Source organism: Acinetobacter sp. M5A5_2a (assembly GCF_053345265.1).
In genome coordinates this window covers 1-115,343 of sequence record NZ_JBKEZV010000003.1, presented here as the reverse complement: position 1 = coordinate 115,343, position 115,343 = coordinate 1, and the positions used below count along the sequence as shown (strand labels likewise).

Below are 115,343 nucleotides of genomic sequence, written 5' to 3'. Positions count from 1 at the left end.
TGGTTCATCAGCCAAAACAACCGCAGGTTGAGTGACCAAAGCACGAGCCAAAGCGACACGTTGGCGCTCACCGCCTGAAAGCTCACCTGGCTGATGATCCATACGATGAGATAAACCCACTCGGTCTAGTAAATATTCAGCTTGTGCTTTTACCGATTTGTATTGGCTATCTGGGCGAAGCATAAGAGGCATTGCCACATTTTCAAGCGCAGTAAACTCAGGTAACAAATGGTGAAATTGATAAACAAAACCGAGGTATTTGTTACGTTGAAAACCACGCTCGGCTTCACCTAAATTATCAAAACGCTGACCATTTAAAAATACTTGTCCTTGCGTTGGTTGCTCTAGACCGCCTAGCGCATGAAGCAAAGTACTTTTACCTGAACCACTCGCACCAACAATCGAAACAAACTGTCCTGCTTCAACTTGTAAAGAAAGACCTTTAATGACTTCAACCTTAGATTTACCATCATCAAAATGTTTATAGATATCTTTCGCTTCTAAAACAATTTTACTCATAGCGCAGTGCCTCGGCAGGTTGAACTTTGGCAGCACGAAGCGCCGGATAGATAGTCGCCAAGAAGCTTAAAAGTAAAGACACAATCACAATAATCGTCACATCTTGCCATCTTAAATAAGAAGGTAGGTAATGCACAAAGTAAGCATCAAATAGATTTAGGCCCAACACATTGTTAAACCATGAAATGATGTCACTAATAGTTAAAGCTAAAATTACACCTAAAACCGTACCTGCAACTGTACCAATCACACCAATGACAGTACCTTGCACCATAAAGATTTTAGTAATCATTGATGGTGACGCCCCTAATGTACGTAAAATGGCAATATCTGATTTTTTATCAGTCACAACCATCACTAAAGACGAAACGATATTAAATGCTGCAACCACAATGATAAGTACAAGTAACAAACCAACTAGCGTTTTTTCCATTTGAATAGCATTAAACAGATTGCCATGCGTATAGGTCCAGTTCGTCGCGTAGAAATTACTTGGTAAACTTTTTACCAAGTCGTCAGCAACTTGGGGCGCGGCAAAAATATCATCTAGTTTTAAACGCACACCTTGGGCACCATCTGGTAAGCGTAATAGGGTTGACGCATCATATAGGGCAATATAACCTACCATAGAGTCGACTTCGGCGCCTACACTAAAAATACCAACCACTTTAAAGCGTTTGAAACGAGGTACTACACCTGCTGGAGATGGCGTTGCTTCAGGTAAAACCAATGTCACACTGTCGTTTAGACGTAAGCCTAATGAATCGGCCATATCTTTACCAAGGACAATACCAAACTCACCCTTTTTAAGTGAATCTAAGCTACCAGCAACAATATGATTTTGAATAATAGACACATTCTTTTCATATTTTGGGTCAATACCCGTCACCATAATACCTGCGACTTGCCCTTGCGCGGTTAACATACCTTGCAATTGGGTAAAAGGTGCAACCCCAGTTACATGTGGATGATGTTCAACTCGTTTTACCAGTTCAGGCCAATCCGTGAGGATTTGTGTAGATGAAACTGTCGCTTGCGGAACCATTCCCAAAACACGGTTTTTTAGTTCTCGATCGAAACCGTTCATCACAGAAAGTACCGTAATCAACACAGCGACACCTAGTGTCAAACCGATCATCGAAACCAATGCAATAAAAGAAATAAAATGATTACTGCGTCTTGCGCGAGTATATCTCAACCCTATATACAGTGAGATTGGTTTAAACATACCTTCTAAATCCAAGGTGATTGATGGGAAATAGCAGATGCTCATGTCAAATCGCATCCACATCTACTATTTGGCCATATCGTTAGATGCTGTATTAAGGTTTAAAAATCAGTAAGTTCTGATCTTTCCTTAACAATCCTAATATTATATTGCTGCGCTATTTTCTACTACTTAAGTTGGGAGATCAATTTGATCATGCATTTCGCTACGAATTAGAACAATTTAATGAATAAGCTCAACAAATTACCCAAATCTTCTCCTATTTAGACTTAATATGCCGAGCAAAATTTCGATTTGCTTGAATGTCTTTATAGAAATATAAAAAGAGTCCAGACAAGATGATTAAAGCCCCTACAAAAACCATAATCGAAAGTTGTTCATGATTTAAGGCAGCTCCAATCATCATAGCTAACATTGGTGTAATTACTGTGGTTAAAGATAAAGTCGTTGGCTGAATATTTTGTATAAGTTTGAAATAACAAAACATGGCGACTAATGAAGCCATCAGTACCGTATAAATTAAGGCAAATAAAGATTTGGCCTCTGGTAAATGTGTCGGTGCATATTGCCAAATAAATGGAATAAGACAACTTGCTAAAATCGAAGAAACTAAAATAGAGCCTGTTGCCTGAGCCATAGGCTGAATTTGTGCATTAACTTTCTTAACCCAGAAAATTGAAAAAGAATAGACAAAAACACTGATCAGCATAAGAACAATGCCAAATGGATGCACATGCTGATTCGATCCATTCAAGCAAATAATCGCTAAACCACTTACGGCGATAGCCATACCTAACCATTGCAACTTATAAAGTTGCTGACCGAATGCAAAACGGCCAATCAGCCCAGCCATAATCGGAGCTAAACCAAACATAAGCGCAATCATGCCTGAACTTAAATATTGGGTAGCGGCATATGTGAAAATTTGAGAACCAATTAAGCTAAAAGATCCGGCAACATAGCTATGAATAGCTTGTCGATGAGTTGGAAAAGGCGTTTTTAAAATCAGTAATATGGTTACTGCCAAAGGCAATGCAATAAAAAAGCGTAACAACAATGCCCACATCAGATGTAAATCGGACACACTCCAAACAATGGCTAATGGAGTTGTTGCCCATATAAACACTAACAAGGCATAGGTTAAAGCCAAATTGGTTTGCGATGGCATGCGATGCTCACTTAGCTGTTTTACGTTTTTGCTTTAAAATTGTTTGATCTAATGCACTCGAAAATTCACGCTTATCCCGCTCGGAAATAGGTGGCGGTCCACCAGTTTGTACACCCGCGCCACGAAGCGTATCCATGAAGTCACGTAGATGTAACCGCGCTTTAACATTCGCAGTTGTATAGACCTCACCTCGGGGGTGAATAGCAACGCCACCCTTTTCAATTACTTGAGCCGCTAGTGGAATATCTTGCGTAATGACAATGTCATTTTCAATCATACGATCAACTATTTCTTTGTCGGCCTGATCTGCACCACTTAAAACCTGTATTGACTTGATGCGAACAGAAGGCGTAATCCCAACATTTTGATTAGCAACAAAGATGACTTCTAACTGATAACGATCTGATGCGCGCAAAATCACTTCACGTAATATTCTTGGTAAAGCATCTGCATCTACCCATAGCTTAAATGGCAGCAAGTTATTCTCTATTTCCACTAAAAATATAAGTCTAACAGATGCTTTTCTAAGGTGAATAGTAATAAACATTAAACTTATTTTTAATTTAGTGTTTAAGTTTTTTTAAGAGCCAGATCTACCTTTTATTTTAAAATTAGCAGCAATATCTATCTTTCAATGACTAAATATGTGCTTTTACAAGAGAATTTACATATGGTGACTTGAAAAATAGCAAACACCCTCGATTTAATATAACAAGTAATGTGAACCCAACAGCATCATGCTTATGAAAAATCAAAACAGTCCAGAAGTTATTAAAGTAAATGAGCAAAATTTTGGTAGTCATGGCGAACATTGGAATCTATTGACGTCCCATCCCGAAACAGATGTACCAAAATGGTTAGGACTAGCACTTGATGCACCTGTAATGCCAATGGGCTTATGTGAACATGAAGAAGATATGGATCAATCTTTTTGGTTGATTCAAGGCCCCCAAGACCAAAAAGTTACAATCAACCAGATTATTGCGGTTGAAAATCAGAAACCTCGCGCACTCAAAACAGCCTTTCCAAGTTTTGAAAGTCCATATCAATATAATGCGAAAATTGAACGTATCATTACTTGTGACTCTGCGACACAAGCTGTTTTAAGTTTAAAACTAAATAAAGATACAACGGTTTATGCATTTGATAATTTATTTAGCGTTAACTCTTGTCAATATGACAAAACCCAAGACTATCAAGTTCAATTTAATGCATGGGCTTATGAATTAGAAACTGTTCCAGCAGGGGAAAAAATTGTTGTTGATGATCCAGCATCAATTAAGCATCACCGTGCATTAAATGCAATTTTAACTGAACATAATGGTGTTGCTCCTGAAAATTTACAGGAGCTTATTAATGAATGGCAACCAAAAACTCCAGAAGATCAAGAACCTGTAACCGTTGATTTTTCAAAAATGGTTGCTTATTTATATGGTGAAACTCTTGGTCAAGAAGATGAAGCATGGTTCCAAGGTAATATCGTTGGCAAAACTTCAATGACATTTATGGGGGCAGAATATACCCTTTATGATGTTACTTTGGTTTTAGAAGATGATCTTCCTGCCATATTAGTGCGCATTGCAACCAAAAACGATTTGTATAAAAACTTTAATATTGGCGAATATATTCGCGGTAATATCTGGATTCAGGCGACTATTTGTGCTAAAAAGGGTGAAACTAATTGAATTTCACTAATATTTTAATAATTAGGTTATTGAATGAAGATTATACCCGAACAAACTACCAGCCTCATTCAATCTAGTAGCCTGCGCGTAAAGGTCGATACTGGTGCGTTTTGCTTTTTTGTATTGGGTATGTTTTTAGCTGCCATATTCATGCACCAGTTTGGTTTAGTTCCTTTTTAGTTTATAAAATTTATTCAAAAATAAAGCCCTCATTTGAGGGCTTTATTTTTGATTTACTTAACCATTACGCTTTGCAAAATCATCCATAAAGTTGATTAAAGCCTGTACACCTTCTAAAGGCACTGCGTTGTAAATACTTGCACGCATACCACCGACAGAGCGATGTCCAGCTAAGTTTAATAAATGGTTTGCTTCCGCTTCTTTTAAGAATTGCTTTTCTAAAGCTTCATCTGCCAAGGTAAACGGTACATTCATAATTGAACGGTTTGGAATTGCAATCGGGTTATTGTAGAAATCGCTTGAATCGATATAACCATATAATGATTGAGCTTTTGCAAGGTTAACTTTATGGATAGCATCTACCCCACCCTGCTCTAGCAACCACTCAAATACCAAACCAGACAAGTACCAAGCATAAGTCGATGGTGTATTAACCATAGAACCATTTTTCGCTTGGTCACCATATTTCAAGATGCTTGGAATTTCTGGTTTAGCTTGATCAAGTAAGTCATCACGAATAATGACAATTGTTAAACCAGCAGGACCAATATTTTTTTGTGCACCGGCATAGATCAAACCAAACTTGGTCACATCTAATGGAGCAGATAAAATACTTGATGAATAGTCACAAACGAGTGGAGCTTTTACATCAGGAATTCCTGCAAACTGTAAGCCACCAATCGTTTCATTATCTGCATAATGTACATAGGCTGCGTTGTCAGATAAATTCCATTCGCTTTGTTCAGAAATTGCGAACTTACCATCTACTTTAATACCAGCGTCTACAACATTAATGTCACCATAACGTTTTGCTTCTTTTAACGCTTTTTCAGACCAGATACCAGTATCAATATAATCAGCTTTATTGTTCTTACCCAAAAGGTTTAAAGGAATCGCAGAAAACTGTAATGACGCACCGCCTTGTAAAAACAGTACTTTATAGTTTTCTGGAATATTCATTAACTTACGTAAATCTGCTTCAGCTTTTTCAGCCATAGCAACATAGTCAGCACTACGATGACTCATTTCCATGATGGATAGACCTTTACCATGCCAATCCAACATTTCTTGTTGAGCTTTTTCTAAAACGGCAGTAGGTAATGCAGCAGGACCAGCACAGAAATTGTACGCGCGCATGATTTTTCCCTTGTATAAAGTCAAACACAATAAAAATGGCATTTAACCACAGATTGCTTAAGCTTGCAGCAGCTTCTCAAGTAAATATTTCAATGCTGGACTGTATTTAGGATCATTTTTTCAATTATTGTTGTATTTATTTCTTTGCTTTTATTTGTGATTTTATCAGTTTAAAACATTTTCATTGAGTAAAGATCAACTTGACTTGTGATTATGATTTCACATACTTTGATATGTAGTACAAAATATGGGCTTTATAATATTTAAGAATTAAAGGGAGCTTAAACCATATTGTTTTTATACAAATGTATAAGAAACAAGATGATAATTGAATTTAATAACAAGAAATTTAAACTATAAGGGATGCCAGAAATTGTTATTTAAAATGCCAGTACATCGATATAGACAGTCTATTTGCCCCTTTTTCTTTAAACCCAAGCATCTTGCTTTGGCCTTAGGACTTTTTTTCACAAATCATTTATATGCTCAAAGCTTAAGCTATGCTGAAGCGGAACAACAAGCTTTGAAGAGTTCATATAGCACTCAAGCTAATCAGGCTTTGCAGCAAGCGTCTCAACTAGAAGCTGAAGCAGTGAAAGGACTCGGATTACCTCGAGTTGATTTAAATGTTAGAGCATATGCCTTTCATAGCGAAACAGACGTACCCCTCGCCTCTTTTAAACAAAAGCTTGAGAATGATTTAAGTCAGGGATTCAACGATAAACTTTCACAGTGGAACAATGTCATTCCATCGGATGTGCTTGGACAAGTTCAAGAAGGTGCAAATCAAACCATTCATGATGGTATAAATCGCTTTCCCGACTATGCGAACCTGACTATAGAAGATCAGGTTGTACGTCCTTCTATTTCGGTCGTTATGCCACTATATACAGGTGGTTTAACCAGCAGTGCAAAAAAAATAGCCAACATTCAAGCACAGCGTTCTGAACTTTCAAGTCAACAGCAACAAGATGTACAGCGGTTTGAAGTTGTACAAAGTTATTTTAATGTTCAATTACAGCAGCAACTGGTAGCAAGTAGTTTATTCAACTTTAATGCCATGCAAAAACATTACAGCAATGCGCTAAAACTCGAACAGCAAGGATTTATTAGTAAAGGGCAACGCATGCAGTTTGAAGTCGCGCGTAATAATGCGGAACGTACTTTACAAAGTACTCAAGCCAACTTAAATGCCAGTCGCTTTAGCCTTAATAATCTTCTACATCAACAAAATAATGTAGATTTAAGTACACCCTTATTTGTAAATAACACTCCAAGCCAAACTCTAGAATCACTTTTAACCAGTTATTCGCAAAAATCCAGTCTTGTACAAAAAATGCAGATGGATACCCAACTGGCTAACGTAAATATTCAAGCTCAACAAGCTGCAAAAAAACCAAGTCTTTTTGCATTTGGTGAATATGCCCTTGATGAAAATGAAAACTGGATTGTAGGTGTAATGGCAAAATACAACCTATTTTCAGGTGTAGATAAAAATAAGAATATCCATGCCGCCGAATTAAAGCGTTATGCTTCGGAACTTATGACCGAACGTACTAAACAAGAAATTGAAGCTCTTTTGAATAAGTCATATAACGAACTCAGTTCTGCTCAGCAAAGCCATCAACTCTTACAAAGAAACGTAAATGCCGCTCAAGAAAACTTGCGTATTCAAGAACTGTCTTTCCGTGAAGGAATGGGTACAGCTACCCAAGTCATTGATGCACAAAATGCTTTAAGTGCTTTAAAAACTGAAATGGCTTTAAACGCCTATAAATATGTCATGTCACTCGCGACTCTATTGCAAAGTCATGGTTCAATTGATCAATTTAAAGCTTATGTCAATCAACCACATACCGACTATATCCGTTAATAGGAGTATAAAATGAATCAAGAATCATCTCATTCAGAACAGGATTCTCTTGCTGCGGATACGGTAGAAATTAACCAATCTCAAAAAAATGATCAAGCGAGTGAAACCCCTGAATCAAACATAAATAACGGTGACTCTCAACCACCTAAAAACTCCAAGCTTAAACTGATTATTGGCTTAGTAATTATTGCACTATTAGGTTTAATTATTTTTGGTTTGTGGAAAAGTTATCAGCCTAAACCTATTGAACTACAAGGCCGCGTTGAAGCCGAAACTATTCACGTGAGTACGAAAGTTCCAAGTCGTATTGAAGAAATTTATGTACAAGAAGGCCAGAAAATTTCCAAAGGCCAGCCACTTGTTCGCTTGGTTAGCCCAGAAATAGAAGCTAAAAAGCAACAAGCCTTGGCAGCTTTACAATCAGCTTTAGCATTTCAATCTACGGTAGACCGCGGTTCTCAGCAAGAAAATATCGATACTCTCTATGCCAACTGGCAAAGCACCAAAGCACAAGCAAACCTTGCAAAAACCACTTACCAACGTGGTGAAAATTTATATAGACAAGGTGTCATTTCGCGTCAAAGACGAGATGAAATGCTAGCGGCTCAAACTTCTGCCCAAGAATTAAGTGAAGCCTCTTATCAACAATATGCTCGTGCAAAACGAGGTAGTACAAGTCAACAAAAATCTACAGCAGATGCACAGGTTGAAATTGCAAAAGCAGCTGTAGGCGAAGCAAAAGCACTTGAAGCTGAGACACGTTTATTCTCCCCTATTTCAGGTACAGTTTCAAAAACTTACGGGAAGCCTTCCGAGTTAGTCGCTATGGGTGTACCTGTTGTCAGCATTTTAGAAGATGATGATTTATGGGTCAGCTTAAACGTGGGTGAAAATCAATATGCTTCTGTTTATAAAAATAAAACCCTTGAAGGATTCATTCCTGCACTGAATCAGAATGTGACTTTTAAAATTAAGAATATTGATGCTGAAGGTGAATTTGCCACTATAAAAACTACTCGCCAAACTGGAGGCTATGATATTCGTAGCTTTAAACTTCATCTTGTACCTGAACGCCCAGTGCAAGATTTAAAAGTGGGTATGAGTGTTCTATTTAAAATTAAAGAAGAAAAATAACGCATGTTTGCCAGTATATTACGTGAACTAAACTATCTAAAAAGCAATAAATGGGATTTGTGCATGGTGACACTTATCCCCGCTTTTATCATTTTTTTGTTTAGCAGCATGTTTTACGCAGGTAAAGCTGAACATTTACCCATTGCCATTATTGACCAGGACCAAAGTGAACTCAGCCGCAATATTGAAAAGTATCTTTCGTTGAATCATACGGTAGATATTAAAACGATTACGGCAAGTTCTACTGAAGCGGAACAATTACTGAATGAAACTAAAATCTGGGGTTATGTTTTCATTCCGGACGGTGCTGAAAAGCGTTTTGTGAAAGCGCAAGATGCTCAAATCAGCATTGCTTTTAACCAGTCTTTCTTTAGCGTGGGAAATACGATTTCTTCAGCAATGCTGGTAAGCACCCTGAATGCTTTAGCAGACTATGCAGGCCAAAGTTATCTTGCAAATAATATTCCCTATTTAGATGTACCTACAGCTCATGTAAAAGTATCAACGCTTTACAACCCCAGCATGAGCTATGAGTTTTATTTAGAGCCATTTATGGTTCCTGCCGTATTGCATCTGTTGCTATGCTGCTGTGTTGCTTTTGCAATTGGACAAGAACTAAAACGTAATACCCTCACTCAATGGGTGAACCGAGAAAATTTTATTAGTGGTTTACTTGCGAAAAATATGCTCTATAGCCTTATTTTTTGTTTTTGGACATGGCTATGGATGTTTTGGCTAGTTGAAATCCGTGGCTGGTTCGTAGCGGGTTCCTTAAGTTTATTGCTGGTTGCACAGTTCTTACTTTATTTTGCCTATGCTCTGATTAGCAGTACGGTCATTCTTGCCACTAAAAATTTAAGTAAAACTTTTGGGTTTATTGCCGTCTATGGTGGCTCATCTTTAAGTTTTGCAGGCGTTACTTTGCCTTTAAATAATGCACCAATTTTCACTAAATTTTGGTCACTCATTATCCCCTATACACCTTATGCCAAGCTGCAAACCGAACAATGGGTCATTGGTAGTCCACTTTTCATTTCAATGATTCCCTTTTTAATACTTCTGGGTTACTGCCTTATTTACTTCTTTTTAAGTTCTCTACTGCTTAAAAAATTAATTCGGGGAGCAACAACATGAAAGAGTTTTTAAAGGCTTATGGGCAAACATTTAAAGATATTGTTAGTAATAGCTCGGTTTTCACAACTCTGATTTTATCGGTTATTCTTTATAGCTTTTTTTATCCTACCGCCTATAAAGCTGAGCGTGCAGAATCAATTCCAATTGTGATTGTTGATGAAGAACAAAGCCTATTAACCTCTCAATTAATCGGCCAAAGTGCAAATAGTCCACATGTTCATATTGTTACCGTTACAAGTAATTTTTTACAAGCTGAACAAATGGTTCGTGAACAAAAGGCCGATGGTATTTTACTTTTACCAAGCAACTTAACACAAAGCTTGCGTCGAGGAGAAACAGGTGGAATTGGCTTATATCTGAGCACAACAAACTTTTTAAAAACTAAAGAAATTGGTTTAGGTTTAGCCACATCCATTGAAGCCACATTAAAAGAATATATTGAAAGATTTGGAGAGCGCACACATTTCCAACCGGCCCTTTCTATTCATCAAGTCCCTTTATTTAACCCGCTTTCAGGATATGGAAGTTATATTTTTCCAGCTGTTGCAGGTTTAATTATCCATCAAACGATTGTGCTAGGTTTAGCGATGCTAATTGCAAGCTACCGTGAACAACACCAAAAAATTACAGGTGTTCGCTTTGCTGGAATTTTCGCAAGTATATTTACCATTGGCTGTTTAGGGTGTTTTTATCTCTTCGGTTTTACCTTGTGGTTAAACGACTATCCACACGGTGGAAACTTTACTGGTTTGCTAGTCGCCGTTCCTATTTTTATTAGTTGTGTGATTGGATTAGGCATGCTGATTGGCTCACTTTTAGATATGCCAGAACGTGCTGGACATATTATTGTGTTTAGCTCTGTTCCCCTATTCCTATTAACCGGAGCTGCATGGCCTCATCAAGCAATGCCTGAGTGGTTACAATGGTTTGCATGGTGTTTACCATCAACACATGGGGTACAAATGTTTGTGCAACTTAACCAGATGGGTGTTCCTTTAGCCACAGTTATACCAAAACTGATTTTTCTTGCGACAATCGGCCTTATTTTTTTAATCTGGGCATATTCACGTTTAAAAGCATCCAAGTGAAGAGTTTTCTAAACTTGGAGCATAAATTATATTTTTATTTACTATAAAATCTTATAGTTAAAAGTCATTTCTTAAAAACTATTGACCATAAAAATATAAAAAAACTAATAAATTCAAATTATTAATTGGTAACAATTGTCATAAAACCTTAAAAAAACTTTAAGTTGAAATTAAGGAAATTTCTACATAGTAAAACTGTTTAGTTTTTCAGCAGCCTAAAAGGGTAACTCTACTACCCTGCTCTATGACGGAATTTTATATGGCAAAGGTATGTTATTGCGCAGATGACTTTGCAATGAATGCAGAGATATCTAATGCAATTATTCAGTTAATTGAAAGAGGTGCACTTCAAGCGACCTCATGTATGACCCAATCTGAACTATGGGAAACTGCTGCTGCCAAACTTAAACCTTTTTCGAATCAAATTGATATTGGTTTACATTTGAATTTTACCCATGCATTCAATTCAGGTAATACAGTTTTTTCATTACCTGCACTTATGCTTCGTGCATGGTCATCAAATCTTAATCGTGAATTAATTACCCAGTGTATTGAAGAACAATGGGATGCGTTTGTTTCAGTCATGGGAAAGCAACCCGATTTTATTGATGGACACCAACATATTCATCAATTTCCATTTATACGGGATATTTTGCTGCAACTTTTAAAAGAGAAAAATTTCACTGGTTGGATACGTAATTTACAACATCCAATTTATCTACCTCATTATCGTTTTAAAACTCATATGCTTTCTGCACTTGGATCAAATGCCTTAGCAAAAGCATGTCAAAGCTACCAGTTTAGCCAAAATGAATATTTCGCTGGTATCTATGACTTTAAACAAACTGATTATGCCGAACTGAATCAATATTGGCTTGCTCAAGCAAAAGATCACTTACTGATTATGTGCCATCCCTCACTTTCTACACCAAGTGAGCAAGATCCGATCCAGCATGCACGCATCCAAGAATACCAATATTTTTGTTCTGATCAGTTCCCTCTTGATTGCCAAAAAAATGGCATCCAACTTACCAGACTAGGGGCAATGCAATGAGCACAAAACCTTTTTTATCCTGCGTTGTTCCCGCTTATAACGAAGCAGAGAATTTAAAGACATTTATTCCAGCTTTGGCAAACAGCTTAAAACAACAAAATCTTAGCTATGAAATCATAGTAGTCGATGATGGAAGCAAGGACGATACTATTCCGATCTTGCAAACGATGATTGAAGATTATCCTTTAGTTGTGCTGGAATTATCACGAAATTTTGGTAAGGAAGCTGCTTTAAGCGCGGGTTTAGATCATGTTACAGGAGAAGTCGCCCTGCTGATTGATGCTGACTTTCAACATCCTTTTGAAGCAATTCCAACTATGATTAACCTCTGGAAAAATGGTTATGACATGGTCTATGGCATTCGTAATCGTACCACTGAATCATGGCTAAAACGGACCTTAACCCAAGGTTACTATCGTATATTAAACTTAAGCTCTCCTATTGATATTCCTGAAAATGCTGGTGATTTCAGGCTTCTCGATGCAAAAGTTGTTGAAGCGATTAAACAATTACCTGAAAAAAATCGCTACATGAAAGGCCTTTATGCATGGGTAGGTTTTAAAAGTATCGGGATCAATTTTTCCGAGCAAGATCGTCAACATGGCCGTTCTAGTTTTAATGTGAAGGCGTTATTTAATCTGGCTATGTCTGGTTTAACTGGGTTTTCAGATTTACCTTTGCGGATTTGTATTTATTTAGGTGCCCTATTGGCTTTAGGCGCTATGAGTTATGGTGTTTGGATCATTATTAAAACCTTAATTGAAGGAATTTCTGTACCTGGTTGGGCAACACTTGCAGCAGGCATGACTTTATTAGGTGGCATTCAATTGTTATTCATTGGAATTTTAGGTGAATACATTGGTCGAATTTATGCCGAAGTTAAAAATCGACCAAAATATATTGTTTCAACCGAACATTCTCATATTAAGCAAGAACACGCTATCACCCAACCAAAAAATACGTTCTCTAGTTTCTAATGTTTCCTCATATTTTTCAGCTCGCGCGGTTTACCACTACTGGGGCCGCAGCGGCGCTTACGCACTATAGTATTGTCATGCTCTTGTTTAAACGAAACATTGCATTGCAGTATGCAAATTTAATTGCCTTTCTACTTGCCTATTGGGTGAGCTATTTTGGGCATCGTATTTTTACTTTTAAAGCACAGCATATTGCTCATCGACAAACATTACCAAAATTTACTTTAGTCGCTGGATTAGGTTTTTTATTCAACGAGAGCTTTCTCTTACTTTCTAATCTGTATTTCAGCGCCCCAGTTTCAACTTTGGTTTGTGTGGCTATTGTCCTGACTTCAATTGTGACTTTCTTGCTTAACCGCTTTTTTGCATTTCAACATTAAGGATTATGTATGCAGCAATGGCTTCGTAGTTCCAAATTCTTATTAATATTTTTACCGATTTGGCTGTTTGTTTTGTCTTGGATACGACCTCTCTCTGTACCAGATGAAGGACGCTACGGAGACATTAGTCGATCTATGTTTGAATCGGGCGATTGGTTAATTCCCCGTATCAATAGCTTGCCATTTATGCATAAACCCCCTTTATTACACTGGTTAAGTTCTATATTTATGGAACTTTTCGGTATGCATATTTGGGTGTTGAGATTAGTTCCAGTATTAGCAGCTACACTCATGCTAGTCAGCCTATTCTTATTTGTTAGAAAGCATATTTCAGAACGTGTAGCACAGCTTACAGCCATTATTTTAGGCACCAATTTACTGTTTTTTGGCAGTAGCGAATATATTAACCATGATCTACTCCTAGGTTCATGGATTACAGTAAGTGTTTTATGTTTTGTTGATTTCACAATTTCAGCACGTAAATCTATTTTGTTTTTAGGGTATTTTGCGGGTGCAGCAGCATTTTTAAGTAAAGGCCTGATTGGTGTATTAATTCCCGGTATGATTCTCTTACCATGGTTGCTCTACACTAAACAATGGAAAAAAATTCCTTCATTGCTTAACCCTTTTGCTATTCTTTTATTTATATTACTGGTTAGTCCATGGCTATATGCAGTTCAACTTAAATATCCTCAATTTTTACATTATTTCTTTATAGACCAGCAATTTAACCGATTTAGTTCAAAAGAGTTTAATAATAAGCAACCATGGTGCTTCTATCTGCTTATTTTATTTGTCAGTTTCTTACCATGGATTTTTGCGAGTAGATTTGAATCTATTAAAGCCGTATTTCAAAATTACAAACAATCCACTTTACTTGCTCTGCTTATATGGTGGTTTATTTCTGTCACAGTTTTCTTCTCTATTCCTCCGTCTAAGCTAGCTGGCTATATTCTACCGGCTGTGCCCCCACTTGCTGTTTTCTTGGCTCTTGTTATCAATCAAGTGATTGAAAGCGACTACAAAACCAAATTACAGGTTTGGGGTCTACCTATATTTATTATGCTTGTCGGAATAGGTATTGCTGCTACACCGCATTTCATTCGTGCACATCAACCCTTTTTCCAAAACCAAGCCCTATTCATTTATACAATTGGTGCTCTATTAATTGTGCTTCCATTGGCTTTAGTCTGGTTATATAAAAATCAGAAATTAAACTATTTGAACTATATTTTTATTAGTTTAATTGTTCTGTGTAGTTCAGTCCCATTTGCCGTTCGTATTTTAGATACCAAAAATAATGTGGGACAAACGAGTTTTGCTGAATATATGACACCATCAACAAAAATAGTTTTCTACAATTATTATTTCTATGATGTTCCATTTCTTTTACAACTAAAACAGCCTGCATATATTGTAAACCAATGGGATGCGGTGCATTCAGATAGTGCCTCTTTAGAAATTAAAGATGGTTTGTTGTTTGAACCACAACGCAAAAAATACTTATGGAGTGAGCAACAGCTTCAAGATGCTTTAACGCAAAAGCAAGATTTGATTGTGGTAAGTCAACCCAATAATTTTGCGACTAAAGATCCCTCTGTTAAAACATTACATTATCGAAATTATGATGTATTTATCTTTCATAGCTCCAAATAAACCGCCAATAAAAAAGGAAGCTTACGCTTCCTTTTTTATTTAATTTCTACTTACTCTTCTGATGCATCGTCATTCGTAGACACTGCATCTTCGGTATCTAATTCTGAAGTATCCACTTCTCCTTCGAGAAACTCTTCTTCATCTTCAACCGCTTCAATAGACACAACACCCACCAAGGTTTCTTCTTCGCTTAAACGAATTAGACGTACACCTTGTGCATTACGACCAGTCATTGCAACTTCTGCCGCGCGAGTACGAACTAATGTACCACCATCAGAAATAAGCAACAGTTCTTTGCTTTCATCAATAGATACCGCACCCACAAGCTCACCATTACGTTCACTTGTCTTAATTGCAATAACACCCTTACCACCACGTTTTTTGGTTGGGAAGTCATTTACAGGAGTACGTTTACCATAACCATTCGCACTCGCACACAGCACTTCACCCGTTTCAGGAACAACAACAAGTGATACGATGCGACTTACTACACTTAACTCTGCTGAATCTTCATTATCATCAGATTCATCATTTTCAATTTCTGCATCTTCTTCACTTAAAGTGTTGCTTGCAATGCTAACGCGCATACCGCGGACGCCTTTAGCAGTACGACCCATTGAACGCACATCGGTTTCAGCAAAACGAATTGCCTTACCTTCATTTGAGAACAACATGATTTGCTGATTACCATCAGTAATCGCAACACCAATTAAGGTATCCTCTTCATTAAGTTCAATTGCACGTAAGCCATTTGAACGAATGTTAGAGAACTGCTCTAAATCAACACGTTTAACTGTACCTGAAGCTGTTGCCATAAATACGTAATGGTTTTCTAGGAACTCTGTTAACGGCAAGATCGCAGTTACTGTTTCATTCGCATCTAAAGGTAACAAGTTTATAATCGGGCGGCCTTTTGCACCACGTGATGCTTGAGGCACTTCAAATACGCGAAGGCGATATACTTTACCTACGTTAGTAAAACACAACACAGTCGCATGGTTTGAAGCTACAATGAGATGTTGAATAAAGTCATCACTCTTCATTGAAGTTGCAGACTTACCACGTCCACCACGGCGCTGAGCCTGATAGTCAGAAAGTGGTTGCGTTTTTGCGTAGCCTGTTTGTGAAACTGTTAATACAACTTGTTCTTCTGGAATTAAATCTTCACGACTAAAATCAATACGCGATTCAATAATTTCCGTACGACGTCCATCACCATACTGTTGTAAAACTTGTGCTAATTCTTCACGAATCACAGCCATCAATAAATTGAAATCATTAAGAATTGCAGTAAGTTCAGCAATTTGACCTAAAATTTCAGTATATTCAGCATGTAATTTATCTTGCTCAAGACCCGTTAAACGATGTAAACGCAACTCTAAAATTGCACCTACTTGCGTTGGAGATAGACGATAAATCGAGTCAGATAAGCCAAATGGACGATCTGGGTTTTCACCTTCGATTTCATCTGGGCGAACAGAAATAGCGCCAGCTTTTTCGAGCAAAGAAACAACACCACCACCAGCCCACTCACCTGCTAGTAAACGCTCACGCGCTTCAGCTGGGTTAGCAGAAGTTTTAATGGTTTCGATAATTTCATCAATATTGGCTAAGGCAACGGTTAAGCCTTCCAAGATATGACCACGTTCACGTGCTTTACGCAATTCGAACATGGTACGGCGTGTCACTACTTCTTGGCGGTGACGAATAAATGCCGCAATAATATCTTTCAGATTCATCAATTTTGGTTGTCCATTATCAAGACAAACCATGTTGATGCTGAATGAGTTTTCAAGCTGTGTATTTAAGAATAAGTTATTTACAATGACTTCTGCGTTTTCACCGCGTTTCAAGTCAATCGCAATACGCATACCGTCTTTATCAGACTCATCACGAAGCTCTGAAATACCTTCAAGTTTTTTCTCTTTAACTAACTCGGCAATACGCTCAATAACTCTTGCTTTGTTAACTTGATATGGAATTTCAGTAAAGACGATGGTTATACGACCTGTCTTTTCATCTTCTTCAAAATGGTACTTACCACGAATGTGTAGTCGGCCTTTACCTGTACGGTAAGCATCAACAATACCTGATTTACCGTAAATAATACCGCCTGTAGGGAAATCAGGACCAGTAATATATTCCATCAATCCTTCAATCGAGATATTCGGATTGTCGGCATAGGCTAAACATGCATTCACAACTTCTGTCATGTTGTGTGGTGCCATGTTTGTTGCCATACCAACAGCAATACCGGCAGCACCATTAATTAGCAAGTTTGGAACACGTGTCGGAACCACCTGAGGAATACGCTCAGATCCGTCGTAGTTATCTTCCCAGTCAACAGTGTCTTTTTCTAGATCTGCAAGAAGTTCGTGCGCTAACTTTGTCATACGGACTTCGGTATAACGCATTGCAGCTGCGCTATCGCCATCAATCGAACCGAAGTTACCCTGACCATCTACCAATAAATAACGTAAGCTAAAGTCCTGAGCCATACGTACAATGGTTTCATAAACAGCTGAGTCACCATGAGGGTGATATTTACCGATTACGTCCCCAACAACACGTGCAGATTTCTTGTAGGCTTTGTTATAGTCATTGCCCAATTCGTGCATGGCAAATAGCACACGACGGTGAACAGGTTTTAGACCGTCTCTCACATCCGGCAATGCACGAGATACGATTACACTCATCGCGTAATCTAAATATGAATGCTTGAGTTCATCCTCAATGGCAATCGGTCGGATTTCCGATACGCTCATGCATACTCCTTCTTACAGATAGAAATTTCCATCTGCTTATATGTCTTGATCTTGCAAAAAATTTAGTTCCGAAAACTGAACTAAAGTCGAAAAAAATATAGCTGTATAGTATAGCACAAAAGCGCTTTGGAATGTACGGAATCTACATGGTCAATCTGGTGATATTTGTATAATTTAATTGCATATTATTCTTATCATATCGCTGTAATGAGCATAGGTTCACCTTATTAAAACTATGTGATTTTTATTCTATAAAAATCAAACCTAAAATGAGATAACAAATCCCATTTAGTCTTTAACATCCATCTCTACAATAAAAAAACCCTTAGTAAAAACTAAGGGTTTTTGACTTTAACCAGTAAAGATTAAAGTTTAGATACCAACTCTGGTACTACAGTGTTCAAATCACCAACTAACCAGTAGTCAGCAACACTGTTGATTGGCGCTTCTTCGTCTTTGTTGATTGCAACAATAACTTTAGAATCTTTCATACCAGCTAAATGCTGGATTGCACCAGAAATACCTACAGCAACATAAAGGTCAGGTGCAACGATCTTACCAGTTTGTCCAACCTGGAAGTCGTTAGGTACGAAGCCTGCATCAACTGCCGCACGTGAAGCACCTTGTGCTGCACCAAGCTTGTCAGCTAATGGATCAAGTACTTTATGGTAGTTCTCACCAGAACCTACACCACGACCACCAGAAACAACAATGCGAGCAGCTGTCAATTCAGGACGGTCAAGTTTAACGATTTCTTCAGATACAAAATTAGAAATACCTGCATCTTTCGCTTCACTTACTGCTTCAACAGTAGCAGAACCACCTTCAGCAGCTACTGGATCAAATGCTGTACCACGAACTGTACCCACAATGATTGCTTCGTCAGATTGAACAGTAGCAATCGCATTACCTGCATAGATCGGACGCTTGAATGTGTTAGCAGATTCAACAGAAATAATGTCTGTGATCATGCTTACATCAAGAAGAGCTGCAACGCGTGGAAGAATGTTCTTACCAGTTGTTGTAGAAGCAGCTAATACGTATTTGTAACCTTTAGCCAAATCAGCAACTAAAGCAGCTACGTTTTCAGCTAACTGGTTTGCATAAGCTGCGTTGTCAGCAAGTAAAACCTTGCTTACACCAGCAACTTTAGCAGCAGCATCAGCAACTGCCTGAGCACCAGAACCAGCAACTAATACAGTAATATCACCACCGATTTTTTGTGCTGCAGCAACAACGTTTAAAGTAGCACCGTTAAGTACTTGGTTGTTGTGGTCAGCGATAACTAAAATACTCATGATTTTATCCTTCCGTATTAGATCACTTTCGCTTCATTTTTCAATTTTTCAACAAGCTCATCTACAGATTTCACTTGTACGCCAGCTTTACGTTCTGCTGGAGCTTCAACTTTAACAGTTTTAAGCTTAGTACCAGCTGTAACGCCATAATCAGCAGGAGATTTAGTATCAAGTGGCTTCTTACGAGCTTTCATGATGTTAGGCAATGCTGCATAACGTGGCTCGTTCAAACGCAAGTCAGTTGTAATGATTGCAGGAAGTGCCAGTTCAACAGTTTGTAAACCACCGTCAACTTCACGAGTTACTTGTACTTTGCCGCCATCAACTTTCACTTCAGAAGCGAATGTACCTTGACCCGCACCTAATAATGCGCCAAGCATTTGACCTACCTGGTTAGAGTCATCATCAATTGCTTGTTTACCAAGAAGGATAAGTTCTGGTTTTTCAGCATCAACAACACCTTTTAAAATTTTAGCAACTTCTAAAGCGCCAATTTCATGAGTGGTTTCAACCAAAATACCGCGGTCTGCACCCAAAGCCATTGCAGAACGGATTTGTTCTTGAGCTTCTTTAGGACCAACAGAAACAACAACGATTTCTGATACTGTTCCTTTTTCTTTTAAGCGAACCGCTTCTTCCACTGCGATTTCACAAAATGGGTTAATTGACATTTTAACGTTAGTAAGGTCAACCCCACTATTGTCCGGCTTAACACGAACTTTGACGTTGGCATCAACCACGCGTTTTACAGCAACAAGAGCCTTCATGTAATCCTCGGCTGTTCTAGCAAAAGTAAATGTTGAGAAAAGTATATTAACTCTTCAATTAAAATTTTTTAGGTACCCTATCTTGCAATGTGTTTGGCATTTCGGTCAAGTCACAATTTTCGCTACTGCTATAAAAAAGATGAAATGCCCAGTTCACTAATTCAAATTGCTTATTCACTCAATGAATTTAGCAAATAAGCTAAACAAATTTTAAACCTTGAATTTCTTGATATTTTAAAAAATACGGCAGCTTAAAACCCTCTAATTCTAGTGAGGAGAAAAACAACAAAAACATCATTTTCTCACCCAATGAAAGTACTTAAAGTACTCTGAAAAACTGGCAATAAAGTAAGAACATACATAAAATAAATGTTGAAAAAAATAAAAAGTAATCGACTATTACCAACTTATCTTTTCAGCATATATTTCTATTAAAAACAAAAGATTAAACTACCATTTAAACATAGGCAATGGACTCCAAGGCTTTTGTAAAAAACGTTTTAGCCCTAAACAAACTAGAGTTTTATGGAATCCAGCGTTTGGATATTGACTCGTTAACTTTTTAAACTCGCTTCTTGGAATATTTGAACGCAATAAGCCTAAAGAAAAATCTGCATAATCAGCTTGTCTAAAATATTCAACCAATGGATATTCTGAACACTTTGTCCTTGTTAATTTATGATGCTCTGTAATCATCAATGTTATTTCTATTTGCCAATCTAATAACCGATGCAAAGTAAGATAACTTAACATCACTTTGACGGATGGCTCTAAATAATCAATTGTTTTACTTGTCCATATCCCAATATCATGAAAGGCAACTGCAATCGCTATTTTACGTATAGTATCTTCACGACTATCTTGGCTTAATATTAAACAACATGCGGCAACACGTTTACAGTGATTTAAGTATCCTTGATAATCGGCATCAATAATAGTTTGATATTCCTGCAAAATTGTCTCAATAAAAATACTACATTGTCCAAATGCATTTTGATCAAGTGATAAAATCAAACGTTCTTTAGTGTTCATTCTTTTGTGCTCTCGGATGAGCTCGATCATAGACTTGTGCCAAATGATCAAAATCAATATGCGTATAAATTTGTGTTGTAGACAAATTACTATGTCCCAACATTTCTTGAACTGAGCGTAAATCACCACTACTTGATAACATGTGGCTAGCAAAACAATGCCGCAATAAGTGAGGATGTAAATCCACATTTACACTGGCTCTTTGCGCCTGAAGCTTTACACGTTTTTCGATTTGTCGTGGGGTTAACACGCCACCTCTTTGAGAAATAAAAACAAAAGCATTTTGATCAAAATGGCCTTTCCAGATTTTGTAAATTTTTAGCCAATTCAATAGGCTTTCTTTCGCCTTTTTTCCAAACGGTACAATACGGGTTTTATTTCCTTTACCCGTAATACGTACCAGTTGACGGTTAAAATCTATATCTTTAATTGTTAAACCTTGCAGTTCAGCCAGACGCAAACCACTTGAGTAAAGTAACTCGAGCATGGCTTTATCACGTAACCACAGTTGCTGATCAACCGGTTTTTCAGGCATAGGTTGATCTAAAATCTGATTAACCGTTTCTATGTCGATCATACCGGGCAAAGGTCTAGGCTGACGTTTGAGCTTAAAATCATCAGTAGGATTAATTTCTAAATATTTTCCCTGTTCTGCCCATTTCATGAACTGGCGAATGGAAGTGAGATGACGCTGCATACTGCTTGAACTTAACTGGTCCTGCTCAACACGCTGGGCCAAATATTCACGTAAATCTGAAGCTTCAACATTTCTTAAATCAATTTGTTTGAGATCACAAAACTCAAGAAAGCTTTTAACATCTCTTTCATAAGCCGTAATCGTGTGCTCAGACTGGTTCTGAATTTTTCTTTCTTTTAACCACATTGAGAGCAGTTGTAATGCAAAATCCAAATTGCTCTCCATTTATTTGCTCATTTTATTTTTTTCAGTGTACCAAAAGTAGTTGATCAGGAAAATTGAGATCTTACAGCATAACAGCTAACTACCTTATATATGTATTACACTTTAGCTCAAGTATTTGTCGAAACCTTGCTGCTATGACCACCATACTCATTCCTTACTTAATTGCGATTACCTTACTTACCCTTACACCAGGTCTAGATACGACTTTAATTATTCGTACCGCTACACTTGAAGGTAAATCCAAAGCATTCCAAGCAGCAGTAGGTATTAGCCTTGGTTGTATCGCGTGGGGAATTGTAGTTGCTTGTGGTCTGGGTGCTTTGCTCATGGCTTCTGATTTGGCTTTTAATATATTGAAATGGATGGGGGCCGCTTATCTTGCATGGCTGGGTTTGAATATGATTTTAAAACCGCGTAGTCAACTTGCAGATATGCAAGGTAGTAATTCAAATATACCCACTTCACAAAATTGGTTCATTAAAGGTTTCTTGGGTAATTTACTTAATCCTAAAGTCGGCATTTTTTATATTTCATTTCTTCCCCAATTTATTCCACCACAAGCATCGGCTGTCACTTGGGTCATGGGGCTTGTGATGATTCATGTAGTAATTGGAATGTTATGGTCAACTCTATTAATTTTGGCCATGCAACCACTGTCACGTTATCTAAAGCAACCTAAATTTGTGAAATATATGGACCGTATTACAGGCAGTATTTTTGTGTTGTTTGCTTTGAAATTGGCTTTGAGCAAAAAGTAAATCTAAAAAGCGTGCTGGCACCTAGCATGCTTAATATAACTTAAAGAGTTACTTCGGCTTTTTTAAATAATCTTTTATTTGGATTGCAACTTCATCTGTATATTTTTCTGCCAACTGATGATCTCCCCCTTTAACAATATGCAATGTTGAACGTTTAAATATCTGATTTAAGTATGTCCCCACTTCAACTGGACTCACTGGATCTTGGTCGCCCCAAATTAGTAAAGTTTCGACGCTTATATCTGACAAAAATTCTTCATAGTTAATATTGGTAGTAACAAACCAATCTGGATATTTTAAAAAGGCTTGGCGATATGCTTCACGCCAATCTTGAATATTAAATGCAGAGAGATCAATTCCACCGGAAGTTGCAATCAAGACCAGCCCTTTAACCAGTTGAGGTTTTTGCAACGCTGCGGCAACAGCAAAAATTCCTCCCATAGATTGAGCAATAATTACAGACTCATCATTAATTTGATTAAGAACATAGTTTGTTAAGTCTTCAAAATTTTTGACCTCTACAGATTCTGGTGTATCTCCAAAGCCAGGATAACCAATAATTTTTGTATGATACTGCTGAGGTAGTTTTTCAATTAAGGGATGCCAAAAAGTCGTACTGCCTGATGCACCAGGTAAGAAAATTAAATTATTCATATTTCTTATAAAGTAGTTAAATCAAATATTATTGTACATATAAAAGAAAGCCTCTTTTATCAGTTTAGTTGATGAAAAGAGGCTTCTATTTAGGTAACGCTATTAGCCTTGGAAATAACGTAAATCCAAACGCCCATCATACACATGGGTTGTTGGACCAGTCATCCAGACCACATCGCCTTCTTGCCATTCGATTTGTAGCTTACCACCAGCCAATTCAACTTCTACAGAATTAGCAAGTAAGCCACGGCGCATACCACTGACTGCAGCAGCACAAGCACCTGTACCACATGCAAGTGTTTCACCTACACCACGTTCAAATACACGAAGGCGCACATGGTTTTCATCAATTACTTGCATAAAACCAGCATTAACACGCTCAGGAAAACGTTTATGTGACTCAACTTGTGGGCCAATGCCAGCGACATCTGCTGTGAGTACATCTGGAACAATAGTTACAGCGTGAGGATTTCCCATATTGACTACATCAATACTAATGTTTTGGTCGTTGGCTAACTCAAGTGTATATAAAGCTTCCGGTTGTTCAGCAACAAATGGAATTTCATTTGGTAAAAATTTCGGGTAGCCCATATTCACGCGTACCCAACCATTCTGCCCCAGTTCTGGCTTTACAATACCTGCTTTGGTTTGAACAGTAATATTGGTTTTGCTTGTTAAATGACGCTCATGTACAAAACGAGCAAAACAACGGACACCGTTACCACACTGTTCAACTTCAGAACCATCAGCATTAAAAATACGATATTTAAAATCTGCTTCTGGTAAATCTGGTGGTTCAACAATCAATAGCTGATCAAAACCAATACCAAAATGACGGTCAGCTAAGCGTTGAATTGTTTCTGTATCTAAATAAGCACGTTGGCTAATCAGATCAACCACCATAAAGTCATTGCCTAAGCCATGCATTTTAGTAAATTCTAATAACATCTCATTTACTCCTCAGGCAATAAACGTTCTTTTTCCCAAAGGGATTCAACTGTTTCACGCTCACGAATCAAATGAGCTTTATCGCCTGACACCATCACTTCTGCGGCACGTCCACGTGTATTGTAATTTGAACTCATTACAAAACCATAAGCACCAGCACCGAGAACAGCTAACAAGTCATTTTCTTTTAAAGCCAATGAACGATCTTTACCAATGAAGTCACCTGTCTCACAGATTGCACCAACGAGATCCCAAGTTTTTTCTTCAGTATCTGAACTTGGTACCACAGGTTGGATATCCATCCACGCTTCATATAATGCAGGGCGAATCAAATCATTCATTGCAGCATCAATAATGGCAAAGTTACGGTGGCTCGTTGGTTTAAGCAAATCAACTTTTGTTAAAAGTACACCTGCATTTGCACTAATGCTACGGCCCGGTTCCATATAAACCTTAAGACCTAACTTTTCTAAAGCAGGTTTCATTGAGTTGGCATATTCTTCAACACTTGGCGGTGTCTCATCTTTATAACAAACCCCTAAACCACCACCAATATCAATATGTTTAAGATTGATGCCAAGTTTTTTTAATTCATCAATCATCAACATGACACGATCTAAAGCATCAACAAATGGCTTAGTCTCGGTTAATTGCGAACCGATGTGGCAGTCAATTCCAATAATCTCAAGGTTGGGTAAAGATGCAGCATATTGATAAGTTTCATAAACGGTATCACTTGGAATACCAAATTTATTTTCTTTAAGACCTGTTGAAATATAAGGATGTGTTTTTGCATCTACATCAGGATTTACACGTAAAGAAATCGGAGCTTTCTTACCCAAACGAGCCGCAACTTTTTGAAGGCGGTCTAGTTCTGCGTATGACTCTACATTAAAGCAGGCAATACCCGCATTTAATGATGTTTCAATATCAACTTCAGTTTTGCCTAAACCCGAAAAAACAATTTTAGATGCATCCCCGCCCGCTTTTAAAACACGTGCAAGCTCACCACCAGATACGATATCAAAACCCGCACCAAGTTTTGCCAATACATTAAGAACAGCCAAATTTGAGTTAGATTTCACCGCAAAACAGATTTGATGATCAATAAAGTCAAAAGCACGATCCATATCTAGATAATGTTTTTCAAAAGCTGTTTTTGAATAAACATACAACGGCGTGCCAAATTGCTGCGCAAGCTGCTCCAGAGAACATTGCTCTGCGTGCAATACTCCATTAATGCGGGTGAAACTCATGAATGTGTCCTTATTTCAAAGCTTAAGGTGATGTTGTTTGGGTTGGAGCTGATGATGATTCAACTGACTGATCAGCCTTTTCATCGTTTTGCACAACTTGTTTTGGTTCTTTATTACGATAGAGCAAGTATTTTGCACGTTTGTCATAATTTGGATCAGAAGGCAGTTGTAATACTCCTGACTGACCACAAGCACTAAGCAAAACACTGCTGCTCAATAAACTGATGAGGCAAATGACACGACGCATCTGAGCACCTGATTTAAACAATTCGATGCAGTATACCGTGATCATGCAAGCGGCTAAAGAGTAAACTTAAAGAGAAAAACAATATGCATAAAAAACGCCAGCTTTTCAGCTGGCGTTTAGTCATAACCAAATAAGTTTAATTATTTTTTATTGCGTGGTTTATAGAAGAAGAAATAACCAATGAGCAAGATAATAAACCAGATTGGACTGACTTTAAGCGCTTTAAACGTATCTGGCTCTAAAGACAACACGTAAATCATGCCAACAAAGAAAATAATGGTGATCCAACACGTAAATAAGCCACCTGGCAATTTAAATGTTGATTTTGCATGTAGTTCAGGACGCGTAGTGTAATAGCGGATGTAACTCCAGATAATTAACAACCACACACAAATGAACAGAATCGTTGAAAGTGTTGTTGCAAGCGTAAACGCCTCAACGGTATTTGGAACAAAATACTGTAAAGCCGCACCTAACAATAAACACGCAGCAGAGAAATACAATGCATTTGCAGGTACTGCACGTTTGTTCAATTTACCAAAAGCTTTAGGTCCTTGGTCTTCACGTGATAGACCAAATAACATACGACTTGTTGAAAACACGCCACTGTTCATTGATGACATCACTGATGACAATACGACTAAGTTCATCAAGATTGCTGCTGCTGCAACACCTGCTTGACTAAACAAATTTACAAATGGACTGATGGCTGGATCAATTCGATTCCATGGTGTTACTGACATTACAATAATTAATGCGAACACATAGAAAATAATGATACGAATTGGAATTGAGTTAATTGCTTTAGGCAAATTACGTTCAGGATCTTTAGTTTCCGCAGCCGTTGTTCCAACCAGCTCTACACCAACGAAAGCAAAGATCGCAATCTGGAAGCCTGCTAAGAAACCATGCACCCCTGTTGGGAAGAAACCACCATTAGCCCAAAGATGAGTAAATGAAGCAACTTCACCTGTAGTAGAGGTAAAGCCCGTAAAGATCATCCATAAACCCACAGCAATTAAAATAATAATTGCTAGAATTTTGATGAGTGCAAACCAAAACTCCAACTCACCAAACAGGCGAACCGTTAACAAGTTCAAGCCCATAATGAATACGATGGCCGCAACACTGATCATGGCACCTTCGACAGGCGAGAAAGGTAGACCATTATTGAAGAATTGTAAGTAATAGATAATTGCAGACAGATCGGCAATACCAATTGTGATCCAGCATAGCCAATACGTCCAGCCTACAAAATAACCTGCCCATGGGCCGATTAAATCTGTTGTGAAATCAATAAATGATTTATAGGCAAGATTTGAAAGAAGTAATTCGCCAAGCGCACGCATGACAAAAAACACCATCACACCAATGATCAGATAAATGAATAAGATTGATGGGCCAGCAAGACTAATTGTTTTGCCTGATCCCATAAACAATCCCGTACCAATTGCACCGCCAATCGCGATCAGCTGTAAATGCCGATTTGAGAGGCTACGATGGAGCTCACCTTGTTCATGAGACTCACTCAGATTTTGATTCGACATCTTATCAATACACTCCAGTAATTTTTTTTAGTCCGTTAGCTAAAATCAAAAAGACGATATCGCACCATTTGCAGGTATCTTTTAAATGTATATTTTTTGATAACTTTTCAGCTAACCGATTTTTATCTGTATTGCTGATGATTTCAAGCTACATACAATTAAATCTGATAATACGCACAAGCCCATAGCAATACAACGCACTTTACGGTCTAAAAACATGACTTGAACTTGTCTGATTTTTAAATTAAAAAGACGATTCAATTGACCGTTTTTCTAATATTCAATTTCATTTCAGTCATTCATCTGTTTATTAAAAATACCCCTGCTCGACCTTAATCTTTTAAATTATCTAACACATGACAATGACCTGATATTTTCGTTATTTTAAATTAAGCAAAATGTATTCCACTTCAAAACTGATTCTCTATTTTGGTTTTGTTATACTCCGTTTCTATTATTAATTAAGAAGTTTTTAACTGAAGTCGAATATGAGCAAAGTCAAAACTGTTTACCGTTGCGAACAATGTGGTGCCGATCATCTTAAATGGGCAGGTCAATGTTCAGAGTGTGGTGAATGGAATTGTCTTAGTGAAGTCAGAGTTGAACCAACCACTGCACACCGAGCACGTCCCAAAACTGGGGGCTATGCAGGCCAAGCTGCCAATATTACAACACTCAATAAAGTCTCAGTTTCCCATGAAACCCGCTTACAGACAGGGATTAGCGAATTTGATCGTGTACTTGGCGGAGGCTTAGTTACTGGTTCAGTTGTACTAATCGGCGGTGACCCCGGTATTGGTAAATCGACCATTCTGTTACAAACAGCGACCCACATGGCAAGCGCGAAAAGCTCTGCACTTTATATTACGGGTGAAGAATCTTTATCTCAGGTTGCTCTTCGTGCTCAACGTCTTGATTTGCCTACTGACAAATTAAAAGCCATGGCCGAAACCTGTGTAGAACGAATTTGTGAGGTTTTAGAACAAGAAAAGCCTGCGGTGGCTATTTTAGATTCTATTCAAACGCTTTACACCGAAACACTTCAATCGGCACCAGGTGGTGTTTCTCAAATTCGTGAATCTGCTGCATTACTTACACGTTATGCAAAAAATAGTGGCACGGCGCTATTTCTTGTTGGTCATGTGACCAAAGAAGGTGCACTTGCTGGCCCTCGTGTTTTAGAGCACATGGTGGATTGTGTACTTTACTTTGAAGGTCAATCCGACTCACGCTATCGAATGATTCGTGCTGTTAAAAACCGTTTTGGTGCGGTCAATGAACTTGGTGTATTTGCCATGACAGATAAAGGGTTACGTGAAGTTGCTAACCCTTCTGCCATTTTCTTGAGTCGTTATGATGAAGCGATCCCCGGTTCAATTGTCATGATTAGCCGTGAAGGGACTCGTCCTCTTTTGGTCGAAGTACAAGCTTTAGTTGACGATGCTCAAGGACAACCACGACGTGTCGCATTAGGTCTTGAACAAAACCGTTTAAACATGTTGCTTGCTGTAATGCATCGTCATGGCGGTGTCCAAACCACGGGGCAAGACGTCTATGTCAATATTGTGGGTGGCTTAAAAATTACCGAAACAGGTTCCGATTTAGCAGTTTTGTTAGCATGCGCTTCAAGTTTACGTACTAAAGCTTTACCTCAGCAGCTTGCAGTTTTTGGCGAAGTTGGTCTTTCGGGTGAAATTCGTCCAGTCCCTAATGGTCAAGAGCGTTTAAAAGAAGCTGCAAAACATGGCTTTAAATATGTCATTTTACCAAGAGGTAATGCGCCGCAAAAAGCAATTCCAGGCGTACAAGTCATTGCGGTTGCCCGCCTGCATGAAGCATTGACCGAAGCAATGCAACTTAGTGATGAATTGACATAAAAAAACATACTTTTATAGTTGAAATTTAGCGCAAATACCTTCATAAATACTATTACAATTTAATTTTAAACAGGAATTTCCTATGGAAGTACACCAGCGTGGCTTGATTACCGGTATTTTAATGGCTGCTTTAGCGATTTCGCCTCTTGCTGAAGCTAAACGTGCAGGTGGTGGTAAAAGCCACGGTATGGCACGCTCGACTACTTCAAGCCAGTCTTATCAACAACCTCGTCAAGTGACTCCTGCTCAACAACCTGCTACTGCACCTCAAAGATCTGGTCCAGGCGTTGGTTCAATGGTTGCAGCTGGTGTGGCTGGTGCTGCCGTAGGTGCTGTTGCAGCAAATGCTTTAGCTGATGACAAACCAACATCAACTGAACATCAAGCAACTCAAGCTGGAACAGACCAAGCTGCTCAAGCACAAGAAGAGAAGAAAGGCGGAATTCCTGGCTGGATTTGGGTATTACTTGCAGCAGCTTTAGCCTTTTTTGTTTTCCGCAAATTGGGCGCAAAAAAAAAATTAGCGGGTAATAATCCTTACGCACCAAACAACGGCGGTCAAAACCCATTTGGCCGTTCTGCTGCACCACAAGCGACACCACGTAATGCTGGGGATAATACAAACATCTTTGGTCAGTCTGTGACTGGTGGTGCTGCAACTCAAGCTCCTTTTGGCGGTGTAACAACTAGCAATGGCAACCAACTTCCAGACGGTAGTGAACCAGCTGCGTTCTTGCGTATTGCACGTCAACGTTTTAACCACATCCAATCGATGAATACTGCAAGTAACATTGAAGAAATTCGCCGTTACTTAACACCAGAACTTTATACTTCTATGTATAACGACATCATGGAAAACCAAGACCAAGACGTTGCTGAGTTTAGCAATCTGAATGCGATGGTTGTAGACAGTGCGACTGAAAATGGTCAATACGTTGTGAGCGTACGCTTCACAGGTAATGTGAGTGAAGATTTAAACAGCTTGCCACAACCATTTACTGAAATCTGGCACTTTGTTAAACCTGCTGGCTCTCAGCAAGACTGGGTTGTTGCAGGTATTCAACAAGCTTAAATTGAATAAGCTCTAAATAAAAAAGCCACAATATTGTGGCTTTTTTATTTGTTAGTTTTTAAGCAATGTCTGCTGGGAATGTAATGACTTTTTCAATTTTGACCTGATCCATTGCAACCATTAATAGACGGTCCACCCCTAAAGCAATTCCTGAACATTCTGGCATATGAGGTAAAGCAGCTAATAGATGTTCATCTAAAGGCATGACATGCAACCCTTGCTTAACCCGCTCTGCATTGTCTGCTTCAAAGCGTGAACGTAACACCTCTGCATCAAGCAATTCGTCATAGGCATTTGCCAGCTCTAAACCTTCAATATAAACCTCAAAACGGGCAGCAACCTCTTCCCCATCTTCATCAAGTTTTACCTTTGCCAAAGATGCCATTTCTGGTGGAAAGTCAGTTAAAAAGACAGGTGCATCAAACCCCAAACTTGGTTCAACAAAATGCGAGAATAACAAATCGATATAAGCTAAACGGTCATCACCTAAATCAAGGTTTAAGCCCACACGATTTGCAGTATCTTTGAGTTGCTTCAACGTTGCTTGTAATGGGTTAATGTCTAAACGGTCCTGAAAGGCATGTTTATAACTTAGAATAAACGGACGAACCTCACCAAAACGATGCTGCAAACAGCTTTGCAATAAATCGGCGGTTTCATGCATTAAAGCTTTTAGATCAAAACTCGGGCGGTACCATTCAAGCATCGTAAATTCACTATTGTGTTTACGCCCGTGTTCATCATCTCGAAAAACCTTACAAATCTGGTAAATCGGCCCACTGCCACTCGCCAGTAACCGTTTCATAGCAAACTCAGGTGAAGTCTGTAAATATTGAGTTTGCAATTTGCCATTGATATGACGCAAAGCTTGAACAGAAGCTAAATGCACATCGGTGACACCTGCCTGTGAAACAATCGGTGTTTCAACTTCCATGACGCCACGTTCTGCAAAAAACTGGCGGATTTGGGTATAGAGCTTGGCACGAGCTTTTAAGGCATCAATTGAACAAGTAGGTTGATAACTTAAACTCATGCCTGCGGCCCTCCATGTGCTGCCCACTCGCGACGCAGCGGATAGTTCTTACGTAATAAATCAAATGCTTTTTGCTCTACTTTGCCGTCTTTAATACAAGCACGTATGTTGGCATCGTCTTGAGCAATATCATAAATTTGAGTTAATTTTTGCTTTAACACAGCCTTTAAATCATTACCTGAAAAATAATCTTCGCACGCAGGCAATTGTGTCTCGAAACGCTTATTTATAGCGAATCCAAACTTTTGGCAAAATGCTTCGTAAATCATTTGCGTACCGCGGGCCTTCCCTTCGAGGCTATAACCAGCAATATGCGGTGTTGCCAAAGCCAACATATCTATAAGCTCTTCTGATATGACTGGTTCGTGCTCAAATACATCGAGCACAACTTTACGTTTGGTACGCTGAATATCTTCGATTAAAGCCGCTTCTTTAACGACTGGACCACGCGCACTATTAATTAAAATTGTATTAGGTTGAAGTGCTGCAAAAGCTTGCTCATCAAAAAGATGATACGTCGCATGCTCACAATTTTTAGTTAAAGGCACATGAATTGAAATTGCATTCGTTTGTTGCAAGAGCGTTTCTAAGCTTACATTTTCAATTGAATCTAACTGTACATATGGATCAAAGCCAATCACACGCCAGCCAAGCAACTGAGCCATATATGCTAAACGTTTACCCACGTTTCCAAGCCCAACAATGCCTAGGGTAAATTTTTCTTGTTGTTCTAAAAGGTTAGCATCTAAATGCAATAAAGCAGTAATGACATATTCAGCAACCGCTTGGGCATTACAACCTGCTGCATTTGCCCACGTAATTCCTTGTTTTTCTAATGCTGAAATATCTAAATGATCGGTACCAATTGTGGCACTACCTACATATTTTATTGAAGTGTCTCGGATTAAAATCTCGTTAACTGCTGTTACCGAACGAACCAATAAAGCTTGAGCATCTTTTACATCTGCATGAGTTAAGGTACGCCCTGCATGGTGTTGAATATCGCCAAACTCTGAAAAAAAGTAATCGGTAAATGCCAAATTTTCATCTGCGACGATTTTCATTGTCTGCAACTCATAGCTTATAAAAACGTTATTATCCTTTGAGTTGTAGCAAAGTACAATGTTAATGCCTTTAAATTAGTACTCTATATCTTGAACCTTGAGAACTTATAAACCACCGCCAAAATAGAAATAAGCCATCACAGCCAAAGTTATCCAAACTAGAATAATCAACACAGCAACCAAATAATTTTGAGGACGGCGTTCTTGTTGTTCAAGCCATTCTTCAGCTTGTTGTTCTGCCTCTAAAATGACATGTTTGGGTGTAAAGCGAACGGCTAACCAAATGAGTATTGGTAAAATTAAAGCTTCATCAAGTAAACCCAAAACAGGAATAAAATCTGGAATTAAATCAATGGGACTAAAGGCATAAGCTACCGCTACAATAGCAATAATTTTTGGTAACAACGGCATTTGCGGGTGCTTTGATGCAAACCACAACATAATAATTTGTTTTTTTAGACGTTTTGCCCAATCTTTTAGAGACTGCAACCAAGACACTGGGACACACTCCGACCTACCGAAGTCTGATAATAAAGTATAAAACTCATGCCTAGCTTAAAATTAGAAAAAATAGAAATGTAAATTTCTATCTTTTTGATCATTCTTTAAATGAGAGTTTATTTAATGGTTATTTTAAGGCTTCATACTTCGGTATATAAAACAAAGCCATCACCACGACAAAAACTAGCCAAAGTTAGACCCGATATTTTTGCCAGCCGAATAGCCATGCTGGTTGGAGCTGAAATTGAAGCCAATAAACCTATATTGAGCTGAGCGCATTTACGAATTAATTCATAGCTTGCACGACTGGTCATGACAACAAAACCCAAACTGGTGTCATAGTTTTCTTGTGCTAAATAACCGAGTAATTTGTCTAAAGCATTGTGACGTCCCACATCTTCAAATAAAGCGACAATTTGGCCGTCAACAACCCAAGCTGCTGCATGAGCGCCTCCAGTTAAAGCAGTAATTTCTTGCCGATTCTTTAAATGAGCAATCGCCATCGGAATTTGCGCAAGCCATTCTTTAGAAGGTTCGGTGGTAATTTTAGGAACATCGAGATGAAATTGCTCTAAGCTCTCAATACCACATAAACCACAGCCCGTACGCCCAACCATCATTCGTCTACGTTCTTTTAATGTGGCAAATGCTCTAGATGAAATCGTCATTTCGACTTCAATACCTAATTCACTTTGATGCACCTCAATGGCATACAGTTCTTTTAAGCTTGTTAAAATTCCTTCGGACAGACTAAAACCTTTAGCAAACAAACTCACATCAGTAGGTGTTGCCATCATCACTGCATGAGAAATACCGTTATATACCAAAGCAATTGGATACTCTTGAACAATATTATCTAAAACACTTTCAGATTCGGTTTTGTTAAACCGCTGTACTTGTAATGTTTCAACTCCATAAGAATGTGGTGTCAAAATAATTTCCTTTATATTGGAATGGCGCCTTTTGGGAGCGCCATCTGTTTCAATTACATTTCTAATATCACCTTTGATTTAAAGGCTGCTTACTTTTCTATCTGCATCTTCAGGGTCAACTGCTGTTGCCAAATTAAAGTGTTCAGGTGCATCACCGGCATGCAAAATCACAGGAACACTTTTTGAAGCCGGAATCTTGGCATATTTATCATGACTGCTTAAAGCCACTAAAGGATTGGTTTCCGGATAGTAAGCGGCTAAGCTGCCCCGTGGAATGTTGTAAGGCACAATTCGGAAACTATGCACAATACGTTTAACGCCATCCGAGAAAACACTTTCAATATCGACCCACTGGTTTGCTTCGAAGCCAGCTTCATCAATATCGGCCTGATTCATAAACAATACACGGCGTTGACCAAAGACCCCACGGTAACGGTCATCAAGACCATATAGCGTCGTGTTGTACTGATCGTGAGAACGAGTCGTCATTAAGGTATAAACTTTACTCTCGGTATAGGCAGCAGCATATTGATTTTCTTTATCGCCATAGACTTCATTAAGTGGCGTAATCATAAACTGTGCTTTACCACTTTTTGTATTCCAGATGTGCTGATTGGCTGGATGCTCTAAATGGAATCCACCTGGTTCATAGACCCGTAAATTAAAATCATGGAATTCATCAAAAACATCGGCAATTGAATCACGAATACGGTCATAGCTTTCGATGTACCATTTCCATTTAATTTGACTATCTGGTAACACCGCCTCTGCCATTCTTGCCACAATGTCTGGCTCAGATAAAATATTTTCAGAAATTGGAGTATTACGCCCTGCCGATAAATGAATATTACTCATCGAATCTTCGACTGAAATTGCTTGCGGGCCATGAAGTTGCTCATCAATTTCGGTACGCCCTAAACAAGGTAAAATGAGTGCATCTTTACCACAAACCAAATGGCTACGATTTAACTTAGTTGCAACATGAACGGTTAAATTACACTTTCTAAGTGCTTCTTGGGTATACGGTGTATCAGGGGTTGCAACTGCAAAGTTTCCGCCTAGACCAATAAAGACTTTGACCTCGCCTTCAGCCATGGCTTTAATGGTTTCGACGACACCATGTCCATTTTTTCTAGGGGATTTAATCCCAAACACGCGGTCAATGTTGTCTAGTAATTTAGGGCTAGGTAGTTCATTAATGCCCATGGTTCGGTCGCCTTGCACATTACTGTGCCCACGAACTGGACATAGCCCTGCACCTGGCCTGCCAATTTGCCCACGAGCCAACAATAAATTCGCTAACATATGTACATTGGCAGTTCCGTGGCGATGCTGGGTAATTCCCATACCCCAACAAAAAATTGAACGCTCAGACTCTAAAAAGAGTTTGGCTAGTTTTTCTAAATGTTCAGCAGACAAACCTGAATGTTTATAAATATCTGCCCATTCAGTTTTTTCAACCTCAGCAATCATTTCATCAAAACCAATGGTATTGACCGCAATAAAGTTTCGGTCAAAAACACTTGGTTTACCTGAAGCAAGCGCCTTTTTATCCCACTGATTTAAGTGCTTTAAAATTCCTAACATCAGTGCGTAGTCACCACCAATTTTAGGTTGGAAATAATAACGACTAATTGGGGTACTGCCGTTGGTCATCATTTCAAGCGGTGCTTGTGGGTCTTGGAAACGTTCAAGTCCTCGTTCTTTAATTGGGTTAATCGCAACAATGTTGCCACCACGTTTAGACACTTCACGCAAAGTACCTAACATACGTGGGTGATTGGTTCCGGGATTATGCCCAAAACTAAAAATTGCATCGGCTAAATCAAAGTCTTCTAGGGTGACTGTGCCCTTTCCTAAACCAATCGAATCAAGCAGTCCAACGCTTGTCGTTTCATGGCACATGTTCGAACAATCTGGAAAGTTATTTGTACCAAAGCTTCGCACAAACAGTTGATATAGAAATGCCGCTTCGTTGCTAGCGCGACCAGACGTATAAAATGCAGCTTGGTCTGGGTTGTCTAGCGCATGAAGATGTTTAGCAATAATCTGAAATGCTTCATCCCATGAAATTGCTACATATTTATCGGTTGCCGCATCGTAGCGAACTGGATCGGTTAAACGCCCTAAGTCTTCAAGAAAAAAATCACTTTGTTCGGACAACCAACTGACTGTATGACCTGCAAAATATTCAGGAGTAACTGTTTTACTGGTTGCTTCAAAGGCAACCGCTTTTGCTCCGTTTTCACAGAAATTAAACGCATGAGCATTTTTCTTTTCAGGCCATGCGCAGCCCGGACAATCAAAGCCTGTAGGCTGGTTAATATTGAGTAAGGTAATCGAACCTTTTTTTAAAATATCTTGTCGTTTTAGATTTCGAGCGACACTGAGTAGTGCCCCCCATCCCCCAGCAGGATGAGTGTAGGGTTCAATTCGCGCAAAGCCGTTATTTTCTTGTATATGCTTTTGTTCTTCAGAATTATCCACTTTGTCATCCTCTTATTTCTTTTTACACATTCAACAGAAGCAATAAATTCACAATTTAATTATGGTTATATCTACGCTATCTGCTGTCTAGCTTATGGGTAGAGTCCGCTTTTTATGCTATTCCCAATATTTTAAAAGCTGGCTCAATCGTTCTTATAATATGTGCCATATTTTTTATAATTACAATAATTTAGCCAAATCTAAAAAATCATTTAAATTAAATAATAACAATGCCTTAACCTCAGAAAGATCTATTTTTTACAGATAAAAACATAATTAACTTTATATTTTTCACAAATAGAAATGGTGCGATGAACTGAAATTTACGTCATTTTAAGTAGGTTTTTATTGGTTTAAGCAGTATAAATTAATTGAAAAAAACAGATTTAGAGACCGTATGAAGGTTGTGATTGCGCCAGATTCTTTTAAAGACAGCCTGTCGGCTTTGGGCGTAGCGCAGGCAATTGCTCAAGCATGGCAAGAGGTTTTTCCTGAGGCCGAAACAATTCTATGCCCTATGGCAGATGGGGGTGAAGGGACACTTGAAGCAGTGTTAGAAGTCTGCAAAGGTGAATGGCGTGAAAAAACCGTAATTGGACCCTTAGGTAAACCTGTTCAGGCAAAATGGGGATGGTTAGAACAACAAAAAATAGCCATGATTGAAATGGCTCAAGCCAGCGGCATACAGTTAGTGCCACCTTCAGAACGTGATGCCTGCCAAAGCACAACTTTTGGAACAGGTCAGCTTATTTTAGATGCTTTAGACGCAGGTGCAAAAGACATTATTTTAACTGTGGGCGGTAGTGCAACCAACGATGGCGGCACAGGGTTACTCAGTGCTTTAGGTGCTGTTTTACTCGATGCTAACCAAAACGTTTTACCCGCTGGTGGTCTCGCTCTAAGCAACCTGTCAAAAATTGATTTAACACACTTCGACCCGCGTATTCAGCAGACACGTTTTTTATTGGCTGCCGATGTAACAAATCCACTCTGCGGTCCAAACGGTGCATCTTATATTTTTGGTCCACAAAAAGGTGCTACCCCTGCTCAAGTAGAGTTACTTGACCAAGCTCTTGCCCATTTTGCCGATGTCTCTGCCCAATTTCTTGGTTTCGATAAAAGAGATGAAACTGGCTCTGGCGCTGCGGGTGGTTTAGGCTTTGCAGCTAAAAGTTATTTAAATGCTGAATTTAAAGCTGGAGTCGAAGTTGTAGCTGAGCTCAATCAGCTTGCTCATAAAATCTCTAATGCAGATTGGGTGATTACGGGTGAAGGCAAATTTGACCAGCAAACCTTAAACGGCAAAACAGTTTTGGGTGTGAGTCTAGTCGCAAAAATGAAAAATGTACCTGTTATTGTGATTGCAGGTACTTTAGGCGAAGGCTACCAAGCGCTTTATGAGCACGGTGTTACGGCTGCTTTTTCACTGACAAATGGTCCAATCACATTAGAACAAGCCTGCGAACATGCATCAGAACTCATTTTCGAAAGAACAACCGATATTGCGAGATTAATTCAGTTTAATATGAAACAACCGCTAAAAATTACTTAGTTATCTTTAAAACAGTCAAACCAACAAATAGGAATGTCTTATGAACGTTATTGATGCCATTCAGAAACGTCGTGCTATTAAGCGCTTCGATCCTTCATTTCAAGTCTCTGAAGAAAATAAACAACAGTTATTACATGAAGTTTTAGCAAATGCACCAAGTGCATTTAATTTGCAGCACTGGCGCCCTGTTGTGATTGAAGATGCTGAATTAAGACAAAAAATTCGTACCATTGCATGGGATCAACCACAAGTTACCGAGGCTTCTTTACTCATTGTGTTATGCGCAAAAGTAAGCTCGTGGGAAGTCGATGCTAAACGTGTGTGGGATGGGGCTTCTCCGGAAGTTCAAAATATTATGGTTGGTGCAATTGATCAATATTACCGTGACCGCCCACAAACTCAACGTGATGAAGTTATGCGTAGTGCGGGTATTTTTGCTCAAACCTTAATGCTTCTTGCTCAAGAGCATGGTTTAGACAGTTGCCCAATGGATGGTTTTGACTTTGATGCGATGGCGAAGTTAATTAACTTACCTGAAGATCATGTGGTGTGTTTAATGATTGCAGTTGGTAAATCGGCGACTCAACCTTACCCACGTGTGGGCAAACTTCCTTTTGATGATGTAATTATTCAAAATACATTCTAAGGTTTTAGTCAGATTTTAGGCTTCCATACAATTCTATATTTTTTAATATGAATCGTTGGAAGCCTTCAATTTTGTATCATGATAAATCTGATTGTGAGTCCTATTTAAACTGGATCAGAAAATAATCTAATAATCTCTCCCTTTCCCCTGCCTTATTTGGGTCTAAAAGTTGAACCATCGCCCCATCAATCACAAACAAAAACATGTGCGCATCTTGTTTTAAAGCATTTTCATTGGTTGTTAAAAATAAATTATAGATTTCATTAATGAACCAGTTTCGATATTGAACGACCACCTGATACGCCTTGGGATGTGTTTTCGCAATTTCAAAAATGGCTTTAAAAGGCAAATGATAGAGTCCATCTAAGTCGGCATGTAAAAAGTAAATTTTGCGAAGCTTTTCAAGCAGGGTTAACTCTTTCTGAACATAGATGATTGAAATGACCTCTTGTTTAAGACCATCTTTTTGAAAGGTTAGGCTCATTTCAATCAGCCTTTCTTTTGAGTGAAAGTAGTTATAAAAAGTTGCTTTCGGAGTTTTCGAAGATTCAATAATGCGGTCTACCCCGACTTTATGAAAGCCGTATTTATTAAAAAGAAATCGGGAGGTATGAAGCACACTTAAAGCACGAAATGGGAGATCTGAATGTGGCATATTTTTACCGTTATAAATTAAATTTTTGTTGTATATAAATGAGATATAAAAACCGTTGCACTTTTTTTGGGAGAAAAAAAGGCATAGCAAAGCCGTAAAGACTGTGCTTGGCACATCTCAAGTTTTATTGTTGATTAAGTTTTTAGACGAAGCGATTTAAAGCCTGAAAAGCCCAATGGCCATCAAACTGCTTTTAAAGTTTAAGTCGTGTCGATATAGACTTTGGCAAAGGCTGCCAAGAAATTAAGAATGTGCAAAGCCAACTCCTTTTTATTGGGAGTTCTGCCAGATATTAATAGGAATTATGGTGGCAGAACGAAAGGGGGTTAGCAGACTGGCTCAAGACCCAGCACACCCGAAGGTGTCCCCCTTCCGTCCTACCGCAACAAAAGGGAGACGAACGAGTTCACATTAAAAAAACGAGTTTTTTCAATGCTCTTGAGTACGGTCTGCTAAAACCGACTGGCAATGTAGGCCAGCAGGCAAAGGATAGTGCTCTGCCCTTTTGCAGTCAAGCACACAAAATGACATTTGTTTTAAAATAGATCATTAAAAAGTAAGGATAAATAATGAGGGAATTATTGTTAAATGGGGGTTTATAAAGGGGGAGATAATTGGCTTGGAAGGCCATTTAGGATAAGCAGAATTTTTAAATAAGGTGTATCTTATGAATTTTAGAATACCCTTAAAATATAGGTTATTGAATGTATCAAGAATATAAAAAACTTTTAAAAATTAGAAACTACTTTGTTGTTTTTACACTTTTTGGAATACCTTTTTTCTTATTTTGCATCTTTCAGCTTTTAACTTACTTTAATGTAAATATTTCAGTGATTACACTTATTTTAATTATAGTAGCTTTATTACTCATGCTTTTTAGTAACTTGTTTTTCTTGTCCAAAGATACTTGCCCTTGGTGTAAAGAGAGTTTTTTTACAGAAAGTTTCGGAATGGATGGAATAAGTCTTTTATTTAGAAAAAATTGCAAGACTTGCGGAATGCCAAAAAAATCAAAACATTCTTAATATTAAAATCTTATTTCATATAAAATGAAGAAGCATACTAATGATAGGTTACTCATATAAGATATATTATATGAGACTAAAAGGTGAATAAAATTAAATGAATGATGTAGAAAAATTTCAGTTCAAATTAGAATTACTACTAAATTTAAAATCTGCCAAAGATATTCAAAAATGGGCTATAAATAGACTAGATAAAAACCCAGCAGATCTATTCGCTTTAGACATTTGCTTTTTCTCTAAAGATGAGGAAGTCTTAGATTATTGTAATAATATTAGTATTGCTGAAACTAACATAGAACCTACTCTTAAGAAAAAAATTCTTTATGAAATATTAAAAAAATATACAGAGATAACACCCTCTATCGGATATTCAATAGAATTAATTTCTAATTTATTTGCAATATTAATAAAGATATCTAGATTTGCTGAAGATGAAGATCTATACGATTTTATAAATTATTATGATGATGAGTTATATCTGGCTTTAGAATGTATATCTAAATTAGAACCACAAGAGATATGGCCTACCTTCTTAAATGATCTTAAAAATTGGCTTTCATTACAATTTGAGCTTATTTCATAGAATGACTAATCTTAGAAATTAACGTCCCTTAAGGAGGCTGAGTTGTATTTTCTAATTCATGCTCTAAATCATTTAGTACCTGTTCTATCTCTGGAGTTATGCCATTGTTTAAAGAGTATAAATTAAAACAGCCTATTGATTATAGGCTGCTTTAATTTAGAAAAATTTCTTATAAGCTGTTTATGTTAATTTTAAATAATCTTCATAACTCATTATCTTTAAAACGTGTAATTTACTTATTTCTAGCTTTTTCATAATATCTGGGATCAAAGATGCATTAGCTAAAAAGAGCTGATCAGTCCTATCAAACCCACCTTGTAGCCTTATTCTTCCATTTTGAACATAAATATCCATTAACCGTTTTTCTCTTAGACTTTGTATAACGGTGGATTTATATTCCTCAAAATCTATTTTTTTATTATCTTTAAAAGAATACTCATCAAAAAGTTGATAGTAAAAGTTTAAGAATTTTTCTTCCCCATTTAAATATTCATTCAGACTATTATTTTTTAATGAGATGTCGTAGCACATGATATTCGATTGATCAGCTTCTACTTCTGAAAGCCAATGATCAAAAATAGAAATATGAATGACTGTGTCCCACATAAATTTACTCAAATTACTAGAATTTTATAAGGATACATTAAGAGCTTTTCATCGTATAACATATTTATTTCAACATTAAATAATTTATAAACCTGTCTTTGCTGTAACCATGACAGCAATTATTTTTTCTAAAAACTTAGAACTCTCTTTATTAATTATTCCAACAATGCATAAGACTGCCGACTTAATCTATGAAGAAGCCAAATAGAGCTTTTCAGTGAGGTTGAAACCAAGGCTTTTTTGGCTTAGTTCCAATATATGCAGGGCTAACTTTAATTGGCTCATGACCTTTTTCACATTCTTGAACACCCCACTCGCTAGGGCGAAAACGCGCATTAGATCCATCGGGTTCAGGTTTACCAAATTCTTTTTCAATATCGTAATCAATGAGTGGAATTTCAAGTAACACTATGTCTCCACTAGAACAGGCAATTGTAGGACGCTTTGTGTCGTAAACCCATTTACCATAACCATTTTCTTCCTTAGGATCAAAGCGCATTACAGGACCTATATGCTGATCCCACGCCAATTCCATTCGAGGAGGCTCCATCGCAGTGACCCACATTCCTGCGACTTGTACAGGATGAGGGAAACGTACAGCCTGTAAACCACGTAAACTCTGGGGTAATTGTGGCTCACCGTTGTCAAAAGCATCATAACGACTAATTACGCTCCCTTTAGGAATCAACAACTCTCCATATTGTGCATCTTGAGATAAAACGAAATGACTGCGACTTTCCTTATAGTGCTGCTTAAGTGCGAACTCATACTCGAACGATGCATTCATATAGAATAAATAACCAGCCCACAGGTCGCATATCAATGCCAATAGCATAATGAATAATGTCTTTTGAGAAAAAAACCTCACAGACTTTTGAGCTTTCTTTCGCCAAAAGAATAGTACTTTCACCAATAGGCCTAGTGTTAGTACAACACCAATCAATGGAGTAATAAATAACAGAAAAATTGCAAAAAAAGAGAATGGCTGTACTGGTATCATAATTCTTAAATCTTTAACTTCATATTTTTCAAAGGTGGGCCGCCAAGAAAATTGTATATCCGTATTTAAAAAATAGACATTATAATTTAAAGACTCTTATTTTATAGTTTTAGCATTTTCACACACTAAATTAAGCATAGCTAAATCATTCTTGTACTTAAGTTCACCATTATTTTTATCACCGATCATAAAGTCCAAAATCTGTATCGTCTTATGTGAACAGTCAAAAGCCATGTGGTATTGTGCGATATTATCTTTATCAAATTCGCCTGTATAAAATTTTGTTTCAGGTACACCAACTAATTTTCTAGTAACAGTAATTTTAAATTTACTTTTACTCGGTAAATAAAATTCGATTGAATCTAGTTCAAAAGCATAAGCGATATCCTCTTGTTGAAAATAAACTTCTTCTGCTTGAATACTATTTGAAAAAGCTGCACAGGTAGCGAAAATTAGGCTCAAAATTGTTTTTTTCATTTACTAGAACTCATACATGTTTTTCTGTTACCTGATTTTATATAATTATAATATTCATTCATAGCTGAATTAAAAAAAATCCCTTTAGAATAGAACACTTATTGAAAATTTTACTGTATAAAACTCCAAAAAGGTAATATGGAAATTTCCTATACACATTTTAGTAAAAACCAAATTAGCAGTAAATGAGAATATAAAAATTATTTTATTTGATCCCCAACATAGACATGGATTATTCAATATATTAATAAAAACTACCTCACTAGAGTGGTGAGGCAGTTTTGGATATATGTTTTACTTTTAAAGAGGTGTTCCACAAATATCTGTAGTGCCTGTTGGATAGGTAAATTGTAGTTTTGAATGATCAGATACTATTTCATATGATATTTCTTTACCTAAAGCACTAGAGTTGGAAGCATAAAATCCCTCTTCAATTGCAATAGCAAATTTCATTTTGCTTAATGGAGTGGTATAACTCCATGTGTATCCTCTATCGACTCCATTTACAATATAGCCAATTTTCTTGCTGATTTGATTGTAATAAATCCCAACTCTAACTGTTTCATTTGCTAAAACTTCATTTTGTGTCTGAGTTGGGGTTATGTTTCCAGAAATAGAACTCATAAATAAATTTTGCTGTGAACCATACGCACTTCCAAAACTTGGAGCGGCAAAAACAATACCGTCATAATTACTTGTTCCCGTGATAAATCCTGAAGCTAGCTCATTTGAATTTAGATTTATTGGTTTCTTAAAAATATATTCAAAAGCAACAACATTAGACTGAGCAATATTGGTATCAGATTTAGTTTTTATCAGTGTTCCTATGTTTATATTAGCCAAAGCCTTAGTTAACACTTTCTGTCCAGTTATTGTTATATAGTTGCTTGGATTTGGCGTCCCTTCTGGTGTTTGTGAAGCGCTTGGATCAATCTCTAGATCACCAATTTTACATTCGGCCCAACTCTGTACACTGATAATTAATAAGCTAAGAATCAATATATTTTTTTTCATTATTTCACCTTAATTTTATTGTGATTTTTGATTGTATGGTAAAAATTTAATGTATAGAAATTTTTCAGATAAAAATGGAATTTTCCTATAGGAAAATATACTCCTATTTCTATGCCCTAGATTTTTTGTTTTATCCATTTATTTAAATATAAGCTAGTTAGAATTATCAAATAATAGATTTGGGATCTTTAACACCTATGCAAATTAGCGCAAGCCATCCATCTGTTATATATTTTGCCCCTGATACAAGATAAAATATACCGATATCTAGGAGAGTATTCCCCCCTACATACTATAATTAATAAGATTTAATGAGAAGTTATGGATAACTGGAAGCATATCATCACCGCCGTTGTTGTGACTATTGTTGCAACAATATTAATCCCTTTATTTTCAAGGTTTAACCCTCTAAAACTTTCTTTAGCTTGTTTCTTGTTTTCCACTTTAGGTTTTGGTGTAGCAGTTACCTATGGCCGTAAATCTAATAATCGAGGAGTAGATGGTGATTGGGGAGCACATGGGTTATGGAAAGAGATATTTAATTTAGAACTAGTAACTATCAGCGTAGGCGTGGGAGTTTTGATTACTCTTATACTTATGTTAGGAGTTTATTTTTCTAGGAAATAATATTCTTAAACTGACAAATAAAAAATTAATCTCAGTCTACTTGTCATTTAATAATTTCTGTTTCGAGCCATTTTTCAAATATCATCAATATACTTTCATTGATACCTGTTTCAGGTGGTTTCACCAAACAAAACCTTTTCTTGAGTGATTTGGATTTTGGCCAAGGTGCAACCAAAAGCCCATTTTCCAACTCATTTTCAACATACATAGATGGAACGAGGGCAACCCCCAAACCTGCTAATGCTGCTGAAATCGCCATTTCATGAAGATCATATCGCACGCCTTGAGCAGGATGTTTAAATAAGATGCTATTTTCCGCTGCATACTCCTGCCACGCTTCAGGATTTTGACGCCGATGGATACGGGGTAATTGTAGCAATTGGCCCGTTAGCTCTTCGTCTGACAAAAGTGCAGGATGGCATACAGGAATTAAGCGTTCTTCAAGTAAAAATTGGGTACGCATACCCGCCCATGCGGGATGTTCAAAATGAATAGCGGCATCAAAACCACTCCCCGACAAAATAAAAGGATCAGTTCGAACGGAAATATTCACCGTAATATCAGGATATTTCTGCTTGAATTTCCCTAAACGAGGAATCAGCCAACGATTGGCAAAGGTAGGCAGTGCAGATATTTCTAGACTTTGGGTTCCTTCAGGTAAACCTTGGATATATTGCGTATCCCGATCCAATCGCTCAAGTGTTTCACGAACATGATGTGCATAGTTCGCCCCCATAGCATTGAGCTTTACCCGACTGCCAACACGATCAAATAATTTACAATTTAAAAATGATTCAAGACGGCCAATCTGTCTACTGATCGCACCCTCGGTCAATGAAAGCTCTTCGGCTGCACGAGCGAAATTACCATGCCTTGCTGCCGCTTCAAAAGCTTGTAAAGAACTACTACTCGGTATCTTTCTACGCATCGTTGCAACCTCAAAGCACCAAACACTTTAGTGAATAAATATCACTACATAATGAAATAATATCGTTTTATACTCAAGTAAATAGCCTTTAGCATGATTAAAAGTCAACAACTTGACGATTTTTTTAATTTTCATGCCGAGGTGATCCCCATGTTATATACCGTCGAATGCAGTTATACCGATGCAACAACTGAACATGAGTGGAATGAATTTTATAGTGTTGAGAAATTAGCTGCCCTCATTTCAGTAACTGGATTCATCACTTCACAGCGATTTAAAGCAATCACATTTGCCTGCCCTACTTATCTGGCTATTCATACTGTTCAAGATGAACACGTAATCAACAGTGATGAATATAAACAAAAAGGTGGCGGAAACTTCTCACGTTGGCAAACTAACATTACCGATTGGCATCGTAATCTCTATGAAGTTCAGGACGTTGCACCTACGGTATCAGCAGATCAAGTTTTATTACTGAGTGCTCAAGTGCTGCAACTCGATAAAATAACAACCCCACCAAAACCCATACAAATGCAAGCAATAGGTTTAGACCAATCACCAAATTATCGCGTAGCTTATGTTTTATCACGTAGCCAAGCTGAACAGATTGCAAATACTGTTGATGTAGATCTCTATGAACCAATCACTATGCAACTGCAAAACTTATCCAATACTCAACTGAATCATGAGATTTAAAGTATGCCTAATCTTACTTTTTATGTTTCGAAAGAGCTGTTAGAACAAATTGAGGATGTCATTGAGCTAACACAAGATTTTCAGTCTTTATGCGTTGAGCATCTCGGAGCTGAGGTGGAAAAGGTGCATATTATTTATATTTCGGTTCAATCAGGTTGTGGACATCCCATTTATGCTGAGTTGAGGTATCGCTTGTTAGCAAGCCGCTCTCCTGAAATGATGACTGCTTTTATGCACAAACTTGATCAAATTATTCAGAAATCTTTGGATGTTACATCCCGCATTCGATGTTTTGCTTATCCACCTGAACAGCTGTATGCCTATAATTAATAAGAAATCGGAGAGCTTAATGAATCATCAAGCACAGAAATCACATCAAATCGGTGATTTTTTAGTGACTGTTTTGAGTGATGGTGAAATGAACGTCAGTCTGGCACTTTTAGCTGGGATTGATGAAAAGTCTGCTGAAAAAATACAAACTGATGCAGGCGTAATTAATGCAGATCAAATTGACATTAATTGCTATCTAATTCAGGGCAATGGACACACAATTTTAGTCGACTCAGGAACAGGAGGGTTAAATCATGCAGGTGGTTTGCTATTAAGAAACCTTGCTCAACTTGGCATTGCTCCATGTGATATTGATACCATTCTCATCACCCATGCACATCCTGACCATATTGGTGGATTGCTGGATAATGAAGGAAAACCTGTTTATGAAAATGCTAAACTTTATCTGCATACTTTAGAGGTTGAATACTGGCAAAATGATTATGCCTTCGCACAAGCGACTGAACGAGGTAAGCGAAATTTTGATCTGATGCGTCATACCTTAAATGCATACGCACAATCCTTACACTTATTTGATGGTCATGAATCCATTGCTGGTATTCGTCCGATCTTACTTGCCGGCCATACACCGGGACATACTGGCTTTCAGATTGGAGCAGGTGAAAGTAGCTTATTAATCTGGGGAGATATTGTGCATTTCCCCTATATTCAGTTAGATAACCCTAATGTTTCTATTGCCTTTGATTATGATTCAGATCAGGCAAAAATCACACGGAAAAAACTTCTGAAGCAAGTGGCAGAGCAAAAGCAATTGATCGCAGGTATGCATATCGGAAAATCAGGATTTGCATATATCCATTCTATGGAACAAAAAGATAGATATGAGATTTCATATTTAAATGAACCTCATTAACATAATAATAAATGCTCTATGAAATACAAAAAAGCCCCTGCTTTCGCAGAGGCTTTTGAAATTTTATTTTATAAATAATAAACTCCTTAACACTTCTAATAGGAATATGAGTCATGCAAAAGCGGGATGAGATATCAATTGCTCATAAATATCTTTCTAATACCATTTCTAAAGTAACGAATTTCCCCACACATAAGCTAAAAAATAATAATCCTATCGAAAATGAAAGCTCTTTCTTCTTTGTACATGATTTTGGCACTTATGAATTAGAAGCCAAATTCAATTATTGTGATGGTTTTCCACAAAAAATAGCTTTACTTATACATGGAGGCAACTCTGACTTAAGCTCTTTAGGTCCTTTAGAAGATCTACTTAGAAGGGAAAATATTGGAACGCTTTCATTTAATTTAAGTGGGTTAAATAGTACGAGTAAAACAAAATCATCGTTATCTCAAAATATAAATGAAAGTACTGCTTTTTACAGTCTCTTAAAAAAGGTGGATATTGTTATTGGATATAGTCTGGGTGGTTATATTGCAATTAATTTAGCAAAAAAATTTCAAATAGATCAATTAATTTTATTATGTCCAGCTATATATTCAGATCAAGCAGTAAACAAAATTTATGGAAATGATTTTAAGAATGAAATTTCTAAACCTTATAGTTTTTATTCATCATCAATTTGGCATTTTTTAATGGAGTATAAAAGAGAAGTATTAATCGTATATGGAGAGTTGGATGGAATAAAAACGAATGATGGAAAGTCGAAAGGATTTTATGAAATTAATGGTATGACTCAGTATTCTCCAATTCCCTATGAGATAGTTCAAACATTTAAAAAAATTTCTATCCGAAAAGCTAACTTTAATTTAATAATTGAGAAAGATAAAGATCATTACCTCTTAAAAAATATAAAAACTTATAATATTAAAAAAAATATTGATTTCTTAAAAAAGACACTCTAGTCTGTAGCAGAATTTTAATCACAATAAACTAGCCATGAATCAAATAGTTAAGAACTTAGAAACTTATCACCTTCATCTTTCTTCCGAGATTTCTCATTTAATTAGTGAAATGTCATATGAGCTAGCGTTATTGGGAGGTCCAGATTCTTTATATGTTCAAGAAAAGATTCTGGCTTTTAAGGAAATACTAAGTACAAAGTTAAATTCATATGAAAAAAGTATGATAGAAAAATATATTCATAGAGAAATACCCTACCTAGTACTTGAAGGGCTAAATATTAAAAAATTAGATCGTAGTAAAATTGATATTACTCAATCAACTCAACTACCATCTCTTGAGATACTCGAAAAAGATATAGATATATTAACATTAGCTTCTTCTGAACAAATAATATTGGCACTCCTTGAGGAAGATGCTTTTGCGTTTGATATTGATAATGTGGGTAAAATCGTTAGAGTTGTTGCAAACTTAAAAGGCGGTGGAGCTACAAAAATTGAAAATGAGAATCCTGATAAGAGTTCACATTCAGGTATAGAATTAACTGCGCACACCGAAGCTCCTTACCATACAGTTACTAAAGTTGTTAACAATCATTCACCGGCTCCTTCTTCCTTAATTTTAACAGCAAGATGGAACCCCTTAAATGAACCTACAAGTTTAATTCCAATATCAAGAGTATTAAGCCAATTAACTATTGAAGAGATACTGGCTTTAACAACGGAAAGTTTTAATTTTACAAGAAGTGAAACATTTAACGAGGGCCAAGGATCTGGAGGAGAAAATGTTTCTATCCTAGAAGTAGATAAATATGGTTATAAAGCCATGAAATACAACTCATATAGATTCACTCCAAATGAGAATGCCTCTATAAAAATTAAAAATGCTTTTTATAAATTTGAATCAATTGTTCGAAAAACTAGTATTGTTAATTCTATTAATTTAAATCCTAATACCGTTTTAATTATTAATAATAGTTTATGCTTACATTGCCGAGATGTTATTAAAGATAACCGAAGAACATTAGTTCGTTTATTTGGTTATAGAAAAAATCTTGACTATATTGTACTGCAAAAAAATCCTCTTATTGTTAAAGGCTAATGAATTGAATTTTGAACTCCTACTTATCTTAGGCTTAGTGGCTATGGTAGCTGGATTTATTGATGCTATTGCAGGTGGGGGTGGCTTAATAACTCTACCCGCATTGCTCTTATCAGGTGTTCCTCCTGTATCTGCAATAGCAACCAACAAATTGCAAGCTGCCTCTGCAACACTTTCAGCAACTATTAGTTTCGCAAGAAAAGGACTCATCGAGTGGCGTAAAGCAATCCCTATAGCTTGTATGTCTTTTTTAGGTGGAATATTAGGGGCACTTTCAGTTACCCTCATGCCTAAAAATGTACTTTTAACTATTGTTCCAATACTTTTAATTTTAGTAGCCTTATATTTTATTTTTTCACCAAAACTAAGTGATGTAGATAAAAAACCCCTTATTCCTTATTTTCTATTTGCACTTCTAGTGGCACCGTTACTAGGGTTTTATGATGGAGTTTTTGGTCCTGGAGTCGGTTCATTTTTCATAGTTGCATTTGTACTATTATTAGGTTTTAAGTTGGTAAGTGCCTTATCTTATACCAAGTTAGCAAATGTGGCTTGTAACCTAGGTTCTTTATCTATTTTCATTATTAAAGGATATGTCATTTTTCCAATCGCTTTAGTAATGGCTGGTGGAGCTTTTGTTGGGGCTTCGATTGGCGCAAAATTTGCGGTAAGATTTGGATCAAGAGTGATTAAGCCTTTGTTAATATTGATAAGTTTATGTATGGCTCTAAAATTATTATTGGATCATAAGAACCCCATTTTCATATATTTTAGCCATTTCTTTTAATCTATTTATTACATTATTTGCATCTCAATAGCGTTTTTTCTAGAGGCTCTTAAATCTGTTAAGAGCTCATTGCTCTGAAACAGAACATACTATAAAAAAAGCTAAGCCCCGATTACCGAGGCTTAGCTTTAAAATAATTTTAAATTAAAATTACTTATTTAATGTCTGTAAACTCAGAAACAGGTTTGTTGACTTCAACTTTTGTACCTGCAAATTTTTCGCTCACAAATTTTTGTACTTTAGGTAAGTGGTAAAGTTCACCTAATTTCGTATAGATCGGGTCATTTTTATTCGCTTCAGCCACACCTAATAAGTTCACATAAAGCTTTGTAGACTGGTCAATAGGTTCACGGAAGATAGAATCTTTCAGAACGTTTAAACCACCTTCAAGTGCCAATGTATTGCCCAATACAATTGCATCAACGTCGTTTTTAACACGAACTGCTGTCGTCATTTGAATTGGTTTTAATTTCAAACCTTTAGGGTTTTCAGCGATGTCATTGGTCGTCCCTTTTACAGGGTCAAAGTCTGGTTTGAGTTTAATCAGTTTAGCAGACTGTAATAATGTTAATGCACGCGCTTCATTAGCAGTATCGTTTGGAATCGCGATTGTAGCGCCTTGTGGGAACTCATCAACAGTTTTCACTTTATTTGCATAAAGGCCCATTGGTTCCAAGTAAGTTGTCGCAACAGCAGCAACTTTAGCTGTATTTGAAGCATTGTAAGCTGCTAAATAGTTAAATGACTGGAACGCATTTACGTCTTGTTCGCCACTTGCTACAGATGTGTTCAACACAACGTAGTCAGTCAAGTTAGTCACTTCGAGTTTAATACCCGCTTCTTTAGTCTCAGGAAGCGTTGCAACATATTTCCATACGTCAGTATCTGAACCTGTTGAAACAAGTTTAATTGTGCGTACTGACTCAGTTTTGTCTTTAGCTGGTGCTGTATTTTCAGTTTGTGCAGGTTGTTTATTACATGCAGTCAGTGTGAGTACAGATGCGCTGAACAGGACACTAAATAATTTTTTCATAGATACATCCTAAAATAGGAAACGCCTACCCTAATAAAGTGAGACATTCCCAACCATTGGGTCGAAATGCAATATTTGGCTGGAAGTAATTTCCAGATATATAAGGGTTTAGAAGCCTGAATTCAGCCTAATTTCTTCCTTGATCTTGCTCGCTGAACAATAGAATTATGTTTTGAATCAGTTTCTAAATATTGGATCATCATATATCAATAAGTGAATATTCTACAAATAACTTGTTCGATTTTGATATATAGACACGCTCTTGGTAAGGCACTGATAATAAAAAACATATTATATAAATAAAACAGTTTTGATTAAAATATATACTTATTTGATTTATATGAAATTTTCAGGATTTGTTAGCAATATTTAAGCTAACTATGACGCTAATTTATAGGCTATGCATAAAAAAAGCCCCTGTTTTCACAAAGGCTTTTTTTAAATTAGATGGTTAAACTTAAATTAAATTATTTATGAACCCAAGGCACAGCTGGCGAACCAATCCACGCAGATTTAGCAGGAATATTTTCACCTTTCATCACTAAAGTTAATGGTCCTAACACTGCATGATGGCTAACATTGGCGTTATATAAAATAATACTACGTGAATTTACCACCACATCATTTCCAACATTGACCTGTCCAATTTTCATAATACGATCTTCAAACAAGTGAGTTTGCGGTCCTGAAAAGCTATTAAATTCAGCACGGTCGCCAATACTCACACAGTCAAACTCTGTGATATCAGCCGTATCCATGTAGACATCTTTACCAATTCGAACACCTAAAATACGCAAGAAGAATGGCAACATTGGCGTTCCTCTTAAGTAGTTTAAGAAGTTTGGAATGGCAACTGATTCATATAAGCTAGTAATCCCTTCACTTAACCACACAAACATGGTCCACATTGGCGCTGAACGTGGTTGATAACGTCCAATTAAAGTCCACTTCATCAATGCAACAATAATGAAACAGCCGACACCATAGAGCAAACCAGCAAGCGTTAAAGCCAATAAACCAGTTGGGATGTTGTATTTATTAATAACATCGATAACTTCAAGCACAATCATATAACCCACACCAATTGCGAGTGCGGCTGGTAATACAACACGAAGGCCTTCAATGAAACCACGCATGAAACGGCGCTTGAAGCTTGGCTTAAACGTTAAGTGGTCAGGATATTTTTCAGCAGCTTCACGTGCAGGTAATAATAATGGCGGAGAACCAAACCAAGTTTGACCATCATACATTTCAAGGTTATCTGGTGTTTTTGACTGTACGCCAATTAAGACATTGTCTGGTAACACTGTACCATCAGCAATATAAGCACTGTTTCCGACAAAACTACGATTTCCGATTTTGGTCGCTTTTAATGTCATCCAACCGCCTTTAATTTCTTCATCACCCAACATTACAGCATCAGCAATAAAGCTTTCTTCACCCAAAGTCAGCATTTCAGGAATAACACCATTTGCAGTAGAAATTTCAGTATTTTTACCTACTTTCGCCCCGAGCATGCGGAACCATGTAGGCGCATAAATCGTAGCAAACAGGCCGTGCAATGTTTGTAAGCTTGTTTCTAAAATTTGAGATGCAAACCACTTACGATAATACGTGCTGCCATGAACAGCGTACGTTCCAGTCTCAAGACGAGGCAATGCAATTTTGCGTATTGCTGAAGAAATAACAGCAGTAATCATCATCATCATTGCACTAGCTGGAATGGCTAAAGCAAAATAATAAAGTGCGATTTGCAGATGGTTATTCGGATTAATATTAAATACGTTTACATCTAACCAATCGACCAAAAGGAAACTTGGGAAAATTGGAATAAAGAACAGACAAGCAATGATTAACGCACTAACACCATAATATCCATATTCAGCAATTTTACGAATGAACGATAATTTAGGACGTTCTGGCATTTTAGCGTGTTCATCTACATGCCCTATTTTTTTAGCTGGCGTTCCATCCCAAATTTCGCCAGCTGGTATTACTGTGTCATATTCAATTGAAGTTAGGGCATTTACATTAGCTTGTTTTTCTAACACTGTATTTTCTTCTAATACAGCATACGAACCCACATAACTATCTTCTTTAAGATGAATTGAACCCAACACCAAATGACCATGTTCGACTTTGGCATTTTCTAAATTCACTTGAGAGCCAATGCTCACTCCATCTTCAACAGTTAATAAAGATGGCATGCGAATATGAACCGAACTAATGGTGACATCATGTCCAATTTTTGCGCCAAGTGCCTTTAAATAGAGATTAAGTAAAGTTGAACCTGACAATAAATAAACTGGTGAAATATTGCTAATACGGTCTGCTAACCACCAACGGAAATACGTCATTCCCCAAAGTGGATAACGTCCTGCACCAATGCCCAACATTAATAATCGTTTCACCGTAATTGAAAGCACAAAACTACTAATAATAACGCTGATATAAACCAGTAAAGACAACGCGATTGCATATGGAATGCTGTCTCGGGTTCCACCTGTAAAATAGTGATAGGTAAAGAATGGTGCTAACCATTGCAAAATATTAATCGAAATTAAAACTGGAATGGTCGTAAGCTGCGCAATACCACATAACCATTTATACGTTTGGTTACGCGGGTTGTCTTGCCCAATTTGGCTATCAAATAAAGTAGGCTCTGGTTGCTCCAACATTAAAGCTGCAATAGCCCCCACTCTTCTCGCTTGATATAAGCTTTGAATCGTAAGATGGCTATATTGAGGATGTTCACGCAGATTTGAAACTAAAACAGCGGCTAAAAGTGAATGCCCGCCTAAATCATCAAAGAAATCTGAATCTAGTTTAATCGGCATGTTTGGAAACAGGCGGTTCAAAATTTCAAATAAGATTTCTTCTGCTGGATTTTGTGGCTGGTCAGACTCACTACGGTCAATCACACTAGTGAGCGGTCTGGCTTTTAACGCTTTACGGTCAATTTTCCCAGATAATAAACGTGGTACTTCTTCAATAATCTCAAAACGATTCGGCACCATATAAGGTGGTAAACGTTGAGCTAGAGTATGACGAAGCTGCTTAATTTCTATTGGTTGTTTGGCATCAAGTTCAGGTGCAATAAAAGCAATCAGCTGATCAATTCCGTCTTCTTGACGTAGAATTACTGCTGCTGTGCCAATGCCATCAATATCGCAAAGCGCAGCTTCAATTTCACCGAGTTCAACACGGAAACCACGGATTTTCACCTGATCATCGGCCCGCCCCAAGCAGTGGACTTGACCAAATTCATCAATTTTTGCCAAATCACCAGTACGGTAAAGCAACTCTTCATCCGCACTCATTGCCCAAGGGTTTTCAATAAACTTATCAGCCGTTAAATCAGGTCGCCCTAAATAGCCTGGTGCCACACTTGGGCCAAAAATACAGAGCTCACCTGTTTCACCTTGAGCCAGTAATTCTCTTTCAGCGTTAATGACTAACATGCCATAGTTTGGTAAAGGTTTCCCAATCGTAACGGGTTTACCACGTTCTAACGACTCAAGGCTTGCAGTAACCGTAGTCTCAGTTGGACCATAGGTGTTAAACATTTGATGGTGAGGTAATGCCCAACGGTCAACCAGTGAGTCTGGGCACATTTCCCCGCCTAAGTTAATAATACGTAAATTCGGTACATCTTCAGGGAATAAAGCCAGTAATGTTGGTACAGCATGCAATACTGTAATTTGTTCCTGCTTTAATGTTTGGCATAAACGTTCAGGGTCACTCACCAAGTTTTTTGGAGCAATCCATAATGTTGCCCCAACCAAATAAGAAAGCCAGATTTCTTCAAACGACATATCAAAAGCGACTGAAAAGCCTTGATAGACTTTGTCCTGTTCTTGAATCCCTAAAATACTGTTTTCACTACGCAAAAAGTGACAAATATTTTTCTGGGTAATCACAATACCCTTCGGCTTTCCAGTTGAGCCTGAAGTGTAAATAATATAAGCAGGTTGATCTGGTGTGGTTTTCGGTAAGCTTACTTCTTTAATAACCGGCTGTTGTAGCTCTGTGTTTGTCCATTTGGTTTGCGGCACTTCCGCTAAATGTTCATACCATTCATCTGTAGTAATCATGCCTACAGCTTCAGCATCTTCAAGACAAACTGCAATACGGTCTGCTGGCGTATCCATATCAAAAGGAAGCCAAGCCGCACCACTCAAACAAATTGCCAGCTGTGCTTTTAAAAGCTCAATACCTCTTGGTAGCCATAACCCGACAATATTCCCCGCTTTTACCCCATTTAAAATCAACTGTTGCGCCATAACGAAAGCTTGCTGATATAACTCTCCATAGCTCAGCGTTTTATTTGCTTCAATTAAAGCTGTTTTATCTGGGAGATTTTGAGCAGTTTGAATAAAAATATCGGCGAGTACTTCATCTTGCAAAAATTCGGGGTGAAATTTACCACGAATAATATTTTTCGAGCTTGTTACGCATTGGTTCATTTTTATAACTCTCTTTAAGTTTTGATTTAACTTAAATACAGTCACGTTTGGATTTTTATGACTTATTAAAGAAATCAATTGTTAGGCAACAAATTAAAGAGTTGAACTTAAATGAAGATTAAAGATTTTATTTTAAGCGTAGAGAGTGAGTTATTAACTTAGAAGAACAATCGATTTTTATGCCTTATAAATCAAACGGGAATGACAACAAGGAAAAATATAGGCACGTATTTTTATAAAAATTAAATAGCGTTATTCAAAATTGATATAAGCCAAGAAAATAAAAAAATAGGCATAAAAAAAAGCCCTCGTCATTAACAAGGGCTTTTTAAGAATTTGGCGGAAGCGGTGAGATTCGAACTCACGGAGGACTCACACCCTCGTCGGTTTTCAAGACCGGTGCATTAAACCGCTCTGCCACGCTTCCAACGAGCGCTATAATATAAACAAAAACACAAGTTGGCAAATCTTTTATTTAATTTTTAATTCAAACGCTCAAAATAAATACAAATTAATTTAGTTTTCTGGGTTTTCGCTCTTTTCATAGCGAATTGTATTGATATACCAAAGCTTTTTCCCAGATGGCGTATGCACCTCAATCTCATCATCGACTTCTTTGCCGAGCAGTGCACGGGCCATAGGCGATTCAATCGAAATATGCTGAGGGTGATGATCATAAATTTCATCAATCCCTACAATACGTAAAGTTTTTTGCTCACCTTCTTCGTTTTCAATCTCTACCCAAGCGCCGAAGTAAACCTTACCATCTTGCTCAGGTGCGTAATCAATGATTTTTAATTCTTCTAAACGTTTTCCTAAATAACGTACTCGTCGATCAATTTTTCTCAGTAGCTGCTTGTTGTACTGATAATCTGCATTTTCACTGCGATCACCCAAGCTTGCAGCCCAATTCACTTTCTTTGTGATTTCCGGTCTTTCTTCATGCCAAAGTTGTTTTAATTCAGCAACTAATTTGTCATGCCCTGATCGGGTGATTAAGTTAGATTTCATGATTAAAAACCACTGTTCAACAACATATCGCTTACAAGATGTAGCATTTTATACCCTATTTTCTCATATCAGAAGTGTATAAATTTTCTTCCTTAAGAAATTCATGTGTTTATGATGATATATCGAATATTTAATTGTACGAAATTTGACAATACTTTTTTTCAATACTATGATGCGCGCAGATTAAATGTTGAGCATTTTTTAACCTTTTAGAAAACTATGTAGATTTTCTACACAGTTTGTTTTTTTCATTTCATGTCATTTTGAATGACGTCATGACTGCCCACCCCTTATTGAATTTATCAACTTTTAAAAGTTATGGCAGCTTATTGTCTGACTTTTTGGGCATAAATTATCTGTAGCGGAGACAACATGCACAGTAATTCAAGTTCAGGGTCGAGGCTTTGCCTTAACTCTTTATTTTCTTCTCTCCCGTTAAAAGCACTTGCACTCAGTACTATGCTTTTTCCATTTCATAGTATTAATGCAGGAAAAACCCTACAGTACAATACTGTAGTAAATACAAACACTCTAACTGTTGTTGCGGTAGAAAGCCCGACAACCGTTTTCAAAGAAGATCAGTTTTTACATGGTTTTGGTTACGACTTAGCACGTAACTATGCACAAAGCCTTAATGTAAAGCTAGACTTTAAAATCGTGGCAGACAATGCCACTGCACTTAGATGGGTTCAGCAAGGTAAAGCAAACTTTGCGATGACGACCGCAGGTTTAAGTACCATTGAGAACAAAGGTTTAATGTCCTTTTCTGCAAGTTGTGGTGACACAGTCAATTTGCAAAAAAATGGGTTAAATCCTGAGTTAAGCTGGGTGTTTAAACAAGCTGATGACCCTCTCACCCAAACTGCTAGTGGCTTTGTATGCCAAAGTAAGCAAAATGGTGTGACTCAGCAACTCGCTTCTTTCTATAATCGTAATGTGGTGAAACCAGAAGCTTGGTCAACCATTCAGCGTGACTTAACGACGCGTTTACCGATTTATAAAGCGAGCTTTAAACAAAGTGCAGCTAAATATGATCTTGACTGGCATTTACTTGCTGCCATTGGTTATCAAGAATCATATTTAAAGCCAGAATCTGTTTCTCCCACAGGTGTTCGTGGCTTAATGATGCTGACCAATAGCACTGCTCGAGCAATGGGTGTAAGCAATCGTAGTGATCCAGCTCAAAGCATTCAAGGTGGAGCAAAGTATTACGACCAGATGCTAAGTGAATATGATGATATTCCCTTCCCTGATCGGAACTGGTATGCGCTGGTGGCCTATAATATGGGACCTGGTGCGGTAAACCAGATTCAGAAGCGCTTGCAGGCACAAGGGAAAGATCCAAATCAGTGGGTTAATCTCTACAATTATTTGCAAAGTAATAAAACGCGTAATGGTCGATATAAGCAAGCGGTTCAATATGTCACTCGTATTCGTGCTTATCTTGAACATATCAAAACGGCGCAAACACGAATCAATATCTAATTTTTATTGTTTAAAAGTTGATAAATTCATTGTTTGTATAAATAAAAAGCTTACCTCTATGGGTAAGCTTTTTATATGAATTCTTTGAAATTTAAGCTGTTTGCTCTAACACTTTCTTAAATAAATCTTTTTGTTCTTGGCTTGGCTTAGCTGTTTGTAAAGCCATCAATTGAGACATATCGCCTTGAACTTTAATTTTACCAGTCATGAATGCCTGCATAGCAGCAGCCATATCAAACTCTAAGAATACTTTACGTAAAGTTTCAGCATCCATGTTTAAAGTTGTTTTGGCATTTGAAGACAAACCTTTTTTGATTTTACCCCCATCTAAAGCTAATTCGGTATTTCCAGAAGCATCTGTAACTACTAAATTAATTGCCAAATTCGCAAGAGCAGGTGGCAAATTAAGATCCCCTGCTTCAGCAGTTAATTTTTCGACAGTAGCAAACCAATCTTCAGTTAAAAATGCAGGCATGATTCTTCCTCAAATTTATTTGTTCAATTTCTCTAGTTGTCTATCCAGACAACATCATGTGAAGCAATTCTGCTTGAGCGTTGTTATAGCATGTAATTTAAATTTAGGGCTATGACTTTTTGTACGGAACATTCATTTTTTAGTATTTTGATACATTAAAGGCACTTGTTTATAAAGTGCCTTTAATTGACTTATCAAGTAGTTTTACTCAGCAGCAAAACTTAAGTTCACAACATCTAAGCGATTCTTAAGCTCTTCTGGATCTTTAAAATCCAGCTCGCGCTGAGAATCTAGGGCTTCGAAGTCAAACAGTTCACGGTCCGCTAACTGAGACGGAGATACGTTTTGTAACGCACCAAAAATGCTGTGTAAGCGTTTCGGATATTGTTTATCCCAATCACGTAGCATTTCATTCAGCATGGCACGCTGTAAGTTTTCCTGCGAACCACAAAGGTTACATGGAATGATTGGGAACTGACGCAACTCGGCATATTTGATGATGTCTTTTTCTTCAACATAAGCCAATGGACGAATCAGAATATTCTTCTTATCTGATGATAAAAGCTTTGGAGGCATCGCCTTTAAACTGCCGCCATGAAACAGATTTAAGAAGAACGTTGCAAGAATGTCATCGCGGTGATGTCCTAAAGCAACTTTAGTCGCACCAATTTCTTGTGCAAAGCCATACAAAGAACCACGACGCAAACGCGAACATACTGCACAGTAGGTTTTACCTTCCGGTGTTAAACGCTTAGTAATGGTATAGGTGTCTTTTTCTAAAATGTAATATGGAATGTTATTTTCTTCCATATAACGAGGTAAGACATCTTCAGGAAAGCCTGGTTGCTTTTGGTCAAGGTTAACCGCAACAACATCAAAATTGATTGGTGCAATACGTTTAAACTGCAACATGATATCGAGCAAGGTATAACTGTCTTTACCACCAGACACACACACCATGACCTTATCGCCCTCTTCAAGCATATTGAAGTCACGAATAGCATGCCCAACTTGACGGCGAAGCTTCTTGAGCAAACGGTAATAGGCCGAGCTTGTTGGAAGTTCAGGCTTAAAATTAAATCCCTGATTAGACTCAACTGGCGCGTACATAGACGAGATATACCCATAAATAAAAATACCGCGCAATTTTATATGATTCGGACGAGAATCGCATCAAAAGAATAGTTTCAATTCTTGAAGTCGTCACATTGCTCCTGCATGATGCAAAAGTCGTGTTCTATTTTGACTAGCGCGTTCAAAATTTGTGCAAAGTGCTTACTTTTTGGACTTTTCCACAGTTTTCCACAAAACCTGTGGATAAAATTGTGGATTTCTTCGTACTTGACAAACTGTTTAGACCTTCTGTTAAGGGTTTTATTTAAATTGATCATTTTTTAACCAATGTTTTTTACCATTAAATATCAACATGTTAGTCAAGTCAATAGAATCATTTTAAAAATAATTTTTAATTTTTTTTGATGAGCATTCGAACAAAACAGCTTGATTTTTTGAAAGAGTCGAAATAAAAAAAATTACACAAAAGTTCTTTCTGTAATATTTTTTGATAAACTCTTCGACAAGTTTTGAATATCTTAAAATTGTGAATAACATAAAATGAAAAAACCGGTTCAATTTCTTTTTTCTTGTTTACTGGGGATGACCACTTTTTCGGTCGGCATAACGTCGACTTCAGCAGGCCAAATGTATATTTACCAAGATAAAAATGGTAGTACATTGCTGACGAATCGAAAAAGTTATGATCAATCACTTAAAAAAGTAAAAGTGACCTATTACCCTGACAGTAATATTCATAGTTATACGAACTGGGGAGCTTCAGAGGCCTCTGTTCTGCCTAGCTACAATAAAAATAAAAATGCTTTTGACCACATTATTAAACAGGCTGCACAGCAACACGGCGTATCAGAAGGCTTAATTAAGGCCGTCATGCATACCGAGTCAGGATTTAATGTAAATGCTCGCTCTCCAGTCGGGGCGCAAGGCCTTATGCAGCTTATGCCTGCGACTGCACGTCGATTTAACGTGACCAATGCCTTCGATGCTCAACAAAATATTTTTGCAGGTGCAAAATATTTAAGCTGGTTGCTCAAGCGTTTTCGTGGCAATACACAAATGGCACTTGCTGCTTATAATGCAGGTGAAGGTAATGTTGATAAATACGGCGGTATTCCACCTTTTCGTGAAACACAAGATTACGTGCGCCGTGTAACCAGTCGATATCAAAACTTATATTCATCTGGTTCAGGTTTTTCATCTTTTACTAATTCTTCTAATACTTCAGCGCAAGTCTCTTCTCAGTCTTCTAATTTAACGGAAAACACAACAGCTCAAATAGCAGCGCCAGCACCTAAATATTCCTCTTCTCGTCAAATTGTGACTTTATCCAATGGGACATTTACTGATGCGCCTACGGGTACTTATGTCACGAACAACGCCACTGCTATTGCACATATTCGAATTGAATAAAAACTTTAACTGACGGATCTATTCCGTCAAATTTCTGTGCTTTAAATTGTAAAGATCTATTACCTGATCCTTACCATTTAGGCGAATTTAGCCAATAATTCTTTAAATTTAGGTACATTCTACTTCGTGAAAGAATGTATCAATTCCTTATTTTTTTCTTGAATTTTTCCCCTAAGCCCCGCATATTAGCTGCATGATTTAGAATTTGTAAATCAGATAACATTTTATTTATAAGAGGGTTTTCTCAATGATGCGGATTGGTTTGTTTTTGCTTACCAACCTCGCGGTACTGGTTGTAGCTGGCATTATTTTGTCACTCTTCGGTGTCGGTAGTTACCATGGCGCGGGTGGCTTGAATCTAGGCAACCTTTTAGTAATCTGTTTTGTGTTTGGTATGGTGGGATCTTTAATCTCGTTATTCATGTCAAAATGGATGGCTAAGAAAACGACCGGTACAGAACTGATCGACCCGAATGCTCCTCGTAACCAAGCTGAAAGCTGGTTATTGCAAACAGTCGCTGAACTTTCTCAACGTTCTGGTATTAATATGCCAGAGGTTGGTATTTTTCCATCATATCAATCCAATGCCTTTGCAACAGGCTGGAATAAAAATGATGCCTTAGTTGCCGTTTCATCTGGTCTACTTGAGCGTATGAATAAAGATGAGCTCCGTGCTGTGCTTGCGCATGAGATTGGTCACGTTGCGAATGGTGATATGGTTACCCTAGCACTCATCCAAGGTGTCGTGAACGCCTTTGTTATGTTCTTTGCTCGTGTAGTCGGTGACTTTATCGACCGTAATGTTTTTGGTCGTCAAGATGATGAAGCACCGGGTATGGGTTACTTCGTTATTACCATGGTATTAGATATTGTCTTTGGTATTCTCGCTTCTGCGATTGTGATGTGGTTCTCTCGTTATCGTGAATATCGTGCTGATGAAGCCGGTGCGCGTTTAGCAGGTAAACAAGCAATGATTTCTGCATTATTACGTCTACAAGCTGAGACAGAAATGCCAGATCAAATGCCAAAAGAAATGAAAGCTTTCGCGATTGCGGAAGGTAAAGAACAAGGTTTCAGCTTAGCTGCTTTGTTCCAAACCCACCCAACAATTGAACAACGTGTGGCAGCTTTACATCAATTAGATTGCCCATAAAACGTTTAACGTGAAGAAATAAAGCCTCCAATCGGAGGCTTTATTTTTATTACATTGATTGATAAAAGCTCCACAGATAACTTGCTCCCCACCAAACAGCCAAGCCAATTAAAAGCAGTACAAAGGCACCTAATAAATCGGGTATATGTAACCATAACCAACTCACCACAGGATTACGCCAGAAAGCTGAGTGCTGCTGCTTCTTTTCAAGCTGTTCATGTAAATATGGATGAACGACATGAATATCACTTTGAATCGCATATTCTTCACGTATGTGCGTATGCACCACATCTAATGCTTTTCTACTAGGTCGTATAAATATATCAAAAATAGTTCCTGCAACTGGAACAAAGCCCACTACAGCATCTACAACTGCCAGTTTGATGACTGGAGTTAATTTATGTTGGGGTACACCAATCTGTTTAGCCTTATAAATGGCATAGCAAGTCAGCGCAAAACCAGCAACATCACCAGCAATTGGAATCGTACTCAGTGCAGCATCGGCACCAATACCCTGCTTTGTAAAAGGGATACGCACTGCGCTGTCCATCATGGTGGCAAACTTGGCAAGGTCTCGTTCTAGTGCGATGACCTGCTGCTCTGTTAATTTTTTTTCTTGAGGCATCTAAATCAAATATATGAAGAGAAGTTAAACTTAATATACTTGATTTAATACCTCTTTTTAAAATAGTTTGCTTTTAACTAGAAGCTTTCGATCTAAACAATGAACGAAGCAACACGTACATCACTGGAATAAAGAATAAAACCAGCACAGTACCAAACATGACGCCACCTAAAATACTAATACCGATTTCTTGGCGACTCACAGCCCCTGCGCCTTGAGCAAAGACCAAAGGGATTACTCCAGCACCAAAGGCTAAGGAAGTCATTAGAATGGGTCTTAAACGCAAGCTAGCACCTTCTAAAGCCGCTTGAATCGCGTTCTTACCCTTTTCTTGAGCCAAGGCTGCAAACTCAACAATCAAAATTGCGTTTTTACACGATAAGCCAATCGTGGTTAACATTGCGATTTGGAAATACACGTCATTTGGCAGTCCAAAAATATAAGAGAAAATTACACTTCCCCCTACGCCAAGCGGAATAGATGTCATCACAGCCGCGGGAATGCTCAAGCTTTCATATAAAGCAGCTAAACATAAGAAAATAAAACCCGCTGAAATTAAATATAACCAGACGGCCTGATTTGTCGACTTCTGTTCTTCAAAAGATAAACCTGTCCACGCTAAACCCACATCCTTTTGCTGATTTACGAGTTGTTCAACATCTTTCATTGCCTGACCTGAACTGCTGCCACTCGCAACATCTGCCTGTAGCTGTAAAGCACTATATCCCATATAGCGTTTTACGATTTCAGGAGCTCCACCCCAACTAAAGTTAGCAAATGAACTAAAAGGCACCATTTCATTTTGGTTATTACGTACAGACCAATTATATAAATCTTCCGGTTTCGATCTGAACTCAGCATCACCTTGAATCATGACACGCTTAATACGACCGCGATCAATAAAGTCATTCACGTAAGTTCCACCCCACGCACTCGATAGGGTGTTATTAATCGCAGGTAGCTCTAACCCATTTGCTAATGCCTGTTTCTGGTCAATTTTGATATTTAGGTTTGCTTTACTATTGGTTGATTGCTTATCAAAGTTTTCAAAACTTGAATAGCTTTTGCTCTGTGTTTGCAACTGACGGAAGGTGCTATCTAGAAAATCTTGCCCCTGCCCATTTAAATCTTGAATCCATAAATCCATACCATCCGTTTGACCTAAACCATTGACCGAAGGAGGTAAAGTCACATTGATTTGAGCATTATTAAAACGGCTAAAATATTTCATCGCACGCTTTTGTATAGCATCCGCTGAATTGTCTTTTCCAGTACGCACATCCCACGGTTTTAAAGCAATAAACCCTTGCGCTAAATTTTGCCCTGTACCCAAATTATTTCGTCCATAACGGATCAAAACTAAATCGACATTTTTATCTTCTTGCGACAAGAAATATTGACGAACTTGTTCACCAATTTTCTGACTTTGCGAAATTGGGGCACTATCCACAAGCTTAATTTGAACACTTAAAATGCCTTGATCTTCTTTAGGAATAAATCCGCTTTTTAAACCGCTATAGAACAGGGCGAAAACAGCGATCAGAGCCACAAAAATCACAACAACCGATTTACTGTAATGAATGCTTGTTTGTACGATCTTGATATATTGATTTTTAAGTTGATCAATTTTTTGGTTAAACCAAACCGCCCAACGCATAGGTTCAGGATTAGGTTTTAAAATTAGGGCACACAAAGCTGGTGTAAGCACTAAGGCAACGACGAGCGATAACGCCATAGCAGCAACTAAAGTAATGGAAAACTGACGGTAAATCACCCCAATTGAACCACCTAAAAAGGACATTGGAATAAAAACCGCCGTTAAAACCAATGTAATCCCAATTAAGGCTCCACTAATTTCGCCCATTGACTCAATTGCTGCTTCTTTCGGTGTTAAATGCTGTTCATGCATGAGCCGTTCAACGTTTTCCACGACTACAATTGCATCATCAACTAACAAGCCAATGGCGAGCACCAGTGCAAATAACGTTAAGGTGTTAATACTAAAACCGAGCACATATAAGACAGCAAAAGTTCCTAAAATAACAACCGGCACAGTAATACTCGGAATGAGTGTAGCGCGCCAGCTTTGTAAAAATAGGAACATCACCAAAATAACGAGAATAATCGCTTCAATAAGCGTCTTTACAACTTCCTTAATCGACTCTTGAACAAACGGCGTGTTATCTCGTGGATAAACAATTTTATATCCAGCTGGTAACTTGCTTGTAACCTGATCTAGAGTTTGATGGATAAGCTTAGAGGTTTGAATGGCATTCGCACCTGAAGATAACGAAATACCTAAACCAGCAGCAGGATAACCATTAATGGTGTTAAAAGACTGATAGTTTTCTGCACCCAACTCAACTCTGGCAATATCTTTTAAATAGACATAGCTCGCTGTTTGATTTGATTTCACTACAATATTTTTAAACTCTTCGACTGTTTTTAGTCGAGAACCTGCTGTAACCTTCGTATTTAAATACTGCCCATCGATAACAGGTAAATCACCAATTGCACCCGCGGCCACCTGTGTATTTTGAGCGGTTATTGCACTGGCAACATCACTTGGCATTAAATTATATTGTTTTAATTTATCAGGATTTAGCCAGATTCGCATTGCATATTGCGAACCAAACACATCGGACTCACCAACCCCTTCAATACGGTTTAAGTCATCTACCACGTGTGTTGTTAAATAGTCTGATAGCTCAATGTTCCCCGCTTTACCAGTCGAATCATATAAACCCACCACCATGAAAGTATCGCCCAAAGACTTACTTACCGTCACCCCTTGGCGTTGTACTTCATCTGGTAAACGTCTTATGACGCCACTAATACTATTTTGTACTTGTACCTGTGCCGTATCAGGATTTGTTCCATTATCAAAACTAATCGTAATTCGGCTACGCCCTGATGAGTCACTGGTCGAACTGAAATAAAGTAAGTGATCTATACCCTGTATTTGCTGTTCTAAAATCTGAGTAACACTTTGCTCAACCGTTTGTGCATCTGCCCCACTATAACTTGCCGATACTGTAATTTTTGGAGGTGCAATATCAGGATAACGTTCTACGGGTAAATTCAGCACCGAGAAAATACCAAATGCCATAACAATAATTGCTAGTACACTGGCAAAAATAGGGCGCTGAATAAAAAATTTAGATAGCATGGCTGCTCAGAATTAAGTCGTCAATTAACAAGGGGCAATACCCAATTTGGCATCTTGATCATCAACGAGCGATATATAAAAGACAAGTAGAATTAACACAATAAATGCAATTAGGACAAAAACAAAGCCAGAATGGGCATTTCCTACAAACCCATAAAGAAGACTTTAACAAGTGTCACTGAAAATTCATGAATTCTTCATGATCACGTCAATTTCAATGAGCAGACTAGAGCCGTTTCAACTAAAACAATATGAGTAGAATTATGTTTAAAAAAGCAATTTTATGCTTAAGTTTAATTAGTTTGGTAGGTTGTAATGACGATGATAAAACTGAAAACACGCCAACTACGCCAGAATATCAACTTCCTAAGATTTTAGTGATTGGGCACCGTGGCGCTAGCGCTTTACGTCCTGAACACACTCTAGCTTCATATCAAAAAGCCATTGATGATGGTGCAGATTTTATTGAACCGGATTTAGTGTCTACAAAAGACGGCGTGTTAGTTACTCGCCATGAAAATGAGATTGGTGGAACAACCAATGTAAGTACTTTAAGCCAGTTTGCAGACCGTAAAATAACAAAAAATATTGATGGTAAAGACTTAACAGGTTGGTTTACAGAAGACTTCACTTTAAGTGAATTACAGCAACTTAAAGCCCGTGAACGTATTCCAGAGTTTCGACCAGCAAACACAGCTTATAATGACCTTTACCCTGTCCCAACTCTAGAACAAGTGATTGAACTGGCTGAAGCAAATTATAAGAAAACAGGAAAAATCATTGGTTTATATATTGAAACTAAACATCCGACTTATTTTAAAAACCAGAAACTGGCAATGGAAGATACTCTTCTTAAAACCTTAGCTAAATATAAATATACGCGTGATATTGCACCTGTTTATTTACAGTCTTTTGAAGTCAGCAATTTAAAATATCTAAAAGATCAGCTCGACCTTCATAAAACGATTAAACATGCACAAATCATTCAATTATATGATGCTAAGACTTCACAACCAGCCGACTTTGTTGAATCTGGAGAAACTAAAACTTATGCCGATTTAGCCACAGCACAAGGTTTAAAAGACGTGGCTAAATATGCAAACGGTGTAGGACCAAGTAAAGGCTATATTCTGAACTTTAATGACAATGGCTCAGTTCAAAAGACTTCATTTATTTCTGATGCACATACGGCTGGCTTAAAAGTACATCCTTATACTTTCCGTCCAGAAAATAATTTTTTACCAGCGCCTTTAAAATGCAGTCAAGATAAACCAGCTGAGCGCTGCCCATCTGGTGCTTTAAAAGAGTTTGAAGCCTATTTCAAAGCTGGTGTTGATGGTGTCTTTACAGATGACCCAGCACTTGGCCGTGAAGCCGTTATTAATTATGAAAAAGCCACAAAATAATTAAAGTTTTTAATAAAAAAAACAGGGCAATAAATGCCCTGTTTTTTTATTTCTCTACGACATTATCAAAATAGAGCGGAATCCACTGATATTGCTCGGCATTTACTTTATAAACATGACCAATGCCTGGGAATGGTAAATGCGGCGCTGCCACCCATTGCTGCTTATTTGAAATTTCAGCAAACATTTTTAAACGGGTATTAATCGCCTGCTCAGAATTCACATCAAAATCCACTCCTGTTTTTGGAGCATCAAACTGCAAAGAATGTGAGTGAACGATGTCTCCAACAAAAATGATTTGCTGATCATTACTCTTTAAGCGAAAGCTGTGATGACCAGGCGTATGGCCACGTGTATCGATCACTTCAAAGCCTTGAATGACATCACCATCTTTAAATGTCTTAAATGCTTTTTTTGCTTGATAGGGAGCAAGAGCAGTTTTTACATTTTTCACAGTACCTAAGTAGCTTTCTTTTTTATCTGTTGGCACTGTTTTTTCAGAAGCTGGATTTAACCAATAATCAGCCTCGCGTTCATGTGCATAAACGGTTGCATTTGGAAATACAGCTTTTCCATTTTGAGCAATACCGCATACATGGTCTGGGTGTAAATGTGTGAGCAATACTGTTTTTACATTTGCCAGTTGATAACCTGCCAATTCAATATTTTTTGCAATCGAACCAAGTTGTGGACCAAAACAACTTGCTGCGCCACTGTCTACAAGCGTCAAACTTTTGCCATCATCTACTAAAAATGCATTGACCGAAGTTTGAATCCCCTTCTCATTCACAGCAGCATATTTAGTTAATATTTTAGTTTTCTGAGTCTGATTTAAGTTTTTAAACAAGTTAGGATTTAGATAAATCGTCCCATCGAGCAAAGAGGTTACACGGTATTTGCCAAATTGATGGTGATAATAACCCGGTACTTGTTGGGTAGGAGCTTGCTCGGCATACGTTGCATTCATGCTACAAAATGCAAGACCCAAAGCTACACATAATTTTTTCATCTCTTCTTCTCTATTCAGTTATAAAGTCAAAATCTTTAAAAAAGATTTAATAATTTTTTAAGACCCAAATTGTATAATGCATGAAATGTGTCAGAAATATAAGTAAATGAATAGCTATTCTCCTTATAAGGGCAAAACTGGTCTTAAGCGCATATTAAATGCAACGGGCTACTCTATTTCCGGATTTAAAGCAGCATATAAAAATGAGGCAGCTTTCCGTCAAATTGTTTTTATTAATCTTATTTTAATTCCAGTCAGTTTTTTTCTTGATGTAACCCGCAGTGAACATGTCTTACTCATTATTGTATGTTTATTTGCAATGATCGTTGAACTGTTCAATTCAGCTATTGAAGCAGTGGTTGATCGAGTTTCTCTTGAAAAACATCAACTTTCTAAAAATGCAAAAGATATGGGAAGTGCTGCTCAATTTGTTGCACTTTCTATTATTGCCATTACATGGTTGTTCATTTTATTAGGATAAAAAAAACCATGCTTATAAGTAAATAAGCATGGCTGTAACAAAGAGGAACTTCTAGCTGCTGTTCCTGTTTTTTAATATAAGTCATTGAACTTAACGATTTCTTAAAATCACGTAAAATAAAAAATCCCTGCATTTGCAGGGATTTTTTTAGTTAAAGCGTTGATGCGTTATCACATCATCCCGCCCATACCACCCATACCGCCCATATCTGGAACAGCTTGTTTATCTTCTGGAATGTCAGTAATCATACATTCTGTAGTTAACATTAAACCAGCTACAGAAGCAGCGTGTTCAAGTGCAGAACGAGTTACTTTAGCAGGGTCAAGAATACCCATTTCTAACATATCGCCATATTCGCCAGTTGCTGCGTTGTAACCGAAGTTACCTTCACCAGCTTTAACTGCATTAATCACTACAGATGGCTCATCACCTGCGTTTGAAACGATTTGACGAAGTGGAGCTTCGATCGCACGGCGTAAAATGTTGATACCCGCAGTTTGATCTTCGTTAGCACCTTTTAGGTTGTCTAATACATTTACAGCACGTACTAGCGCAACACCACCACCAGCAACAACACCTTCTTCAACTGCTGCGCGAGTTGCATGAAGTGCGTCGTCTACACGGTCTTTCTTCTCTTTCATTTCAACTTCAGTTGCCGCACCGATTTTAATTACAGCAACACCGCCAGCTAATTTAGCAACACGTTCTTGTAATTTTTCACGGTCATATTCTGAAGAAGATTCTTCAATTTGAGCACGGATTTGTTGAACACGCTCAGCGATTGCAGCTGCATCACCAGCACCATCAACAATAACAGTGTTTTCTTTAGAAACAGTGATTTTGTGTGCAGTACCTAAATCTTGAAGAGTCGCTTGTTCTAAAGACATACCAACTTCTTCAGAAATAACAGTTGCGCCAGTCAAGATCGCGATGTCTTGAAGCATTGCTTTACGACGGTCACCAAAGCCAGGAGCTTTAACAGCACATACTTTGATAATGCCGCGCATGTTGTTTACAACAAGTGTAGCAAGCGCTTCGCCTTCAACATCTTCAGCGATGATAAGAAGTGGTTTACCAGTTTTCGCAACTGCTTCTAAAACAGAAATCAATTCACGAATGTTACCGATTTTTTTGTCAACAAGAAGGATGAACGGGTTTTCAAGTTCAGCCGTTAAAGTATCTTGCTTGTTTGCAAAGTACGGAGAGATATAACCACGGTCAAACTGCATACCTTCTACAACGTCTAATGCGTCTTCGAAGCCAGAACCTTCTTCTACAGTGATTACGCCTTCTTTACCTACTTTTTCCATCGCTTGAGCGATAAGTTTACCAACAGTAGTATCAGAGTTTGCAGAGATAGAACCAACTTGTTCGATCGCTTTAAAATCATCAGCAGGTTTTGCATTTGAACGGATATTTTCAACTACAGTTCTTACTGCGATATCGATACCACGTTTTAAATCCATTGGGTTCATACCTGCAGTTACAGATTTGATCCCTTCATTCAAAATTGCTTGAGCAAGTACAGTTGCAGTTGTTGTACCGTCACCAGCGATATCGTTAGTTTTGCTTGAAACTTCACGAACAAGTTGAGCACCCATGTTTTCAAACTTGTCTTTTAATGAAATTTCTTTAGCAACAGTTACACCATCTTTAGTGATGTGTGGAGCGCCGAAAGAACGGTCAATAACAACGTTACGACCTTTAGGACCTAAAGTCACTTTAACAGCATCTGCAAGTACGTTTACGCCTGCAATCATTTTTGAGCGAGCTGAATCACCAAATTTTACGTCTTTAGCTGACATATTAAACTCCGAATCTTTTTAAATACTGAATCTGATAATGGATTGAGTTATGGATTGATTAGCCTTCCAACACAGCTAAAATATCTGACTCTTTCATGATTAAGAGTTCTTCACCACTTACTTTCACTGTTGTACCTGCATAAGTACCAAACAATACTTTGTCACCAACTTTAACATCCAAAGCACGTACGCCATTCTCAGTGATTTGACCATTACCTACTGCAATTACTTCACCTTGCGAAGGTTTCTCTGCAGCAGAACCTGGAAGTAAAATACCACCAGCAGTTTTGGTTTCTTCTTCTACGCGACGAATTACAACGCGATCATGTAATGGACGAATGTTGCTCATAATTAACTCCACCAGACTAAGTCTTTTTGATTAATCGTTATTGCCATAATCCAGAGCAATAACAAAATATTTAGATGTCACTTTTGTGGGGATGAAAAAAAACGCTTCAAGGGGAAAATGAAAAAAAACTTATCTTTTTTGGTCATTTTTTAACAGGTTGTGAAGAGTTTTTATTAAATTTAAAGCACAAAATAAAAGGGACTATTTTCATAGCCCCTTTTATTAAAAAAAATAACAATATTAAACAACAAGTTGTTGGTTATTTAACAATTCATCCAATGTTGTATTTACATGATTCAAAGTAATCAATGAAATACTACTAAACATTGTACCTTCACCATCTCGGTCAAGACTAATAGTCGTGTTTCCAGCATCTTGCTCTACAGTAATAAATTTGGCTAATGTGCTCACATCTTTAGAATAGTCAATTAATAGTTCACTTAAATCAATTTTGTCTGCTTGAGTATCAGTTCTTACATCACCTAAAGTAAAATCTAACACTGTGTCATGTCCATTTCCGCCTGTCGCATCTTGGCTATTTAGCAATTGGAACAGAATGGTATCGGCACCTTCATTAGTCATATAGGTATCGTTACCTTCACGCCCATTCAAAACGTTATTACCAGAGTTACCTGTTAAAAGATTATCTAAAGCATTACCTGTTGCATTTAGATGAGCAGAACCAACCAGCTCCAAGTCTTCAACATAACGACCACTTTCTAGACCTGTCGACCAATCAGAATATCCAACCAAACTATAACTAACAGAGCTAATTATTTTATCGTGTCCACCAAAATCAACATCTCGATAGCCAGATTCAACCAGTTGACTCTGCCAATAACCGCTTTCTACGAAAACATCTTGATAGTGGCTAGTATCTACCCAAACATCTTCATAACGACTCAGATCAACATAAACGTCTTCATAATGACTAGTATCAACCCAACCTTCCTCTGAACGTATATAGGTCAATTCATAACCTTCTTGCCATTGCCCATTCGCAAAATCATAATATTGTTGTTCATATCGACTATAATCGCTATCTGACGTGCCATTATCAATATAAGTTATACCATTCTGATTTTGATAAACATTTTGTACAGTTGAATAACCACTTGTGACCAATTGGGAATCATAATAACCATCAACAAACCATATCTGTTCGTAATGACCTTCAGTGAACCATTCTGGATATGTATAGCTATCATCAATCCAGACATCTTTATATATTGCATACGGCTCAACAATATATTCTTGAACAAAATCACTTATATGATCAACTATATAAATATTATCTGTAGCATCACCTATAAACTGATCAACCGTGATCGTATGTAAGTCACTAATCGCTTTGCTGATAGTTTCACTACGATTTCCTGCACGATCAATAACAGTAATATCAAATGATGTCGCATTCTCATACATATAAATAGAGAAAGTTCCATCTGCCATGACCATAGTATTTGTTACAAAAGGTTCTTGATCAGCAAAATGATATGTAACTTCAAGAGTAGCCTTACTTTCTGCATGCCCCGTCAGCTCGTCCCATCCCTTCATGGCAAGCTGTGTGGCTACATTCGGTACTGTTGTATCATTTATAGCAACAACCGTTGTACCCCTACTCTCATTTTGATTGGCATCAACTACTTTTACCGTCAAGGTTTCACCATGCCAATATTGTGACCATAAGTATGTTGTGAAACTTCCATCATTTCTGACAGTAGTTTGACCAACTAAATTATTATTATCATCAAAAATATTAACAGTTGAATATGCTTCCGCTTGTCCTGAAAGTACATTTCCATCTTCTAAGACAAGCTGAGTTGCTGCATTTGGCGCGACGATGTCTATAGGTGCGGTAATTTCGGTGTAAGTGCTTAGATAGCCATTTTGTTCCACAACAATGCGTAAAGTCTGTCCACTCACCTGAGGTGAGTACAACTGGATATTAAAGTGCCCTGTTTCATCTACAGAACCACCACCAATATAATTAGTATACACATCAAAAATATATACATAACTACTTGCTAAAGCAGTCCCCTCAATAAACAAACCATTTTCAGAAACAACAACATGCTCTGCTGATGGAGGTGCATTAGTATCTGCATTAAAAGTAATATTCAATGGTGTACTTATATTTTTGGCTAAATCTATTACCGTGATAAATAACTGATCTCCACGTAATATAGGTGGATAAATACTAGCATTGAAATATCCTAATTCATCCGATTGAGATTCTGCTCTTAAATTCCCATCCGCATCCATTACCTGAATGATTGCTTTTGAATCAGTGTGGCCTGAAATTCCCTGACCATCATTGTTAATCACCACATCGTCAATCACTGGAGCAATATTGTCTAAAGGCGCAATAATTTCAGAGATTGGGCTATATAGATTTGTATTTTGGTCATAAACTCGAACTTGTAATATCTGTCCCTTTAGATAATAGTCATTTAACTCAATAGCAAAACTACCATCTTCGTTCATCACACTGTTCCACCCCCAATTAATGCTTTGACCATCCGCGGATGTAACAACAATCGTCATTCCTACTGTCGCCTTACCTGTAAGAATATGGCCATCAACATCCAATTTTAGCTCTGTTGCAACAATTGGTGAGTTCGTAAATACAGGTACTAACTGATGAGCAACTTCACTTCGGTTACCAGCAATATCTTTGACAACAATACTCAAATTTTGTGTCTGATATTGACTCAGATTGATCCATTGATAAAATTTTCCATCATATCCAACATACATTGTTGTGATAACTGCACCATATTGATCAATAATTTCAACAGTTGTATTTGGTTCAGCCTCACCAAAAAGCAATCCGTCTGAGGCTAATGTAATATTTGCAGCAGCTGGCGGTGCGACATCATCAATTAAAGCATTTTGTTTAACCTCAATACTTCGGTTACCCGCTATATCTACAACGATGAAAGTTAATTCCTCTCCATGTAAATAGACTTGATTAAAATAACCTGACACATTACCAGCACCATCTACATAACCAGAACCTATCACCTCACCCGCAGCATTTTTGACTTCAATCCGAGTATTTACTTCTGCTTGCGCCGTAAAGTTTTGACCGTGTGAGTCGAGCACAATATTCTCAATCGAATTTGGTGCGATATCATCAATCAAAGCATTCTGCTTGATCTCTGTACTGCGGTTACCCGCTCGATCAACGACAACAAAAGTGAGCTCTTCACCATGTAAATAGACCTGATATAAGTAACCAGAAACATTACCCATGCTATCGGTTGAACCAGATCCTACAACCTCACCAACAGCATTTTTAACTTCGATTCGACTATCTGCTTCCGCTTGCGCTGTAAAGTTTTGACCATTTTCATTCAAGACGATATTTTCAATCGGATTTGGTGCAATATCATCAATTAAAGCATTTTGCTTAAACTCAACACTTTGATTACCTGCTTTATCTATAACGATAAAAGTGAGTTCCTCACCTTTTAAATAAACCTGATTGAAATAGCCTGTCACATTACCAGTGCTATCGACATCACCATAACCGACAAACTCACCCGCAGCATTTTTGACACCAATAAAACTATTGGCTTCTGCTTGTGCCGTAAAATTTTGCCCATTTTCGTCAAAGATGATGTTTTCAATTGGATCTGGCGTAATGGTATCCACCAAAGCATTTAACTTAAGTTCGACACTTTGATTGCCCATTCGATCTATAACAACGAAAGTTAATTCTTCTCCATGTAAATAAACTTGGTAGAAGTAACCTGTCACATTACCTGCGTTATCTGCAGAACCATGACCTATTAACGCACCCTCAGCATTTCTGACTTCTATATTACTATTTGCTTCTGCCTGCGCTATAAAGTTTTGACCGTTCGCATCAAGTACAATATTTTTAATCGGATTTGGCGCAATATCATCAAATGGAGCTTTTATTGAAACAACATCACTCACATTTCCAGCTCGATCTTTAACAGTAACTGTGAATTCTTGTCCATGTAAATTAGAGCTACCCAAGAAAATAGTGAATGTACCATCAGCATTTACACTCTGACTCCACGTATTCACCTGTTGACCATTCTGATCAAAAATCTGGATGAATGTATTCGGCTCAGCCACACCAGAAAGAGATGAACCATTTTCATTGAAGGTAAGATTACTTACAGCCGCGGGAGCAATATCATCAATCGGTGCTTTTACAGTAACTTCACCACTCAAATTACCAGCCCGATCTACAACAACTACTTTAAACTCTTCGCCATGCAAGTAGTTACTGTATAAAGAGATGTTAAATGTTCCATCCCAATTAACATTATTATTCCACTGATTTACCAATTGACCATTCTGATCAAATATTTGAATCGTAGCATTTGGCTCAGCCATACCAGTTAGATATGAACCATCTTCACTAAATACTAAATTAATAGCTTTTTCCGGTGCAGTATTATCGATAAAGGCTGTCTGTTTTACTTCAACGCTGCGATTACCAGCTTGATCAATCACAACAAAAGTGAGTTCCTCACCTTTTAAATAAACTTGATTCAAGTATCCTGAGACATTACCAACACTATCTACATAACCTGAACCTACAACCTCACCCGCAGCATTTTTAACTTCAACTTGAGTATTTACTTCTGCTTGCGCTGTAAAGTTTTGACCATTTTCATTGAAAATGATGTTTTCAATCACATTTGGAGCAATATCATCAATTAAAGCATTTTGTTTAACCTCTGCACTGCGGTTACCAGCTCGGTCAATTACAACAAAAGTAATTTCTTCTCCATGTAAATGAACCTGATATAAGTAACCTGAAACATTGCCCATGCTATCGGTTGAACCATACCCTATGACTTCACCAGCAGCATTTTTGATTTCAATTTGAGTATTTGCTTCTGCCTGAGCTGTAAAGTTCTGTCCGTTCGCATCAAGTACAATATTTTCAATCGCATTTGGTGCAACATCATCAGTTAAAGCGTTTTGCTTGATCTCTGCACTGCGGTTACCAGCTCGGTCAACGACAACAAAAGTGAGTTCTTCTCCATGTAAATAGACTTGATATAAATAACCTGACACATTACCAGCGCCATCTACATAACCAGAACCTACGACCTCACCTGCAGCATTTCTAACTTCAACTTGAGTATTTGCTTCCGCTTGTGCTGTAAAATTTTGACCGTTTGAGTCAAGTACAATATTTTCAATCGGATTTGGTGCAATATCATCAATCAAAGCATTCTGCTTAACTTCTGTACTACGGTTACCCGCTCGATCTACAACGATGAAAGTTAATTCTTCTCCATGTAAATAGACCTGATACAAGTAACCAAAAACATTGCCTGTACTATCTGCTGACCCATAACCTATGACGTCACCATTGGTATTTTTAATTTCAATTTGGCTATTTGCTTCGGCCAGAGCTGTAAAGTTCTGACCATTGATATCGAATACAATATTTTCAATCGGATTTGGCGCGATATCGTCATTCAAAGCACTCTGCTTGACCTCTGCACTGCGGTTACCAGCTCGATCTATCACGACAAAAGTGAGTTCCTCGCCGTGTAAGTAAACTTGCGGGAAATAACCAAATACATTACCTGAGCTATCCGCATAGCCAGAAGCAATCTTATTTCCAGCCTGATCTAATACATCAATAGAGCTTCCAGCTTCTGCATGAGCTGTAAAACTTTGGCCATTTTCGTTAAAGATGATATTTTCAATCGCATTTGGTGCAATGGTATCAATTAAAGCATTTTGCTTAAATTCGACACTTCGGTTACCAACTCGATCTATGACAACAAAAGTAAGTTCCTCACCATGTAAATAGGTTTGATTGAAAGAACCAGAAGCATTACCAGCACTATCTGTAGAGCCCCAACCCATCTGATTACCTAATGAATCAAAAACTTCAATCTGACTATTTGCTTCTGCTTGCGCTGTAAAGTTTTGACCGTTTGCATCAAGTAAAATATTTTTAATTGGATTTGGTGCGATATCATCAAGTGGAGCTTTAATTGAAACAGCTTCACTCACATTTCCGGCTTGGTCTTTAACAGTGACCGTGAATGCCTCTCCATGTAAATTATTGCTACCTAAAAAAACAGTAAATGTACCGTCCGAGTTAACGGTATTATTCCATATATTCAATGGCTGACCATTATGATCAAAAACCTGAATCGTAGTATTCAGTTCTGCTACACCCGTAAGATATGAACCATCTTCTGAGAAAACTAAATTACTGGCTGGTGTAGGAGGAACTGTATCAGCGGTAATTACAGTATCGGTGCTTACTTGTCCACGAGCATCCTTAATTGATAAGAACAACTGCTCACCATCAACAAGAGGGCGGTCAAGCTGGAGTTTAAAATAACTTGATCCATTCCAGCCGTTATCTTCACCGACTTTAATTTCAGCTACGACTTCACCTTTGGCATCTTTAACAATGAGAGTACTATTATTTTCAGCTTGCCCACTTATCACTCCGTCTGAAGTAAAGCTATCTACATATGGGGCAAAAGCATAGTTAGGCGCCTGTATCTGAGCAGCTAAACTTACATTTCCATTTACATCTGTAGCCGTGACATAAACTGTCTCAGCATTGGTTAAAAACATACCTAATTCTATCGAGAAACTTCCACTCTCGTCGGTCCAGTTATTCCAAAACCATTTATTAAGAATGTTCCCTTGTCCATCTTTAACCAAAATTTCAGAGAAAGGTTCTGCATGACCATAAACTAAATCGCCAGCATCATTGAAATTTGAATCTGTTGGAACAGGTGGAGGAGTCAGATCTACAACAATATTCTGCTCAGGGCTTATCAAACCTTTATTATCAATAATTTGAACGGAAATTTGCTCTCCATCAATTAAAGGTCGGTTTACACTCAAGCTAAAATGACTAAATTCATTCCCACTATTGTCATCACCTATTGTAACTTTTCCTAATTCATTTCCCTCAGCATCACGCACAATTACCGTACTATTATCTTCAGCAAAACCAGAAATTAAGCCTTCTTGTGTAATACGTTCAACATGTGGAATATAAGCAAAGTTTGGAACTTCGATTAGGGCTTCACTCGTATTTTGATTTTTATCTACTACTTGTACGGTAACCGACTCACCTTCTTTTAAAAATTGGAACACAGGTAAACTTGCAAAGCCTTGTTCATCTGTAACACCGTTAGCGATTAGATTTCCTGTTCCGGAAAACACAAGAATAAGGCTGTTAGGTTCATTGACATGTACTGATAAAGTTTCGCCACTGATATCAAATTGTGGAGTTTCTAAAAATACTGCGGGCGTATAGTCTGCGGTAATATATTGCGGATGGCCTGAAACATTATCTTTATCTGTAGAGATAATAATTTGAGTACCTTCCTTCAAAGGTTGGTCAAGGGATAAAGTAAATGGTCTGACTTCACCTAATTCCATTACACTAAAAGGCGTAATACCTGAGCCCTCAAATGCAATAGAGTTAAACTCTTGTAGAATATTTCCATTCTGATCTTTTACAATAAAATGACTACCTTCAGTCGCATAACCAGTGATCACACCTTCTGGACTAATTCGTAAAATACTAAGAGCTGGAACTTCAGTAACTAGTCCAATTGATGAATTTTCGCTGCTGTATCCATTATAAGTAGCAACTGCATAAACTTCTTCATTTGAACTAATTGAAAGGTCTTGTAGAGTAAATTTACCCTCATCATTAGTTATTGTACTTGCAAGCCAATTACCATTTTTATTGTAGATATCGACTTTACTTCCTTTATATGCGCTACCCGAAATGATAGCTCCATCTATATTATTAAAAGTTAGAGAATCTAGTATTGGTGAATTCGGAGTATGATCTACATTATAATTTTGAATCTGTTTAATAATCGCTGTATTGCCAGCTTGATCAGTAAGGCTAATATCAATTGATATATTGGTTTGCGATTCTTCTGACCACAAGAACTCTGCTGGAATTTCAGCAACCCATTCTTGGGTTAGCTCATCAAAATGAAAGTTATAAAGAACATCATTTAAGGTAGTATTTACTGTAGTCAACGCGCTGTTTAAATCTGTTGGTAAATTATCGATTTCTAGTTTTATCGAAATAATCTGATCTTTTTCAACTAGACTTATCTTATTATCTTCAGTAATTGATTTAACAGTTACTGTACTTTCTTGAATATTTAAAGAATTATCTACCACCACTTTTTGTACAGCGGTTTCAGATGTATTACCTGCAAGATCTGTCACTACAGTTTTATATTGGTAAACACCATCAGCTAAATCTTTTTGATCAGCTGTTGTTTCCTGCCAAGTCTTTCCGTCATCTTTAGAAATTTCATAATGATCTAGTAAAGCTGCTTGTTCGCCGATAACAACCGGTTGGGCTAACTTCAAAGTAAAACTATTATCTTGTGTGATTTGGTCTGCTGCTGAAACACCTGTATCGGACAAATCAGATAAAGTTAGTTCACCTGCTTTCGGCGCCGTTGTATCAACAACTACTTTTTGGACAGCAGTTTCTGATGTATTCCCTGCAACGTCTGTCACCACAGCTTTATAAAGATAACTTCCATCAATCAAATCTTTCTGAGCTACTATTGTTTCCTGCCAAGTCTTCCCTTCATCTTTCGATATCCAGTAAGTGATTTGGCTATTCACTTCTTGTCCGCTAATTATTAAGTTAAAAGTTTTATCTTGTGTGATCTGGTCTGTTGCCGAAACACCTGTATCGGACAAATCAGATAAAGTTACTTCACCTGCTTTCGGCACCGTTGTATCAACAACTACTTTTTGGACAGCAGTTTCTGAGGTATTCCCTGCAACGTCTGTCACCACAGCTTTATAAAGATAACTTCCATCAATCAAATCTTTCTGAGCTACTATTGTTTCCTGCCAAGTCTTTCCGTCATCAGTAGAAACCAAATACGTTACTCGGGTGCCACTTTCTTGCCCTTCAATCTTTAAATTGAAGTTTTTATCTTGCGTAATCTGGTCGGTTACATAAACACCTGTATCGGACAAATCAGATAAAGTCAGTTCACCTGCTTTCGGCGCTGTAGTATCCACAATGACTTTTTGTATAGCAGTTTCCGAAGCATTTCCTGCCCGATCGGTTACTACAGCTTTGTAAAGATAACTTCCGTCAGCTAAATCTTTTTGAGTTACTGTTGTTTCTTGCCAAGTCTTTCCTTCATTAGTAGAAACCAAATACGTTACTCGGCTGCCACTTTCCTGCCCTTCAATCTTTAAATTGAAGTTTTGATCTTGAGTGATCTGGTCTGTTGTTGAGGCACCTGAGTCCAAAAGATTTTTGAGAATCAAATTACCTGGCTCAGGAGGGGTCGTGTCTTTAGGATCTTTCCGTGACAATAAAGCAATTGTTCCTGCACCAGCCAAAACACTGGCCACCCCAGTCCAGAGAGGTACAGAAGATGATGAGTCTATAAACTTTGCTGCATCTTTTACTTCTAAATAATTAACAGTAGTCTGTCCGGTAGCATCTTCACCTAAACTGGCAGTCCAATAACTCTGCCCTTCATTTAAAAGAATTTGCGGATTTTCGCTAATAAAATAGTTTTCTAAAATAATTTCAGTTCCATCTTTTAGATGAATAATTGCATTATTTCCCTCTCTTGTTATTGAGGCAATTTTTTCTGGACTTATATCGATTTTTGCGATTTCTTTAGGATCTACTACAATAGTTTTTGTCTGGCCTACATCAATATCAACTGTATTATTTTTTGAAGCGTTATTTGCCATTAATGATACTTGTACCATTTTTCCACCATGAAATTTTAAATAATTATTAAGTTTTTCTAAAATATTAAGAAAAATAGATACTCACTTTAATAAAATATTATTAAAGATCATAAAACACTAAACCCTTATTATAGCTGCATAAAAATTACGGCTTTTTATATAGTTAAAAATTTTTATGTATTCATTAATATTATTTTAAAATGATAAAACATTTAGAATGTTTTTCTATTCCCCATATATAGAATTTAAAGCTTAGGCATTGTAATGGATAAAATTTTATCAATCTACTCTTAAGTTAAATGTCTTATAGAATTTTTATAAATTAAGTTAATTGAAAAACCTTTAAATCATAATTAAACCAATAATGATCAATTTCCCCCTCATTTGAAATGACATTAAAACTATTCGGAACATGATAATGCAAACGGCTAGATGTCGCTGTCCCTGCATGAATGTCATAAATAGGATGATCTATTTCTAAATGATAGATCTGCGTCAAATCATATACAGCAGTTTTATGTAGATGCCCATGTAACATACCGAATAGCCCTGTGGTACTCCATTTTTCGAGAGCCATTTTTCCTAATACAGGACAATCTTTAATACCATGCTCGTCATCAGGTGGAGTATAAAAAGGCTGATGAAAAACCACTAACTTGATTTTATTCGCGGGCCCTTGCTGTAATCGCTCATATGTAGCTTGTATTTGTTCAATCGAAATATGCCCACGTGTGTGATAACGGCGGCGTATACTATTTACGCCAACAATATAAAAATGCTCAGTTTCTAATGTTGGTTCAAGCTGACCAAAAAAATATTGATAGCGAGTAAATGGAGAAAAAAAACGGTTCCAGACATGATACAAAGGAATATCGTGATTACCCGGTACAATAAGATAAGGAATATTAAGACTATCTAAAAATTGGCGACAATTATAAAACTGTTGATATCGGGCACGCTGAGTAATATCTCCACTCACAACAATAACTTCAGGTCTATGTTGGGTACAAAAAAGCCGAATCGCATCTAAACAGGCCTCAATTTCTGTTCCAAAATGCAAATCAGACAGATGTAGTAACATTTGGCACCATAATATTTAAAGCATTCTTTTCTACAGTGAAATTTAATGGTGTTTTCATCTCTAATATTTCACCATCTAAAGCCACGGTAAGTTTTGATCTTTTTGCACAATCTACCATCACATGGTCTGCACAAAAACTATAAACATCTTGTGCCTCTTCTACTTTGCCTTGAATCCACTGCCACAACATGTTTAATAAACTAAGCCTATCACTTTTTGTAATGACCACTCCAGCGACTCGCCCTTGTGCAGCACAATCCGCAATTCTTAGTTTCATATCACACAATTGCAATTGATTATTACCAAAGAAAATTAGAGGTGTTTTGACTGGATATTTCTTACCATCAACCGTAACGGAGAGTTTCATTGATTTATTTTCTCTTAATAAAACGTCCAAAGCCGAGGTATAGGCATGTAAAGGCAAACGACCTAAGTATTTATTGTAGAGCTCGCGTTTTTTTATAAACAATGGATAAAGGCCTAAGCTCGCATTGTTCAAATAAATGTGATCGTTAATCGTCGCAATATGTACAGAACGTGGTGTACCTGTAGCGATGACTTCAGCAGCTTCTAACAAATCTAAAGGAATATCTAAAACTTTAGCGACATAATTAAAAGTCCCCAAAGGTAAAATTCCCATAGGGATATTGGTATGTCGAAGTTTTGAAGCGACTGCATTTAACGTCCCATCCCCACCAGCTGCAACAACAACACCTAAATTTGCACTTTGACTATGCCGATGGATGACTTTATTCATCAAATCATCAAAGGTGACATCCTCTGCTAATTCAAAAACTTGTATTTCAAAACCAAAGTCGGTAAGTACAGTCATTAATTGTTCATACATATCTTCATGTTTCGAAGCATGAAAACCCGATTTCTGGTTGTAGATGATAGAGAGAGGTTTTAAAGTCCGCATTTTTATTATCTTAGAGAGGATTTACCCTATATTTTGTATAGAAAATCGCCTAATAAAAGTCTCTTTATGTAAATTTCGAATGATGATCATTTGTTTAATCAATAATAATTCTCAAGAAAAATTTAAACATCAAGTTATTGATTTTTAAAAAAATAAATAATATAAATAACACACATACAACATAAAAATGTAAAGAATAAAATACACCAAAAAACAATAAATTGATGATTTTAATCAAGAAAATTTAAAAATCAAAATATCTATTTCTTATTCTTTAGTCTTATTTTTTTTATGATTTTATGCTTTAATACAGCCACTTTTTTATTTGATCTTTCATTGTACCTCAATGAATGACTTGTACATTGTTGTACATATTTTGAATAGGCCTCACCATGACCACAGTGAACGCACCAGAATTCGTTCGTCATCCTAAGCTTATCGCATGGGTTGAAGAAATTGCAAACGTAACCAAACCAGCAAAAATCGAATGGTGTGACGGAAGCGAAGAAGAGTATCAACGTCTAATCGACTTGATGATCGCTAACGGCACCATGCAGAAATTAAACCAAGAAAAACATCCTGGTTCTTATCTTGCAAATTCTGATCCATCTGATGTTGCGCGTGTTGAAGATCGTACCTACATTTGCTCTCAAAAGAAAGAAGATGCTGGTGCGACAAACAACTGGGAAGAACCAGCTGTTATGCGTGAAAAGTTAAATGGTTTGTTTGAAGGGTCAATGGAAGGTCGTACAATGTACGTTGTGCCTTTCTCTATGGGTCCACTTGGAAGCCATATTGCTCATATCGGCATTGAGTTAACTGACTCTCCTTACGTTGCTGTTAGCATGCGCAAAATGGCACGTATGGGTAAAGCAGTTTATGACGTGTTAGGTACAGACGGCGAATTTATTCCTTGTATTCATACCGTAGGTGCTCCACTCGCTGAAGGGCAAAAAGACGTTGCATGGCCTTGCAACCCTGAAAAATACATCGTTCATTACCCAGAAACTCGTGAAATCTGGTCTTACGGTTCTGGTTACGGCGGTAACGCATTACTTGGTAAGAAATGTTTAGCACTTCGTATTGCTTCTGTTATGGGACGCGAACAAGGTTGGTTAGCTGAACATATGCTTATTCTTGGTGTAACTAACCCACAAGGTGAAAAACACTATATCGCTGCAGCATTCCCATCTGCATGTGGTAAAACAAACTTCGCAATGTTAATTCCACCAGCAGGCTATGAAGGCTGGAAAATTGAGACTGTAGGTGACGATATTGCTTGGATCAAACCAGGTGAAGATGGTCGTCTATACGCAATCAATCCAGAAGCTGGTTTCTTTGGTGTTGCTCCTGGTACAAATACCAAGACCAACCCTAACTGTATGGCAACTCTTCACAAAGATGTTATCTATACAAACGTTGCGGTGACTAATGATGGCGAAGTATGGTGGGAAGGTCTTTCTAAAGAAATTCCAACTAACTTAACTAACTGGAAAGGTCAACCTCACGTAAATGGTGAAAAAGCTGCTCATCCAAATGCGCGCTTCACTGTTGCTGCTGGTCAATGCCCTTCTATCGATGCTGACTGGGAAAATCCAGCAGGTGTTCCGATTTCTGCATTTATCTTCGGTGGTCGCCGTGCAGATACGGTTCCTTTAGTATCTGAAGCTTTTGATTGGGTTGATGGCGTTTATAAAGCTGCAACTATGGGTTCTGAAACTACTGCTGCTGCTGTTGGTCAACAAGGTATCGTTCGTCGTGACCCATTCGCGATGCTTCCATTTGCCGGCTACAACATGGCTGACTACTTCGATCACTGGTTAAGCCTTGGTGAAGAAGTAAGTACAAAAGCTGAAGCTGCTGGTAATAAATTACCAAAAATCTTCAACGTAAACTGGTTCCGTCGTGATGCTGAAGGCAACTTCGTATGGCCTGGTTTCGGTCAAAACATGCGTGTTCTTGAGTGGATCATTGACCGTTGTGAAGGTCGTGCAAACGCTGTTGAAACACCAATTGGTCTTGTTCCAACTTACGATGACTTGAACTGGGAAGGTACTGATTTCTCTAAAGAAGAATTTGACCTTATCACAGCTCAAAATAAAGATCAGTGGGTTACTGAAATTGAAAGCCACACTGAGTTATTCAATAAACTTGGTGAACGCTTACCAAAAGCATTAAAAGAACGTCAAACAGCTTTACTTGAAGCTGTAAAAACTGGCTTCTAATTGCTAAATATAAAAAAGGTCGCTATATGCGACCTTTTTTATTATGCGGCATCATCTTTTTGTCTACGTCCAGCCAAATAGCTTTCCAAATTTTTTACTTGTTTTTCATCAAATGCCAAACCTAGCTTAGTTCTACGCCACAATATATCTTCTGCCGTATTTGCCCATTCATTTTCACATAAATACTGAACTTCAGATTCAAATAAACCGTGACCAAAATCTTGTCCTAACTGCTCAAGAGTTTTTTGCTCATGCAAAATATTCCAAACTCGAGAGCCATAGGCATTTGCCCAGCGCGTAGCAAGCTGCTCAGTTACCCCTTCCACTTGGTTTTGAATCCTTATAACTAAATCTTCAAGTGTGGTCCAATTCTCTGCACCAGGTAATACTTCATTTGCGGTCCACTCCTCTCCCATCTCTATGAAAAATGGGCTAAGTTGTTCCAGAGCTGATTCCGCTAATTTCCGGTAGGTCGTAATCTTTCCACCAAATACAGACAGCAAGGGAGTGGTTTTATCTTCCACTTGCAACGCCACAGTATAGTCACGGGTCACTGCTGAAGGATTATCCGACTCATCATCACATAAAGCTCGCACTCCAGAAAACTGACTTACAATATCTGCGCGGGTGAGCTGCTTTTTAAAATGTGAATTTGTCACTGCTAAAAGGTAATCAATTTCTACTTCTGTAATCTCTACCTTTTGAGGATCATCCAAATATTCATGATCTGTCGTACCTATTAATGTGTATTGTTCTAAATAAGGAATGGCAAACACGATACGTCGATCTTCGTTTTGCATAATAAAGGCCTTATGGCAATCATACAGTTTAGGCACAACAATATGACTTCCTTGTATAAGCCGAATTTGATATGGCGATTTTAATTGTAGATTTTCACTAATAATTTCCTCGACCCAAGGACCTGCTGCATTCACTAAGGCTTTTGCACGTATTTGATAAAGCTCAGCCCCAGTTTGTAATTCCAGATGCCACAACTCTTGATGTCTATAAGCCTTAATACATCGTGTTCGTGTTATAACTTTAGCCCCATTCTCTTTCGCTTGTAGCGCGTTTAATACGACAAGACGTGCATCATCTACAGTACAATCAGAATATTCAAAGCCACGAGTTATAGCTGGTTTTAACGGACTATCTTCTTTGAAATATATGAGATTTGACCCTAATAATTTTTCTCGTTTCCCTAAATGATCATAAAAAAATAGGCCTGCCCGAATTAACCATGCAGGACGTAAATGTGGTCGATGAGGCATAATAAAACGCATTGGTTTAATAATATGAGGGGCTTTAGCCAACAAGACTTCACGCTCTGCTAAAGCTTCTCTAACCAACCGAAATTCTTTATGTTCTAAATAGCGTAAACCACCGTGAATTAATTTACTGCTCGCAGATGAGGTATGACTAGCTAAATCGTCTTTTTCACATAAAAATACGGATAATCCGCGGCCTGCTGCATCATTAGCAATACCGACACCATTAATACCGCCACCAATCACGGCAATATCATATATTTTTGAATAATCATTAGCTTGTACTGTCATTTCTCATTTTCTTTTTATTGTTTATGTTATTAAAAATTAAAACATCAAATTGATAAAACAACAATCAAAAAAGCAGAATAATCAATTTTAAATACCTATCAGGTTAGCTCGTCATTGATTACTCTGCGATTTAATTAGTTTAAGAGGAAATCAATCCTCTGCCCAATTTTGACTACGTTGAACTGCCTTCAACCATCCCTTATACATAACTTCAGTTTCTTCAAGACTGGTACGTGGCTCGAAAACTTTTTCTATTGCAGACTTATTCCTTAATTCATTTAAATCTTGCCAAAAACCCGTTGCTAGTCCAGCAAGAAAAGCAGCACCTAAAGCCGTTGTTTCTTTCATAGTGGGTCTTTCAACTGGAGTAGCTAAAATATCAGCCTGAAATTGCATTAAGAAATTATTAGCTGTTACTCCACCATCAACTCGGAGTGTTCGAAGCTCTTCTTCTGCATCTTGCTGCATCGCATCAAGTACGTCTCGTGTCTGGTAAGCAATTGACTCTAAAGTTGCACGAATAATATGCTCTATACTCGCTCCACGAGTGAGTCCAAAAATTGCCCCTCGAGCGGTCGGGTCCCAATATGGCGCACCTAAACCTGTAAAGGCAGGTACTACATATACGCCATTACTGTCCTTTACACGTGTTGCATAAAGCTCCGAGTCTTTAGCGTTCTTAATTACCTTCAGCTCATCACGAAGCCACTGTACACAAGAGCCTCCATTAAACACAGCGCCCTCTAAGGCATAGTTCACTTCACCATGTGCACCACAAGCAATCGTCGTCAGTAAGCCATGCTCTGAACGGACAATCTTTTTACCCGTGTTCATTAAAAGAAAACAGCCTGTACCATAAGTATTTTTTGCCTGTCCAGGTTCTACGCACATTTGCCCAAAAAGTGCAGCTTGTTGATCCCCTGCTATACCTGCAATTGGAATTCCAACCTCTTGCCCACTAATTGTATGTGTATAACCATACACCTCCGATGAACTACGTACCTCTGGTAGCATAGCTTTAGGAATATCTAAAGCTTGTAAAAGTTTCTCATCCCATTCAAGCTTTTCAATATCAAAAAGCATTGTTCGCGAAGCATTGGTGAAATCAGTGACATGGGCTGCGCCATTGGTTAATTTCCAGATTAACCATGTATCGACCGTACCAAATAATAACTCCCCTCGCTCGGCCCGTTCACGGCTTCCTTCTACATGGTCTAGAATCCATTTTATTTTGGTGGCAGAAAAATAAGGGTCAATCACCAAACCTGTCACTTTACGGACGTGATCTTGCCAACCCGCCTTTTGTAATTGATTACATATCTCTGTCGTTTGACGGCTTTGCCAAACAATTGCATTGTAAATAGGTTTTCCTGTTTTCTTATCCCATACAATTGTGGTTTCCCGCTGGTTTGTAATCCCAATTGCCACAACTTGTTCACTCTTAATGCTAGCTTGAGCCAATGCCTCTACCCATACCGCACTTTGTGTCGCCCAAATTTCCATAGGATCATGCTCGACCCAACCTGGTTGAGGATAAATCTGGGTAAATTCTTTTTGAGCAATACTTACAACGTTAGCATCATGATCTAAAACAATTGCTCTTGAGCTTGTTGTTCCCTGATCGAAAGCGACAATATATTTTTTCGGGCAATTTGACATCTGAACGTCCCTTTCATTATTTACACACACTAGCTCATGACGATAAAACATCATGTCTAACTGCATTATTCAAAATTTTCTTTGGAATATATCATTGTTTTTAACGCATATATTGCTTCTTAAACTAAACATTGGTCATTCTTGATCAATTTTCTTATCTTTATGGGAAAATAATGTGCAGTAAGTCAAAATTTAGCTACAAGAACATGCGAATTGTCTAATTTGAAATCACATAAATATTCAACCTATCCCTTTGCTTAAATAATAAACATTGTTTTACAGACATAAAAAAAATAAAGTGAAATACTCCTCTGGATAATATGTAAAAACGGAATAAATTCTCTCTTTTTTAGCATTCAACCCAAGCGAAACATGGAGCGACCCATGGTTGATCAACCCTCTACAGCAACAACTCCACAACCTCATTTAGATACAAAAACTCGCCTAAAATCAATTTTAGGTGGTTCTGCTGGTAACCTTGTCGAATGGTACGACTGGTATGTATATGCCGCATTTACGCTCTATTTTGCTCATGCATTTTTCCCAAAAGGGAGTCAAACAGCACAGTTGCTACAAGCAGCTGCAATTTTTGCTGTAGGTTTTTTAATGCGCCCAATCGGTGCATGGATTATGGGAATCTATTCAGACCGTAAAGGACGTAAAGCAGGTCTTACGCTTTCAGTCACTTTAATGTGTGTCGGTTCTCTACTCATTGCAGTCACCCCTTCCTATGAAAGCATTGGCGTATTCGCTCCACTACTTTTAGTTGTCGCACGTTTAATTCAAGGTTTAAGTGTAGGCGGTGAATATGGTGCAAGCGCCACCTATTTAAGTGAAATGGCTGAAAGAAATCGACGTGGTTTTTTCTCAAGCTTTCAATATGTAACCTTAATTGCAGGACAATTGACGGCTCTATGTGTTCTCTTAATATTACAAATCGTATTAACCGAACAACAGTTGCATGATTGGGGATGGCGCATTCCATTCTTTATTGGCGCTTTACTTGCTATTGTTGTGTTCCGTATTCGTCGTGGCTTATTAGAAACGCAATCTTTTAAAAATGCTCAAGCTGAAAAAGACCAGCCACAATCAGGCATGTTTGCTTTATTCAAGCACTACCCCAAAGAAGCTTTTACAGTATTATTTTTAACAGCTGGCGGAACTTTAGCTTTTTATACTTACACCACTTACCTACAAAAATATTTAGTGAATACTTCCGGATTTACAAAACCCGAAGCCACTCAAATTACCACTTTAGCGCTATTTATTTTCATGTGCTTACAACCTGTAGCTGGTGCTTTGTCAGACCGAATCGGACGTAAACCACTCATGATCACTTTTGGTGTAACTGGGGTTTTATTTACTTATATTTTATTTAATACCCTTGCAACCACACATAATTATTGGACTGCTTTCTGGTTATGTTTGGCAGGTCTAGTCATGGTAACGGGATATACATCAATTAATGCCGTGGTTAAAGCTGAACTTTTCCCTGCTCATATTCGGGCTTTAGGGGTAGCTTTACCCTACGCGATTGCCAATACCTTGTTTGGCGGTACAGCAGAGTTCTTTGCTTTGAGTTTTAAAGAGGCTGGTCATGAATCTTGGTACTTTATTTATGTAACTATTATGATCTTCATTTCACTCATTATTTATATTTTTATGAAAGATACTAAGCATCATTCAAAAATTAAAGAACATTAATATTTTACCAATAAGCGCTAATATCGCCAGCCGATGTTAGCTTAAATCGTGCGATTAAGCCCCAACAATCGTTGTGTTTATGAGATACTAGAGATAAGAATATAAGGATGATACTGATGAATAGAAGTATTTTATGTTTGGCATTAAGCAGCATGTTTATTTTAACTGCTTGCCAGACCACCCCTCGACAATATAATGGTTCAACTGGCTATCAGATTGAAAACCAAACAAAAACTTCCGCAACTTTAGCTTATACATTGGCTAGCCGTACTAATCAGCAATTAGATGAACGTAAATTGCAACGCGCTTGTCAAAATGTATTGGGTGCTCAAAAAGTTTATAAATTGTCAGTTCTCAGCATTAATGAGATTTCAAACCCATCTCAACAAGAACATTATGGTGTTCAATTGGGTGAAACTCGTGCCTCATTTGGTTTATCTAATACACCGAGCTTAAACAACGGTGAAGATTATGCGACTCGTCAAGCGCTTGAAGCACGCCCGAGTACGCTAAAAGTCGTTCGTTATACTTGCTCATAATATAAAAAAAAGACGCTGTTTTTACAGCGTCTTATAAAAACTTACATTTCTAAATTCTTTAGCTTCATCAAGGTCTGGCCATGTTGATGCACTTCTTTCATCAATCTTTTGATATTTAGGATGGCTAAAGTTTTTAACACGGCTATCTGCGACCCAGACTTCTGGCGCAAACTTTAAAAACTCATCTAAGAAGAAACGGTTACACTGGTCATATAACACATCAGCAGCCAATAAAATATCAACTTGCTCTGCTTTATATAAATCGTCTAAATATTCCAGCTCTACACCATTAAGCAATGCATTTTCACGGCAAGCATTTAGACTAACCTTATCAATATCACAACAAATTACTCTTTTAGCGCCAGCCATTTTTGCAGCTATAGCGACCACACCAGAACCTGCGCCAAAATCTAATACTACTTTATCTTTAACATGATGCGGCTCTGCAAGCAACCACTGCGCCATCGCCAAACCAGATGCCCAGCAAAAAATCCAGTACGGCGTGTCATTCCAAATACGGCGAATCACTTCATCATCTAAGCGATCAGTTGGAAAAACTGGCGGAATCAACCATAAAGAAATAGATGTTTCTGGTAACTGTTGTACCATCAACTCACAATGAGGAATCACTTCATGCAAGGCTTGAAGTAAATGTTCAGGGGCTTTGGCAAATTGAAAGGTGCAGCTCATAAATAAGCTCAACAATTTATAATTACTATTTGATCATCTGCATCGCGAGCAAGACTAAAACAGTGGCTTAAAACATGATAGTGGTTAGTTACTAAAAATACGTTAGTTCAATTCCACTGCTTTATTTACAGCAACTGTTTTGGTCTTGCGTAGCATTCGCTACTCATCCCGAAAGAAAAGTAACATACGAGCTTAACATTTGCGTTAAACGGTAGGACGCCGTCGTGAATTTAAATTAACCTAAAGCTTTTTCAGCAGCTTCTACAGTTTGACGAATCAAAGTTGTAATTGTCATTGGGCCTACACCACCTGGTACTGGTGTATATGCAGAAGCAATTTCTTCGATACCTTGTAGCTGGATGTCACCTACACCACCGCCATCACGTGGATGGAAACCAGCATCGACAACCACTGCACCTGATTTAATCCAGTCTTTTTGAATAAGTTCCGCCTTACCCACAGCACCAACAATAATGTCAGCTTGTTTCACAAGCTCAGGTAAGTTTTGTGTGCGTGAATGACAAATCGTTACTGTTGCATTAGCTTGCAAAAGCATCATTGCCATTGGTTTACCTAAAATTGCTGAACGACCAACCACAACTGCATGTTTGCCCGCAATTTCAATGTTGTTCTCTTTTAGAATAGTCATAATGCCGGCTGGAGTTGCTGAACCATATGCAGCTTCACCCATTGCCATACGACCAAAACCGAGGCAAGTCACGCCATCTACATCTTTAGCTAACGAAATCGCATCAAAACATGCGCGTTCATCAATCTGTGCAGGTACGGGATGTTGTAAAAGAATACCGTGAACATCTGGATTGGCATTAAGCTTTTCGATTTCTGCTAATAATTGTTCTGTTGTTGTTTCTTGTGATAATTCAATTTTTAAAGAATCCATCCCTACTCGACGGCAGGCATTTCCTTTCATGCGTACATAAGTTGCAGATGCGCCATCATCCCCAACCAAAATAGTCGCCAAAATCGGGGTACGACCTGTTTTAGCTTTTAAAGCCTCAACACGTACCGACAAATTTTCTTCAATTTGCTTTGCTAATGCACGACCGTCTAAAACCAATGCCACAGCACATCTCCAAGGTAGACATGAATTTAATATGCCAATAATACATGATTATTTGGACAATTTTATTCTAGATGTTGCTTTTATGTTCATCTTCACTAAAAACAGTATTGTTTTTTCTGTAAAGGTTGCTAATATGTGCATCACCAAATGTAGGCGGGGTGGCAGAGTGGTCATGCAGCGGACTGCAACTCCGTGGACGCCGGTTCGATTCCGACCTCCGCCTCCAAATTTGGTAAAGCCCGGGTGGTGAAATAGGTAGACACAGGGGATTTAAAATCCCCCGCCCACAAAGCGTGCCGGTTCGAGTCCGGCCCCGGGCACCATTTTCTAATATTGAAAATGGTGCCATAAAGAATCCAGCGTAAGCTGGTTTTTTTATGCCTATAAAAAATAAAGGATGCTGCTTAGCACCCCTTACTCTACCCAATATATCTAAGCGGTTTTTTGCTTATCTTTTTCAGGTGTCAAATTCATATCTAATACCAATTGATATTGTCGACTTGTATCTACTTTATATTCTGCATTTTTAATTGAATCTACAAAAATCCAGTCCGACTGCACCTGTGCTTGATCCAACGTAACCAACAAATAGCCTCGCTGATTTAAATTACAATAAGCCAATTCATCAATAAGCGTAGTAAAAGCAAATTCAAACTGCTGTAGTTGAGCCATTGGAATACTTAAATATTTTTCGAGGCCTGGTGAAGAAACTGAACTTGTCGCCAATTCAACCCCAACATATTGACCTTTTTGGCTATACAAATAAGATGCCCATGCATTATGAGTATCGCCTGCCAGAACAATAACTTTCTTATTCAAACTAGCTAAGTTTTCATATACGGTTTCACGTTCAGCATAATAACCATCCCAAGCATCGAGGTTATATGGCACCACTGTTGTGACTCGCGCTTTCTCTTGAGCAGTTAATGTTGGATCACCCTGTTCTAATCGCAATTTCAAGGTGACTAGCTCTGTAATTTGCGCATTCATTTTAGCCAAGATTTCAGCCGAAGCCCCACCTGAAGTAATTTGCCCTAAAGACAACAATAACTCAGCAGGAATCCACATCTTACTCATTAGAACTTGCTGACCAATCACATTCCATGTTGCTGTAGATTGCTTCAATTTATCAACCAACCAATCCCTTTGTGTATAGCCCATTAAAGTACGCTTTGGATCAGTTAAGTCGACCTGAAACTTTTGAGCATTCAAACCAGCAGCTGTCATATAATCAGCATATTCAAGCTGTTTATCACGCGCAATAATACGCGTATCCAACATCGTCAGCTCAACCAATGAACCAAAATTAAACTGTCGGTAAATATTTAGATGATCTGTGTTAGAAACTGGGCGAATAGGCATCCATTCAAAATAAGCTTGTAGAGCAGCTAATTTACGATCAGAAAAAGACCCTTCATCACTTTGATGATTTTCGGCCCCATCACGCCAAGTATCATTTGCTAACTCATGGTCATCCCAAATTACAATAAAAGGATGACGCTGGTGAGCTGCTTGCAAGTCTTTATCTTGACGATAAAGTGCATAACGTTTGCGATAATCATCTAGTTTGATAATTTCTTTATTATTATCTGTTGGTAAGGTTCGACCAAGTTTTGCTGCATCTTCCGCCGCATAGCCATCTGCCCCATACTCATAAATATAATCACCTAAATGAATAATGACATCGACATTCTGCTTTGCCATTTCACGGTAAACATAAAAGTAACCTGCCGGATAGTTCGAGCAAGAACATACGGCAAAAGTAACTTTATTAGTACTTATTGGTAATGTTTTAGTTTGACCGACAGATGAAATTTTATTCCCAAAACGGAAACGATAATAATAAATGGTATTCGCCTGTAGTCCTGCTGCATCCACCTTCACCGTAAAGTCGTCAGTCTTGGTCGTTTCAACCATCCCCGTCTTTAAATTCTGCTTAAATTGATTATCATTGGCAATTTCCCAAGTAACTTTAAGGCGTGCACTAAGATCTACTGGTGTTAATCGCGTCCATAAAATCACTTTATCTTGCAAAGGGTCGCCACTCGCAACTCCATGTAAAAAATCTGCTTGTGCCTCTGTACTTTCATCGTTTGAGCCATCATTACAACCCGTAAAAGCTACGGGCAAAGACAGTGCCCCAAAACCGAATAGACTTTTTTGAATTAATTCTCGGCGTGAAATTTTCTCTGACATACAACTACCTAAGTTTTAAGCAATGAGTGCCTTAAACTTAAGTAGATAAGATGAACAACTGATCTCAATTTGATGAAGAAATTATGACTTAAGTAGATCTTATTTTTAAATACATGTACGAACTGATTGAAAATAAAGCAAACTATCTGATTTTCTCTTGCCAATCGCCGTCTTGTCATCTATTATTGCGCACATGCCCGGGTGGTGAAATAGGTAGACACAGGGGATTTAAAATCCCCCGCCCACAAAGCGTGCCGGTTCGAGTCCGGCCCCGGGCACCATTTTCAAATATTGAATTTGGTGTTACAAAGAATCCAGCGTAAGCTGGTTTTTTTATGCCTAATTAAAATGAATTTTATGATAAGAATATTATTACTTCTGTGTAGCATCCTTTCTATATCCAAGGTTTACGCTACAGATCTTTTTTCTGGCACTATTTCTTTCAAAGATGACAACTGGTACTTTTCACGCTGCTCTATTACCAAAGATAATTACTTAATTAAAGCACCTGAGCAGATCATAGATAAATTCAAAGCATTACAACAAAAACGAGAAACTTATTGGATCAGTTTATTAGCAGATGCCGATTATCAAGAGAATGGTGTTTTAGTGTTAAAAATTAAAGAAATAAACGAAATTCATTCAAAGGCATCTTGTCATTTATTAGATGCATTTGAAAATATTGAGAATCGAGAGTAATCACCACTCTCGATTCATAACCAGCTCTTCCATCTCAAGATCTAAATATCCTGCACCCTGCGCCACCATCATCATTGCCTCAGCAATATAGTCAGCAGCACTATCATCTAGTGAAGAATCCAGATCTTCAAACTGTGGTTTCATTTCATTAATTTCAATAACAGTTTGATGAGCATATCGATAGATATCCTGATCAGCTAAAGCAGACTTTTGAACTTTTTTGGCAAATTGTTCAATTAACTGCTTGAGTTCAGCGACTAAAATATCTGGATAATACTCATCATCAAACATTGGGAGAAGTAAGTCTTCGAACATACAAAAGTTTACACAGCAGCAGAAACCTGCCGCTTATAACATATTTTCAAAATAATAACGACAAATTTCCCTGACTCAATCATCCAATTCATGAAATTAATTAATCATGATTTGTTTATAAAAGCTTATTTTTCAAGCTTGTTCCATCGCTTTCCAAATGAGAATTGCATCATGCATGGCTTTTACATCATGTGCACGAACAATGGATGCTCCTTGCTGAATACTAAGCAAATGCCCTGTAACGCTTCCTACCGCGCGTTGATCTGCTGCTACACCCTTTAAAGCTTCACCAATAAAACGCTTACGAGAAAGACCAGATAAAATTGGATAACCCATATCATTAAGTCTCCAAAACTCTTTTAATAGTTTTAAATTTTGCTGTGCATTTTTTGCAAAACCAAATCCCGGATCGATAATAATATTATGCTTTTTCACACCAGCGGCTAGAGCCTCATTAATACGCTGCTGAAGCTCTTGCATTACATCTAACGTTACATCCGTATACTGATCTAGCTGATTCATTGTGGTGGGCTCCCCACGCATATGCATGATCACTACAGGTATATCTAACTCTGCTGCCGTTTTTAATGCATCTGGTCGAGTAAGCGCACGCACATCATTCCAAATATGTGCCCCCGCTTCTTTCGCTGCACGAATAACATCAGGCTGACTTGTATCAATCGATAGAACCACATTATGTTTAGCTAAAGCTTCAACTACAGGAACAACTCGTCGTACCTCCTCTTCTACACTTACTTCTGATGCACCTGGTCGAGTAGATTCCCCGCCAACATCTATAATTGTGGCGCCTTGTTCAATCATATTTAATGCATACGCCACAGCTTGATCTAACTGATTATGCTTTCCACCATCACTAAAAGAGTCTGGTGTGACATTTAAAATGCCCATAACGTGAGGCTGTGATAAATCTAACTGAAGCTGTCCACATTGTAGAATTCGCTGAGGTAAAGGCATTAACTGCATGACAAGCTCCAATTTAATATTCGGCAATATTTTAACAAGTCTCTACTCGATATACTGTTGATTTCTTTTCGGCTTTGTCTGAAATACACGCATAAAAAAAGAGCCACATGATAGTGGCTCTTTTTTTTAACTGGTTTAGTTCATTGCTGGTAATGGTGGTGGTGTAGATGGACCATCTTTTGGTGGTTCAAATGCAGCCACTGGATTTTCAGCAACATAGACCTTAGGTGGTTGTGGTTCACGACCTTCCATAATGTCACGAATTTGATCACGATCAATGGTTTCCCACTCCATCAAAGCTTTTACCATTGCGTGTGCAATATCTTTATTACCTTCTAAGATATTACGCGCAACTTTATATTGCTCATCAAGAATACGGCGTACCTCTTCGTCAACCAACTGTTGAGTTGCTTCAGAGATAGTACGACTACCTACATTTCCAAAGAAACCATTCTGGTTTTCGTCTTCGTAAACCATTACACCCATTTTGTCAGACATACCGTACTTAGTAACCATTGCACGCGCCATTTTAGTAGCTCGCTCAAAGTCATTTGAAGCACCAGTAGATTGCTGTTGGATAAACACTTCTTCAGCAATACGACCACCAAACAAAATCGCAATTTCGTTTAGCATCTTGTCTTTATAATGGCTAATCTGGTCTTGTTCAGGTAACTGCCAAGTTACACCCAAAGCCCAACCACGTGGCATGATTGTTACTTTATGAACAGGATCTGTACCAGGCAAAATCTCTGCAACAATTGCATGACCAGCTTCATGATAAGCAGTAGCACGACGCTCTTCTTCACGTAGAACCATCGACTTACGCTCTGGACCCATGTAGATTTTGTCTTTTGCATCTTCAAAGTCATGCATATCAACAGTATTCTTATTACGACGTGCAGCAAATAATGCAGCTTCGTTAACAAGATTTGCCAACTGTGCACCAGAGAAACCTGGTGTACCACGCGCTAAGACTTGCATGTCCACACCCGTGACTGAAGGTAACTTTTTCAAATGTACATTCAGAATTTGCTCACGACCACGAATATCAGGTAAACCAACCATTACTTGACGGTCAAAACGACCCGGACGCAATAATGCTTTATCAAGCACATCAACACGGTTAGTTGCAGCAATAACAATTACGCCTTCATTACCTTCAAAACCGTCCATCTCTACAAGCATTTGGTTTAAGGTTTGTTCACGCTCATCATGACCACCACCTGTACCTGAACCACGGTGACGACCTACTGCATCAATCTCATCAATAAAGATGATACATGGCGCGTGACGCTTCGCTTGCTCAAACATGTCACGGACACGGGACGCACCCACACCCACGAACATTTCTACAAAGTCAGAACCTGAAATGCTGAAGAAAGGAACCTTCGCTTCACCAGCAATTGCTTTAGCTAATAACGTTTTACCAGTGCCCGGAGGACCAACCATAAGTACGCCACGAGGAATAGTAGCGCCCAAACGTTTGAATTTTGCTGGGTCTTTTAAGAAATCTACAATTTCAACAACTTCTTGTTTTGCTTCATCACAGCCGGCGACGTCAGAAAAATTGACTTTGATCTGGTCTTCAGAAAGCATTTTTGCCTTCGATTTACCAAAACTCATCGGTCCATTCTTTCCGCCTGCACCACCACCCATGTTACGCATAAAGAACATGAATAACAAAATGATTAACAGTACAGGGAAACTAGCAATGAGAAGTTGCATCAAAATGCCTTGACGTTGTGGAGCTGTTCCCTCTACAACAACATTTTGTTTATTTAAGCTTGGCATAAGCTCAGTGTCTTCAACTTGCGGACGAACAGTTTCAAACTGTGATCCGTTAGTTTTTTCACCATTAATATTTAAACCGTCAATTGTGACTTGCTTAATTTGGCCACTATTCACCGCTGCAACGAAATCTGAATATTTCATCGCAGTAGGCTTATTGCGGTCACTGATATTACTGAAAATTAAAATCAGAACACCAAGTATTATTAGCCACAATACGGCATTCTTGAAGTAATCGCTCAAAGCTTTATTCCCATATCGATCTAATTTGATCATGCCCAATCTTGGCCGATCGTCATAAAAGCAGCAACTGTATTGCTTGCGGATAACCTAAAAGTACAAAATGCACAATTTTTAGGAGCTTGGCAAGTAAACTTTATTGCAATGCTTTCTTACGCCCTTGTCCAATCAAAAAAACCTCTTTAGACCGCGCCCGAGAAGCTGCTGGTTTTGCTGTCTTTAACACATCAAAACTATCAACTACTTGTTTACGAAACTCATCGAATCCTGTGCCCTGGAACACTTTAACAACAAATTGTCCATTAGGACCCAGAACCTTTTGAGCGAAATCTAAAGCCAATTCACATAAGTAAATCTGTCTAGGTTGATCAACGGCCCTATTACCTGATGTATTGGGGGCCATATCAGAAATTACAATGTCTACTTGTCGCCCATTTAAAATATTTAACAATTTTTCAAATACATCTTCTTCTCTAAAGTCGCCTTGTAAGAAAGTGACATCAGGCAAAGTATCCATAGGCAAAATGTCGGAAGCAACCACTAAACCTTTGCTACCAACGAGTTTCCCAGCGATTTGAGACCAACTACCAGGAGCCGCGCCTAAATCCACTACAGTCATGCCTGGCTTGATCAACTTATATTTTTCTTGGATTTCAAGAAGTTTATAGGCTGCTCGAGCACGATATCCTTCCTTTTGTGCTTTTTTTACAAAAGGATCGTCCAGATGTTCCCTCATCCATACACGACTACTTTTCGACAATTTCTGGTTTGTAATGCGTGTTGCCATAACTCACTAAATATCAAAAAAACTTCTGATCGTTCATTGTACGTGAAAATTACTCTCATTACAGTACGGATGTAGCGTAATCTCACTAAGTTTTACAGTTTTTTTCCAATAATGTTGATCGATTATTTATACAGTTTTTCGTACATCTGGTTTTAAGTTTTTTGCTATACTAAGCCGTTTTTAAAATCAGGTATTTTTAATGGCCGCTTTATCTATCCATGAACGTAAACGTTTACGTCAAATTGGTCATGTGCTTAATCCAGTTGTCATGATTGGTGGACAAGGCTTAACAGACGCGGTAATCGAAGAAACGCTTCGTGCTTTAAATGACCATGAGCTTATTAAAGTTAAGATTGCTGGTGAAGACCGTGAAGCGCGTACTGCAACAATTGACGCAATTGTAGAAGCGACAGGTGCTCAAGCTGTGCAAAAAATTGGTAAAATTGTTTTGCTTTACAAAAAGGCAGCTAAACAAAACCAGCATTTATCTAATCTTGTTCGTCACGCTCATCTAGCAAACTAATTTAATTTGACAAACTATGGCAAGTTACGAACTTTCAGCTTTTGATCGTTTTCAAGCTGTTTCCGTTGTTGGCGCAATTGAACAGCAAGCACCCTATACCTTAAATATCGGTTTTTGGATTCGTGATCCAAATCAACTTATTATCTGGCCTCAAGAAGTCGCGGCTCATCCTCGTCAAGATTTTTTGTGGGAAGAAACTTGTTTCGAAATTTTTGTTGGCGTGCATGGTGAAGATTATTATCGGGAAATTAATCTTTCCCCTTCTCAAGCATGGCAGTCATATCAGTTTGAAGAATATCGCTATCCAGAAAGTATGCCTCCCCTTGCTGCTTACGATATTGAACTGAATCATCTCAAGCGTACTCACTATGGCCTAAATGTTAGTCTTGATTTAGGACAATTTATGCAACAGCATCGCTTGAAATGGGCAAACCTTTATTTAGGTTTGACTACAGTTTTAAAGACCAAAGAAGGTATGCAGTACTATGCAATGCAGCATAGTGGAAAAAGTGCAGATTTCCATAATAAACGTGACTGGTTACATCAGTTCTAAAAATAAAAAAGCGAGAAATTAATTCTCGCTTTTTTATAGCTGGATCAAAGCAGAGATCATTAATTGTCTCGTGCTTTATTCCAAGCTTCGACTGCATTACTTTTAGTACGCTTAATACTTTCACTTAGAGAATCTTTGTGTTTCAAAGAAATCTGGCTAATATCACCCTTAAGCTCTTTGCTTACTTTCGTTAAATCTTCAATAAGTGCATTAATTTCTGCTTTCAAAGCATTTTTAAGGTCAGACAAGCCTTCTTGTGAAGTACTAAATTGAGCTTTAATCACATCCAGACGCTGTAGAATATCTTGTTTAATTTGAACAAATTGATTTTGAATGTTCTTATTTAATTCGTGAGTTTCAGCTTCAATTTTCTCTTGAGTCTCGCTTAAGACTTCTTTGACTTGTTCTTGAGTCTCAGTAATTGCCTCTTTTACCTGAGTTGTTGCTTCTGTAGCAACTTCTTTAACTTGCTCAGTTTTTTCGGCAACAGCTTCTTTTACCTGTGCAGTTTTAGCAGTTACTGTTTTTTTAGCCTTAGTTGTAGTAGCAGCTATGGTCTCTTTCACTTCATTAACCTCAGCTTTTACCGACTCAACTACCGCTTGAGCTTTTTCGCTCACATCTGTTGAAACTTCATTATTGCTCATACTATTTCCTCATATTGTTTATTTTTTAACTAGCAATACAATAAATCTAGTTCCAAGAATTCCCCTTGCAAATTGTTAGACAATTTATCAAAAGTATCTAATTCGGATAAGCGGATATTTTTTTGTAAAAAGCAAGCAATGAATTATATTTTTTAGCAGAAAAGAAATAGACTTTAGAGGGTTCCATGCGTATAATGCGCTGTTAAGTTACAAGCGGGCAGACCGATAGGGAGGGCATGTTTTATCCAAACATCGCCGATCTTTTTTGGGTCTACTCGCTTTTTTACAGCCGAAATTCAGGAGCTTTGGTTTGAGCATCCCCGCCATTTTAGCCCTCGCAGATGGAACGATCTTTAAAGGAACGTCAATCGGCGCACCGGGAAATACGACTGGAGAAGTCGTTTTTAACACAGCCATGACAGGCTATCAAGAAATTTTGACTGACCCAAGTTATGCACAACAAATTGTGACATTAACTTACCCTCATATTGGCAACACTGGTTGCAACTCGGAAGACGTTGAATCTGGTCGTATCCATAAAGTATGGGCGAATGGTTTAATTATTCGTGACCTTCCACTACTACACAGTAATTTCCGTGCTGAGCAGTCGTTGAGTGAATATTTGCAAGCGCATAATGTTGTTGCTATCGCAGATATCGATACTCGTAAACTGACTCGTATTTTACGTCAGACTGGCGCCCAAAACGGATGTATCCTTGCTGGCGAAAATATTACAGAAGAAGAAGCAATTGCAAAAGCACGTGCTTTTGGTGGCTTAAACGGTTTAGACCTTGCAAAAGAATGTTGTGATCCAACAGGTTTTGAATGGTCTGAAGGTTCATGGACCTTAGGCAAAGGCTTCTCTCAACCTGAATTAAAATACCATGTAGTTGCATACGATTACGGTGTCAAAACCAACATCTTGCGTATGCTTGCAGACCGCGGTTGCAAACTAACCGTTGTTCCTGCAGAAACTCCGGCTGAAAAAGTATTGGCACTTAATCCGGATGGCGTATTCCTCTCAAATGGTCCTGGCGATCCAGCTGCTTGTGATTACGCGATCGAATCTGTAAAAACTATTGTTGAAACCACAACATTACCTGTATTTGGTATCTGCTTAGGTCACCAAATTCTGGCACTCGCTTCTGGCGCAAAAACTGTAAAAATGAACCATGGTCACCACGGTGCTAACCATCCTGTACAAAATCTTGAAGATGGTACAGTGATGATTACTTCACAGAACCATGGTTTTGCTGTAGATGCAGAAACTTTACCGGCTAACTTAAAAGCAACGCATAAATCATTGTTCGATGGCACCCTACAAGGTATCCACCGTACAGACAAACCAGCTTTCAGCTTCCAAGGTCACCCTGAAGCAAGCCCTGGCCCACATGATTGTGCACCTTTGTTCGATCATTTCATCGAACTTATCGAAGCATCTAAACAGTAATTACGGAGCGAATAATGCCTAAACGTACGGATATTAAAAGCATCTTAATTATTGGTGCTGGCCCGATTGTGATTGGACAAGCATGTGAGTTTGACTACTCAGGTGCTCAAGCGTGTAAAGCACTTCGTGAAGAAGGCTATCGTGTTATTTTGGTTAACTCTAATCCAGCAACCATCATGACAGATCCTTCAATGGCTGATGCAACTTATATTGAGCCGATTACTTGGCAAACAGTTGCACAGATTATTGAAAAAGAACGTCCAGATGCAGTATTGCCAACTATGGGTGGTCAAACTGCATTGAACTGTGCCCTCGCACTTGATGAGCACGGCGTTCTTGCTAAATATAATGTTGAATTAATTGGTGCAAGCAAAGAAGCGATTGAGAAAGCCGAAGATCGTAAACTCTTCGATATCGCTATGCGCAAAATTGGCTTGGAATGTCCAAAAGCTGCCATTGCTGAAACAATGGAAGAAGCTTTAACAATCCAGTCACGCTTTGGTTTTCCTGTAATTATTCGTCCATCATTTACAATGGGTGGTTCGGGCGGTGGTATTGCATATAACCGCGAAGAATTCCTTGAAATTTGTGAACGTGGTTTTGACCTCTCTCCTACTCACCAGTTATTGATCGATGAATCTTTAATTGGCTGGAAAGAGTACGAAATGGAAGTTGTTCGTGACAAAAACGACAACTGTATTATCGTATGTGCTATCGAAAACTTCGATCCAATGGGCGTTCACACTGGTGACTCAATTACCGTTGCTCCTGCTCAGACATTAACAGACAAAGAATATCAATTGATGCGTAATGCTTCGGTTGCAGTTCTTCGTGAAATTGGTGTTGAAACAGGTGGTTCTAACGTTCAATTCGGTATTAACCCGAAAGATGGACGTATGGTTGTCATCGAGATGAACCCTCGTGTATCTCGTTCATCTGCTCTTGCTTCTAAAGCAACAGGTTTCCCAATCGCAAAAATCGCAGCAAAACTTGCTGTTGGTTATACCCTTGATGAATTGAAAAATGACATCACTGGTGGCGTGACTCCTGCAAGCTTCGAACCATCGATTGACTATGTTGTAACGAAGATTCCTCGTTTTAACTTCGAGAAATTCCCACAAGCAGAACCTGTATTAACCACTCAGATGAAATCTGTTGGTGAAGTAATGGCAATTGGCCGTAACTTCCAGGAATCTGTACAAAAAGCATTACGTGGTCTTGAAGTTGGTGTAAGCGGTTTTGATGAAAAAATCGAAGCTGGTGCAACAAATGCAAAAGAAACCATTTTAAAAGAGCTTAAAGTTCCAGGCCCTGAGCGTATCTGGTATGTAGCAGATGCTTTCCGTCATGGCTTCTCTTTAGATGAAGTATTTGAAGCAACCAAAATTGACCGTTGGTTCCTCATTCAAATTCAAGACATCGTTAAAACTGAAGCTGAAGTAAAAGCTTTAGGTTTTGGTGACTTAAACGCTGACAATATCCGTGCTTTCAAACGCAAAGGTTTATCTGACCTGCGTATTGCTGACCTCATGGGTATTTCACAAAAGCAATTCCGTAAACAACGTTGGAATTTGGGTGTTTATCCAGTTTACAAACGTGTTGATACATGTGCTGCCGAGTTTGAATCTGGTACTGCATACATGTATTCAACTTACGATGAAGAGTGTGAAGCAAACCCATCAAATCGTGACAAGATCATGGTGATTGGTGGTGGTCCAAACCGTATTGGTCAAGGTATCGAATTTGACTACTGCTGTGTACACGCGGCGCTTGCTATGCGTGAAGATGGTTATGAAACAATCATGGTTAACTGTAACCCTGAAACTGTTTCTACCGACTATGACACATCTGACCGTCTATACTTCGAACCTGTAACACTTGAAGATGTGCTTGAAATTGTACGTACAGAGAAGCCTAAAGGTGTAATCGTACAGTACGGTGGTCAAACTCCTCTTAAATTGGCACGTGCTTTAGAAGAAGCTGGTACGCCAATTATTGGTACATCACCAGATGCAATTGACCGCGCAGAAGACCGTGAACGTTTCCAGCAAATGATCCAACGTTTACAGCTTCGTCAACCAAACAACAGCATTGTAAAATCTGCTGAAGAAGGTATCTCTGAAGCTGCAAAAGTAGGTTACCCGTTAGTTGTTCGCCCATCTTATGTATTAGGTGGTCGTGCAATGGAAATCGTGTATAACGAAGAAGAGCTTAAACGTTACCTTCGTGAAGCAGTTCAGGCATCTAACGAAGCCCCTGTCCTTCTTGACCGTTTCCTAGATGATGCAACTGAAGTTGATGTTGACTGTGTATCTGACGGTAAAGACGTTGTGATCGGCGGTATTATGCAGCACATCGAACAAGCTGGTATTCACTCAGGTGACTCTGCATGTTCAATTCCTCCTTATTCTTTATCAAAAGAAATTCAGGATGAAATGCGTCGTCAAACTGTTGCGATGGCAAAAGAACTTGGTGTGGTTGGTTTGATGAATGTTCAATTCGCAGTTAAAGGCGATGATGTTTACATTCTTGAAGTTAACCCACGTGCTTCACGTACAGTTCCATTCGTATCGAAATGTATTGGTGATTCTTTAGCAAAAGTAGCTGCACGCTGTATGGCTGGTCAATCACTTGAATCTCAAGGATTTACTAAAGAAATCATTCCAACACACTTTGCTGTGAAAGAAGCTGTTTTCCCATTCGCTAAATTCCAAGGCGTAGATCCAATGCTTGGACCTGAGATGAAATCTACAGGTGAAGTAATGGGTGTAGGTAAAACATTTGGTGAAGCATTCTATAAAGCTGTTTTAGGCTCAAATGAACGCTTACCAGGTTTACCAACCGAAGGCGAAGTGAAACATGCTTTCTTATCAGTACGTGAATCTGACAAGAAATATATTGCAGATATCGCTAAGAAATTAGCTGCATATGGCTTCAAGCTTATTGCAACAGGTGGTACATACCAAGTGCTTAAAGAAGCAGGTTTAGAATGTGAATCTGTGAATAAAGTAACTGAAGGTCGTCCACATATTGTTGACCGCTTGAAAAATGGTGAAATACACCTTATTGTCAATACCACTGAAGGTAAACAGGCTCAATATGACTCTGCAATGATTCGTCGTGCTGCCCTACAAGGCAAAGTGTATTACACAACGACTATCAATGGTGCAGAAGCTGTTTGCCAAGCCTTTGCTGTGAAATTGCCAATGGATGTATACCGCTTGCAAGATTTAACTGTAGGTTAATTTGTTACCGATAAGTCCCGTCACCTTATCGGTGGCGGGATTTTTTCATTTTTTTAACTGTGTTTTCTCAAATTAAGAGGGACCAAAATGCAACGCTATCCAATGACCCCTGAAGGTAAAATTGCCTTAGAGAAAGAATTACAACATTTAAAATCTGTTGAACGCCCACGTATTATCCAGGCGATTGCTGAAGCACGTGAGCACGGTGATTTAAAGGAAAATGCTGAATATCATGCTGCTCGTGAACAGCAAGGTTTCTGTGAAGGCCGTATTCAGGATATCGAAGGTAAACTCGGTGCAGTTCAAGAAATTGATGTCAAAACACTTGAGCAAAATGGTCGTGTTGTATTTGGTGTGACTGTCACCATTGAAAACTTGGATACCGAAGAACGTAAGACTTATAAAATTGTAGGCGATGACGAAGCAGATTTTAAAATTAATAAAATCTCTGTGAACTCACCAATCGCACGTGGTCTTTTGAGTAAGAGTGAAGGCGATGAAGTAAAAATCGTGACTCCTCAAGGCGAAGTCGAATATGAAATCGTAAGTGTAGAATATCTCTAAGATAATACACAACTAGCCCCTCTTTACGAGGGGTTTTTATTTAATACCATTGATATATTTTTGGGAAATCACAAATGGATACTTCTTTAATTAACACCCCAGTTCGTCATTGGTGTGAATTTGAATTTATCCATAAAACTGTTAAAAACCCGAATATCCATATTAAAGGTCATTATTCATATTATTCAGCCTATTGGGACCAAGGTTTTGAACGTTGTGTCGTACGTTATTTACATGACAAAGCCTCTACACCCGACAAACCGATTGACCAACTTTATATTGGTAATTTTGTTTGCTTTGGCGCTGAATGCGTAATTATGATGGGTGGTAACCAACTTCATAGACCAGATTGGATTTCGACTTTTCCTTTTGATACGCGTAGCTTCTTAGCGGCTGGTGATACAATTATTGCTGATGGTTGCTGGATTGGCAGTCGCGCAATGATTATGCAAGGTGTCAAACTTGGTGAAGGTGCAGTAGTTGCAACTGGAGCTGTAGTAACTAAAGATGTTCCACCCTATGCAATTGTAGGTGGCGTGCCTGCGAAAATTATTAAATATCGCTTTCCTCAAGAACAAATCGATAAACTGCTTGCTTTAAAACTGTATGATTTAGATGAAAAGCAGATTCTGAAAATACGTGAATATTTGCAAACTGATGATATAGATGCTTTGTCTACACATATAGAAAATTTGCGAAATCTATAAAAGTTTATCTAGAAAAATTTATTGTTATAAAGTCACAAATGATTACGTGCTTGAATTTAAATCGTCAAAAAATAAGTATAAAGTATTGAATAAATAAGCATCATTACAATAAGGAAAACACTCATGTTATATCAACATATTCTTGTACCAATTGACGGTTCTGAAACTTCAATGATCGCCATGAAAGAGGCGATCAAACTGGGAAAAGCGCTAAATAGCAAAATTACGGTTGTACAAGTTATGGCACTTGACCCGTTTATTGCAGATGTCTATGTAAAAACAGGGCAAACTAATGATTTGATTGAACGCACACGAACTTATTTACTCGATATTTTAGAACAAGCAAAACAAGAATTTGCTAATGAAGGCATTACGGTTGAAACTAAACTGCTTGAAGGTTTTGTAGTGCATGAAGAAATTATTGAGGCTGCTCAAGACTTAAATGCAGATTTGATCGTAATGGGTTCACATGGTCGTACTGGTGTTCGAAAACTGGTGCTGGGTAGCGTTGCACAAAAAGTCTTAGGCGAAAGTCATATTCCTGTTTTGATTGTTCGATAACTTCCATATTGCCTATCTTGTTGATCTTAATAATTTAGGCAATTATTTTTAAATAAATAGCCCTTAAGTCAATTTAAGGCTGCCAAGCAAATTGCTTTAAGTTTACTTTCCCATTTAACAAATAGACGCCTTCAGCTTCCAGCTTTAACTGTTGAACATTTTCACCCTTTTCATTAAATTTACTTAGGCTAATTTTGCCTTGAGAGTTAATAACGCGATACCACGGAACTTGATGATCTGCTTCAAGATGCTTAAGGACATAGCCAACTAATCTCGCATGTTTAGGTAACCCTGCCATACGAGCGACTTGCCCATAAGTTGCAACTTTTCCGTAAGGAATCAAAGCAATGACTTCTAAAATCTGCCGATGTAGTTCATACTGAGTTGTCAAAATGGACTCCATAAAAATTGACATTCTTCATATCATATAAAAAAATCTGACTAAAATTAAATGTAATCCAAGGTAGGTTTGAGGGAGATCTGCATGAAAAAAACCATACTGGTAGTGACTGGGACTTTACTATGTGTTTCTTGTACTACTCGCCCCCCAATTCTTCCTTCAAGAGAAGTACCTAAAGTATCTATAGATGGCCGCCCTATTGTTCCAGTTACTTTCGTTTTTACCACTAATTCTCCGGAAGCTGTAAAGTTTGATAATTATCAACAAATGCGGAAAGAAATTAAAATATTAAATAAATATTATGTAGATGATAAAAACAATAAAATCTTTAAGTTCAAATTAAACCGTTATATCCCTTACGAAGAGTTTTCAAAATTACATTGTGATTTAAAGCAGCAAATTAATCAGCCCTATCCTATTTCCCTCGAAACGATTCCGGCAAGCATAAAGACCTGTTTTCCAAAACGCACAGCAAGTAAAGAAGTCATTATTTTTATTTACGATGCGTACTCACCTAAATGGAAATTTGAAGACGTTACCAGCAGAGCTTTTCGCAACAATGGCGAACCCTTTGTTTTGTTAGACTGGAATCGTTTAAATTATAATATTCAGGCAGGAAGCATCCATGAAATGGGGCATGTATTTGGTCTAAAACATGTTTGCGCACCGAATGCTACAAAACGGACTCCAACGAATATTATGGCAAGTGCTGAATGTAAACGCGGTAGTGGTGGATTAAGGAATTTAGGCTTTACACCTGTACAACTTCAAACAATTTTATCGAATTATCAAAGTTATCCTTAACATATTTTAAAAACCAAGCTCTACATAAAAACCTAATTTATCTTGAGCCAAACTATAATTTTCTTGGGTCAGTAATGAAGTCATATAATTGCTGACCTTTGAAAATTCTTCCTCATTGACTGGATACGGCTGCCAAAATGTTTTTAAATTATTGGTATAAATCGGATATAAACGCAGTCGATCTTTTGACAAATCTAGCCGTGCTATACACCCATACGGCAAAGCATTGTGCTCTTCATATTCACCATTACTATTAAAAACTGCATTGCCAATACCAAACACTACAGGCTTTTGATGAATGGATTGAATAGGCTGAACAGTGTGCGCACCATGTCCAATCACAAGGTCGGCCCCCGCTTGGGTTAAAATATTCGCGAGTTTAGTTTGTTCTTTTGTAATAGGTTTAAAATCAACGCCCCAATGACAAATAACAATGACTTTATGGTGAGGATGAGCCAACTTATAACGGCTTATTTGTTCAATTAAAACTCCATTTAGACAGGCCACTCCACTCTTGTGCCCTAAAGCGTAAAAATCATAATCTAAATAAGCCGTATCTCTGTGCCAATAGCCATTAAAAATAGCGTAATACTTGTTATTAAACGTGATTTCAAAATAGCTATGGGCATCTTTTTGGTTCAATCCTGCGCCAATATAAGAAATATTGGCCTGATCAAATTGCTGTAATGTATAAGTTATTCCACTATTGCCATGATCTTTTAGATGGTTATTGGCCAACACAACATGGTTAAGGTGAATATTCTTAAATTCCGCTAATGTTTTTTCAGCCTCAGCTTTAAGAATAAATGGCTTTTTATGTGTTAATGGTGATTGATCTTCTAAAGAAAATACCGCTTCAAAGTTAGCGATATTTAAGTCATTTTCACCTAAAAAAGCTTTTATTTTTTCAAATGAATAGCTGTATCCATATTGTTGTAGGGCATCTTTTTGCCCCTTAGACTTGCGCTTTTCTGTATAGATCTCCCCAAAATAAGTATCTCCCAAAATGTTGATCATGCCACTTTGAGTAGAGCAAACTTTAGCTTTTACGTTCTGCTCTTGAAAGCAGTGATAGTAAGGAACCAAATGTTCAATTCGATGAATATCATCTAAAAATGAAAAGAAACCGATAGTCTGGTTTTCTTCAAAGAACGTGAGATAAATTTCTCGAAACGAATTAGAGAGGTATAAGACCGTTACGACTGATTGAGCCATTAATGGCGTCTGTGGATGATAGGCTTTACCCTTAAAATTTAGCTCCTTTACAAAGAACAGATTTCTAATTTCAGCTGGATAGGTATAAATATTTTTGACTAATAAAAACAAATGTTTTAGCTGATTTCGTATACCTTCTTTTTTTAAATTTAAGTGATAGATATCAGCTCTTTCGGACAAAATTAAATTTGCTTTTTCACTTGTACCGTAAAGCATATTGCTTAAAGCATTTTTTACATCTGCTGCTTGGGTAAAAATTAAGAACTGCAATAGTTCAATAAAGGTGTAACTTTCAGAAGGCTTTAGTCCTAGATTGTGCTGACCTACTTGTTCAGATAGATGTTCAGACATGACATAAACATCTTGAGCCTGTATTTTGTTTTGCTGAAATTGCTCTAATGCATAGTCGATGAGTAAGAGCGTTGAAATATCATCATCAAATTCGAATTGCCATAAAGTTTCATCAAAACTTGTAGTATCGACATGTGCTAATAATTTGATCTCAACGGGTTGGTATTTCATGGCTCATCACCCTTGTAATCTTTTACATAGGCGATATAACCCGACAAGTTATGCTCTTGGTCATCAATCCGTACTCGAAAACGGTCATGTCGAATATAAAATGCATGCAAGATTTTATCTGGTCGTGCCATATACATGGCCATTTCCGGATAAAAAAATCCTGTAGTTTGAAAATCAGCTCTAAACTCAATTAGCTTTTGAAGCTCAGACATATAAGCCTGTTCAAAAAGTGTTGTACGCCCCTGCTCTTTTAAACGGCTCACCATTTTATAAGCAGCCATTAACATCTCTAACAAAGTTGCATATGTTGTTTTTCGATTTTTAATAAAAATAAAATGTTTTAAATAATTATTTAAACCAAAAATAAAATATTTATCTTCTGGGCATATTTTAGTGAGTTCATTGGTACAATAACTTAACCAATGATCATGATATTTTTCATATCTTTTTTCAATAAAGCATTCAAACATTAACTTAACTGTTTCTAATAATCTAGAATCCTGGTTAATTTGGTATAAACGTAATAAAGCTAAAGCAGCTTCCCCATCATAATAAATAATTCTAAATTTTTCTTTTAAATCATAGTTAGGATAATTTAATACATGAGTCGTTGATCCATTTGAATCTACTAATTTCAAAATACCATTTGCGAGTTTCTCTGCATATTTTTGATAATCAGTTTTTTGGGTAATTTCTTGATATTTTGTTAGCATTAAAATAGCTGCCGCATTGGCACCCAGTTTAATTTCCAACTCCCCTTCTTTACCATCAATCATAAAAGTGGTTGATGAATCTTTTTCTTTATAAAAGTTGGTCAGTGCGTAGTGAATCGCGGCATGAATTTTAGACCAATATTCAGGCTTATTTTGCACCTCAAATGTTTCTAGTAAGGCATACACCGAGGTACAGTGACGTACCGTATTGTAGTTACGAATGTCTCGATCATAGGCAGAAAAATAACCATAAATAAATTTGCCATTTTCTTGAATCTGGCTATGCAGGAATGCCGAATTTTGTTCTATTAACTGCTGAAAATGCTGTTTCTTATTGTTTGAAATGCCTCTAATACCATTTACATCATAGCGACTCGCTAAATTAATAAATTGCCCATTTTCATAAAATGCTCCGTAGGTATCAAAAGTCCAAATTTCTTGTAGCTCTTGTAGTTTAATCTGTGGTTTTGTAGCGTTATATTTTTGCTTAATTGCATAATTCAGATTGGTTTCATCAAAGAAGTTCGGCTTATCGTAGCTCAAGCCTCGAATAATTGCTTTTCCATAGATCTCTTGTTCAAGAAAAGCCACTGAACAGTGTTCATCAAAGCCAATGCCTTTACGGTAATGGTTGTTGTGAAATTGATGATGAACCTGCTGCTCTACTTCTTTCCAAGCTTGTTTCGCTAAATTATATGCGATATCGATTTTTATATAATCAGCAAGTGATGCCTGTGCAAACTGGTCATTAATAAAATCTAATAATTGTTTTTTAGCAGACTCTAAATTTGTCTTCTCACTGTGCCATATGCTACATCTTCGGTCTTTAGGGCCATAAGATAAAAATAAAATAATATCCTGTTTAAGACTCGGAACGTGCTGAACAACTTGTTCTAACCAAAGGTTCATTTGTCTTTGGAAGTTTAAAAATGCAGTCACTCGAATTCAGTCCCTGATTGTTTGTTGTTATATAAAATTTTGAATACATCATAGCATGAACACGCTAAAAGCTAAGTTAACGTATTGTTTAAACATAAAAAAGAGAACCCTAGGGTTCTCTTTTTTATTCAATTAATTATCTATTAATAGATAATTTGACCATTAGCAAGTAACTCTGCCTCACTAGTAGTAACACCTTGTAAAACCAACAAATTCGTAAAGTTATTTGAAGGTAAAATCACTCCAGTTAAACCATCACGGTCAATCTGAATTGTTGTATTACCACCACTTACAGTGACATTTAGATATTGTCCAATAGTAAGGTCTGTTTGGGCTCCATCTAATAATGCTCTGATATCAATCAGATCAGCTTGCTGATCTGTAGCAACATTACCCACATGGAAGTTAGTCCAAGTATCTACACCATTACCACCAGTAGTTGCACCATTGCTAGCTGTTGCAGCACTTCCATTCAACACGTGGTAGATCAATGTATCTGAACCAAAACCAATCGTGCCAGTATCAGTATTGAATGTGTCATTCGCTGCTGTACTAACTACATGAGTATTGTAATCAGAAGTAGTTAGGTTAACCGTCAATGATGATAAAGACTCGTCGCCATTCGCTGCCACTAACTTATAGTTAATAGTATCGGTTGGATTAGCCAATGTTAATGATGAAGTATTGGCACGGTAATCATAGTCACCATTCGAATTAATCACAAATGTACCATTCGCAGTAGTGATAGATTGTCCAGTAGCCTCAACATACACACCAGGACTTGTTTCAACATAGAGCTTAACGCCATCAGCAGTAAAGGTACCAGTGTCTGCAACCCCACCTATTGTGTCGCCATCTACAATGTTTCCATGAATCCAATCAGATGAGTAATTGTTCAAGTGCGTTGTTGTAGTCGTCACTTGGGTATCCAACGTTGTTACACCAAGTGTTATCGCTGTCAACGTATATTCAACACGGTATGTACCTGCTCCTAAGTGCAGAACAGCATCTTGGAAAGCTACAGTTCCGAGACTAATACCACCCACACTCGCAAGCGCAGTCGCCGAACCAGTATAAGTAGTATCAACCCATACTCCACCAACGAATTGCTGAACAACATAGCTCACTGTTGGTAAAGCACTTAACAATGGCTGGTTAGCATAAGTTGCTGCTACTTGCACATCGACTAGGTCTCCTGCCGCAACGGTGAAGCTATTAGAAACTACAGAATTCGAACCAATCAAATTAATTGATATGTTCGGACTCGCAACATCAACTGGTGTATCAGTTGAGTTACTAAAATCAACCGTTGCAACAGCTTGGTCTGCGTTGGCAACGATTTGAGTCGTACCATCCGTTCCAGGACTAGCAGTATTCCAAGTAATGCTGACATCAGGTGATCCAATCTGTATGTGCAATACCGCTGTACTCGTTCCACCTGATACAGGATCAGTAATGGTGTAAGTGAAGCTATCTACTTTACCAATGTTTGCAGCATTAGCAGTTGGTGTGTAGCTATATGAACCATTTGCAGAGATAGTAAGTGTTCCGTAAGCTCCAATTACTGCTGTTGAAGAGCCAATAGATGTTGGTATTGCACCTACTTGCTCACCCACAACAGTAGACACTACTGTTGTTCCAGTAATTGTATCTGGCACATATGAAGGACCATAAATAGTCGAATCATCATCTGTGAGCACATTTCCACTCACTGTTGCTGCACTATATGTAGGTACTACTGTGTGATTATAATCATCGCGAACCACACTCATTGTACCTAACAATCCTACACCAACACCGGTATAGACCATAAATGCTCTATAAGAACCACTTGCTAAATCTGTGATAGTCGCACCGAATCCATTACCACCTAGTATTCCGATGTTAATTAATCCAGTACTAGCATCACCTGCAACATTCTGCCACGAACCATCTGGTGCTTGTTTCTGTAAGACTACTTTATAGTCGTTAAGTAAAGACAGACTTAGTAAAGCTCCATAGCTGATCGTTACATCAGAAGTATGCCCAGTCGTAATATTGAAACTTACGCTCGGGGTACCTAGAAGCGATACGTTGAGGTTCTCAGTTATACCTATTAATGCTAGATAAGTTGCAGAACCAGCATTAATACCCGTTGTAGTTAATGGAACAATATCTATTGCCACACTATCTACATTGTCATGTGCAGTAATTGTTGGCACAAGAACAAGACCAGCAAGGTTAGCGCCAGTACCCAGATTACCTGCAAGGTCAGTATAGGTATTATTTGCAACACTCAAGCTCGGTGCTGTTGCACTGCCATCTTGGGTGAAGGTCGCTGTCCAGGTCACACCACCATCTGCTGTGCTCAAGCCAGCTAAAGTACCGCCTGCCAAGGTTACATCTGTTGCATCAAAGCCAGTCACTGCTTCACTGAAGGTGAAGGTTACTGTGGTGCTTTCACCTACAGACAGGTTAAGGTCGCTCGCACTAATCGCAAGTGTCGGTGCGACAATATCTGCCACTAAACCAGCCAATGCCGCGCCAGTACCCAAGTTACCTGCAAGGTCAGTATAGGTATTATTCGCAACACTGATGCTTGGTGCTGTTGCACTGCCATCTTGGGTGAAGGTCGCTGTCCAGGTCACACCGCCATCTGCTGTGCTCAAGCCAGCTAAAGTACCGCCTGCCAAGGTCACATCTGTTGCATCAAAGCCAGTCACTGCTTCACTGAAGGTGAAGGTTACTGTCGTGCTTTCACCAAGAGCAAGATTCAGGTCAGTTGCACTGATCGCAAGCGTCGGTGCCACTACATCTGAAGTCAGGCCAGCCAAGCTTGCGCCTGTACCTAAGTTACCTGCAAGGTCAGTATAGGTGTTATCCGCCACACTGATGCTCGGTGCTGTTGCACTGCCATCTTGGGTGAAGGTCGCTGTCCAGGTCACACCACCATCTGCTGTGCTCAAGCCAGCTAAAGTACCGCCTGCCAAGGTCACATCTGTTGCATCAAAGCCAGTCACTGCTTCACTGAAGGTGAAGGTTACTGTGGTGCTTTCACCAAGACCAAGATTCAGGTCAGTTGCACTGATCGCAAGCGTCGGTGCCACTACATCTGAA

The 115,343-nt window shown here is 38.0% G+C and carries 94 protein-coding genes, 4 tRNA genes and 2 pseudogenes (1 of these 100 running past the window's edge); 45 read left to right on the top strand and 55 right to left on the bottom strand.

Annotation, left to right across the window (positions count from 1 at the left end):
• Together ACLBWE_RS05085 and ACLBWE_RS05080 are read right to left on the bottom strand one after the other, a co-directional pair.
• Positions 1 to 519: the 5' portion of an ABC transporter ATP-binding protein gene (locus ACLBWE_RS05085; RefSeq protein ID WP_004643715.1), read on the bottom strand. Its footprint begins 168 nt before the window's first position; 519 of the gene's 687 nt are visible here — the first part of the coding sequence; it begins with the start codon at positions 517 to 519; its stop codon lies beyond the left edge, outside the window.
• Positions 512 to 1,747, bottom strand: coding sequence for a lipoprotein-releasing ABC transporter permease subunit (locus ACLBWE_RS05080; RefSeq protein ID WP_045429455.1), 1,236 nt, complete (start codon positions 1,745 to 1,747; stop codon positions 512 to 514). Before ACLBWE_RS05080 ends, ACLBWE_RS05085 begins: the two co-directional genes overlap by 8 nt.
• A 149-nt stretch (positions 1,748 to 1,896) precedes the next feature.
• On the opposite strand from ACLBWE_RS05080, the pseudogene ACLBWE_RS05075 reads away from it, so the two are divergent.
• A pseudogene (locus ACLBWE_RS05075) lies at positions 1,897 to 1,977 on the top strand (PilZ domain-containing protein); the annotation flags it as partial.
• A 29-nt stretch (positions 1,978 to 2,006) separates the two neighbouring features.
• Here ACLBWE_RS05075 and ACLBWE_RS05070 read toward each other — a convergent pair.
• Positions 2,007 to 2,915: a DMT family transporter gene (locus tag ACLBWE_RS05070; RefSeq protein ID WP_447601559.1), complete on the bottom strand. Its 909-nt coding sequence runs from the start codon at positions 2,913 to 2,915 to the stop codon at positions 2,007 to 2,009.
• Between the two features lie 7 nt (positions 2,916 to 2,922).
• Entirely contained in the window at positions 2,923 to 3,411 is a 489-nt protein-coding gene (locus ACLBWE_RS05065) for a YaiI/YqxD family protein (RefSeq protein WP_016801978.1), read from the bottom strand.
• A 247-nt stretch (positions 3,412 to 3,658) separates the two neighbouring features.
• Here ACLBWE_RS05065 and ACLBWE_RS05060 point away from each other — a divergent pair, with 247 nt between their 5' ends.
• A complete protein-coding gene (locus ACLBWE_RS05060; RefSeq protein WP_447601556.1) occupies positions 3,659 to 4,600 on the top strand; it encodes a hypothetical protein in 942 nt (313 codons plus the stop codon).
• Between the two features lie 33 nt (positions 4,601 to 4,633).
• Entirely contained in the window at positions 4,634 to 4,780 is a 147-nt protein-coding gene (locus ACLBWE_RS05055) for a hypothetical protein (protein ID WP_005038822.1), read from the top strand.
• A 57-nt stretch (positions 4,781 to 4,837) separates the two neighbouring features.
• Here ACLBWE_RS05055 and serC read toward each other — a convergent pair whose 3' ends face one another.
• Complete coding sequence (gene serC, locus ACLBWE_RS05050; RefSeq protein WP_447601554.1) at positions 4,838 to 5,917, bottom strand: 3-phosphoserine/phosphohydroxythreonine transaminase; 1,080 nt, start codon at positions 5,915 to 5,917, stop codon at positions 4,838 to 4,840.
• Between the two features lie 385 nt (positions 5,918 to 6,302).
• Between serC and ACLBWE_RS05045 the strand changes: the two genes are divergently transcribed.
• The 8 genes from ACLBWE_RS05045 to ACLBWE_RS05010 all read left to right on the top strand — a co-directional run bounded on the left by ACLBWE_RS05045 (position 6,303) and on the right by ACLBWE_RS05010 (position 15,213).
• A complete protein-coding gene (locus tag ACLBWE_RS05045) occupies positions 6,303 to 7,790 on the top strand; it encodes a TolC family protein (protein WP_447601552.1) in 1,488 nt (495 codons plus the stop codon).
• 12 nt (positions 7,791 to 7,802) lie between these two features.
• Positions 7,803 to 8,924 (top strand): HlyD family secretion protein, encoded by a 1,122-nt coding sequence (locus ACLBWE_RS05040; RefSeq protein WP_447601550.1) that lies wholly within the window; start codon positions 7,803 to 7,805, stop codon positions 8,922 to 8,924.
• Between the two features lie 3 nt (positions 8,925 to 8,927).
• Positions 8,928 to 10,058: an ABC transporter permease gene (locus tag ACLBWE_RS05035; protein WP_447601548.1), complete on the top strand. Its 1,131-nt coding sequence runs from the start codon at positions 8,928 to 8,930 to the stop codon at positions 10,056 to 10,058.
• Positions 10,055 to 11,146, top strand: coding sequence for an A1S_2622 family ABC transporter permease subunit (locus tag ACLBWE_RS05030; protein WP_447601546.1), 1,092 nt, complete (start codon positions 10,055 to 10,057; stop codon positions 11,144 to 11,146). The genes ACLBWE_RS05035 and ACLBWE_RS05030 overlap by 4 nt, the downstream gene beginning before the upstream one ends.
• A gap of 259 nt (positions 11,147 to 11,405) precedes the next feature.
• The gene (locus tag ACLBWE_RS05025) at positions 11,406 to 12,200 is read left to right on the top strand and encodes a ChbG/HpnK family deacetylase (RefSeq protein WP_447601544.1); all 795 of its coding nucleotides are present in this window, start codon (positions 11,406 to 11,408) and stop codon (positions 12,198 to 12,200) included.
• Positions 12,197 to 13,177, top strand: coding sequence for a glycosyltransferase family 2 protein (locus ACLBWE_RS05020; RefSeq protein ID WP_447601542.1), 981 nt, complete (start codon positions 12,197 to 12,199; stop codon positions 13,175 to 13,177). The genes ACLBWE_RS05025 and ACLBWE_RS05020 overlap by 4 nt, the downstream gene beginning before the upstream one ends.
• Positions 13,177 to 13,557, top strand: coding sequence for a GtrA family protein (locus ACLBWE_RS05015; protein WP_447601540.1), 381 nt, complete (start codon positions 13,177 to 13,179; stop codon positions 13,555 to 13,557). The genes ACLBWE_RS05020 and ACLBWE_RS05015 overlap by 1 nt, the downstream gene beginning before the upstream one ends.
• A gap of 9 nt (positions 13,558 to 13,566) precedes the next feature.
• A complete protein-coding gene (locus ACLBWE_RS05010) occupies positions 13,567 to 15,213 on the top strand; it encodes an ArnT family glycosyltransferase (RefSeq protein WP_447601538.1) in 1,647 nt (548 codons plus the stop codon).
• Positions 15,214 to 15,263: 50 nt separating this feature from the next.
• Here the strand turns inward: ACLBWE_RS05010 and gyrA are convergent, their stop codons facing one another.
• The 5 genes from gyrA to xerA form a co-directional block, all read right to left on the bottom strand.
• Positions 15,264 to 17,978, bottom strand: coding sequence for a DNA gyrase subunit A (gene gyrA, locus ACLBWE_RS05005; protein ID WP_447601536.1), 2,715 nt, complete (start codon positions 17,976 to 17,978; stop codon positions 15,264 to 15,266).
• Positions 17,979 to 18,343: 365 nt separating this feature from the next.
• On the bottom strand, positions 18,344 to 19,276 hold the full coding sequence (locus ACLBWE_RS05000; RefSeq protein ID WP_004643792.1) for an electron transfer flavoprotein subunit alpha/FixB family protein: 933 nt from the start codon (positions 19,274 to 19,276) through the stop codon (positions 18,344 to 18,346).
• 17 nt (positions 19,277 to 19,293) lie between these two features.
• Positions 19,294 to 20,043: an electron transfer flavoprotein subunit beta/FixA family protein gene (locus ACLBWE_RS04995; protein WP_447601533.1), complete on the bottom strand. Its 750-nt coding sequence runs from the start codon at positions 20,041 to 20,043 to the stop codon at positions 19,294 to 19,296.
• Positions 20,044 to 20,493: 450 nt separating this feature from the next.
• Positions 20,494 to 21,075: a phosphohydrolase gene (locus ACLBWE_RS04990; protein ID WP_447601531.1), complete on the bottom strand. Its 582-nt coding sequence runs from the start codon at positions 21,073 to 21,075 to the stop codon at positions 20,494 to 20,496.
• Positions 21,065 to 21,958 (bottom strand): site-specific tyrosine recombinase/integron integrase, encoded by an 894-nt coding sequence (gene xerA / locus ACLBWE_RS04985; protein WP_447601893.1) that lies wholly within the window; start codon positions 21,956 to 21,958, stop codon positions 21,065 to 21,067. Before xerA ends, ACLBWE_RS04990 begins: the two co-directional genes overlap by 11 nt.
• A 173-nt stretch (positions 21,959 to 22,131) precedes the next feature.
• Here xerA and ACLBWE_RS04980 point away from each other — a divergent pair, with 173 nt between their 5' ends.
• A complete protein-coding gene (locus ACLBWE_RS04980) occupies positions 22,132 to 22,755 on the top strand; it encodes a LysE family transporter (protein ID WP_439914482.1) in 624 nt (207 codons plus the stop codon).
• 48 nt (positions 22,756 to 22,803) lie between these two features.
• Here the strand turns inward: ACLBWE_RS04980 and ACLBWE_RS04975 are convergent, their stop codons facing one another.
• The 5 genes from ACLBWE_RS04975 to ACLBWE_RS04955 all read right to left on the bottom strand — a co-directional run bounded on the left by ACLBWE_RS04975 (position 22,804) and on the right by ACLBWE_RS04955 (position 27,407).
• A complete protein-coding gene (locus ACLBWE_RS04975) occupies positions 22,804 to 23,409 on the bottom strand; it encodes an alpha/beta fold hydrolase (RefSeq protein ID WP_447601529.1) in 606 nt (201 codons plus the stop codon).
• A gap of 102 nt (positions 23,410 to 23,511) precedes the next feature.
• Positions 23,512 to 24,357: a diaminopimelate epimerase gene (dapF, locus tag ACLBWE_RS04970; RefSeq protein ID WP_003650169.1), complete on the bottom strand. Its 846-nt coding sequence runs from the start codon at positions 24,355 to 24,357 to the stop codon at positions 23,512 to 23,514.
• 5 nt (positions 24,358 to 24,362) lie between these two features.
• Positions 24,363 to 25,613: a diaminopimelate decarboxylase gene (lysA, locus tag ACLBWE_RS04965; RefSeq protein ID WP_004643799.1), complete on the bottom strand. Its 1,251-nt coding sequence runs from the start codon at positions 25,611 to 25,613 to the stop codon at positions 24,363 to 24,365.
• A 22-nt stretch (positions 25,614 to 25,635) separates the two neighbouring features.
• Positions 25,636 to 25,860: an LPS translocon maturation chaperone LptM gene (lptM, locus tag ACLBWE_RS04960; protein ID WP_004643800.1), complete on the bottom strand. Its 225-nt coding sequence runs from the start codon at positions 25,858 to 25,860 to the stop codon at positions 25,636 to 25,638.
• 140 nt (positions 25,861 to 26,000) lie between these two features.
• Positions 26,001 to 27,407 carry an amino acid permease gene (locus tag ACLBWE_RS04955; RefSeq protein WP_004643801.1) on the bottom strand — a complete coding sequence of 469 codons (1,407 nt, stop codon included), beginning with the start codon at positions 27,405 to 27,407 and terminating at the stop codon, positions 26,001 to 26,003.
• A 488-nt stretch (positions 27,408 to 27,895) separates the two neighbouring features.
• On the opposite strand from ACLBWE_RS04955, the gene radA reads away from it, so the two are divergent.
• Both radA and ACLBWE_RS04945 read left to right on the top strand, forming a co-directional pair.
• On the top strand, positions 27,896 to 29,284 hold the full coding sequence (gene radA, locus ACLBWE_RS04950; protein ID WP_092709518.1) for a DNA repair protein RadA: 1,389 nt from the start codon (positions 27,896 to 27,898) through the stop codon (positions 29,282 to 29,284).
• Between the two features lie 82 nt (positions 29,285 to 29,366).
• Complete coding sequence (locus tag ACLBWE_RS04945) at positions 29,367 to 30,356, top strand: Tim44 domain-containing protein (RefSeq protein WP_092709515.1); 990 nt, start codon at positions 29,367 to 29,369, stop codon at positions 30,354 to 30,356.
• A gap of 58 nt (positions 30,357 to 30,414) precedes the next feature.
• On the opposite strand, the gene epmA is transcribed toward ACLBWE_RS04945, so the two are convergent.
• The 5 genes from epmA to ACLBWE_RS04920 all read right to left on the bottom strand — a co-directional run bounded on the left by epmA (position 30,415) and on the right by ACLBWE_RS04920 (position 36,373).
• Positions 30,415 to 31,389, bottom strand: a complete 975-nt coding sequence (epmA, locus tag ACLBWE_RS04940) for an EF-P lysine aminoacylase EpmA (RefSeq protein WP_447601524.1) — start codon at positions 31,387 to 31,389, stop codon at positions 30,415 to 30,417.
• The gene (locus ACLBWE_RS04935; RefSeq protein ID WP_447601522.1) at positions 31,386 to 32,453 is read right to left on the bottom strand and encodes a 4-phosphoerythronate dehydrogenase; all 1,068 of its coding nucleotides are present in this window, start codon (positions 32,451 to 32,453) and stop codon (positions 31,386 to 31,388) included. Before ACLBWE_RS04935 ends, epmA begins: the two co-directional genes overlap by 4 nt.
• 105 nt (positions 32,454 to 32,558) lie before the next feature.
• Positions 32,559 to 32,951, bottom strand: a complete 393-nt coding sequence (locus tag ACLBWE_RS04930; RefSeq protein ID WP_004643806.1) for a YkvA family protein — start codon at positions 32,949 to 32,951, stop codon at positions 32,559 to 32,561.
• Positions 32,952 to 33,094: 143 nt separating this feature from the next.
• Positions 33,095 to 33,886 (bottom strand): formate dehydrogenase accessory sulfurtransferase FdhD, encoded by a 792-nt coding sequence (gene fdhD, locus ACLBWE_RS04925; protein ID WP_447601520.1) that lies wholly within the window; start codon positions 33,884 to 33,886, stop codon positions 33,095 to 33,097.
• 78 nt (positions 33,887 to 33,964) lie between these two features.
• On the bottom strand, positions 33,965 to 36,373 hold the full coding sequence (locus tag ACLBWE_RS04920; protein WP_447601518.1) for an FdhF/YdeP family oxidoreductase: 2,409 nt from the start codon (positions 36,371 to 36,373) through the stop codon (positions 33,965 to 33,967).
• Between the two features lie 397 nt (positions 36,374 to 36,770).
• Here ACLBWE_RS04920 and ACLBWE_RS04915 point away from each other — a divergent pair, with 397 nt between their 5' ends.
• A complete protein-coding gene (locus tag ACLBWE_RS04915; protein WP_447601516.1) occupies positions 36,771 to 37,925 on the top strand; it encodes a glycerate kinase in 1,155 nt (384 codons plus the stop codon).
• A 40-nt stretch (positions 37,926 to 37,965) separates the two neighbouring features.
• Entirely contained in the window at positions 37,966 to 38,571 is a 606-nt protein-coding gene (locus ACLBWE_RS04910) for a nitroreductase family protein (protein ID WP_347019624.1), read from the top strand.
• Positions 38,572 to 38,671: 100 nt separating this feature from the next.
• On the opposite strand, the gene ACLBWE_RS04905 is transcribed toward ACLBWE_RS04910, so the two are convergent.
• Positions 38,672 to 39,226: a TetR/AcrR family transcriptional regulator gene (locus ACLBWE_RS04905; RefSeq protein ID WP_198495282.1), complete on the bottom strand. Its 555-nt coding sequence runs from the start codon at positions 39,224 to 39,226 to the stop codon at positions 38,672 to 38,674.
• Between the two features lie 704 nt (positions 39,227 to 39,930).
• On the opposite strand from ACLBWE_RS04905, the gene ACLBWE_RS04900 reads away from it, so the two are divergent.
• Together ACLBWE_RS04900 and ACLBWE_RS04895 are read left to right on the top strand one after the other, a co-directional pair.
• Positions 39,931 to 40,251: a hypothetical protein gene (locus ACLBWE_RS04900; protein ID WP_324654524.1), complete on the top strand. Its 321-nt coding sequence runs from the start codon at positions 39,931 to 39,933 to the stop codon at positions 40,249 to 40,251.
• 97 nt (positions 40,252 to 40,348) lie between these two features.
• Positions 40,349 to 40,834: a hypothetical protein gene (locus tag ACLBWE_RS04895; protein WP_447601512.1), complete on the top strand. Its 486-nt coding sequence runs from the start codon at positions 40,349 to 40,351 to the stop codon at positions 40,832 to 40,834.
• A gap of 180 nt (positions 40,835 to 41,014) precedes the next feature.
• On the opposite strand, the gene ACLBWE_RS04890 is transcribed toward ACLBWE_RS04895, so the two are convergent.
• From ACLBWE_RS04890 to ACLBWE_RS04875, 4 genes are all read right to left on the bottom strand, one after another.
• On the bottom strand, positions 41,015 to 41,440 hold the full coding sequence (locus ACLBWE_RS04890) for a hypothetical protein (RefSeq protein ID WP_447601510.1): 426 nt from the start codon (positions 41,438 to 41,440) through the stop codon (positions 41,015 to 41,017).
• Positions 41,441 to 41,654: 214 nt separating this feature from the next.
• Positions 41,655 to 42,440, bottom strand: coding sequence for a hypothetical protein (locus tag ACLBWE_RS04885; protein WP_447601508.1), 786 nt, complete (start codon positions 42,438 to 42,440; stop codon positions 41,655 to 41,657).
• 96 nt (positions 42,441 to 42,536) lie between these two features.
• On the bottom strand, positions 42,537 to 42,917 hold the full coding sequence (locus tag ACLBWE_RS04880) for a hypothetical protein (RefSeq protein WP_447601506.1): 381 nt from the start codon (positions 42,915 to 42,917) through the stop codon (positions 42,537 to 42,539).
• Between the two features lie 300 nt (positions 42,918 to 43,217).
• On the bottom strand, positions 43,218 to 43,931 hold the full coding sequence (locus tag ACLBWE_RS04875; RefSeq protein WP_447601504.1) for a DUF4882 family protein: 714 nt from the start codon (positions 43,929 to 43,931) through the stop codon (positions 43,218 to 43,220).
• A 321-nt stretch (positions 43,932 to 44,252) separates the two neighbouring features.
• Between ACLBWE_RS04875 and ACLBWE_RS04870 the strand changes: the two genes are divergently transcribed.
• The gene (locus ACLBWE_RS04870) at positions 44,253 to 44,558 is read left to right on the top strand and encodes a hypothetical protein (RefSeq protein WP_005045715.1); all 306 of its coding nucleotides are present in this window, start codon (positions 44,253 to 44,255) and stop codon (positions 44,556 to 44,558) included.
• 43 nt (positions 44,559 to 44,601) lie between these two features.
• On the opposite strand, the gene ACLBWE_RS04865 is transcribed toward ACLBWE_RS04870, so the two are convergent.
• A complete protein-coding gene (locus ACLBWE_RS04865) occupies positions 44,602 to 45,486 on the bottom strand; it encodes a LysR substrate-binding domain-containing protein (RefSeq protein WP_005045712.1) in 885 nt (294 codons plus the stop codon).
• A gap of 150 nt (positions 45,487 to 45,636) precedes the next feature.
• Here ACLBWE_RS04865 and ACLBWE_RS04860 point away from each other — a divergent pair, with 150 nt between their 5' ends.
• The 6 genes from ACLBWE_RS04860 (at position 45,637) to ACLBWE_RS04835 (ending at position 50,237) form a co-directional block, all read left to right on the top strand.
• On the top strand, positions 45,637 to 46,182 hold the full coding sequence (locus ACLBWE_RS04860) for a hypothetical protein (protein WP_005045710.1): 546 nt from the start codon (positions 45,637 to 45,639) through the stop codon (positions 46,180 to 46,182).
• A gap of 3 nt (positions 46,183 to 46,185) precedes the next feature.
• The gene (locus tag ACLBWE_RS04855; protein ID WP_447601501.1) at positions 46,186 to 46,512 is read left to right on the top strand and encodes a hypothetical protein; all 327 of its coding nucleotides are present in this window, start codon (positions 46,186 to 46,188) and stop codon (positions 46,510 to 46,512) included.
• Between the two features lie 19 nt (positions 46,513 to 46,531).
• The gene (locus tag ACLBWE_RS04850) at positions 46,532 to 47,386 is read left to right on the top strand and encodes an MBL fold metallo-hydrolase (protein WP_447601499.1); all 855 of its coding nucleotides are present in this window, start codon (positions 46,532 to 46,534) and stop codon (positions 47,384 to 47,386) included.
• 113 nt (positions 47,387 to 47,499) lie between these two features.
• Positions 47,500 to 48,351, top strand: coding sequence for a YqiA/YcfP family alpha/beta fold hydrolase (locus tag ACLBWE_RS04845; protein WP_447601497.1), 852 nt, complete (start codon positions 47,500 to 47,502; stop codon positions 48,349 to 48,351).
• A 34-nt stretch (positions 48,352 to 48,385) separates the two neighbouring features.
• A complete protein-coding gene (locus tag ACLBWE_RS04840; RefSeq protein WP_447601495.1) occupies positions 48,386 to 49,450 on the top strand; it encodes a hypothetical protein in 1,065 nt (354 codons plus the stop codon).
• A gap of 43 nt (positions 49,451 to 49,493) precedes the next feature.
• Positions 49,494 to 50,237 carry a TSUP family transporter gene (locus ACLBWE_RS04835; protein WP_447601891.1) on the top strand — a complete coding sequence of 248 codons (744 nt, stop codon included), beginning with the start codon at positions 49,494 to 49,496 and terminating at the stop codon, positions 50,235 to 50,237.
• A 154-nt stretch (positions 50,238 to 50,391) separates the two neighbouring features.
• On the opposite strand, the gene ACLBWE_RS04830 is transcribed toward ACLBWE_RS04835, so the two are convergent.
• The 4 genes from ACLBWE_RS04830 to greB form a co-directional block, all read right to left on the bottom strand.
• A complete protein-coding gene (locus ACLBWE_RS04830) occupies positions 50,392 to 51,270 on the bottom strand; it encodes a MetQ/NlpA family ABC transporter substrate-binding protein (protein ID WP_017391793.1) in 879 nt (292 codons plus the stop codon).
• A 467-nt stretch (positions 51,271 to 51,737) separates the two neighbouring features.
• Positions 51,738 to 55,736 carry a delta-poly-L-ornithine synthetase PosA gene (gene posA / locus ACLBWE_RS04825; RefSeq protein ID WP_447601492.1) on the bottom strand — a complete coding sequence of 1,333 codons (3,999 nt, stop codon included), beginning with the start codon at positions 55,734 to 55,736 and terminating at the stop codon, positions 51,738 to 51,740.
• Positions 55,737 to 56,073: 337 nt separating this feature from the next.
• Positions 56,074 to 56,163 (bottom strand) — tRNA-Ser (locus ACLBWE_RS04820).
• 89 nt (positions 56,164 to 56,252) lie between these two features.
• Positions 56,253 to 56,747 carry a transcription elongation factor GreB gene (gene greB, locus ACLBWE_RS04815; RefSeq protein ID WP_270903030.1) on the bottom strand — a complete coding sequence of 165 codons (495 nt, stop codon included), beginning with the start codon at positions 56,745 to 56,747 and terminating at the stop codon, positions 56,253 to 56,255.
• Positions 56,748 to 57,119: 372 nt separating this feature from the next.
• Between greB and ACLBWE_RS04810 the strand changes: the two genes are divergently transcribed.
• Positions 57,120 to 58,232 carry a transglycosylase SLT domain-containing protein gene (locus tag ACLBWE_RS04810; RefSeq protein ID WP_447601489.1) on the top strand — a complete coding sequence of 371 codons (1,113 nt, stop codon included), beginning with the start codon at positions 57,120 to 57,122 and terminating at the stop codon, positions 58,230 to 58,232.
• A gap of 91 nt (positions 58,233 to 58,323) precedes the next feature.
• Here ACLBWE_RS04810 and ACLBWE_RS04805 read toward each other — a convergent pair whose 3' ends face one another.
• Both ACLBWE_RS04805 and ttcA read right to left on the bottom strand, forming a co-directional pair.
• Positions 58,324 to 58,707, bottom strand: a complete 384-nt coding sequence (locus ACLBWE_RS04805; RefSeq protein WP_003650124.1) for an SCP2 sterol-binding domain-containing protein — start codon at positions 58,705 to 58,707, stop codon at positions 58,324 to 58,326.
• Between the two features lie 204 nt (positions 58,708 to 58,911).
• A complete protein-coding gene (gene ttcA / locus ACLBWE_RS04800) occupies positions 58,912 to 59,817 on the bottom strand; it encodes a tRNA 2-thiocytidine(32) synthetase TtcA (RefSeq protein WP_003650120.1) in 906 nt (301 codons plus the stop codon).
• Positions 59,818 to 60,321: 504 nt separating this feature from the next.
• On the opposite strand from ttcA, the gene ACLBWE_RS04795 reads away from it, so the two are divergent.
• Complete coding sequence (locus ACLBWE_RS04795; protein WP_215901093.1) at positions 60,322 to 61,191, top strand: lytic transglycosylase domain-containing protein; 870 nt, start codon at positions 60,322 to 60,324, stop codon at positions 61,189 to 61,191.
• 247 nt (positions 61,192 to 61,438) lie between these two features.
• Positions 61,439 to 62,344, top strand: a complete 906-nt coding sequence (gene htpX, locus ACLBWE_RS04790; protein WP_003650116.1) for a protease HtpX — start codon at positions 61,439 to 61,441, stop codon at positions 62,342 to 62,344.
• A 49-nt stretch (positions 62,345 to 62,393) separates the two neighbouring features.
• On the opposite strand, the gene ACLBWE_RS04785 is transcribed toward htpX, so the two are convergent.
• Both ACLBWE_RS04785 and ACLBWE_RS04780 read right to left on the bottom strand, forming a co-directional pair.
• Positions 62,394 to 62,969 (bottom strand): DUF4112 domain-containing protein, encoded by a 576-nt coding sequence (locus ACLBWE_RS04785; protein WP_132068604.1) that lies wholly within the window; start codon positions 62,967 to 62,969, stop codon positions 62,394 to 62,396.
• A 73-nt stretch (positions 62,970 to 63,042) separates the two neighbouring features.
• Positions 63,043 to 66,138, bottom strand: a complete 3,096-nt coding sequence (locus tag ACLBWE_RS04780) for a multidrug efflux RND transporter permease subunit (protein WP_447601485.1) — start codon at positions 66,136 to 66,138, stop codon at positions 63,043 to 63,045.
• Positions 66,139 to 66,401: 263 nt separating this feature from the next.
• Here ACLBWE_RS04780 and ACLBWE_RS04775 point away from each other — a divergent pair, with 263 nt between their 5' ends.
• Positions 66,402 to 67,544, top strand: a complete 1,143-nt coding sequence (locus ACLBWE_RS04775; RefSeq protein ID WP_447601483.1) for a glycerophosphodiester phosphodiesterase — start codon at positions 66,402 to 66,404, stop codon at positions 67,542 to 67,544.
• A gap of 46 nt (positions 67,545 to 67,590) precedes the next feature.
• On the opposite strand, the gene ACLBWE_RS04770 is transcribed toward ACLBWE_RS04775, so the two are convergent.
• Complete coding sequence (locus ACLBWE_RS04770; RefSeq protein WP_447601481.1) at positions 67,591 to 68,553, bottom strand: MBL fold metallo-hydrolase; 963 nt, start codon at positions 68,551 to 68,553, stop codon at positions 67,591 to 67,593.
• A gap of 106 nt (positions 68,554 to 68,659) precedes the next feature.
• Between ACLBWE_RS04770 and ACLBWE_RS04765 the strand changes: the two genes are divergently transcribed.
• A complete protein-coding gene (locus ACLBWE_RS04765) occupies positions 68,660 to 69,034 on the top strand; it encodes a diacylglycerol kinase (RefSeq protein WP_056481643.1) in 375 nt (124 codons plus the stop codon).
• A 170-nt stretch (positions 69,035 to 69,204) separates the two neighbouring features.
• On the opposite strand, the gene groL is transcribed toward ACLBWE_RS04765, so the two are convergent.
• The 5 genes from groL to ACLBWE_RS04740 form a co-directional block, all read right to left on the bottom strand.
• A complete protein-coding gene (gene groL, locus ACLBWE_RS04760) occupies positions 69,205 to 70,839 on the bottom strand; it encodes a chaperonin GroEL (protein WP_045429266.1) in 1,635 nt (544 codons plus the stop codon).
• A 58-nt stretch (positions 70,840 to 70,897) separates the two neighbouring features.
• Entirely contained in the window at positions 70,898 to 71,188 is a 291-nt protein-coding gene (locus tag ACLBWE_RS04755; RefSeq protein ID WP_002120604.1) for a co-chaperone GroES, read from the bottom strand.
• Positions 71,189 to 71,428: 240 nt separating this feature from the next.
• Entirely contained in the window at positions 71,429 to 80,953 is a 9,525-nt protein-coding gene (gene blp1 / locus ACLBWE_RS04750; RefSeq protein ID WP_447601478.1) for a biofilm-associated Ig-like repeat protein Blp1, read from the bottom strand.
• 304 nt (positions 80,954 to 81,257) lie between these two features.
• The gene (locus ACLBWE_RS04745) at positions 81,258 to 82,016 is read right to left on the bottom strand and encodes a metallophosphoesterase family protein (protein ID WP_447601476.1); all 759 of its coding nucleotides are present in this window, start codon (positions 82,014 to 82,016) and stop codon (positions 81,258 to 81,260) included.
• The gene (locus ACLBWE_RS04740) at positions 81,997 to 82,935 is read right to left on the bottom strand and encodes a diacylglycerol/lipid kinase family protein (RefSeq protein ID WP_424612250.1); all 939 of its coding nucleotides are present in this window, start codon (positions 82,933 to 82,935) and stop codon (positions 81,997 to 81,999) included. Before ACLBWE_RS04740 ends, ACLBWE_RS04745 begins: the two co-directional genes overlap by 20 nt.
• 392 nt (positions 82,936 to 83,327) lie before the next feature.
• Between ACLBWE_RS04740 and ACLBWE_RS04735 the strand changes: the two genes are divergently transcribed.
• On the top strand, positions 83,328 to 85,160 hold the full coding sequence (locus tag ACLBWE_RS04735; protein WP_004643846.1) for a phosphoenolpyruvate carboxykinase (GTP): 1,833 nt from the start codon (positions 83,328 to 83,330) through the stop codon (positions 85,158 to 85,160).
• A 41-nt stretch (positions 85,161 to 85,201) separates the two neighbouring features.
• Here ACLBWE_RS04735 and glpD read toward each other — a convergent pair whose 3' ends face one another.
• Together glpD and glpK are read right to left on the bottom strand one after the other, a co-directional pair.
• Positions 85,202 to 86,719, bottom strand: coding sequence for a glycerol-3-phosphate dehydrogenase (glpD, locus tag ACLBWE_RS04730; RefSeq protein WP_447601473.1), 1,518 nt, complete (start codon positions 86,717 to 86,719; stop codon positions 85,202 to 85,204).
• A gap of 150 nt (positions 86,720 to 86,869) precedes the next feature.
• Entirely contained in the window at positions 86,870 to 88,378 is a 1,509-nt protein-coding gene (glpK, locus tag ACLBWE_RS04725) for a glycerol kinase GlpK (protein ID WP_447601471.1), read from the bottom strand.
• A 372-nt stretch (positions 88,379 to 88,750) separates the two neighbouring features.
• Between glpK and ACLBWE_RS04720 the strand changes: the two genes are divergently transcribed.
• A complete protein-coding gene (locus ACLBWE_RS04720; protein WP_080027650.1) occupies positions 88,751 to 90,082 on the top strand; it encodes an MFS transporter in 1,332 nt (443 codons plus the stop codon).
• 116 nt (positions 90,083 to 90,198) lie between these two features.
• The gene (locus ACLBWE_RS04715; protein WP_092709423.1) at positions 90,199 to 90,621 is read left to right on the top strand and encodes a hypothetical protein; all 423 of its coding nucleotides are present in this window, start codon (positions 90,199 to 90,201) and stop codon (positions 90,619 to 90,621) included.
• Positions 90,622 to 90,642: 21 nt separating this feature from the next.
• Here the strand turns inward: ACLBWE_RS04715 and ACLBWE_RS04710 are convergent, their stop codons facing one another.
• The gene (locus ACLBWE_RS04710) at positions 90,643 to 91,311 is read right to left on the bottom strand and encodes a class I SAM-dependent methyltransferase (protein WP_447601469.1); all 669 of its coding nucleotides are present in this window, start codon (positions 91,309 to 91,311) and stop codon (positions 90,643 to 90,645) included.
• 235 nt (positions 91,312 to 91,546) lie between these two features.
• Complete coding sequence (gene folD, locus ACLBWE_RS04705) at positions 91,547 to 92,395, bottom strand: bifunctional methylenetetrahydrofolate dehydrogenase/methenyltetrahydrofolate cyclohydrolase FolD (RefSeq protein WP_005038726.1); 849 nt, start codon at positions 92,393 to 92,395, stop codon at positions 91,547 to 91,549.
• Positions 92,396 to 92,547: 152 nt separating this feature from the next.
• Between folD and ACLBWE_RS04700 the strand changes: the two genes are divergently transcribed.
• Positions 92,548 to 92,621: transfer RNA gene (locus tag ACLBWE_RS04700), tRNA-Cys, on the top strand.
• Between the two features lie 11 nt (positions 92,622 to 92,632).
• A tRNA-Leu gene (locus tag ACLBWE_RS04695) sits at positions 92,633 to 92,718 on the top strand.
• Between the two features lie 109 nt (positions 92,719 to 92,827).
• On the opposite strand, the gene ACLBWE_RS04690 is transcribed toward ACLBWE_RS04695, so the two are convergent.
• Positions 92,828 to 94,591 (bottom strand): alkaline phosphatase D family protein, encoded by a 1,764-nt coding sequence (locus ACLBWE_RS04690; protein WP_447601467.1) that lies wholly within the window; start codon positions 94,589 to 94,591, stop codon positions 92,828 to 92,830.
• Positions 94,592 to 94,786: 195 nt separating this feature from the next.
• Between ACLBWE_RS04690 and ACLBWE_RS04685 the strand changes: the two genes are divergently transcribed.
• Together ACLBWE_RS04685 and ACLBWE_RS04680 are read left to right on the top strand one after the other, a co-directional pair.
• Positions 94,787 to 94,872 (top strand) — tRNA-Leu (locus ACLBWE_RS04685).
• Between the two features lie 67 nt (positions 94,873 to 94,939).
• Positions 94,940 to 95,290: a hypothetical protein gene (locus ACLBWE_RS04680; protein ID WP_447601465.1), complete on the top strand. Its 351-nt coding sequence runs from the start codon at positions 94,940 to 94,942 to the stop codon at positions 95,288 to 95,290.
• On the opposite strand, the gene ACLBWE_RS04675 is transcribed toward ACLBWE_RS04680, so the two are convergent.
• From ACLBWE_RS04675 to rlmE, 4 genes are all read right to left on the bottom strand, one after another.
• Positions 95,291 to 95,605: a DUF5713 family protein gene (locus ACLBWE_RS04675; protein WP_005038721.1), complete on the bottom strand. Its 315-nt coding sequence runs from the start codon at positions 95,603 to 95,605 to the stop codon at positions 95,291 to 95,293.
• Between the two features lie 132 nt (positions 95,606 to 95,737).
• Entirely contained in the window at positions 95,738 to 96,589 is an 852-nt protein-coding gene (folP, locus tag ACLBWE_RS04670; protein WP_348948867.1) for a dihydropteroate synthase, read from the bottom strand.
• Between the two features lie 135 nt (positions 96,590 to 96,724).
• Complete coding sequence (ftsH, locus tag ACLBWE_RS04665) at positions 96,725 to 98,620, bottom strand: ATP-dependent zinc metalloprotease FtsH (RefSeq protein WP_026056144.1); 1,896 nt, start codon at positions 98,618 to 98,620, stop codon at positions 96,725 to 96,727.
• A 133-nt stretch (positions 98,621 to 98,753) separates the two neighbouring features.
• Entirely contained in the window at positions 98,754 to 99,404 is a 651-nt protein-coding gene (rlmE, locus tag ACLBWE_RS04660; protein ID WP_348948865.1) for a 23S rRNA (uridine(2552)-2'-O)-methyltransferase RlmE, read from the bottom strand.
• Between the two features lie 199 nt (positions 99,405 to 99,603).
• On the opposite strand from rlmE, the gene yhbY reads away from it, so the two are divergent.
• Both yhbY and ACLBWE_RS04650 read left to right on the top strand, forming a co-directional pair.
• Positions 99,604 to 99,927 carry a ribosome assembly RNA-binding protein YhbY gene (yhbY, locus tag ACLBWE_RS04655; protein WP_003650075.1) on the top strand — a complete coding sequence of 108 codons (324 nt, stop codon included), beginning with the start codon at positions 99,604 to 99,606 and terminating at the stop codon, positions 99,925 to 99,927.
• A 16-nt stretch (positions 99,928 to 99,943) separates the two neighbouring features.
• Positions 99,944 to 100,480: a DOMON-like domain-containing protein gene (locus ACLBWE_RS04650; protein ID WP_132068591.1), complete on the top strand. Its 537-nt coding sequence runs from the start codon at positions 99,944 to 99,946 to the stop codon at positions 100,478 to 100,480.
• 59 nt (positions 100,481 to 100,539) lie between these two features.
• Here the strand turns inward: ACLBWE_RS04650 and ACLBWE_RS04645 are convergent, their stop codons facing one another.
• Positions 100,540 to 101,127 (bottom strand): hypothetical protein, encoded by a 588-nt coding sequence (locus ACLBWE_RS04645; protein WP_003650073.1) that lies wholly within the window; start codon positions 101,125 to 101,127, stop codon positions 100,540 to 100,542.
• Positions 101,128 to 101,156: 29 nt separating this feature from the next.
• Positions 101,157 to 101,314 (bottom strand): annotated as a pseudogene (locus ACLBWE_RS04640) (hypothetical protein).
• Between the two features lie 123 nt (positions 101,315 to 101,437).
• Here ACLBWE_RS04640 and carA point away from each other — a divergent pair.
• The 5 genes from carA to ACLBWE_RS04615 all read left to right on the top strand — a co-directional run bounded on the left by carA (position 101,438) and on the right by ACLBWE_RS04615 (position 107,654).
• Positions 101,438 to 102,577, top strand: coding sequence for a glutamine-hydrolyzing carbamoyl-phosphate synthase small subunit (gene carA / locus ACLBWE_RS04635; protein ID WP_003650071.1), 1,140 nt, complete (start codon positions 101,438 to 101,440; stop codon positions 102,575 to 102,577).
• A 14-nt stretch (positions 102,578 to 102,591) separates the two neighbouring features.
• A complete protein-coding gene (gene carB / locus ACLBWE_RS04630) occupies positions 102,592 to 105,822 on the top strand; it encodes a carbamoyl-phosphate synthase large subunit (RefSeq protein WP_005038712.1) in 3,231 nt (1,076 codons plus the stop codon).
• Positions 105,823 to 105,909: 87 nt separating this feature from the next.
• Positions 105,910 to 106,386, top strand: coding sequence for a transcription elongation factor GreA (greA, locus tag ACLBWE_RS04625; protein ID WP_003650066.1), 477 nt, complete (start codon positions 105,910 to 105,912; stop codon positions 106,384 to 106,386).
• A 74-nt stretch (positions 106,387 to 106,460) separates the two neighbouring features.
• Positions 106,461 to 107,093 (top strand): CatB-related O-acetyltransferase, encoded by a 633-nt coding sequence (locus tag ACLBWE_RS04620; RefSeq protein ID WP_231764695.1) that lies wholly within the window; start codon positions 106,461 to 106,463, stop codon positions 107,091 to 107,093.
• 123 nt (positions 107,094 to 107,216) lie between these two features.
• The gene (locus ACLBWE_RS04615) at positions 107,217 to 107,654 is read left to right on the top strand and encodes a universal stress protein (protein ID WP_447601459.1); all 438 of its coding nucleotides are present in this window, start codon (positions 107,217 to 107,219) and stop codon (positions 107,652 to 107,654) included.
• A 73-nt stretch (positions 107,655 to 107,727) separates the two neighbouring features.
• Here the strand turns inward: ACLBWE_RS04615 and ACLBWE_RS04610 are convergent, their stop codons facing one another.
• On the bottom strand, positions 107,728 to 108,057 hold the full coding sequence (locus ACLBWE_RS04610; protein ID WP_080028334.1) for an MGMT family protein: 330 nt from the start codon (positions 108,055 to 108,057) through the stop codon (positions 107,728 to 107,730).
• 81 nt (positions 108,058 to 108,138) lie between these two features.
• Here ACLBWE_RS04610 and ACLBWE_RS04605 point away from each other — a divergent pair, with 81 nt between their 5' ends.
• Entirely contained in the window at positions 108,139 to 108,858 is a 720-nt protein-coding gene (locus ACLBWE_RS04605; RefSeq protein WP_447601457.1) for a metalloprotease, read from the top strand.
• Between the two features lie 6 nt (positions 108,859 to 108,864).
• On the opposite strand, the gene ACLBWE_RS04600 is transcribed toward ACLBWE_RS04605, so the two are convergent.
• The 3 genes from ACLBWE_RS04600 to ACLBWE_RS04590 all read right to left on the bottom strand — a co-directional run.
• Complete coding sequence (locus tag ACLBWE_RS04600) at positions 108,865 to 110,595, bottom strand: CapA family protein (protein WP_447601455.1); 1,731 nt, start codon at positions 110,593 to 110,595, stop codon at positions 108,865 to 108,867.
• Positions 110,592 to 112,247: a poly alpha-glucosyltransferase gene (locus ACLBWE_RS04595; RefSeq protein WP_447601453.1), complete on the bottom strand. Its 1,656-nt coding sequence runs from the start codon at positions 112,245 to 112,247 to the stop codon at positions 110,592 to 110,594. Before ACLBWE_RS04595 ends, ACLBWE_RS04600 begins: the two co-directional genes overlap by 4 nt.
• A 143-nt stretch (positions 112,248 to 112,390) precedes the next feature.
• A partial coding sequence (locus tag ACLBWE_RS04590) for a BapA/Bap/LapF family large adhesin (RefSeq protein ID WP_447601451.1) occupies positions 112,391 to 115,343 on the bottom strand: 2,953 nt, incomplete at its 5' end.

What these genes read in the sequence shown, in the direction of transcription:
- ACLBWE_RS05080 (WP_045429455.1), bottom strand. Translation starts at nt 1,747, where the DNA reads ATGTTTAAACCAATCTCACTGTATATAGGGTTGAGATATACTCGCGCA.
- ACLBWE_RS04975 (WP_447601529.1), bottom strand. Translation starts at nt 23,409, where the DNA reads ATGAATAATTTAATTTTCTTACCTGGTGCATCAGGCAGTACGACTTTT.
- ACLBWE_RS04845 (WP_447601497.1), top strand. Translation starts at nt 47,500, where the DNA reads ATGCAAAAGCGGGATGAGATATCAATTGCTCATAAATATCTTTCTAAT.
- ACLBWE_RS04795 (WP_215901093.1), top strand. Translation starts at nt 60,322, where the DNA reads ATGAAAAAACCGGTTCAATTTCTTTTTTCTTGTTTACTGGGGATGACC.
- groL (WP_045429266.1), bottom strand. Translation starts at nt 70,839, where the DNA reads ATGTCAGCTAAAGACGTAAAATTTGGTGATTCAGCTCGCTCAAAAATG.
- htpX (WP_003650116.1), top strand. Translation starts at nt 61,439, where the DNA reads ATGATGCGGATTGGTTTGTTTTTGCTTACCAACCTCGCGGTACTGGTT.
- ACLBWE_RS05000 (WP_004643792.1), bottom strand. Translation starts at nt 19,276, where the DNA reads ATGAGTATTTTAGTTATCGCTGACCACAACAACCAAGTACTTAACGGT.
- ACLBWE_RS04900 (WP_324654524.1), top strand. Translation starts at nt 39,931, where the DNA reads ATGTATCAAGAATATAAAAAACTTTTAAAAATTAGAAACTACTTTGTT.
- dapF (WP_003650169.1), bottom strand. Translation starts at nt 24,357, where the DNA reads ATGTTATTAGAATTTACTAAAATGCATGGCTTAGGCAATGACTTTATG.
- ACLBWE_RS04990 (WP_447601531.1), bottom strand. Translation starts at nt 21,075, where the DNA reads ATGAACACTAAAGAACGTTTGATTTTATCACTTGATCAAAATGCATTT.
- folP (WP_348948867.1), bottom strand. Translation starts at nt 96,589, where the DNA reads ATGCAGTTAATGCCTTTACCTCAGCGAATTCTACAATGTGGACAGCTT.
- ACLBWE_RS04735 (WP_004643846.1), top strand. Translation starts at nt 83,328, where the DNA reads ATGACCACAGTGAACGCACCAGAATTCGTTCGTCATCCTAAGCTTATC.
- ACLBWE_RS05020 (WP_447601542.1), top strand. Translation starts at nt 12,197, where the DNA reads ATGAGCACAAAACCTTTTTTATCCTGCGTTGTTCCCGCTTATAACGAA.
- ACLBWE_RS04830 (WP_017391793.1), bottom strand. Translation starts at nt 51,270, where the DNA reads ATGAAAAAATTATTTAGTGTCCTGTTCAGCGCATCTGTACTCACACTG.
- ACLBWE_RS04835 (WP_447601891.1), top strand. Translation starts at nt 49,494, where the DNA reads ATGGTAGCTGGATTTATTGATGCTATTGCAGGTGGGGGTGGCTTAATA.
- ACLBWE_RS04650 (WP_132068591.1), top strand. Translation starts at nt 99,944, where the DNA reads ATGGCAAGTTACGAACTTTCAGCTTTTGATCGTTTTCAAGCTGTTTCC.
- ACLBWE_RS05030 (WP_447601546.1), top strand. Translation starts at nt 10,055, where the DNA reads ATGAAAGAGTTTTTAAAGGCTTATGGGCAAACATTTAAAGATATTGTT.
- ACLBWE_RS04880 (WP_447601506.1), bottom strand. Translation starts at nt 42,917, where the DNA reads ATGAAAAAAACAATTTTGAGCCTAATTTTCGCTACCTGTGCAGCTTTT.
- ACLBWE_RS04840 (WP_447601495.1), top strand. Translation starts at nt 48,386, where the DNA reads ATGAATCAAATAGTTAAGAACTTAGAAACTTATCACCTTCATCTTTCT.
- gyrA (WP_447601536.1), bottom strand. Translation starts at nt 17,978, where the DNA reads ATGAGCGTATCGGAAATCCGACCGATTGCCATTGAGGATGAACTCAAG.
- ACLBWE_RS04995 (WP_447601533.1), bottom strand. Translation starts at nt 20,043, where the DNA reads ATGAAGGCTCTTGTTGCTGTAAAACGCGTGGTTGATGCCAACGTCAAA.
- ACLBWE_RS04850 (WP_447601499.1), top strand. Translation starts at nt 46,532, where the DNA reads ATGAATCATCAAGCACAGAAATCACATCAAATCGGTGATTTTTTAGTG.
- lysA (WP_004643799.1), bottom strand. Translation starts at nt 25,613, where the DNA reads ATGAGTTTCACCCGCATTAATGGAGTATTGCACGCAGAGCAATGTTCT.
- ACLBWE_RS04955 (WP_004643801.1), bottom strand. Translation starts at nt 27,407, where the DNA reads ATGTCGAATCAAAATCTGAGTGAGTCTCATGAACAAGGTGAGCTCCAT.
- greA (WP_003650066.1), top strand. Translation starts at nt 105,910, where the DNA reads ATGCAACGCTATCCAATGACCCCTGAAGGTAAAATTGCCTTAGAGAAA.
- ACLBWE_RS04980 (WP_439914482.1), top strand. Translation starts at nt 22,132, where the DNA reads ATGACCACCATACTCATTCCTTACTTAATTGCGATTACCTTACTTACC.
- ACLBWE_RS04935 (WP_447601522.1), bottom strand. Translation starts at nt 32,453, where the DNA reads ATGAAAATCGTCGCAGATGAAAATTTGGCATTTACCGATTACTTTTTT.
- ACLBWE_RS04945 (WP_092709515.1), top strand. Translation starts at nt 29,367, where the DNA reads ATGGAAGTACACCAGCGTGGCTTGATTACCGGTATTTTAATGGCTGCT.
- carB (WP_005038712.1), top strand. Translation starts at nt 102,592, where the DNA reads ATGCCTAAACGTACGGATATTAAAAGCATCTTAATTATTGGTGCTGGC.
- ACLBWE_RS04675 (WP_005038721.1), bottom strand. Translation starts at nt 95,605, where the DNA reads ATGTTCGAAGACTTACTTCTCCCAATGTTTGATGATGAGTATTATCCA.
- ACLBWE_RS04885 (WP_447601508.1), bottom strand. Translation starts at nt 42,440, where the DNA reads ATGATACCAGTACAGCCATTCTCTTTTTTTGCAATTTTTCTGTTATTT.
- ACLBWE_RS04755 (WP_002120604.1), bottom strand. Translation starts at nt 71,188, where the DNA reads ATGAGCAACATTCGTCCATTACATGATCGCGTTGTAATTCGTCGCGTA.
- ACLBWE_RS04720 (WP_080027650.1), top strand. Translation starts at nt 88,751, where the DNA reads ATGGAGCGACCCATGGTTGATCAACCCTCTACAGCAACAACTCCACAA.
- posA (WP_447601492.1), bottom strand. Translation starts at nt 55,736, where the DNA reads ATGAACCAATGCGTAACAAGCTCGAAAAATATTATTCGTGGTAAATTT.
- ACLBWE_RS04770 (WP_447601481.1), bottom strand. Translation starts at nt 68,553, where the DNA reads ATGAAAAAATTATGTGTAGCTTTGGGTCTTGCATTTTGTAGCATGAAT.
- ACLBWE_RS04890 (WP_447601510.1), bottom strand. Translation starts at nt 41,440, where the DNA reads ATGTGGGACACAGTCATTCATATTTCTATTTTTGATCATTGGCTTTCA.
- yhbY (WP_003650075.1), top strand. Translation starts at nt 99,604, where the DNA reads ATGGCCGCTTTATCTATCCATGAACGTAAACGTTTACGTCAAATTGGT.
- ACLBWE_RS04620 (WP_231764695.1), top strand. Translation starts at nt 106,461, where the DNA reads ATGGATACTTCTTTAATTAACACCCCAGTTCGTCATTGGTGTGAATTT.
- ACLBWE_RS04860 (WP_005045710.1), top strand. Translation starts at nt 45,637, where the DNA reads ATGTTATATACCGTCGAATGCAGTTATACCGATGCAACAACTGAACAT.
- ACLBWE_RS04680 (WP_447601465.1), top strand. Translation starts at nt 94,940, where the DNA reads ATGAATTTTATGATAAGAATATTATTACTTCTGTGTAGCATCCTTTCT.
- ACLBWE_RS04765 (WP_056481643.1), top strand. Translation starts at nt 68,660, where the DNA reads ATGAATAGCTATTCTCCTTATAAGGGCAAAACTGGTCTTAAGCGCATA.
- ACLBWE_RS04690 (WP_447601467.1), bottom strand. Translation starts at nt 94,591, where the DNA reads ATGTCAGAGAAAATTTCACGCCGAGAATTAATTCAAAAAAGTCTATTC.
- ACLBWE_RS04870 (WP_005045715.1), top strand. Translation starts at nt 44,253, where the DNA reads ATGGATAACTGGAAGCATATCATCACCGCCGTTGTTGTGACTATTGTT.
- ACLBWE_RS04745 (WP_447601476.1), bottom strand. Translation starts at nt 82,016, where the DNA reads ATGTTACTACATCTGTCTGATTTGCATTTTGGAACAGAAATTGAGGCC.
- epmA (WP_447601524.1), bottom strand. Translation starts at nt 31,389, where the DNA reads ATGAGTTTAAGTTATCAACCTACTTGTTCAATTGATGCCTTAAAAGCT.
- ACLBWE_RS05060 (WP_447601556.1), top strand. Translation starts at nt 3,659, where the DNA reads ATGAAAAATCAAAACAGTCCAGAAGTTATTAAAGTAAATGAGCAAAAT.
- glpK (WP_447601471.1), bottom strand. Translation starts at nt 88,378, where the DNA reads ATGTCAAATTGCCCGAAAAAATATATTGTCGCTTTCGATCAGGGAACA.
- ACLBWE_RS04780 (WP_447601485.1), bottom strand. Translation starts at nt 66,138, where the DNA reads ATGCTATCTAAATTTTTTATTCAGCGCCCTATTTTTGCCAGTGTACTA.
- ACLBWE_RS04915 (WP_447601516.1), top strand. Translation starts at nt 36,771, where the DNA reads ATGAAGGTTGTGATTGCGCCAGATTCTTTTAAAGACAGCCTGTCGGCT.
- ACLBWE_RS04715 (WP_092709423.1), top strand. Translation starts at nt 90,199, where the DNA reads ATGAATAGAAGTATTTTATGTTTGGCATTAAGCAGCATGTTTATTTTA.
- ttcA (WP_003650120.1), bottom strand. Translation starts at nt 59,817, where the DNA reads ATGTACGCGCCAGTTGAGTCTAATCAGGGATTTAATTTTAAGCCTGAA.
- glpD (WP_447601473.1), bottom strand. Translation starts at nt 86,719, where the DNA reads ATGACAGTACAAGCTAATGATTATTCAAAAATATATGATATTGCCGTG.
- ACLBWE_RS04805 (WP_003650124.1), bottom strand. Translation starts at nt 58,707, where the DNA reads ATGCCTGCATTTTTAACTGAAGATTGGTTTGCTACTGTCGAAAAATTA.
- ACLBWE_RS05040 (WP_447601550.1), top strand. Translation starts at nt 7,803, where the DNA reads ATGAATCAAGAATCATCTCATTCAGAACAGGATTCTCTTGCTGCGGAT.
- ACLBWE_RS05070 (WP_447601559.1), bottom strand. Translation starts at nt 2,915, where the DNA reads ATGCCATCGCAAACCAATTTGGCTTTAACCTATGCCTTGTTAGTGTTT.
- ACLBWE_RS04855 (WP_447601501.1), top strand. Translation starts at nt 46,186, where the DNA reads ATGCCTAATCTTACTTTTTATGTTTCGAAAGAGCTGTTAGAACAAATT.
- ACLBWE_RS04865 (WP_005045712.1), bottom strand. Translation starts at nt 45,486, where the DNA reads ATGCGTAGAAAGATACCGAGTAGTAGTTCTTTACAAGCTTTTGAAGCG.
- ACLBWE_RS05025 (WP_447601544.1), top strand. Translation starts at nt 11,406, where the DNA reads ATGGCAAAGGTATGTTATTGCGCAGATGACTTTGCAATGAATGCAGAG.
- ACLBWE_RS04710 (WP_447601469.1), bottom strand. Translation starts at nt 91,311, where the DNA reads ATGAGCTGCACCTTTCAATTTGCCAAAGCCCCTGAACATTTACTTCAA.
- ACLBWE_RS05010 (WP_447601538.1), top strand. Translation starts at nt 13,567, where the DNA reads ATGCAGCAATGGCTTCGTAGTTCCAAATTCTTATTAATATTTTTACCG.
- lptM (WP_004643800.1), bottom strand. Translation starts at nt 25,860, where the DNA reads ATGCGTCGTGTCATTTGCCTCATCAGTTTATTGAGCAGCAGTGTTTTG.
- ACLBWE_RS04610 (WP_080028334.1), bottom strand. Translation starts at nt 108,057, where the DNA reads ATGGAGTCCATTTTGACAACTCAGTATGAACTACATCGGCAGATTTTA.
- ACLBWE_RS04785 (WP_132068604.1), bottom strand. Translation starts at nt 62,969, where the DNA reads ATGCCTCAAGAAAAAAAATTAACAGAGCAGCAGGTCATCGCACTAGAA.
- ACLBWE_RS04605 (WP_447601457.1), top strand. Translation starts at nt 108,139, where the DNA reads ATGAAAAAAACCATACTGGTAGTGACTGGGACTTTACTATGTGTTTCT.
- ACLBWE_RS04905 (WP_198495282.1), bottom strand. Translation starts at nt 39,226, where the DNA reads ATGCCACATTCAGATCTCCCATTTCGTGCTTTAAGTGTGCTTCATACC.
- ACLBWE_RS04645 (WP_003650073.1), bottom strand. Translation starts at nt 101,127, where the DNA reads ATGAGCAATAATGAAGTTTCAACAGATGTGAGCGAAAAAGCTCAAGCG.
- ACLBWE_RS04875 (WP_447601504.1), bottom strand. Translation starts at nt 43,931, where the DNA reads ATGAAAAAAAATATATTGATTCTTAGCTTATTAATTATCAGTGTACAG.
- ACLBWE_RS05035 (WP_447601548.1), top strand. Translation starts at nt 8,928, where the DNA reads ATGTTTGCCAGTATATTACGTGAACTAAACTATCTAAAAAGCAATAAA.
- blp1 (WP_447601478.1), bottom strand. Translation starts at nt 80,953, where the DNA reads ATGGTACAAGTATCATTAATGGCAAATAACGCTTCAAAAAATAATACA.
- ACLBWE_RS05055 (WP_005038822.1), top strand. Translation starts at nt 4,634, where the DNA reads ATGAAGATTATACCCGAACAAACTACCAGCCTCATTCAATCTAGTAGC.
- greB (WP_270903030.1), bottom strand. Translation starts at nt 56,747, where the DNA reads ATGAAATCTAACTTAATCACCCGATCAGGGCATGACAAATTAGTTGCT.
- ACLBWE_RS04810 (WP_447601489.1), top strand. Translation starts at nt 57,120, where the DNA reads ATGCACAGTAATTCAAGTTCAGGGTCGAGGCTTTGCCTTAACTCTTTA.
- serC (WP_447601554.1), bottom strand. Translation starts at nt 5,917, where the DNA reads ATGCGCGCGTACAATTTCTGTGCTGGTCCTGCTGCATTACCTACTGCC.
- xerA (WP_447601893.1), bottom strand. Translation starts at nt 21,958, where the DNA reads ATGTGGTTAAAAGAAAGAAAAATTCAGAACCAGTCTGAGCACACGATT.
- ACLBWE_RS05015 (WP_447601540.1), top strand. Translation starts at nt 13,177, where the DNA reads ATGTTTCCTCATATTTTTCAGCTCGCGCGGTTTACCACTACTGGGGCC.
- ACLBWE_RS04910 (WP_347019624.1), top strand. Translation starts at nt 37,966, where the DNA reads ATGAACGTTATTGATGCCATTCAGAAACGTCGTGCTATTAAGCGCTTC.
- radA (WP_092709518.1), top strand. Translation starts at nt 27,896, where the DNA reads ATGAGCAAAGTCAAAACTGTTTACCGTTGCGAACAATGTGGTGCCGAT.
- ACLBWE_RS04615 (WP_447601459.1), top strand. Translation starts at nt 107,217, where the DNA reads ATGTTATATCAACATATTCTTGTACCAATTGACGGTTCTGAAACTTCA.
- ACLBWE_RS04895 (WP_447601512.1), top strand. Translation starts at nt 40,349, where the DNA reads ATGAATGATGTAGAAAAATTTCAGTTCAAATTAGAATTACTACTAAAT.
- ACLBWE_RS04740 (WP_424612250.1), bottom strand. Translation starts at nt 82,935, where the DNA reads ATGCGGACTTTAAAACCTCTCTCTATCATCTACAACCAGAAATCGGGT.
- ACLBWE_RS05045 (WP_447601552.1), top strand. Translation starts at nt 6,303, where the DNA reads ATGCCAGTACATCGATATAGACAGTCTATTTGCCCCTTTTTCTTTAAA.
- ACLBWE_RS04775 (WP_447601483.1), top strand. Translation starts at nt 66,402, where the DNA reads ATGTTTAAAAAAGCAATTTTATGCTTAAGTTTAATTAGTTTGGTAGGT.
- rlmE (WP_348948865.1), bottom strand. Translation starts at nt 99,404, where the DNA reads ATGGCAACACGCATTACAAACCAGAAATTGTCGAAAAGTAGTCGTGTA.
- ACLBWE_RS04600 (WP_447601455.1), bottom strand. Translation starts at nt 110,595, where the DNA reads ATGAAATACCAACCCGTTGAGATCAAATTATTAGCACATGTCGATACT.